Annotated in this window: 103 protein-coding genes, 2 tRNA genes, 1 pseudogene, 1 riboswitch and 1 other annotated feature (1 of these 108 running past the window's edge); of the genes and pseudogenes, 47 read left to right on the top strand and 59 right to left on the bottom strand. The window is 36.7% G+C overall.

Annotation, left to right across the window (positions count from 1 at the left end):
* Positions 1-157: 157 nt before the first annotated feature.
* On the bottom strand, positions 158-712 hold the full coding sequence (gene gmhB / locus BN1226_RS04780) for a D-glycero-beta-D-manno-heptose 1,7-bisphosphate 7-phosphatase (RefSeq protein ID WP_044470219.1): 555 nt from the start codon (positions 710-712) through the stop codon (positions 158-160).
* A 198-nt stretch (positions 713-910) separates the two neighbouring features.
* Between gmhB and metN the strand changes: the two genes are divergently transcribed.
* Genes metN through BN1226_RS04765 form a run of 3 tightly spaced genes read left to right on the top strand, consistent with a single transcriptional unit; the run spans position 911 to position 3497 of the window.
* The gene (gene metN / locus BN1226_RS04775) at positions 911-1948 is read left to right on the top strand and encodes a methionine ABC transporter ATP-binding protein MetN (protein WP_044470218.1); all 1038 of its coding nucleotides are present in this window, start codon (positions 911-913) and stop codon (positions 1946-1948) included.
* Positions 1938-2627, top strand: a complete 690-nt coding sequence (locus BN1226_RS04770) for a methionine ABC transporter permease (RefSeq protein ID WP_044470217.1) — start codon at positions 1938-1940, stop codon at positions 2625-2627. The genes metN and BN1226_RS04770 overlap by 11 nt, the downstream gene beginning before the upstream one ends.
* Before the next feature lie 33 nt (positions 2628-2660).
* Positions 2661-3497, top strand: a complete 837-nt coding sequence (locus tag BN1226_RS04765) for a MetQ/NlpA family lipoprotein (protein ID WP_044470216.1) — start codon at positions 2661-2663, stop codon at positions 3495-3497.
* A gap of 64 nt (positions 3498-3561) precedes the next feature.
* Here the strand turns inward: BN1226_RS04765 and BN1226_RS04760 are convergent, their stop codons facing one another.
* The 8 genes from BN1226_RS04760 to rpmH form a co-directional block, all read right to left on the bottom strand.
* A complete protein-coding gene (locus BN1226_RS04760) occupies positions 3562-4386 on the bottom strand; it encodes a PHP domain-containing protein (protein WP_044470215.1) in 825 nt (274 codons plus the stop codon).
* A gap of 17 nt (positions 4387-4403) precedes the next feature.
* Positions 4404-6263, bottom strand: coding sequence for a beta-glucoside-specific PTS transporter subunit IIABC (locus tag BN1226_RS04755; RefSeq protein ID WP_044470214.1), 1860 nt, complete (start codon positions 6261-6263; stop codon positions 4404-4406).
* A gap of 69 nt (positions 6264-6332) precedes the next feature.
* A complete protein-coding gene (gene licT / locus BN1226_RS04750) occupies positions 6333-7175 on the bottom strand; it encodes a BglG family transcription antiterminator LicT (RefSeq protein ID WP_044470213.1) in 843 nt (280 codons plus the stop codon).
* Positions 7176-7323: 148 nt separating this feature from the next.
* A complete protein-coding gene (mnmE, locus tag BN1226_RS04745) occupies positions 7324-8685 on the bottom strand; it encodes a tRNA uridine-5-carboxymethylaminomethyl(34) synthesis GTPase MnmE (protein WP_044470212.1) in 1362 nt (453 codons plus the stop codon).
* Between the two features lie 159 nt (positions 8686-8844).
* Positions 8845-10473 carry a membrane protein insertase YidC gene (gene yidC, locus BN1226_RS04740; RefSeq protein WP_044470211.1) on the bottom strand — a complete coding sequence of 543 codons (1629 nt, stop codon included), beginning with the start codon at positions 10471-10473 and terminating at the stop codon, positions 8845-8847.
* Positions 10473-10733 carry a membrane protein insertion efficiency factor YidD gene (yidD, locus tag BN1226_RS10570; RefSeq protein ID WP_005761704.1) on the bottom strand — a complete coding sequence of 87 codons (261 nt, stop codon included), beginning with the start codon at positions 10731-10733 and terminating at the stop codon, positions 10473-10475. The genes yidC and yidD overlap by 1 nt, the downstream gene beginning before the upstream one ends.
* On the bottom strand, positions 10688-11056 hold the full coding sequence (rnpA, locus tag BN1226_RS04735) for a ribonuclease P protein component (RefSeq protein WP_040596608.1): 369 nt from the start codon (positions 11054-11056) through the stop codon (positions 10688-10690). Before rnpA ends, yidD begins: the two co-directional genes overlap by 46 nt.
* Positions 11057-11071: 15 nt before the next feature.
* Complete coding sequence (gene rpmH, locus BN1226_RS04730; protein WP_005539760.1) at positions 11072-11206, bottom strand: 50S ribosomal protein L34; 135 nt, start codon at positions 11204-11206, stop codon at positions 11072-11074.
* A gap of 399 nt (positions 11207-11605) precedes the next feature.
* Between rpmH and dnaA the strand changes: the two genes are divergently transcribed.
* From dnaA to BN1226_RS04710, 4 genes are all read left to right on the top strand, one after another.
* Entirely contained in the window at positions 11606-12979 is a 1374-nt protein-coding gene (gene dnaA, locus BN1226_RS04725) for a chromosomal replication initiator protein DnaA (protein WP_044470210.1), read from the top strand.
* A gap of 14 nt (positions 12980-12993) precedes the next feature.
* Positions 12994-14091, top strand: a complete 1098-nt coding sequence (gene dnaN / locus BN1226_RS04720; protein ID WP_044470209.1) for a DNA polymerase III subunit beta — start codon at positions 12994-12996, stop codon at positions 14089-14091.
* 46 nt (positions 14092-14137) lie between these two features.
* Positions 14138-15226, top strand: coding sequence for a DNA replication/repair protein RecF (gene recF, locus BN1226_RS04715; RefSeq protein WP_044470208.1), 1089 nt, complete (start codon positions 14138-14140; stop codon positions 15224-15226).
* A 201-nt stretch (positions 15227-15427) separates the two neighbouring features.
* Positions 15428-17977 (top strand): TonB-dependent receptor plug domain-containing protein, encoded by a 2550-nt coding sequence (locus BN1226_RS04710; RefSeq protein WP_044470207.1) that lies wholly within the window; start codon positions 15428-15430, stop codon positions 17975-17977.
* Between the two features lie 44 nt (positions 17978-18021).
* On the opposite strand, the pseudogene BN1226_RS04705 reads toward BN1226_RS04710, so the two are convergent.
* Positions 18022-18786 (bottom strand): annotated as a pseudogene (locus BN1226_RS04705) (MmcQ/YjbR family DNA-binding protein).
* A gap of 162 nt (positions 18787-18948) precedes the next feature.
* Here BN1226_RS04705 and BN1226_RS04700 point away from each other — a divergent pair.
* Positions 18949-19824 carry a DMT family transporter gene (locus BN1226_RS04700; RefSeq protein WP_044470206.1) on the top strand — a complete coding sequence of 292 codons (876 nt, stop codon included), beginning with the start codon at positions 18949-18951 and terminating at the stop codon, positions 19822-19824.
* Positions 19825-19877: 53 nt separating this feature from the next.
* Here BN1226_RS04700 and BN1226_RS04695 read toward each other — a convergent pair whose 3' ends face one another.
* The 5 genes from BN1226_RS04695 to BN1226_RS04675 all read right to left on the bottom strand — a co-directional run bounded on the left by BN1226_RS04695 (position 19878) and on the right by BN1226_RS04675 (position 24901).
* Positions 19878-20519, bottom strand: coding sequence for a bifunctional 4-hydroxy-2-oxoglutarate aldolase/2-dehydro-3-deoxy-phosphogluconate aldolase (locus BN1226_RS04695; RefSeq protein ID WP_044470205.1), 642 nt, complete (start codon positions 20517-20519; stop codon positions 19878-19880).
* Between the two features lie 86 nt (positions 20520-20605).
* The gene (locus tag BN1226_RS04690; protein WP_077064988.1) at positions 20606-21547 is read right to left on the bottom strand and encodes a sugar kinase; all 942 of its coding nucleotides are present in this window, start codon (positions 21545-21547) and stop codon (positions 20606-20608) included.
* An 8-nt stretch (positions 21548-21555) separates the two neighbouring features.
* The gene (uxaC, locus tag BN1226_RS04685; RefSeq protein ID WP_044470204.1) at positions 21556-22959 is read right to left on the bottom strand and encodes a glucuronate isomerase; all 1404 of its coding nucleotides are present in this window, start codon (positions 22957-22959) and stop codon (positions 21556-21558) included.
* Positions 22960-22974: 15 nt separating this feature from the next.
* Positions 22975-23820 carry an SDR family oxidoreductase gene (locus BN1226_RS04680; RefSeq protein WP_044470203.1) on the bottom strand — a complete coding sequence of 282 codons (846 nt, stop codon included), beginning with the start codon at positions 23818-23820 and terminating at the stop codon, positions 22975-22977.
* Positions 23821-23905: 85 nt separating this feature from the next.
* Positions 23906-24901, bottom strand: a complete 996-nt coding sequence (locus tag BN1226_RS04675) for a TRAP transporter substrate-binding protein (RefSeq protein ID WP_044470202.1) — start codon at positions 24899-24901, stop codon at positions 23906-23908.
* 226 nt (positions 24902-25127) lie between these two features.
* On the opposite strand from BN1226_RS04675, the gene BN1226_RS04670 reads away from it, so the two are divergent.
* The 6 genes from BN1226_RS04670 to BN1226_RS04645 all read left to right on the top strand — a co-directional run bounded on the left by BN1226_RS04670 (position 25128) and on the right by BN1226_RS04645 (position 32348).
* Complete coding sequence (locus BN1226_RS04670; protein ID WP_005761874.1) at positions 25128-25619, top strand: TRAP transporter small permease; 492 nt, start codon at positions 25128-25130, stop codon at positions 25617-25619.
* A 19-nt stretch (positions 25620-25638) separates the two neighbouring features.
* Entirely contained in the window at positions 25639-26940 is a 1302-nt protein-coding gene (locus BN1226_RS04665; protein WP_044470201.1) for a TRAP transporter large permease, read from the top strand.
* Between the two features lie 15 nt (positions 26941-26955).
* On the top strand, positions 26956-29334 hold the full coding sequence (locus tag BN1226_RS04660; RefSeq protein WP_044470200.1) for a glycoside hydrolase family 31 protein: 2379 nt from the start codon (positions 26956-26958) through the stop codon (positions 29332-29334).
* 22 nt (positions 29335-29356) lie between these two features.
* Positions 29357-30106, top strand: coding sequence for an FCD domain-containing protein (locus tag BN1226_RS04655; protein ID WP_044470199.1), 750 nt, complete (start codon positions 29357-29359; stop codon positions 30104-30106).
* Between the two features lie 19 nt (positions 30107-30125).
* Positions 30126-31310, top strand: coding sequence for a mannonate dehydratase (gene uxuA, locus BN1226_RS04650; RefSeq protein ID WP_044470198.1), 1185 nt, complete (start codon positions 30126-30128; stop codon positions 31308-31310).
* Positions 31311-31403: 93 nt separating this feature from the next.
* The gene (locus BN1226_RS04645; protein WP_044470197.1) at positions 31404-32348 is read left to right on the top strand and encodes a hypothetical protein; all 945 of its coding nucleotides are present in this window, start codon (positions 31404-31406) and stop codon (positions 32346-32348) included.
* A gap of 68 nt (positions 32349-32416) precedes the next feature.
* On the opposite strand, the gene fis is transcribed toward BN1226_RS04645, so the two are convergent.
* The 10 genes from fis to menB form a co-directional block, all read right to left on the bottom strand.
* Complete coding sequence (fis, locus tag BN1226_RS04640; protein WP_005761862.1) at positions 32417-32716, bottom strand: DNA-binding transcriptional regulator Fis; 300 nt, start codon at positions 32714-32716, stop codon at positions 32417-32419.
* On the bottom strand, positions 32710-33693 hold the full coding sequence (gene dusB / locus BN1226_RS04635) for a tRNA dihydrouridine synthase DusB (protein WP_044470196.1): 984 nt from the start codon (positions 33691-33693) through the stop codon (positions 32710-32712). The genes fis and dusB overlap by 7 nt, the downstream gene beginning before the upstream one ends.
* 143 nt (positions 33694-33836) lie before the next feature.
* A complete protein-coding gene (prmA, locus tag BN1226_RS04630) occupies positions 33837-34718 on the bottom strand; it encodes a 50S ribosomal protein L11 methyltransferase (RefSeq protein ID WP_044470195.1) in 882 nt (293 codons plus the stop codon).
* 32 nt (positions 34719-34750) lie between these two features.
* A complete protein-coding gene (panF, locus tag BN1226_RS04625) occupies positions 34751-36214 on the bottom strand; it encodes a sodium/pantothenate symporter (RefSeq protein ID WP_044470194.1) in 1464 nt (487 codons plus the stop codon).
* Positions 36211-36489 carry a YhdT family protein gene (locus BN1226_RS04620; protein ID WP_044470193.1) on the bottom strand — a complete coding sequence of 93 codons (279 nt, stop codon included), beginning with the start codon at positions 36487-36489 and terminating at the stop codon, positions 36211-36213. The genes panF and BN1226_RS04620 overlap by 4 nt, the downstream gene beginning before the upstream one ends.
* 88 nt (positions 36490-36577) lie before the next feature.
* Positions 36578-37924, bottom strand: coding sequence for an acetyl-CoA carboxylase biotin carboxylase subunit (gene accC, locus BN1226_RS04615; RefSeq protein ID WP_044470192.1), 1347 nt, complete (start codon positions 37922-37924; stop codon positions 36578-36580).
* Between the two features lie 80 nt (positions 37925-38004).
* Positions 38005-38463, bottom strand: a complete 459-nt coding sequence (gene accB / locus BN1226_RS04610) for an acetyl-CoA carboxylase biotin carboxyl carrier protein (protein ID WP_040596624.1) — start codon at positions 38461-38463, stop codon at positions 38005-38007.
* A 159-nt stretch (positions 38464-38622) separates the two neighbouring features.
* Positions 38623-39069 (bottom strand): type II 3-dehydroquinate dehydratase, encoded by a 447-nt coding sequence (gene aroQ / locus BN1226_RS04605; RefSeq protein ID WP_044470191.1) that lies wholly within the window; start codon positions 39067-39069, stop codon positions 38623-38625.
* 136 nt (positions 39070-39205) lie between these two features.
* On the bottom strand, positions 39206-40201 hold the full coding sequence (gene menC / locus BN1226_RS04600; RefSeq protein ID WP_044470190.1) for an o-succinylbenzoate synthase: 996 nt from the start codon (positions 40199-40201) through the stop codon (positions 39206-39208).
* Positions 40202-40276: 75 nt separating this feature from the next.
* On the bottom strand, positions 40277-41134 hold the full coding sequence (menB, locus tag BN1226_RS04595) for a 1,4-dihydroxy-2-naphthoyl-CoA synthase (protein WP_005761680.1): 858 nt from the start codon (positions 41132-41134) through the stop codon (positions 40277-40279).
* A 204-nt stretch (positions 41135-41338) separates the two neighbouring features.
* Between menB and yedE the strand changes: the two genes are divergently transcribed.
* Entirely contained in the window at positions 41339-42403 is a 1065-nt protein-coding gene (yedE, locus tag BN1226_RS04590; protein ID WP_044470189.1) for a YedE family putative selenium transporter, read from the top strand.
* A gap of 35 nt (positions 42404-42438) precedes the next feature.
* Here the strand turns inward: yedE and menH are convergent, their stop codons facing one another.
* From menH to BN1226_RS04575, 3 genes are all read right to left on the bottom strand, one after another.
* The gene (gene menH, locus BN1226_RS04585; protein WP_044470233.1) at positions 42439-43167 is read right to left on the bottom strand and encodes a 2-succinyl-6-hydroxy-2,4-cyclohexadiene-1-carboxylate synthase; all 729 of its coding nucleotides are present in this window, start codon (positions 43165-43167) and stop codon (positions 42439-42441) included.
* A gap of 67 nt (positions 43168-43234) precedes the next feature.
* Positions 43235-44941: a 2-succinyl-5-enolpyruvyl-6-hydroxy-3-cyclohexene-1-carboxylic-acid synthase gene (gene menD, locus BN1226_RS04580; RefSeq protein ID WP_044470188.1), complete on the bottom strand. Its 1707-nt coding sequence runs from the start codon at positions 44939-44941 to the stop codon at positions 43235-43237.
* A 2-nt stretch (positions 44942-44943) separates the two neighbouring features.
* Entirely contained in the window at positions 44944-46248 is a 1305-nt protein-coding gene (locus BN1226_RS04575) for an isochorismate synthase (RefSeq protein ID WP_044470187.1), read from the bottom strand.
* A gap of 190 nt (positions 46249-46438) precedes the next feature.
* Here BN1226_RS04575 and BN1226_RS04570 point away from each other — a divergent pair, with 190 nt between their 5' ends.
* On the top strand, positions 46439-47653 hold the full coding sequence (locus tag BN1226_RS04570) for a pyridoxal phosphate-dependent aminotransferase (RefSeq protein WP_044470186.1): 1215 nt from the start codon (positions 46439-46441) through the stop codon (positions 47651-47653).
* A 47-nt stretch (positions 47654-47700) separates the two neighbouring features.
* Here the strand turns inward: BN1226_RS04570 and aphA are convergent, their stop codons facing one another.
* The 3 genes from aphA to proC are packed head-to-tail and all read right to left on the bottom strand — an operon-like array spanning position 47701 to position 50471.
* Positions 47701-48435, bottom strand: a complete 735-nt coding sequence (gene aphA, locus BN1226_RS04565) for an acid phosphatase AphA (protein WP_420835346.1) — start codon at positions 48433-48435, stop codon at positions 47701-47703.
* A 60-nt stretch (positions 48436-48495) separates the two neighbouring features.
* Complete coding sequence (locus tag BN1226_RS04560; protein ID WP_044470184.1) at positions 48496-49656, bottom strand: 3-phenylpropionate MFS transporter; 1161 nt, start codon at positions 49654-49656, stop codon at positions 48496-48498.
* Positions 49656-50471: a pyrroline-5-carboxylate reductase gene (proC, locus tag BN1226_RS04555; RefSeq protein WP_044470183.1), complete on the bottom strand. Its 816-nt coding sequence runs from the start codon at positions 50469-50471 to the stop codon at positions 49656-49658. Before proC ends, BN1226_RS04560 begins: the two co-directional genes overlap by 1 nt.
* 129 nt (positions 50472-50600) lie before the next feature.
* On the opposite strand from proC, the gene rdgC reads away from it, so the two are divergent.
* Complete coding sequence (gene rdgC, locus BN1226_RS04550) at positions 50601-51509, top strand: recombination-associated protein RdgC (protein ID WP_044470182.1); 909 nt, start codon at positions 50601-50603, stop codon at positions 51507-51509.
* 85 nt (positions 51510-51594) lie between these two features.
* On the opposite strand, the gene hda is transcribed toward rdgC, so the two are convergent.
* From hda to yczE, 18 genes are all read right to left on the bottom strand, one after another.
* On the bottom strand, positions 51595-52293 hold the full coding sequence (gene hda, locus BN1226_RS04545; protein ID WP_044470181.1) for a DnaA inactivator Hda: 699 nt from the start codon (positions 52291-52293) through the stop codon (positions 51595-51597).
* An 85-nt stretch (positions 52294-52378) separates the two neighbouring features.
* Positions 52379-53623, bottom strand: a complete 1245-nt coding sequence (locus BN1226_RS04540) for a nucleobase:cation symporter-2 family protein (RefSeq protein WP_044470180.1) — start codon at positions 53621-53623, stop codon at positions 52379-52381.
* A 42-nt stretch (positions 53624-53665) separates the two neighbouring features.
* Positions 53666-54292, bottom strand: a complete 627-nt coding sequence (gene upp / locus BN1226_RS04535; protein ID WP_005761838.1) for a uracil phosphoribosyltransferase — start codon at positions 54290-54292, stop codon at positions 53666-53668.
* A 152-nt stretch (positions 54293-54444) separates the two neighbouring features.
* Entirely contained in the window at positions 54445-55083 is a 639-nt protein-coding gene (gene hisIE / locus BN1226_RS04530) for a bifunctional phosphoribosyl-AMP cyclohydrolase/phosphoribosyl-ATP diphosphatase HisIE (protein WP_044470179.1), read from the bottom strand.
* 64 nt (positions 55084-55147) lie between these two features.
* A complete protein-coding gene (tnpA, locus tag BN1226_RS04525) occupies positions 55148-55603 on the bottom strand; it encodes an IS200/IS605 family transposase (protein ID WP_044470178.1) in 456 nt (151 codons plus the stop codon).
* 70 nt (positions 55604-55673) lie between these two features.
* Complete coding sequence (gene hisF, locus BN1226_RS04520) at positions 55674-56447, bottom strand: imidazole glycerol phosphate synthase subunit HisF (protein ID WP_044470177.1); 774 nt, start codon at positions 56445-56447, stop codon at positions 55674-55676.
* Complete coding sequence (gene hisA, locus BN1226_RS04515) at positions 56429-57178, bottom strand: 1-(5-phosphoribosyl)-5-[(5-phosphoribosylamino)methylideneamino]imidazole-4-carboxamide isomerase (protein ID WP_044470176.1); 750 nt, start codon at positions 57176-57178, stop codon at positions 56429-56431. Before hisA ends, hisF begins: the two co-directional genes overlap by 19 nt.
* 70 nt (positions 57179-57248) lie before the next feature.
* The gene (locus BN1226_RS04510) at positions 57249-57704 is read right to left on the bottom strand and encodes a transposase (protein ID WP_044470175.1); all 456 of its coding nucleotides are present in this window, start codon (positions 57702-57704) and stop codon (positions 57249-57251) included.
* A gap of 143 nt (positions 57705-57847) precedes the next feature.
* Positions 57848-58441, bottom strand: a complete 594-nt coding sequence (gene hisH / locus BN1226_RS04505; protein WP_044470174.1) for an imidazole glycerol phosphate synthase subunit HisH — start codon at positions 58439-58441, stop codon at positions 57848-57850.
* Between the two features lie 10 nt (positions 58442-58451).
* Positions 58452-59261, bottom strand: a complete 810-nt coding sequence (locus tag BN1226_RS04500) for a TIR domain-containing protein (protein ID WP_044470173.1) — start codon at positions 59259-59261, stop codon at positions 58452-58454.
* 108 nt (positions 59262-59369) lie between these two features.
* Positions 59370-60458 carry a bifunctional histidinol-phosphatase/imidazoleglycerol-phosphate dehydratase HisB gene (gene hisB / locus BN1226_RS04495; RefSeq protein WP_044470172.1) on the bottom strand — a complete coding sequence of 363 codons (1089 nt, stop codon included), beginning with the start codon at positions 60456-60458 and terminating at the stop codon, positions 59370-59372.
* Between the two features lie 126 nt (positions 60459-60584).
* Complete coding sequence (gene tnpA, locus BN1226_RS04490) at positions 60585-61028, bottom strand: IS200/IS605 family transposase (RefSeq protein WP_044470171.1); 444 nt, start codon at positions 61026-61028, stop codon at positions 60585-60587.
* A gap of 119 nt (positions 61029-61147) precedes the next feature.
* Positions 61148-62212 carry a histidinol-phosphate transaminase gene (hisC, locus tag BN1226_RS04485; protein ID WP_044470170.1) on the bottom strand — a complete coding sequence of 355 codons (1065 nt, stop codon included), beginning with the start codon at positions 62210-62212 and terminating at the stop codon, positions 61148-61150.
* Positions 62213-62258: 46 nt separating this feature from the next.
* The gene (gene hisD / locus BN1226_RS04480; protein WP_044470169.1) at positions 62259-63539 is read right to left on the bottom strand and encodes a histidinol dehydrogenase; all 1281 of its coding nucleotides are present in this window, start codon (positions 63537-63539) and stop codon (positions 62259-62261) included.
* Positions 63540-63589: 50 nt separating this feature from the next.
* Positions 63590-64489 (bottom strand): ATP phosphoribosyltransferase, encoded by a 900-nt coding sequence (hisG, locus tag BN1226_RS04475; protein ID WP_044470168.1) that lies wholly within the window; start codon positions 64487-64489, stop codon positions 63590-63592.
* 44 nt (positions 64490-64533) lie between these two features.
* Positions 64534-64665 (bottom strand) — a sequence feature (His leader region).
* Positions 64666-64754: 89 nt separating this feature from the next.
* Complete coding sequence (locus BN1226_RS04470; RefSeq protein WP_044470167.1) at positions 64755-65522, bottom strand: class I SAM-dependent methyltransferase; 768 nt, start codon at positions 65520-65522, stop codon at positions 64755-64757.
* A gap of 57 nt (positions 65523-65579) precedes the next feature.
* Positions 65580-66830: a tryptophan permease gene (gene mtr / locus BN1226_RS04465; protein WP_044470166.1), complete on the bottom strand. Its 1251-nt coding sequence runs from the start codon at positions 66828-66830 to the stop codon at positions 65580-65582.
* 121 nt (positions 66831-66951) lie between these two features.
* On the bottom strand, positions 66952-67623 hold the full coding sequence (gene yczE, locus BN1226_RS04460) for a membrane protein YczE (protein ID WP_044470165.1): 672 nt from the start codon (positions 67621-67623) through the stop codon (positions 66952-66954).
* A gap of 348 nt (positions 67624-67971) precedes the next feature.
* Between yczE and BN1226_RS04455 the strand changes: the two genes are divergently transcribed.
* The 6 genes from BN1226_RS04455 (at position 67972) to yjjG (ending at position 73476) form a co-directional block, all read left to right on the top strand.
* Entirely contained in the window at positions 67972-69237 is a 1266-nt protein-coding gene (locus tag BN1226_RS04455) for a NupC/NupG family nucleoside CNT transporter (RefSeq protein WP_044470164.1), read from the top strand.
* Positions 69238-69510: 273 nt separating this feature from the next.
* Positions 69511-70227 (top strand): purine-nucleoside phosphorylase, encoded by a 717-nt coding sequence (deoD, locus tag BN1226_RS04450; protein WP_044470163.1) that lies wholly within the window; start codon positions 69511-69513, stop codon positions 70225-70227.
* 162 nt (positions 70228-70389) lie between these two features.
* Positions 70390-71268: a co-chaperone DjlA gene (djlA, locus tag BN1226_RS04445; protein ID WP_005761801.1), complete on the top strand. Its 879-nt coding sequence runs from the start codon at positions 70390-70392 to the stop codon at positions 71266-71268.
* The gene (locus BN1226_RS04440; protein WP_005761755.1) at positions 71268-71879 is read left to right on the top strand and encodes a DUF2238 domain-containing protein; all 612 of its coding nucleotides are present in this window, start codon (positions 71268-71270) and stop codon (positions 71877-71879) included. The genes djlA and BN1226_RS04440 overlap by 1 nt, the downstream gene beginning before the upstream one ends.
* Entirely contained in the window at positions 71879-72814 is a 936-nt protein-coding gene (dusC, locus tag BN1226_RS04435) for a tRNA dihydrouridine(16) synthase DusC (protein WP_044470162.1), read from the top strand. Before BN1226_RS04440 ends, dusC begins: the two co-directional genes overlap by 1 nt.
* Positions 72811-73476, top strand: a complete 666-nt coding sequence (gene yjjG / locus BN1226_RS04430; protein ID WP_044470161.1) for a pyrimidine 5'-nucleotidase — start codon at positions 72811-72813, stop codon at positions 73474-73476. The genes dusC and yjjG overlap by 4 nt, the downstream gene beginning before the upstream one ends.
* A 55-nt stretch (positions 73477-73531) precedes the next feature.
* Here the strand turns inward: yjjG and BN1226_RS04425 are convergent, their stop codons facing one another.
* The 4 genes from BN1226_RS04425 to BN1226_RS04410 all read right to left on the bottom strand — a co-directional run bounded on the left by BN1226_RS04425 (position 73532) and on the right by BN1226_RS04410 (position 77276).
* Positions 73532-73876: a hypothetical protein gene (locus BN1226_RS04425; protein ID WP_147280366.1), complete on the bottom strand. Its 345-nt coding sequence runs from the start codon at positions 73874-73876 to the stop codon at positions 73532-73534.
* A 96-nt stretch (positions 73877-73972) separates the two neighbouring features.
* Positions 73973-74962 carry an amidohydrolase family protein gene (locus BN1226_RS04420; protein WP_044470160.1) on the bottom strand — a complete coding sequence of 330 codons (990 nt, stop codon included), beginning with the start codon at positions 74960-74962 and terminating at the stop codon, positions 73973-73975.
* Between the two features lie 288 nt (positions 74963-75250).
* Entirely contained in the window at positions 75251-77032 is a 1782-nt protein-coding gene (locus tag BN1226_RS04415) for a DUF3413 domain-containing protein (RefSeq protein WP_044470159.1), read from the bottom strand.
* A 19-nt stretch (positions 77033-77051) separates the two neighbouring features.
* Positions 77052-77276: a YejL family protein gene (locus BN1226_RS04410; protein ID WP_005761715.1), complete on the bottom strand. Its 225-nt coding sequence runs from the start codon at positions 77274-77276 to the stop codon at positions 77052-77054.
* A 137-nt stretch (positions 77277-77413) separates the two neighbouring features.
* Between BN1226_RS04410 and yejK the strand changes: the two genes are divergently transcribed.
* From yejK to BN1226_RS04360, 10 genes are all read left to right on the top strand, one after another.
* A complete protein-coding gene (yejK, locus tag BN1226_RS04405) occupies positions 77414-78469 on the top strand; it encodes a nucleoid-associated protein YejK (protein ID WP_044470158.1) in 1056 nt (351 codons plus the stop codon).
* A gap of 70 nt (positions 78470-78539) precedes the next feature.
* Complete coding sequence (bamE, locus tag BN1226_RS04400; RefSeq protein ID WP_044470157.1) at positions 78540-78953, top strand: outer membrane protein assembly factor BamE; 414 nt, start codon at positions 78540-78542, stop codon at positions 78951-78953.
* A gap of 21 nt (positions 78954-78974) precedes the next feature.
* Positions 78975-79694, top strand: coding sequence for an envelope stress response regulator transcription factor CpxR (cpxR, locus tag BN1226_RS04395; protein WP_044470156.1), 720 nt, complete (start codon positions 78975-78977; stop codon positions 79692-79694).
* Positions 79695-79739: 45 nt separating this feature from the next.
* On the top strand, positions 79740-81125 hold the full coding sequence (gene cpxA / locus BN1226_RS04390; RefSeq protein WP_044470155.1) for an envelope stress sensor histidine kinase CpxA: 1386 nt from the start codon (positions 79740-79742) through the stop codon (positions 81123-81125).
* A 246-nt stretch (positions 81126-81371) separates the two neighbouring features.
* A complete protein-coding gene (gene rlmN / locus BN1226_RS04385; RefSeq protein ID WP_156149890.1) occupies positions 81372-82487 on the top strand; it encodes a dual-specificity RNA methyltransferase RlmN in 1116 nt (371 codons plus the stop codon).
* Between the two features lie 54 nt (positions 82488-82541).
* Positions 82542-83096, top strand: a complete 555-nt coding sequence (gene pilW, locus BN1226_RS04380) for a type IV pilus biogenesis/stability protein PilW (RefSeq protein ID WP_044470153.1) — start codon at positions 82542-82544, stop codon at positions 83094-83096.
* A gap of 138 nt (positions 83097-83234) precedes the next feature.
* Positions 83235-84179, top strand: a complete 945-nt coding sequence (locus BN1226_RS04375; protein ID WP_204204319.1) for a RodZ domain-containing protein — start codon at positions 83235-83237, stop codon at positions 84177-84179.
* A 4-nt stretch (positions 84180-84183) separates the two neighbouring features.
* Positions 84184-85290, top strand: coding sequence for a flavodoxin-dependent (E)-4-hydroxy-3-methylbut-2-enyl-diphosphate synthase (ispG, locus tag BN1226_RS04370; protein WP_005761708.1), 1107 nt, complete (start codon positions 84184-84186; stop codon positions 85288-85290).
* A gap of 57 nt (positions 85291-85347) precedes the next feature.
* Positions 85348-86619 carry a histidine--tRNA ligase gene (hisS, locus tag BN1226_RS04365; RefSeq protein WP_044470151.1) on the top strand — a complete coding sequence of 424 codons (1272 nt, stop codon included), beginning with the start codon at positions 85348-85350 and terminating at the stop codon, positions 86617-86619.
* A 10-nt stretch (positions 86620-86629) separates the two neighbouring features.
* Positions 86630-87247 (top strand): YfgM family protein, encoded by a 618-nt coding sequence (locus BN1226_RS04360; RefSeq protein ID WP_044470150.1) that lies wholly within the window; start codon positions 86630-86632, stop codon positions 87245-87247.
* Between the two features lie 43 nt (positions 87248-87290).
* Here the strand turns inward: BN1226_RS04360 and BN1226_RS04355 are convergent, their stop codons facing one another.
* From BN1226_RS04355 to queC, 3 genes are read right to left on the bottom strand one after another with little or no spacing between them, the layout of a single operon-like run.
* The gene (locus BN1226_RS04355) at positions 87291-87920 is read right to left on the bottom strand and encodes a 7-carboxy-7-deazaguanine synthase QueE (RefSeq protein ID WP_044470232.1); all 630 of its coding nucleotides are present in this window, start codon (positions 87918-87920) and stop codon (positions 87291-87293) included.
* A gap of 4 nt (positions 87921-87924) precedes the next feature.
* The gene (gene queD / locus BN1226_RS04350; protein ID WP_044470149.1) at positions 87925-88350 is read right to left on the bottom strand and encodes a 6-carboxytetrahydropterin synthase QueD; all 426 of its coding nucleotides are present in this window, start codon (positions 88348-88350) and stop codon (positions 87925-87927) included.
* A gap of 14 nt (positions 88351-88364) precedes the next feature.
* The gene (gene queC, locus BN1226_RS04345) at positions 88365-89033 is read right to left on the bottom strand and encodes a 7-cyano-7-deazaguanine synthase QueC (RefSeq protein ID WP_005761706.1); all 669 of its coding nucleotides are present in this window, start codon (positions 89031-89033) and stop codon (positions 88365-88367) included.
* Between the two features lie 2 nt (positions 89034-89035).
* A riboswitch (PreQ1 riboswitch) is annotated at positions 89036-89080 on the bottom strand.
* Between the two features lie 157 nt (positions 89081-89237).
* On the opposite strand from queC, the gene ypfJ reads away from it, so the two are divergent.
* Positions 89238-90077: a KPN_02809 family neutral zinc metallopeptidase gene (ypfJ, locus tag BN1226_RS04340; protein WP_044470148.1), complete on the top strand. Its 840-nt coding sequence runs from the start codon at positions 89238-89240 to the stop codon at positions 90075-90077.
* A gap of 124 nt (positions 90078-90201) precedes the next feature.
* Here the strand turns inward: ypfJ and BN1226_RS04335 are convergent.
* Together BN1226_RS04335 and BN1226_RS04330 are read right to left on the bottom strand one after the other, a co-directional pair.
* Positions 90202-90278 (bottom strand) — tRNA-Arg (locus BN1226_RS04335).
* Between the two features lie 26 nt (positions 90279-90304).
* Positions 90305-90381, bottom strand: a tRNA-Pro gene (locus BN1226_RS04330).
* A gap of 169 nt (positions 90382-90550) precedes the next feature.
* On the opposite strand from BN1226_RS04330, the gene folD reads away from it, so the two are divergent.
* From folD to tsf, 9 genes are all read left to right on the top strand, one after another.
* Positions 90551-91411, top strand: a complete 861-nt coding sequence (gene folD / locus BN1226_RS04325) for a bifunctional methylenetetrahydrofolate dehydrogenase/methenyltetrahydrofolate cyclohydrolase FolD (protein WP_044470147.1) — start codon at positions 90551-90553, stop codon at positions 91409-91411.
* A gap of 124 nt (positions 91412-91535) precedes the next feature.
* On the top strand, positions 91536-91979 hold the full coding sequence (lysM, locus tag BN1226_RS04320; RefSeq protein WP_044470146.1) for a peptidoglycan-binding protein LysM: 444 nt from the start codon (positions 91536-91538) through the stop codon (positions 91977-91979).
* Positions 91980-92188: 209 nt separating this feature from the next.
* Entirely contained in the window at positions 92189-93484 is a 1296-nt protein-coding gene (gene tig, locus BN1226_RS04315; protein WP_044470145.1) for a trigger factor, read from the top strand.
* A gap of 242 nt (positions 93485-93726) precedes the next feature.
* Positions 93727-94308, top strand: coding sequence for an ATP-dependent Clp endopeptidase proteolytic subunit ClpP (gene clpP, locus BN1226_RS04310; RefSeq protein ID WP_005761686.1), 582 nt, complete (start codon positions 93727-93729; stop codon positions 94306-94308).
* 23 nt (positions 94309-94331) lie between these two features.
* The gene (gene clpX, locus BN1226_RS04305) at positions 94332-95567 is read left to right on the top strand and encodes an ATP-dependent protease ATP-binding subunit ClpX (protein WP_044470144.1); all 1236 of its coding nucleotides are present in this window, start codon (positions 94332-94334) and stop codon (positions 95565-95567) included.
* Between the two features lie 116 nt (positions 95568-95683).
* Complete coding sequence (gene lon, locus BN1226_RS04300; RefSeq protein WP_044470143.1) at positions 95684-98110, top strand: endopeptidase La; 2427 nt, start codon at positions 95684-95686, stop codon at positions 98108-98110.
* Between the two features lie 126 nt (positions 98111-98236).
* The gene (ppiD, locus tag BN1226_RS04295; protein ID WP_044470142.1) at positions 98237-100108 is read left to right on the top strand and encodes a peptidylprolyl isomerase; all 1872 of its coding nucleotides are present in this window, start codon (positions 98237-98239) and stop codon (positions 100106-100108) included.
* Between the two features lie 236 nt (positions 100109-100344).
* Positions 100345-101070, top strand: coding sequence for a 30S ribosomal protein S2 (gene rpsB / locus BN1226_RS04290; RefSeq protein ID WP_044470141.1), 726 nt, complete (start codon positions 100345-100347; stop codon positions 101068-101070).
* A gap of 167 nt (positions 101071-101237) precedes the next feature.
* Positions 101238-102083 carry a translation elongation factor Ts gene (gene tsf / locus BN1226_RS04285; RefSeq protein ID WP_005761792.1) on the top strand — a complete coding sequence of 282 codons (846 nt, stop codon included), beginning with the start codon at positions 101238-101240 and terminating at the stop codon, positions 102081-102083.
* Positions 102084-102168: 85 nt separating this feature from the next.
* Here the strand turns inward: tsf and BN1226_RS04280 are convergent, their stop codons facing one another.
* Positions 102169-103725, bottom strand: coding sequence for a phosphoethanolamine transferase (locus BN1226_RS04280; protein WP_044470231.1), 1557 nt, complete (start codon positions 103723-103725; stop codon positions 102169-102171).
* Positions 103726-103869: 144 nt separating this feature from the next.
* On the opposite strand from BN1226_RS04280, the gene pyrH reads away from it, so the two are divergent.
* The 4 genes from pyrH to uppS form a co-directional block, all read left to right on the top strand.
* Positions 103870-104586 carry a UMP kinase gene (gene pyrH, locus BN1226_RS04275; RefSeq protein WP_044470140.1) on the top strand — a complete coding sequence of 239 codons (717 nt, stop codon included), beginning with the start codon at positions 103870-103872 and terminating at the stop codon, positions 104584-104586.
* Positions 104587-104660: 74 nt separating this feature from the next.
* Entirely contained in the window at positions 104661-105218 is a 558-nt protein-coding gene (gene frr / locus BN1226_RS04270) for a ribosome recycling factor (protein ID WP_005761777.1), read from the top strand.
* 82 nt (positions 105219-105300) lie between these two features.
* Entirely contained in the window at positions 105301-106500 is a 1200-nt protein-coding gene (gene ispC / locus BN1226_RS04265) for a 1-deoxy-D-xylulose-5-phosphate reductoisomerase (protein WP_044470139.1), read from the top strand.
* 94 nt (positions 106501-106594) lie between these two features.
* On the top strand, positions 106595-106816 hold the 5' portion of the coding sequence (uppS, locus tag BN1226_RS04260) for a polyprenyl diphosphate synthase (RefSeq protein WP_044470138.1). The gene runs 498 nt beyond the window's last position; only the first 222 of its 720 coding nucleotides appear in the window; the start codon lies at positions 106595-106597; its stop codon lies beyond the right edge, outside the window.

Raw genomic sequence — 106816 nt, 5'->3', positions numbered from 1 at the left:
CGCACAGTGTTTTCTTATCGCTTCACAACAGTGCGTCGTTGTGTGCTGCGTATTATAGGGATTTCAGAAACCTTTGCAAGCGCTTTTTTCAAAAATTTAAAAAAATTTTATTAAAAGCTGTTTTTTTATACTTATTGTATATTTTCTATATTAAAAATTAATTATTTATACGTTTTATGATTCTTGGTAATTCGCTAATAGACTCTAAAATATAATCTGCCAGTTTCTCACCCTCTTCGGTTATCTGCTTTCCTGTTTTTACTAAAACTTTATATTTTATATGTGCAGAATTGCCAGCTTGAAGATCTTCTATTTTGTCTCCAACCATAAAGGACTGGGAAGGATCAATCTTTAAATCCTTAATTGCCTGAAGCAACATACCTGGCTGGGGTTTACGACAATCACAAACTTGTCTATATTCCCCTTTTCCTTCTGGATGATGTGGGCAGTAATATATACCATCAAAATCGACTTCTCGATCAGCCAATGACCAATCCATCCATTCTGTTAAAGTTAAAAATTGCTCTTCGCTATAATATCCTCGAGCAATACCCGATTGATTAGTTACTAAAACAAGTAAATATCCCATTTGTTTTAATTCTTTTAGCGCTTCAATACTTCCCTCAATAAATTCAAAATCATCAATCTGGTAAACATAGCCATGATCTATATTTATAGTTCCATCACGATCTAAAAAAATAGCCTTTTTCATATTGTTTTCCTTTTATTTTTTATTGTTTTTAATATTGAGATATTATCTAACTTATTATTTAACTTAGCAAATTAAACCTAATTAATAACATAACATTATAAAAAGCATGCTAATAATTATTGACAGAGCTGTCTAGACGTCTAAAATACTTTGAACCTATATAACTATATTACAAGTAAGAGATGAGAAAGGGCTTATATGATTAAGCTAGAAAATATTAATAAAGTTTTCAATGTTGCAGGGAAAAGATTAACTGCATTAGATGACGTCACTTTAAATATTCCAAAAGGTCAAATTTGTGGTGTGATTGGTGCTTCAGGCGCAGGGAAAAGCACTTTAATTCGTTGTGTCAACTTATTGGAAAGACCTACCTCAGGAGCAGTGATTATTGATGGTAAAGATCTTACGCAATTAACGGATAAGCAATTAATTGCTGAACGCCGTAATATTGGCATGATTTTCCAACATTTTAATTTGTTAACCTCCGCTACCGTCTATGACAATGTAGCACTTCCACTCACTTTGGAAAAAATGCCGAAAAATAAAATTCAAGAAAAAGTGACCGCACTTTTGGATTTAGTCGGTTTAACAGATAAAAAAGATGTTTATCCTGCCAATCTTTCTGGCGGACAAAAACAACGTGTAGCGATCGCTCGGGCACTTGCTAGTGATCCCAAAGTGTTATTGTGTGATGAAGCAACGAGTGCATTAGATCCCGCGACAACAACATCTATTCTTAAATTATTAAAAGAAATCAACCGCACTTTGAATATCACCATTCTTTTAATTACACATGAAATGGATGTTGTTAAAAATATTTGCGATCAAGTGGCTGTTATCGATAGAGGTAGACTTGTTGAACAAGGTTCAGTTAGTGAAATTTTTTCTAATCCTAAAACAGAATTAGCTCAAGAGTTTATTCATTCAGCATTCCAAGCAAGCTTGCCTGATGAATATTTATCTCAATTAACAGATACACCAAAGCATGCTCAATCTTGGCCAATTATTCGTTTTGAATTTACTGGACGTTCGGTTGATGCGCCATTATTATCACAAGCTTCACGAAAATTTGATGTGTCATTGAATATTTTAATGTCGCAAATTGATTATGCTGGTGGTACAAAATTTGGTTTTACTATTGCAGAAGTAGAAGGTAATGAAGATTCTATTACTCAAGCAAAAATTTATTTAATGGAAAATAATGTCCGCGTGGAGGTGTTAGGTTATGTGGGATAGTTTATTGATTGAATTTCAACGACAATTTACACCAGAAATGTGGGATAAAGTGTTAATTTCCACTTGGGAAACCATCTATATGACTGTAGCTTCTACACTTATTGCTGTAATTGTAGGATTGCCTATCGGCTGTTTTACCTTTTTAACCAGTAAAGGCAATATTTTAGAGAATAGTCGAGCTAATCAGTGTCTGAATGTGATTATTAATATTGGACGTTCGATTCCTTATATCATCTTATTATTATTGTTAATTCCTGTGACCAGTTTTTTAATTGGTTCCTCTTTAGGAACAAGTGCAGCTATTGTGTCCTTGAGTGTAGCAGCAATTCCATTTTTTGCACGTTTAACCAGTAATGCACTATTTGAAATTCCACCAGGTTTAACAGAAACAGCCAAGGCACTAGGTGCCACGAATTGGCAAATTGTCACTAAATTCTATTTGCCTGAATCACTTCCTACTTTAATTAATGGGATTACACTCACTTTTGTTACTCTCATTGGCTATACAGCAATGGCAGGAACGCAAGGAGGCGGTGGTTTAGGTAGTTTAGCAATCAACTACGGAGTTCACCGTGGTATGGGATTTGTCACTTGGATAGCAACAATTATCATTGTATTATTCGTCATCTTAAGCCAAAAATTAGGTGATGACTTTGCTAAAAAAGTTGATCATCGTTAATAATCAAACACAACAATCAAAGAGGAACACTTAATGAAATTAAATCAATTATTCGCAGTTGCAACAATCGCATCTGCATTAGTTCTAACTGCATGTAATGACGAAAAAAAATCAGATAGCACTGCAACATCCACTGCTAATACCCCTGCAAAAATTAAAGTCGGAGTGATGGCTGGTCCTGAGCATGAAGTTGCCGAAAAAGCCGCAAAAGTGGCAAAAGAAAAATACAACTTAGATGTTGAATTCGTACTATTCAATGATTATGCATTACCTAATACTGCGGTATCACAGGGTGATTTAGATCTCAATGCAATGCAACATAAGCCTTATTTTGATAAAGATACTCAATCTAAAAATATTACTAACTTAGAAATCGTTGGTAATACTTTTGTATACCCATTAGCGGGTTATTCTAAGAAGATTAAAAAAGTCGGTGAATTACAAGATGGTGCAACTGTAGCCGTTCCAAATGATCCTAGTAATCTTGCTCGCGCATTAATTCTATTAGAAAAACAAGGATTAATTAAATTAAAAGATAATTCTAATCTATTCTCAACATCTTTAGATATTGTTGAAAACCCTAAAAATATCAAAATTCAAGAAGTAGATACCTCTGTTGCGGCTCGTGCATTAGATGATGTAGATCTAGCTGTTGTCAATAATACCTATGCTGGGCAAGTAGGATTAAATACGACTGAACATGGTGTTTTTGTGGAAGATAAAGATTCTCCTTATGTGAATATCATTGTTTCTCGTAAAGACAACAAAGATAGTAAACCTGTTCAAGACTTCGTAAAATCATACCAAACTGAAGAAGTTTACCAAGAAGCAGTTAAACATTTTAAAGATGGTGTTGTTAAAGGTTGGTAACCTTTCCTGAGTGATAAAAAAAGTGCGGTAATTTTACCGCACTTTTTTCTTTTAAATTAGAGAGTTATCCTCTGGCATAAAATGCTAATTGCTCAAATTGTTCTTTCGTTAAACCAAAGTCTCCAAATTTTAATAAATTAGGATCATGAAAATCACTTCCACCACTTTTTAATAAATGGTATTTTTTAGCGAATTCTTGAGTTAGTTTAAAATCAATTTCCTTCATCTTAGAATGATTAATTTCTAATCCTTTAAGACCATAATCAACGTATTTACCAATTTCATCATAATTATTATAGACACAAGGATGAGCTAAAATCGGAATACCACCATCTTGTAAAATGGCTTCAATTCCGTCTCTTACAGGGATATATCCCATTTTAATGTCTGTTTCATGAGAGGTTTTTGATGCAAATAGTTGTTTATAACGCTCTTTAGTCATTTCTTGAGGGTATTTTTCTCGTAAGGCTTGAAAAATATTCATTTTAAAAACAATATTGTATTTTGAAAATTTCTTTGCATCTTGATAACAAATATCATAGCCCTTTTCTGATAACTCATTAATCAGTTCTTTATGATAAGCATCTCTACATGCTAAAGTATGCCCACATAATTTATCAATATTAGGAGTAAGATCATTCAACCATAATCCTACAACATGTACTTTTTTATATACATCAAAATCATAACAACTCATCTCCACACCTTTAATAATATTCAAGCCGAGATGTTTACCATAAGAAAATATTTCATCATAATGATTCGTTGTATCATGATCCGTGATAGATAATGCTTTTATGCCATGTTGCACCGCATTTTCTAATACATCTTTTATTTCACACACCCCATCACTATGGTTAGTATGCACATGTAAATCAGCAAAAATCACATTTTACTCCAATAACTTTAATTTATAACTGTTAATACAGGAATCTGATTATTTACCAGCTTATTTGGATTATAAAGCATGTCTAAATATTCCTCGGAATTTGTTACAACAATCATAGTCGTAGTATCAAATCCTTCTGATTTAATTTTCTCGAGGTCAAATTCAATCAGAATATCCCCTTTATGAATCACATCCCCCTGATGAACAACATTTTTAAAATATTTACCATTGAGATTGACAGTATCAATACCAATATGAATAAGTAATTCAATACCACTTCCCAATTTAAGATTTATTGCATGAGCGGAACTAAATGTAGTTGCTACGACGCCATCAGCAGGCGCTCGTAAAATCCCATTTGAAGGAATAACAGCAATGCCTTTGCCAATCACACCAGAAGCAAAAGTTTCATCAGCGACCTCATCTAGTGCAATAGATGTCCCCTCAATTGGGCTGTGAATTAATGTTTTATTTTCTCTACTATTATCAATCTTATCACTAGCCAAACCCGCATTTTCTACAATAGGATCCTCAAACCCAATAATAAAAGTCGCAATAAAGGTAACCAAGCTAGCTACAACTAAGGTAATTATGGCATTTACGAGCTGATTATCCCCTTCTGAAATCCACATCGGCAAACTTAATAGACCTGGTGTTGCATAAACGAAGGCTTTAAGTTTAACTAATCCAGCAAATAACCCCGCTACAGCACCACCAACCATACAAGCATACATTGGTTTTTTTAATTTTAAGTTAACCCCATACATTGCAGGTTCGGTAATTCCACCAAAAAATGCGGTTAAACTTGCAGAAAATGCTAATTGTTTAAGTTCTTTATTTTTAGACTTAATTGAGACCGCTAATGAAGCTGCTGCTTGCGACATATTTGAGCAAAGTGCTATTACTCTGACAATCGGGTCAAATCCTTTTTGTTCCACAAGCATAATGGTAATTGGGCTTAAGGCTTTATGTAATCCAATTGAGACTAACCAAGGATAAATAGCTGCTAAAATAGGAATGGCAATAAATCCAATAGATTCTTGTAAAAAGACCACAATATCTGCAACAACTTGTGCTAAATAACTAGCGGCAGGACCAATAGCAATAAAGGCAATAGGTGTAGCAATTAATATTACCAATAACGGGGCAAGAAAGACTTTGACCATATCTGGCGTATATTTATAAACTATTTTCTCAATATAAGACATCATCCAGACTGTAATCAATGCAGGAACTAACTGAGAGGAATATTTTACTAAAGCCACAGGCATATCTAGAAAATTCACTGGTGCGGCTGCTTTTACCAATGAATTCCAATTTGGATGCAACATGGCTAAACAAATAAATGCGGCTAAATATTGATTACAGTTAAACATTTTCGCAGCAGAGAAAGCAATAAATACAGGCATGAAATAAAAACCTGTATCAAAAATAAAATTAAGCATATAGTAAGTTTGGCTACTCTTATCTAAAACACCTAACATATTTAGTATAATTAATAAGACTTTCCCCATACCAGCTCCTGCTAATATAGGAATCACAGGTGCAATAGAGCCTGTGATAATAGATAAGACTTTATTTATAACTGATTGCTGGTTTTCTACTTGGCTTTCTGCCGATTTATTATTCTGCAACGTCACTAATTTATTTATCTCTTCATAAACCTTTGCAACATCATTACCTATCACTAATTGAAATTGCCCACCTTTAGAAACAAAAGACAAGATTTTATTATTTTCAGTAATGGCAGATTTATTCACTAGATTCTCATCATAAAGCACAAATCGTAATCGGGTTGAACAATGCACTAAAGATTTAATATTTTTTTCACCACCGACTAGCTGTATGATATCCTTTGCGAATGAATTATAATTCATAATATTACCTTCATTTTTATTTAAAAATTAGGTTTAGCCAACTCAATGTTACTATCCACCAAAATTCAATTATTTTTTATCATGAGTAATCTTTGCGATATGAATAGTTAAATATAAAATTTCATCACTATCTAATTCATAATGGTACTTTTCTTGAATATATTCTTTTATTTTTAGGCTACATAAATAAGAATTTTTATATTGTTCTTGCAACATATTTAACAGATCATTTTGCAAAGGTTGAACGCTATTCACTTTCTCTGAAAAAACTCTCATCGAAAAAAATTTCAAATGCATTAAAAATCTATTGTAATCAAATGAATCATAGTCATATTCAATATTAAAATAGTATTTCACAATATTTGTAATACTATGAATAAAAGCAGTTTCTTTGTATGCATTATTAATATCATTGTCTTTTGTAGCGCTCACTATATGTAATGCGATAAAACCAGCTTCGTCTTCTAACATTTTTATATTCAATTGTTTTTCTAGCAGGTTTAAAACATAAATGCCTACTTCATATTCTTTTTTATAAAAATGTTTAATTTCCCATAGAAGCTTATTTTTAAGTACTACACCAGATTTAAATCGTTCAACACTAGCATGAATATGATCAATAAGAGATAAATAAGTTGATTCATGTAATTTCAAATTTAAATGATTTTGCACATAGTTCATTATCATATCGGTGATATCGATATATATAGAAGGGATATTACCCAACATATGAATAATGTTTTGAGAATAATTAACCGTGTTTAAAATAAAACATTTTGTTATTAATGACTCATCAATACTGTCACCAACTTGTTTACCATAAGCAATGCCCTTACCCATCACAACGATTTCATTATTATTCTCATCACAACTAAGTGCTACACTATTATTTAATATTTTTTGGATTTTCATTTTATCCCCTTATAAAAAACAAAAAACCTATCTCAGACTACAAAATAGCCCAAAATAGGTTTTGTGTAGCAAGCTAAGTGCTATTACAATCCTTAATTAAAATTAAATTAGCACTTTCCCCTCATAACGTCAACCATCTTATCGAGTTTTATTTACCAATACAGAATGAACTAAAAATATTCCCTAATAAATCATCTGAAGTAAATTTTCCGGTAATTTCACTAAGATTATCCTGTACCATACGTAATTCTTCTGCCAATAACTCCCCTGCATGAAACTGCGTTAATTGCATATAACCAATTTGCAAATGTTCAGCCGCATGTGCTAATGCTTCTAAATGTCGACGGCGAGCTAAAAAACCACCTTCACTACTAGTTTGATAACCCATAGATTGTTTCAAATGCTCACGTAATAAATCCATTCCTTGTTGTGTGTGTGCAGATAAACTAATGACAGTAAAACCTTCTTGTTCAGTTAATTTTTCTACTTCACCACTCAAATCAGATTTATTGCGGACAATCGTCACTGGAATATTTTTTGGTAACTTAGATAAAAACTCAGATTTAGCTTGTTCTAGGTTTTGGCTATCATAATCTGTACTATCCAACATGAGAATTACACGATCCGCTTGCTCAATTTCATTCCAAGCACGAGTGATTCCGATACGTTCAACTTCATCAGTCGCATCTCGTAAACCAGCAGTATCAATAATATGTAATGGCATACCATCAATATGAATATGCTCACGCAACACATCTCGAGTAGTCCCTGCAATATCCGTTACAATTGCAGCTTCACGTCCAGCTAATGCATTAAGTAAACTAGATTTGCCAGCATTTGGGCGTCCTGCAATCACCACTTTCATACCTTCGCGCAAAATTGAACCTTGTTTTGCTTCCAAACGGACTCTATCTAATTGTTCAATAATATCCTTCAGATGCCCTTCAATCTTACCATCGGCTAAGAAATCAATTTCTTCATCAGGGAAATCAATAGCAGCTTCGACATAAGTGCGTAAATAAATTACGGCATCCACCAATTCATGGACTTTATGAGAAAACTCACCTTGTAATGATTTTAATGCTGAACGAGCAGCTTGCTCTGAAGTGGCATCAATTAAATCTGCAATTGCTTCCGCTTGTGCCAGATCTAATTTATCATTTAAAAAAGCTTGTTCGGAAAATTCACCTGGACGAGCTAAACGCACACCTTTCACTTGCAAAATACGTTTTAAAAGCAGATCTAGAACAATTTGTCCGCCATGCCCCTGAAACTCAACGACATCTTCACCTGTAAATGAATTAGGTCCTTTAAAAAATAAAGCAATACCTTGATCTAATATCGTTCCATCTTCATCCTTAAAAGGCAAATAATTTGCCATACGAGGCTTTAGCTCTTTTCCAACGACAGCTTGAGCAACTAGGGTGGATAATGGACCTGAAACACGTAAAATACCAACGCCACCACGACCAATAGGAGTTGCTTGAGCTACAATGGTTTCTTTTGTCATATAAAATTTTCCTAAAAATGACCGCACTTAATGCATTCAATATTATGTAATTATAGCAAAAAAGTATAAATTTAATGAGAATTTATGAAGGGCTTATAACTCATATTAAAGCAACTAATAAAAAAGGCATCCCGTGGATGCCTTTAAAAATTCGTTAAGTTATTTTTTACGAGAATGTAAACCTTTCTTCTCTAATCCACGATAAATCAACTGCTGTTGAACAATGGTAATAATATTTGATACTAACCAATATAATACTAAACCAGCAGGGAACCATAAGAAGAACACCATAAAAATAAGTGGCATAAAGTTCATTATTTTTTGTTGCATTGGATCAGCAACTGGTGTCGGTGACATTTTTTGTAATAAGAACATTGATGCTCCCATTAAAATTGGCAGAATATAATAAGGGTCTTGTGCTGACAAGTCTTGAATCCAACCAAAGAATGGGGCATGACGTAATTCCACGGCTTCCATAAAAGTCCAATATAATGCAATAAAAATTGGCATCTGGATAATTAATGGTAAACAACCACCTAATGGATTTACTTTTTCTTCTTTATAAAGCTTCATCATTTCTTGGCTCATACGTTGACGATCATCGCCAAAACGTTCACGCATTTCTTGCATTTTCGGTTGCAACATACGCATTTTCGCCATAGAAGTATATTGTGCTTTAGTTAATGGATAAAGAATACCTTTTACAACTAAAGTAACGCCAATAATTGCAAGCCCCCAGTTACTTACTACACTTTGAATCAAGTTCAATAAACCAAATAATGGTTTAGCAATGAACCATGCCCAACCATAGTCAACAGTTAAATCTAAATGGTTTGCAACTTGTCCCATTTCATTTTGAAGCTTAGGACCCGTCCATAATGCACTCTTAATAGTTTCTGTTGCTCCAGCAGGAACATTAATAACAGGACCTCGATAACCAATAAAACCTAAACCATTTCCAGTACTCGTATAAAGTTGGTTATCCATATCTTGATTTGGAATCCAGGCAGAGACAAAGTAATGTTGTAATACAGCTACCCAGCCTGCTTTAGTATCAATAGATAAGTTTTTATCTTTCATTGCATCAAAACTATATTTTTTATAGTTAGTATCTGCTGAAGAATATGCTCCACCAGTATAAGTTGGCATAGCCATATTACTGGAACTTTCTACTAAAGTATGTTTTAACTGACCATAAGGTTGTACCTCAATAGCACTACCACTTTGGTTTTGAATTTCATAGTTTACTTCAATATCGTAAGAACCGCGTTTAACAACGAAGATTTTACGATAAGTCACACCATTTTTTTCTAAAGTTAATGGCACTCTTAATTCATCTTGACCCTCTGCCAAAGCAAAATCACTACCTTCAACTTGGTAGGCTGCTCGACTTGCAGTAGTATCAATACCATCTTTACCAATTAAACCACTTTGTGCTACATATACAGCATCTGGCTTATTTTGTAATAAAACAAAACGCTCTTGTGAATGTAATTCAGCGGCATAATTAGATAAACTAGACTCAACAACATCTCCACCTAATGTATCAATTTTTAAGCTAACCACATCATTTTTCACCGAAATAATTTGACCATGAGTGCCATTATCTACTGTGCCTTGAACTGATGAAGTACTTGCTGGCATTTCAGCATTAGTTGTGACAGATTGATTTTGTACTTGTTCAGTCGCAACAGATTTTGGAGCATGGTAGTCCATTTGCCATTGTTCATAAACAAGAAAAGAAATAAAGAGTAGTGCGATGACTAATAAACTACGTCTAGAATCCATTATTTGTTCTCTTCGTTATTATTTAATTTGGGTGGAACGGGATCGTAACCACCTGGGTTCAAAGGATGACATTTTAATATACGTTTGAGTGTAAGCCAACTACCTTTTAACGCTCCATGCGTTTTTAATGCTTCAATACCATAACAAGAACAAGTCGGAACAAACCGACAACGAGGACCAATTAGCGGACTAATTGCCAATTGATAAAATCGAATTAATTTGACAAGGATTTTTTCGCCAAGCGAATGTGACGTTGCCATAATTTGCTCAAAGTTTCAGTTAAAGTTTTATTATCAAGTTTCCCTATACCATGTTTTGCCACAACAACAAAATCATAGTTAGGTAACTGATGCTGCAAAAGGCGAAAACTTTCACGACACAAACGTTTAATACGATTGCGATCATGAGCACGTTTTAGGTGTTTTTTAGCAACAGTGAGACCTATACGAGGATATTGAAGATCGTTTGGACGGGCAAGAATGGTAATTTCAGGCGTACTAGCTCTAAGCGGCTGCTCAAAGACGTATTTAAATTGAGTGGGAGTTAACAGACGCAACTCCCTCGAAAAGTTTAGCTTAATCACACAAGTGTGTCATCATTAAGCTGATAAACTTTTACGACCTTTAGCACGACGACGAGCTAAAACTTGACGGCCGTTTTTAGTCGCCATACGAGCACGGAAACCGTGAGTACGGCTACGTTTTAATACAGAAGGTTGAAATGTACGTTTCATAACTCTTAATCTACCTAATTAAAATTGTTTAACATTTAAATGTGTTATCAGGCTCAGCCATCAAACCAAATCACTTGAAAACAAGGTTATTCAAAAATAAGGAACGGAATTGTAATCATAAATTCAACGTTCGTCAAATACGATATCGGTAAAATCGGTAATAATTAAGAAAAAACAAATTTCACCTTATCAAAAAGCATAAAAGCGTCGTAAATTATACGTTTTTTCCGTAAAATCTCAAGTAAAAACCGAATATCTTTTTCAATTTTTTTGATCCTTTTTTAAAGATCTTTACGTAAGTTTATTGTAGAATTAAATAGTTTAAAGTTTAATTTTACAATTGTGCTCGATTTGCAATTTTATTTATTTCAACATTTATAGCCTATAAAAAGATTCAAAATGGAATGTAACCTTTCTCAACTGTGGCAAGATTGCCTATTGCAACTGCAAGATCAAATTTCTTCTGCGGACTTTGGTATGTGGCTACGTCCTCTGCAAGCAGACACAAGTACTCCAAATACTATTGTGCTTTATGCTTCTAATATGTTTGTCAAAAGTTGGGTTGAAAATAACTATCTCGCCCAAATCATTAAAATTGCTCAAGAACTTAGCAATAACAATGAGCTTTTAGTTCGTGTACAAGAAGGAACAAAGCCTGTAGCCAAAAAAACAATGTCTACACCACAAATTTCTGATACTACCGTTTCTTCACTGACTAAAATATCACAAGAAATTGAACCATCTAGTTTTCGTTCCAACTTAAATCCACATCATTTATTTGTGAACTTTGTAGAAGGTAAATCAAATCAGCTAGCTCGTGCTGTTGGTCAAAAAGTCGCAAATAAACCAGGCGATAAATCTGCTAATCCACTATTTTTGTATGGTGGAACAGGTTTAGGTAAAACGCACTTATTACATGCGGTGGGTAATGGGATTTTAGAAGATAATCCTAATGCAAGAGTTGTTTATATTCACGCAGAACGATTTGTTCAAGAATATGTAAAAGCGCTAAAAGCGGAACGTATTGATAATTTTAAAAAATTCTACCGCAGTTTAGATGCTTTACTTATTGATGATATTCAATTTTTTGCTGGCAAAGATGGAACACAAGAAGAATTTTTTAATACTTTTAATTCTTTATTTGAGGGTGATAAACAAATTATTTTAACCTCCGATCGCTATCCTCGAGAAATTGAAAAAATTGATGACCGTTTAAAATCTCGTTTTAGTTGGGGATTAAGTATTGCTATTGAACCTCCTGATTTAGAAACCCGTGTAGCAATTCTGATGAAAAAAGCAGAAGAAAAGCATATTCATTTACCTGAAGAAGTCGCTTTTTTTATTGGTCAGAAGCTCCGTACTAATGTACGTGAATTAGAGGGTGCCCTAAATCGTGTACATGCTAATGCAGATTTTACTGGAAAAGCTATCACTATTGATTTCGTGAGAGAAACGCTAAAAGATATGTTAGCTTTACAAGATAAATTAGTTACCGTGGATAATATTCAAAAAATGGTAGCAGAATATTACCGCATTAAAGTATCTGATTTAAAATCTAAAAATCGTTCTCGTTCTATTGCTCGCCCACGCCAATTAGCGATGGCGTTGGCAAAAGAACTGACTAATCGTAGCCTGCCTGAAATAGGTAAAGCTTTTGGTGATCGTGACCATACAACTGTGTTACACGCTTGTCGCACTATTGCTACTCTGCGTGACGAAGATAATAATATTCAGGAAGACTGGTCTAACTTAATCCGTACATTATCCGCATAAAAGGGGAGAAAACTATGCAGTTTATTGTTTCAAGAGAAAATCTTTTAAAACCATTACAGCAAGTATGCAGCGTATTAAGCAGTCGCCCTAATATTCCAGTATTAAATAATGTTCTTCTGCAAATTTCTAATGAGCGGTTAACCATTACGGGGACAGACTTAGAAGTTGAGCTTTCTACCCAAGCACAATTAGTTTCTGGCACTACGGGGAATTTCACAATTCCAGCGAAAAAATTCTTAGATATTTGCCGCAGTTTACCTGAAAATGCGGAAATCAATGTAGTATTTGAAGAAGATCGTGCTATTGTGCGTTCAGGTCGTACAAAATTTAACTTAGCAACCTTGCCCGCAGAAGAATATCCTAACCTAGCGGATTGGCAATCTGAAGTGGATTTTGAGCTTGATCAAGCTACTTTACGCCGTTTAATTGAAGCCACTCAGTTCTCCATGGCAAATCAAGATGCTCGTTATTTCTTAAACGGTATGAAGTTTGAAACTGAAGGTAACTTACTCCGCACAGTAGCCACTGATGGCCACCGCTTAGCTGTCTGTACTATTGCCTTAGAGCAAGATTTACAAAATCATTCGGTTATTGTACCACGTAAAGGTGTATTAGAGCTTGTGCGCTTATTAGATGCTACAGAACAGCCAGCACGCTTACAAATCGGCACCAATAATTTACGTGTTCAAGTGGAAAATGTGCTCTTTACCACAAAATTGATTGATGGTCGCTTCCCTGATTATCGTCGAGTATTACCTCGCAATGCTGACCATATTTTAGAAGCAGATTGGGATATATTAAAACAAGCCTTTGTGCGTGCTGCGATTCTTTCTACAGAACGTTTCCGTAGTGTGCGATTACAACTCAGCCAAAATCAAATGAAAATTACGGCAACTAACCCTGAACAAGAAGAAGCTGAAGAAATCATTGATGTATCTTATACTGGTGCTGAAATGGAAGTCGGATTTAACGTAAGTTATGTATTAGATGTATTAAATGCATTGAAATGTAACCGTGTTCGTATGCGTCTAACCGATGCTTCATCAAGCTGCTTGATTGAAAATTGTGATGATGCAAGTGCTGAATACGTGATTATGCCAATGCGTCTGTAAAATTTTTTAAAATCTGACCGCACTTTTGTTGTATTGAGCGCAAATAATGGCAATTTCTCGTCTTATTGTTGAAAACTTCCGCAATATTGCTGCCGTGGATCTTGAATTTGACCACGGCTTTAACTTTTTGGTAGGTAATAATGGTAGTGGGAAAACCAGCCTACTTGAGGCGCTTTTCTATCTTAGCCATGGTCGCTCATTCAAAAGCTCTGTAACCACTCGTATTATTAGCTATGAACAACCGCATTTTACTTTACACGGTCGTATTCAAGAGCAACAGCATGAATGGTCTGTAGGTTTGCAAAAACAGCGTAAAGATGGGAATACTATAGTCAAAATCAATGGTGAAGATGGCAATAAAATCTCTGATCTCGCCCATTTACTTCCTATGCAAATTATTACCCCTGAAGGACTTACACTACTTAATGGGGGACCAAGTTATCGCCGAGCATTTCTGGATTGGGGGCTGTTCCATCATCAAACCAACTTTCATTCTGCATGGTCAAACTTACATCGGTTACTCAGACAGCGTAATGCCGCTCTAAATCAAACCTATGATTACAATATGCTTAAACCTTGGGATATTGAGTTAGGCAAACTTGCACATCAAGTCAGTGAATGGCGTACTTACTATGCTGAAGCCTTACGACCTGAAATTGAACAAACTTGTAAATTATTCTTACCTGAGTTAGACATTTCTGTGAGTTTTCATCAAGGTTGGGAAAAAGAAACAGATTATGCACAGTTATTAATGGAAAACTTTGAACGAGATAAAGCCATTGGTTACACCGTTTCTGGCCCACAAAAAGCAGACTTTCGTTTCAAAGCCAATGGATTACCAGTAGAAGATGTGCTATCACGAGGACAACTAAAACTCTTAATGTGTGCATTACGTTTGACACAAGGTGAACATTTAATGCAACAAAAACAACGCCATTGTATTTTTCTGATTGATGATTTTGCTTCAGAATTAGATGATAGCAAACGTGCATTATTAGCAGAACGTTTACAGCAAAGCCATTCTCAAGTATTTATAACTGCAATTACCCAAGATCAATTGAAACAAATGCAACCCGCCAAACACCGCACTTTTTCTGTAGATAAAGGGAACATTCGACAAATTGAATTTCTGTGAAATCATTCGCTAAATAAAATTTTCTTTAATAGCTTTTCTTTTTTATTCTTATTCATTATTTATTTTATGATAATGATTCTTATTTTTAATTGTATTTCTATTCTATTTTGTTATACTCCAGCTCACGTCTTAAATCCATATTTAATTTATGTATTTAAGTTACCACATTTAACAACTTTTTATATTGTTTAGGAGAAAACAATGAATCTGCGAAAAAAACTATTTAAATTCAATATAATAGTTTGCTTTTGCCCAGTTTTATTTACTCAAGCACAAGAAAATGAAGTCTTAGAAAGTATTGAGGTTCAGGCCAAAGCCATTAAAGAAACAGACAAAGTGTTTATCAAAACGGGAGCAATTAGCTCACGAGATAAAATTATGGAATCTAACCAAACCTTAGATAATATTGTTCGTTCGGTACCTGGTGCTTTTACCCAATTAGATAAATCACAAGGCACGGTATCAGTCAATATTCGTGGTGCAACAGGCTTTGGACGAGCAAATACAATGATTGATGGCGTTAGTCAAACCTTTTATGCAAGTTCGACGGATGATGGTGGACGGGGAGGCAGTACTTCTCAATTTGGTGCTTATATTGATCCAACTTTTTTGGTTGGAATGGATGTAGAAAGAGGGACCTTTAGTGGATCTGCTGGTGGTAATTCATTATTAGGCTCTGCAAACTTTAGAACCATTGGCGTGAAAGATTTAGTTAGCGAAGGAAAATCTGTCGGTGGAATGACCAAAATGACATTCGGCAATAATGCTATCGGTCCCAATTATATGGGAATGTTAGGCGCAAAATATCAGCTAAGTGAGGATGCCTGGTTTGGAGGGTTATACGGTTATAGCTGGCGAAAAATCTCACAAGATTATAAGATCGGTGGTGGTAGACGAGTAACAGATAGCTCCATTGATTTATCAAAATTTACCGATCCTGATGAAATTGCAGGCACAACCACTTCCCCCTTCAATGCCGAACATTTAAAACAAAAACCCACAAGTCAATTAGCAAAATTGGAATTTGGTACAAAATCTCAAACTGTAAGCTTGTCTTACCGTGATTATCAAAGTGAATTGGCAGGAAGAAACTTAAAAAACCAAAACTACCAAATTAATTATAACCTTCATCCAGAAGATTCTCGTTGGTTAGATTTAAATGTGCTGTATGCTCTGAATCAAGGGAAACAACAATATAAAAAAGGGGCAAGAATCAATAATAAATATTTACTAGATAATCTAGATATTGAAAATAAAGCAGAAACTTTCAATATCGCCAATACCTTTAGAATCCCATTATTTAGCCATACTGAACTTGAAACGACTTTTGGTTTCAATCGATTAAAAAACCGCTATTTTAAAAATCGCCACCCAGCTGAACTTAATTTTAATTTAGAAAATGGTGAAACCAATGAAGATAATGATGCAATTGGAATTGGGGCGGTACGTAAAAGTCTTTATACCTCAACATTCCAACCAGATGGCGAACAGCGTTTTAATACATTTTATTGGGACAATAGCCTAACTCATGGAATATTTGTTTTGGATATCAATGCAAATATCAATTTAAGTCGTTATAAAGGTACCCGTTTTAAATATTTACCTTTTTATCGCCAAGAAATTGAAGAACAAATTTATCAGCTCAATCGTCAACATGCTTATAATGAAGCCAATGTTTTGCAAGAACAGTTAGAGAAATTAGAAGCACAATATTGCCGATATATTCCTGATCCAGATGATCCTGAAGATGAGGATCTAGCAGAATTTGAATGTGCCGATAAAAACATTTCTACAGAAAGTAAAGGTAAACATCGCTTAGTGAATTATTCGGCAACTTTGTCTGCTTATATTCACGATCTCTTTACCCCCTTTGTGAGCTATTCCAAAACTCACCGAGTACCGAATGTGAAAGAAATGTTTTTTTCAACACTTGGTGATTATGGCGTGAATACAGATCTCAAACCAGAACAAGCTAAAACAGTACAAATTGGCTTTAATGGCTTCAAGGAAAATATTTTTACCGATAACGATAAATTAGGCTTTAAAGCATTAATTTATCGAACTCGTGTGAAAGATCATATTTTTAATGTTAGCAGAGCTGCTCCCGCTTATGTTCGAGGTAGAACTATTTATCATAAAAACTACGATGAGAAAGTGAAGATGAATGGTTTTGAATTAGAACTCAATTACGATATGGGCTCATTCTATGCTAATTTAGCTTATGCTCGCCAAAATAACACTCAGCCAATTTCCTTTACTGATGCCAGTGCAAGGGTAGATACGGCTTCTAATAGTGGTTTTAATGAACAAGGTTTTGGGGCAAGTAAAATCTCAATATTACCAAGAGATTATGCTTCATTAGAGCTAGGGACACGTTGGTTCGAAGAGAAGCTTCAAATCGGTGGTGTAATGAAATATTACGGTAAAAGCAGACGTGCTAGCACGAAATTCACCAATATTCTTTATCCAAATAGCACCATTGAGAAAGAAACGCTAAGACGTGATGAAACAGTGCCCAAACAACCAATGATCTTTGATTTTTATGTGAGCTATGAGCCAATTAAAGATCTGATCATTAAACTAGAATTACAAAATGCATTTGATAAGAAATACACCGATCCTCTTGATGCAAACAATGACTCCGCAAGCCAAACCATTTTTAATTTAGATTTTGGTGATAAAGATATCTCTGTCTTTAATAACTATGCTCGTGGTAGAACCGCTGTATTAAGTGCAACTTATAGATTCTAAATTACCAATTAAAGTGTAGAAGATCAAAGTTAATCTTCTACACTTTATACCTGCTCTAATAATTCAATTTCAGTTTTCAGGCAATAAGGCATATGCCGAGGTCCTCTCACAGCAGACACTCCAAATGCTTTCATTTTATCTCTGGTAATCAATAATTTATCGTATTCTTTCAAACATTTTACTTTCATTACACGTTTAATTACTAAATCCTCACGTTCTGACTCATAAGGAATATTTACTTCTAGTACTTCACATTTATAACGAATAGCCCCTGTTGGCTCGGTAACATAAATATAAACTTGATCGCCTACGGCAATATTATTACTTTGTTTCCAGAGCGTTTCCATTCCTTCATGTAAATACTTTTCTACATCATAATATTTTGGATTAGCGGGTAAAATTCATTCATTATAACGAACTATACCGAGTTTTTTCTTACGCCGCTTACTTGCAGTTAAATCAAAGCTACTGTTGAGTAGAAAAATAATGGTTTCTTTATCCACAGAGCCATCTAATAAAATGCTAATCCAATGTGATTTATTCATATGATAGGCGGGTAAAAATCCTCTCTGCGTCACAAACGTACTTTGAATTTCAGGGCTACATTTCACATTCATCACATCTATTTTCTCTGTGCCAAGTAAACCTAAATGTTCTGCAGAAACACTCATCAAAATGGCATACCATTTGTTATTATCTTGATGACGCAATACAGCATAAGTAGGATAATTTTTCCACAAATATTCAGGTTCAGCACAATATTGTTGTAAAACGTAGTGCAAAATTTCTGTTTTTAATTTATTAGCCATTTTACTTATCCTATCGCAGTAACCTCTAGGTATATCATATTACTCTTTTAATCATATTGTTGATTAAAAATTTTCTATTTTTCCACCGCACTTTGAGCATAATTCATTTCTATTTCTATGATTTCCCCGTATCATATTCCAATTAATGAGTGAGGAACAACCATGCAAAAATATCTAGGTGAATTAATTTTATTTTGTGTCAGCCTATTAGCTGCATTAGGATGGTTTTTCTCTAAATATTCACTCGTAGGATTCCCTTCTGTAGGCTTTATTGCTGTGCGTTTCCTCGCTGCATTTGTCATTTTTTTACCCTTTGCCTATGCACAAATACGAACCTTAGAAAAACGCCAATTTATTATTTCATCTTTACTTGGCACATTATTCGCAACTTATTTTTTAGTGTGGATCTTAGCCATTACCCATAATACTAATTTTGGTGCAGGGGCATTTATTGTCAGCTTAGCCATGCTGATTGCCCCATTGATAGCTTGGATTATTTTCCGTAACAAACCTGCTCGTTCTTTTGCGATTGCTCTGCCATTTGCCTTCATTGGCTTATACTTTATTGCTAAAGGAAATTCTGAATTACAATTTTCATCAGATGACTGGCTTTATTTATTAACGGCAATTCTTGAAGCCATTTATTTTGTACTTAATAATCATTATGCTAAGCATATTCCAACACTCTCATTTACCACCATTCAATTTGGTGCAGGAGGCTTAGTTTGTGCTATTTATTCTTGTTTATTAGAAAGTTGGGCTGAACAAATTCCTCTTGAAAGTATCTATTGGTTGGCATTAAGCGTGCTAGTAGCAACAAACTTCCGATTTTTATTACAAACATTAGGACAAAAGCTCTGCAATATTAGCAATGCTGCTTTAATTATGTTACTTGAACCTGTCTGGACACTGATTTTAAGTGCGGTAATTTTTTCAGAAATTTTATCTTGGCAGAAGATTCTAGGTTGTTCCCTCATTCTACTTTCATTAATACTTTATCGCCTACCGAATGTGCTTAATAAAGCAAAAGTGCAGTGAAATTTTCTAAAATTCCACCGCACTTTTTAGTTATTACTTCATTTTATATGAGATTATTGCTTCACTAACTCAACCACTTCTTTGGTCAATCGAGCAATTTCATCCCAATTTTTCTCATTGATAAGTTTTTTGTCTACAAACCATGAACCACCACAAGCGACAACATTTGAAATGGCTAAATAGTCTTTAATATTGCTTACACTCACCCCACCTGTTGGCATAATTTTTAAGCTAGCATAAGGACCAAGCAAGGCTTTGATCATTTTCACGCCACCACTTGCCTCGGCAGGGAAAAATTTCACTGCCGTTATTCCTAATTCCAATGCTGCTTCAATCGCCATTGGGTTGTTTATCCCTGGGGTGACAGGAATGCCTAACTCTTGGCAATATTTAACGATATTTGGGTTAAAACCTGGGGTCACAATGCAATCAGCCCCTGCATTTTTTGCGGTCAGCACCTGTTCTTTGGTCAGTACCGTGCCAGCCGCAATCAGCACTTCTGGGCAATTTGCTTTGACTAATTTAATTGCTTCTTCAGCAGCTGCGGATCGAAACGTAATTTCTACCACAGGCAAGCCGTTTTCGGACAAAGTTTGGGCTAATGGCAAAATGTCCTCCGCATTATCTAAGGCAATCACGGGGACGACTTTCAGTTCTGTTAATTTTTCAACAATTTGTTCGGTGGTGTAACGCATTTTTACCTCTTTCTATGCCTAGCACGCAAAGTGCCTACTAGGTTAAGCATAATTTAGCCCCTCTGGGGCTGTGAATAATAATCTCATTAAGCATTAAACTGCTCTTGCAAATGAGCAGTGGCGACTTTATCAATAATCGCCCCTTTATGCTGAATCACAATACCGGCAAGCTGGTTTCCCTGTTGGCAGCAGACTTCAAGCGGTTTGTTTTGCAAGAAACCTGCTAAAAATCCAGCATTGAAGGAATCGCCAGCGGAAGTGGTATCCACCACATTTTCCACGGCAACCGTCGGCACAAATTGCTGCTCGCCATTTTGACAGAAAATCGCACCGCACTTGCCTTGTTTTACCACAATAATTGGAATGCCAAAATCGGACAAACGAGCAATAGTAGCTTGTTCATTGCTGTCAGCCCAAAGCATTTCTTCATCATCAAAGGTCACTAACGCCACATCGATCAACGGCAGCAACGCACGATAGCATTTTTGAGCTTGCTCAAGACTTTCCCAAAGTTTCGGACGGTAGTTGCTGTCAAAGGCAATTTTTACCCCCTGATTTTTCAACTCACAAAGCTGTTCAATCAGCAAAGTGCGGTCATTTTCAGGCAAAATTGCAAGGCTGATACCGCTTAGGTAAATCATATCCATATTTTGCAATGCTGCCAAAACCTGAGGATAGTCAGGATGTTGCAACAAATATCGAGCTGCCGATTGATTTCGCCAGTAAAGGAACGTGCGTTCGCCTTGGTTGTCGAGCTGGATCAGATAAAGCCCTGGTTGGCGGTGTTCGTCACGCAAGACAAAATCGGTGTTGATATTATCTGCTTGCCAAGCAGCCAACATTCCTTGACTGAGTTTATCCGTACCCATTGCGGAAATGTAGCGGACTTCAATCTGATTTGGCTGCGTAATACGAGCAAGATAAGTGGCGGTGTTTAAGGAGTCACCACCATAAGTTTGCCACATATTACCAAACGGCTCGCCATTGAGCTCAATCATACATTCGCCAATAATTGCGAGTTTTTTCATTGTTACTCCTATTTGAAATAACGCTTCGCATTACCGTAGCAAATATCTTTTACCATATTGCCGAGTAAATTTAGGTCGTTTGGTGCTTCACCTCGTTCTACCCAGCCGCCAATCATTTCGCATAGAATGCGGCGGAAATATTCGTGGCGTGTGTAAGATAAGAAACTGCGAGAATCGGTCAGCATTCCGACAAATTGGCTGAGTAAACCTAATTGTGAAAGCTGCTGTAATTGGCGTTCCATTCCGTCTTTTTGATCGTTGAACCACCAGCCTGAACCGAATTGAACTTTGCCTGCAATGCCGCCAGTTTGGAAGTTACCAATCATACTTGCGAGCATTTCGTTATCGCGAGGGTTGAGGCAGTACAAAATCGTTTTTGGCAATTGGTCGGTTTGCTCCATATTATCTAATAAACGGGCAAGCGGCTCTGCAAACGAGCGGTCGCCAATGGAATCAAAGCCTGAATCCGCACCTAATAATTTGAACATTCTCGTATTATTGTTACGAATTGCCCCAATGTGCATTTGCATTACCCAACCACGTTTGTGATATTCCGTGCCTAACCAAACAAGAAGTGCGGTACTAAATTGGGCAATTTCTTCTTCTGCAAGCGGTTGATTTTGCAATCTTTTTTGCAAAATGTAATCCAGCACGTTTTCATCAGGAATCGGGGCAAAACGGACAACTTCAATACCGTGGTCAGCAGATTTACACCCTTGTTGGTCGAAATGTTCAAGGCGTTTAAATAACGCTTGTTTAAGCGTATCAAAGCTGTTGATTTCAATATCGGTAACTTTACCTAGCTGTTCGATGTAGTCATTGAATAGTAGTAACTCAATTTTGAATGCTCGGTCAGGTCGCCAACTTGGTACGACTTCAATATCAAAAGTATTATCTGCTGCAATTGCTTTGTGGTATTCCAACGAATCAATCGGATCGTCGGTTGTACCAACCAACTTCACATTCATTTGCTGCATAATGCCACGGGCAGAAAATTCAGGTTGCTGTAACAGCTCATTGCCTTGATGCCAAATTTTTTCGGCGGTTTCAGGTGAGAAAAGCTTATTGGTAATACCAAATGGACGGCGTAATTCTAAATGCGTCCAATGGTAAATCGGGTTGCCGATACATTTTGGCACGATGTGAGCAAAAGCAAGATATTTGCTGTATTTATCCGCATCGCCTGTGATTAAACGCTCTTCTACGCCAGCAGAACGCATTGCTCGCCATTTGTAATGATCGCCCTCAAGCCAAATTTCTGTCAAATCATTAAATTGGCGGTTTTCGGCAATATCTTTTGGGCTTAAATGGCAGTGGTAGTCAAAAATCGGCTGATCTTTGGCGTAATCGTGATAGAGCTTTTGAGCTGTTGGGGTTGAAAGTAAAAAGTCTTCACATAAAAATTGTTTCATACAAACCTCTTTAGGTTATACACCGCTATATGCTGAGAAACCGCCATCGACAGGCACAATCACACCGTTTACAAAGCTGGAGTATTGGCTATCAACCAAGAACAGTAATGTTCCTAATAATTCTTCTGGTTCACCAAAGCGTCCCATTGGGGTATTGGTTAAGATTTTATTAGCGCGTGCGGTTGGGTTGCCATCATTATCAAACAGCAATGCACGGTTTTGGTTGCTGACTAAAAAGCCTGGTGCGATGGCATTGCAACGAATCCCCACTTTTGAGAAATACACCGCAAGCCATTGAGTAAAGTTACTGATTGCCGCTTTTGCACCTGAATAAGCTGGGATTTTGGTTAGTGGCGTAAAGGCGTTCATACTTGAGATATTAACGATATTCGCACCTTCTTTACCAATCATATCTTTAGCGAAAACTTGGGTTGGGAGAAGTGTGCCTAAGTAGTTTAAATTAAAGACAAATTCAATTCCGCTTTTATCAAGTTCAAAGAAAGATTTGGTGCTATCGCTCAAATCAAAGGTATGAAATTCATTGTCTGTGGTCGCTTTAGGACTATTACCGCCTGCACCGTTAATTAAAATATCACAAGTGCCAAAATCAGCGGCAATTTGGTCACGCACAGTTTTGATATTGTCTAATTCCAAAACGTTGGTTTGATAAGCTTTAGCAATGCCACCTGCAGTATTGATTTCATCCGCCACTTTTTGGGCTGATTCAAGGTTGAGATCGAGTAATGCTACTTTCGCTTTCGTTTTAGCAAGTTCTTTTGCTAAATAAGCACATAACACTCCCCCAGCACCAGTTATAACAATAACTTTATCCCGTAAATTATGATTTTCTGAAATATTCATAATATCTATCCTCTTTATATGAATTCTTCACATTAAAAAGATCTATTGCTACCAAATGGTAGCAATAGATATATGTAATTAATATTTATTGAGCTGGTGCCAATGTATCAATTTTCTCAATAAAACCACCAATAACAGGATTGTCTTTAGCTTCATCATGCATTGCTTTAGTTGCATCAATAAATGGTTGTTTCTCAACAGTTACAAATTCAACACCCATTTCAGCAATTGCTTTTTCTTTTTCTTCTTTAATCATTTTTATCCATAAATCTTTATGAAAAATCATTGAATTATCAGCTGCTGTTTTTAAAACTTGTTGCTGTTCTGGGGTTAATTTAGCCCAAGTCTTTTCACTAATTAATAATACATCTGGAATCATAGTATGTTCATCTAAGCTAAAGAATTTAGCAACCTCACCATGGCGGGCTAATGTCAACGCAGTTTCATTATTCTCTGCGGCATCCACTACTTTTTGTTGCAATGCAGTATAAAGTTCACCATAAGCTAAAGGTGTAGCATTTGCACCTAATAATTCCATCATTCTTACAGCACTTGGGCTTGGTTGTACACGTACTTTTAAACCTTTCAAATCAGCAGGTGTTTTTATTGGCTTACCAGCATAAAAGCTACGTGCACCGCCATCATAATATGTTAAACCGATGAAACCTTTCCCTTTAGATGCTTCTAATATTTTTTGCCCAACCTCAGGATCTTTTAATGTAGCATAGTAGTGTTCTGAATTACGAAATAAATAAGGAATATTGAATGCTCCATAAGTTGGCTCAAATGCTTCCATTTCACTTGCATTAGATTTTGCCATATCAAGTGAGCCTGATTGTAATAATTCTACTGATTCACGTTGAGTACCTAATTGACTATTAGGATAAACACGAATTACGACCTCACCATTTGTTAATTTTTTTACTTCATCAGCCATATGCTGCATAGAAATATGAACAGGATGAGTTTTATCATTATTATGATTCAATTTTAATGTTATTTTAGCTGCTACAGAAAAAACAACACCTAAAGATAAAACCGCACCTAATGAAATAGAAAGAATAGTTTTTTTAGCGAACATATTTAGGTTCTCCTAATGTGGTTAACATTCAAAATTACAATTCGAACAATTTGCAAAATAAATTGTGAATTTAATCTTACTTTTTTTATCCTACATATCAAACCATTTTTACCAAATTGGTGAACCAGATCACAAAAACAATCTTTTCCATTTGCATAAAAATACTTTTATCCACAAAATTGGTATTCCAATTATCCCGATTAATATTAATTAAAAAAGAGGCTATATGATAAAATTTATATCCATCATAGATAAAATACTATCAACCTTATGCACCTTGCTTAGCGTCATGCTTGTAATTAGCGTAATTTGGCAAGTATTCTCACGTTTTGTCTTAAATGAACCAAATACCTATACTGATGAACTTGCTCGCTTTGCTTTCATTTGGGTTGGGCTCATAGGTGCAGCTTATGCATTAGGACAAAAAAAACATTTAGCCATTGACTTATTAGCAACTAAATTAGAATCATCTCCCATAAAACATAAGCGTCTAAATCTTATTATCAATGTAATAACCCTATGTTTTGTTATTCTAATTATGTGCTATGGAGGTTTGAAATTAGTTAATGATACTCTGGCAGTGGGACAAATTTCTCCGGTGCTTGGTATCGAAATGGGTTTGATTTATGCCGCAATTCCATTGAGTGGCTTCTTTATGCTAATTTATACGATTCGTGATTTATTTAATTGCTTACAATCACCTTCATCAATTAATTGAAAACAGAGGATACTTTATTATGGAATGGTCCACAGTTATTGTTCTTTGTAGTACTTTTTTCACCCTTTTATTTATTGGTGTACCAATTTCATTTTCTATTGGTATAGCCTCTCTTATTACTGTAATGATGTCAGTATCTTTTGATGCCGCTATTACAGTAATTACCCAAAAAATGGCATCAGGTTTGGATAGTTTCTCGTTGCTCGCGATTCCATTTTTCATTCTTGCTGGAAATATTATGAATCGTGGCGGTATTGCTTTGCGTTTAATTGAATTTGCTAAAGTAATCGGAGGCCGTTTACCAGGTTCTCTTGCCCATGTGAATGTGTTAGCCAATATGATGTTTGGTTCAATTTCAGGTTCAGCGGTAGCATCTGGTGCTGCGATGGGCGGTATTATGTCTCCTTTACAAAGAAAAGAAGGTTATGACCCAGCATTTTCAGCAGCAGTGAATATTTCTTCTTGTCCAACAGGATTACTAATTCCACCAAGCAATACTTTTATTGTGTATTCATTAATTACAGGTGGTACATCAATTGGGGCATTATTCTTAGCAGGCTATATTCCAGGTATTTTAATGGGATTATCCATTATGCTCGTCATTGGATACCTTGCTAAAAAACGTAATTATCCTGTTTCACCAAAACCTACAAAATCTGAAGTGATTAAAAAAACCTTAGATGCTTTACCAAGCTTAGGTTTAATTATTGTCATTATGGGGGGTATTATTGGCGGTATTTTCACTGCGACAGAGGCCTCTGCTTTTGCAGTAGTTTATACCTTAATTTTGGCAGTACTGATTTATCGTGAAGTGTCTATTAAAGAATTACCACAAGTTATTTTAGAATCAGTAGTAACTACGTCTATCGTATTGTTACTAATTGGTACTTCAATGGGAATGTCTTGGGTAATGGCGAATGCTGATATTCCGTATACTATCAGTGATGGGTTGTTATCTGTATCTGATAACCCAATTGTGATTCTATTAATCATCAACATTATTCTATTAATTGTTGGCGTGTTTATGGATATGACGCCAGCGTTGCTTATATTTACGCCAATTTTCTTCCCTATTGTAACAGATTTAGGAATGGATCCAGTTCATTTTGGTATTTTAATGGCATTTAACTTATCTATCGGAATTTGTACACCACCAGTCGGCAGCGCCTTATTTATTGGCTGTTCTGTAGGTGGCGTGAAAATTAACCAAGTGATTAGACCATTATTACCATTCTATGCGGTATTGATTTTAACGTTATTCCTCGTGACTTACGTACCTTCACTGAGTCTTGCGTTGCCACAATGGTTACTCGGTTATTAATCAAGGAAGCATCAGATGAAAACATTAAAATATTGGCAGTTTAGCCGAAATGAAAATAACCGCATTGATATTCAATGTGAACGTGGGATTGAATTACATATTTTTGTGTTGGAGCAAGATATGTTCCGTGTGGCATTTACTCGTAACAATGAGTTTAAAGTGCCAGCGACTTGGGCGATTAGCCCAAATGCCGATGATGTTGCGTGGCAAGGGCGTAATAAATGGTCGGTTGAGGGATTCTCGTTACCTCATTATGAGGTTCAGCAATTTGCAAATTCTTTAGAAATTTCGACCGCTTGTATCAAGCTTATTGTGCATCAACCGCTTTATTTGGAATGGCAACATAAGGTAAATGGTGAATGGAAAACCTTTGTTTCAGACCGCAAAACAGGGGCTTACTTGTTTGGTGTGTCTAACACGAACGTAACCCATTATTTGAATCGTAGCGTAAGCGAGCAATACTACGGCTTGGGTGAAAAAACAGGGAATTTAAACCGCCACGGTCGCCGTTTTGAAATGCGGAATATCGATGCGATGGGCTATAACGCCGAGTATATGGATCCGCTCTATAAGCATATTCCATTCTATATTACCCACGCTGATGAAGTGAGTTATGGTATTTATTACGATAATTTAGCACCGTGCTGGTTTGTGCTAGGCAGCGAAATTGATAACTACCACGCATATTATCGTAACTACAAAGCTGAAGACGGTGATTTGGATTACTATATGATTCTCGGCCCGAAAATTGTGGATGTAACCAAGAAATATACCAAACTCACAGGCGGTACGATTTTTGGGCCTCGTTGGAGTTTAGGCTACAGCGGTTCAACAATGAGTTATACCGATGCACCAGATGCTCAAGAACAGCTTAAAAAATTCGTCGATTTATGTCGTGAACACAATATTCCGTGTGACTCATTCCAGCTCTCGTCAGGCTATACCTCAATTAACGGTAAACGTTACGTGTTTAACTGGAACTACGACAAAGTGCCCCAGCCGAAATTAATGAGCCAATATTTCCTTGATGTAGGAATGAATTTGGCGGCAAATATCAAACCTTGTTTGCTGCAAGATCACCCTCGCTACAATGAAGTGGCAGAAAAAGGCTTATTCATTCAAGATTCCGAATCAGATAATCCAGAACGTTCAATGTTTTGGGACGATGAAGGTTCACATTTAGACTTTACTAACCCTGCAACCGTGGATTGGTGGAAATCCAATGTGAAATCACAATTGATGGAAATGGGTATTGGTTCAACGTGGAATGATAACAATGAATTTGAAGTGTGGGATGACTACGCCAGATGCCATTTCTTTGGAAAAGGCTTGCCGATTAAATTACTTCGCCCACTGCAACCTTTATTGATGATGAAATCCTCTTTTGAGGCTCAAAAAGAATTTGCCCCAAATGTGCGTCCTTATTTGATTTCTCGTTCAGGCTCAGCAGGGATGAACCGCTATGTGCAAACGTGGTCGGGGGATAATCGTACTAGCTGGCATACGTTGAAATATAACATCAAAATGGGCTTAGGAATGAGCTTATCGGCGCTTTACAATGTGGGGCACGATGTAGGTGGCTTCTCTGGTAATAAGCCTGAACCTGAATTATTTGTGCGTTGGGTTCAAAATGGGGTAATGCATCCTCGTTTTACTATTCACTCTTGGAATGATGACAAAACCGTGAATGAGCCGTGGATGTACCCTGAAGTCACAAACATTATTCGTGATTCTATTCAGCTACGTTACCGCTTAATGCCGTATATCTACAATTTATTATGGCAGGCACACACGCAAGCAGAGCCAATGTTACGCCCGACTTTCTTAGATCACGAACACGATGCAAACACCTTTGATGAAAATGATAACTATCTGTTTGGTAAAGATTTATTAGTGGCTTCAGTGGTAGAAGAAGGGCAACGTAAACGAGAGGTTTATTTACCGTGTAACTATTCTGGTTGGTATGATTTTTATACGCACCAGTGGTATTATGGCGGCGAAAAAATCCTGGTGGATGCACCACTAGAACGTATTCCATTATTCCTAAGAGCAGGCTCGATTATGCCGCTTGCTTCAAAAGGACGTTCTAATACTTTAACTGATGATTACCGTGAATTACTCATTATGCCGTTTATCGATCAAGGCAAGGCGAATATGTCTATCTTTGATGACGATGGTGTAAGTTTTGATTATTTAAACGGTAAACATTTAACCCTAGACATTGAATTGAATTGCTCAAGCAAAGCGATTGAAATCAATATAACGAAAAAAGGTCATTATGAGCCACAATATAAAGAGTTAGTCTTTACTTTACCTCATACAGAACAACGCCAGTTAATCGTAAATGGTAAATCTGTTGAGCGTGGCTATAAATTACCTATTTCAGAGATTTAATTAGAGGCATTATCAAAAAATTATGACACCCGAAGATTTACGTTCTTATAAGAAAATCGGACAAGAATTAAAAGTAGAGTTATTAAGTGGGGCTTATAAAGTCGGTGATAAGTTGCCAGCAGAGCGTGATTTATCTAATTACTTTAATGTAAGCCGTACGGTCATTCGTGAGGCAATTATTATGCTTGAGCTTGAAAATCTGGTTGAGGTGCGCAAAGGCTCAGGGGTTTATGTTATTAATTTACCAAAATTAAATTCTGAAGGCATTGAACACTTACCCGATGTTGGTCCCTTTGAGCTGCTGCAAGCTAGACAATTATTAGAAAGTAGTATTGCCGAATTTGCAGCAATTCAAGCAACACGAGCAGATGTTTTACAGTTAAAAGAAATTTTAGAACGCGAACGAAATACCTTGGAACACGGTGACGAAGATTACATTGCGGATGAAGATTTTCATAAAACGATTGCGGAAATTACACAAAACGAAGTGATTATCCGCATGCAAAAAGATTTGTGGGAATATCGAACAAATAGCCCAATGTGGAAAGGGTTACACGCCCATATTCCAGATCAAAGTTACCGTCATCTATGGTTAAAAGATCACGAAAATATTATTGCAGCTATACAACGAAAAGATCCTGTATTAGCAAGAAAAATGATGTGGCAACATTTGGAAAACGTGAAACAAAAGCTGTTTGAATTATCGGATTTAGATGACCCGAATTTTGATGGCTATTTATTTAAAGTAAGTCCATTAGTTGTCAATTTATAAACTTAATTAGGAGTTGAGTATGGAACAAACATGGCGTTGGTATGGACCTAATGATCCAGTTACTTTATCTGATATTCGTCAAGCTGGTGCAACAGGTGTAGTAACTGCCTTACACCACATTCCGAATGGACAAATATGGTCAAGTGAAGAAATCAATAAACGCAAAGAAATTATTGAAGCTGCTGGTCTAACATGGTCTGTAGTAGAAAGTGTCCCTGTTCATGAGGACATTAAAACCCAAACAGGTCAATATAAGACTTGGATTGAAAACTATAAACAAACATTACGCAATTTAGCACAATGTGGTATTGATACTGTATGTTATAACTTTATGCCTGTTCTAGATTGGACACGTACTGATTTAGCTTATGAATTACCTAACGGTTCAAAAGCATTGCGTTTTGATCAAATTGCATTTGCTGCATTTGAATTACATATTCTAAAACGCCCTGGTGCAGAAAAGAACTATGCAGAGGAAGAAAAAACAGCTGCTAAAATCTATTTCGACAATATGACTAAGTCTGATATCCAAAAACTAACCAGTAATATTATTGCTGGTTTACCTGGTGCTGAAGAAGGTTATACCCTGGAAGAATTTCAAGATCAATTAGATCGCTATAAAAATATTTCTCCTGAAAAATTTCGTACCCATTTAGCTCACTTCCTAAATGAAGTTATTCCAATAGCTGAAGAAGTTGGCATTAAAATGGCTGTGCATCCAGATGATCCTCCTCGTCCGATTTTGGGTTTACCACGTATTGTCTCCACTATTGAAGATATGCAGTGGTATGTAGATACACAATCATCACCAGCAAATGGGTTCACTATGTGTACTGGTTCTTATGGTGTTCGTGCTGATAATGATCTTGTTGAAATGACTAAACGATTTGGAGACCGTATCTATTTTGCTCATTTACGCGCGACAGAACGTGAAGAAAATCCGTTAAGTTTCCATGAAGCAGATCACCTTGGCGGAGATGTAGATATGTTTAATGTAATTAAAGCACTATTAACCGAAGAATATCGTCGTCTTAATAATGGCGAGACTCGATTAATTCCAATGCGGCCTGACCATGGACATCAAATGTTAGATGACCTAAAGAAAAAAACCAACCCCGGTTATTCAGCCATTGGACGCTTAAAAGGTTTGGCTGAATTTCGAGGTTTAGAATTAGGACTAAAAAAAGTTTTTTTTGAAAAATAATCTCTCAGGTATTAGAGCAAATCTAATACCTTTTTATTATATAGTAGCTGTTTCGTTAAAATTATTTATATTACTTAAGTAAGGAGCATACCTATGAAAAAATTACTTTTTCGCCTTTCATTACTTTCCATTATATCCACATCATCATTTGCTATTGATAATTTGACTTATGACAAAATAGTAACTAAATCTTTATCAAAGGGGAACATTGAATACTTTATTCAAGGGAAAGGTGGTATTGGAGAAAAAAATAATACTATGTGTGAAGATGGATTATTTTTTAATGATTATTATCTTGCAGTATTTGATGGCGCTACCGACAAATCAGGCAAAAAATATGACGGTAAAAAAGGGGGAAGAGTCAGCCGAGATATTATTCAAGAAGTATTCCAATCTTTACCAGCTGGGACAGATAAAGAAAAAATTATTACATTAATCAATGAAAAATTTAAAAATTTTTATGCTAAGTACCCAGATATTGATTTCAAAAATACCCCTCATTTACGTCCAACTGCAACATTAATATGGTATGACTTTACAAAAAATGAATTAATCGCGATTGGGGATTCAAAAGCGCGTATTGATAACGTGAAATATAATAATGAAGTCAAATATGTTGACGAATTAAATAGTACTTTACGCGTAAAAATCTTAAAAGATCTTAAACTAACCAATGAGCAAATTGAAGAAAATGACATTGGTCGTTTTTACATTATGCCATTATTAACTCGCCAATCAGAATTCCAGAATAATCCTAATGCCCCTAAAGCTTTCCAATATTGGGCAATAGATGGATTTGATATTCCGATATCTGAATTAAAAATATGGAAATTTGATAAAACACCAAAAGTTATTGAATTATCATCTGACGGATATGAAACCTATCCGAAAGATATCACTATTGATGCATATGAAAACACATTAAAACAAGAGTTATCAGAAGATCCATTAAGAATAAAAAATCCTTCTACTAAAGGTATAACAAAGGGAAATTATACTTTTGATGATAGAGCAATATTAATATATCGTAGTAAATGATAACCAATAAAAAGCCTCTTAATGAGCTAATCATAAGAGGCTTTTTATTTAATTAACTAAGTTAAAAACTAACCCATACCGTATTTTTTTAATTTTTTACGTAATGTGCCACGGTTAATACCTAACATTGTTGCTGCACGAGTCTGATTACCGCGAGTATATTGCATTACCATATCTAACATTGGATGTTCAACTTCAGCTAATACTAGTTCGTAAAGATCATTTACGTCTTGACCATCTAATTGTGATAAATAATTTCTTAACGCTTGTTTTACTGAATCACGAAGAGGTTTATTAGTTACTTGAGATTGTGAATTTAAAACTGATACGGTTAATGCATCAGAAGGACTACGTTGTTGTTCTAACATTGTTGTTTATCCATTACGATTAAATTGAAAAACTCTTCTAAAGCCAATAACTGTTCTTTAGGGACGGTTATTGCATTAAAAGTCTGTTTAAAATCGGAATTAGGTTGAATTCCTTGCAAATACCAAGCTACATGTTTGCGTGCTATGCGATATCCTTTTTGTTCACCATAAAATTTATGAAGATCCTGAATATGCTGCAAAATAACACCGCACTTTTCATCTAAACTTGGCTCAAAAATTACCGAATCGTGTTCTACTAAGCTCTCTATTGATCTAAATAACCAAGGATTGCCTAATGCACCACGTCCGATCATGACGCCATCTGCACCTGTATAAGCCAGTACAGACTTAGCCTTCTCCGCTGATGTTATATCGCCATTTGCGATAACAGGAATTGAAACTTGCTGTTTAACCGCTTTTATATTGTCATACTCAGCATTCCCCTCAAATAAACATTCACGGGTTCGCCCATGAATGGTTAATGCTTGAATACCACTTTGTTCTGCAATTTTTGCGATTTCTACACAATTTTGATGTTCAAGATCCCAGCCTGTTCTAATTTTTAATGTTACAGGCACATCAACCGCATTTACTACTGACTCAAGAATTTGGCGGACTAAATCAGGATATTGTAATAATGCTGAACCTGCCATTTTTCGATTCACTTTTTTAGCAGGACAACCCATATTAATATCAATAATTTCAGCACCATAATCCATATTAACTTGAGCAGCTTTTGCCATTTCATCTGGATCAGAACCAGCTATTTGCACAGCGTTTATTCCTGCATCTTGATGATGAGCCAAACGCAAACGCGATTTTTCTGTATGCCAAACTTGCGGATTAGTTGACATCATTTCCGAAAACGTTAAGCCTGCACCATAAGTGGCACAAAGTTTTCGGAAAGGTTGATCGGTAATACCAGCCATAGGTGCAAGTAAAATGCGATTCCTGAGTTGATAAGGTCCAATTCGCACCTTTCTATTTCCTCTCCAAAAGTAGATAACACCCACTCACCAGTATGGTCCGACAAGGGGTGCTATGATACGCATTTTTGATGCATTTGAAAAGCATATTTTTTATACAAAATTATAAAAAATTTACTGAATAGGGATTGAAATTATTTAGTTTTTCCTGTAATACGACACCACTCTTCACGTTCTTGAATTGGATCTAATTCAAAACTGGCACTATACGCCTCTAAAACTGATTTTGCCTGTGTTGCTAAGATACCAGATAAACCTAATACACCATTCTTTTTAACTAATTGGCTTATGATTGGGTAAAGCTCTCTTAATGGACCAGCAAGAATATTAGCGACAACAACATCCGCTTTCATATCTGTAGGTTTATCATCTGATAAATACAATTTTAATCGTTCAGCTACACCATTTTGTTCTGCATTATTACGACTAGCTAAAATTGCTTGCGGATCAATATCGATGCCAATTGCTTCTTTAGCGCCTAATTTTAAAGCTGCAATCGCTAAAATCCCTGAGCCACAGCCAAAATCGATGACTGTCTTACCCGCTAAATCTAAACTATCTAACCATTCTAAACAAAGAGCTGTAGTTGGATGTGTTCCTGTACCAAAAGCTAAACCAGGATCTAACATTACATTAACTGCATTTTCATCTGGTACTTCACGCCAGCTAGGACAAATCCATAAACGTTTACCAAATTGCATCGGATGGAAATTATCCATCCATTCACGCTCCCAATCCTTATCTTCAATTTGCTCAATTTTATAAGCAGTATCATCGGTTAAATGCCCTGCTTGTTGTAATAATCGAACAATTTGCTGCATATCCGTTTCTGCATCAAATAAAGCAATCACATCTGTATTACCCCATAAACGGGTTTCACCAGGTAAAGGTTCAAAAATTGGTGTATCCTGACTATCCATAAATGTAACAGAGACAGAACCAACTTCTTCTAAATAATCACTAATTACTTCTGCTTTTTCATTTGTACTGTTTAAACGAATTTGTACCCAAGCCATATTCTTTCCTTACTTGTTATAAAATAATGGTATTAACAACTTCTCAACCATTTACTCAAATTTAAATGAGATTTAATTTTTTTTTCACCTATTTTATTCGCTATTAAAAAAGCGATTAACCCTAATATTAAGGCAGGTACAATTGCATGAAAATCAAATAATTTAATTTTACTAATAGTTAAATAAATATAACTGCCTAACCCGATAAGCATAGAAGCTATCGCACCATAGGCATTAGCTTTTTCCCAATAGATCCCTAATACAATCACCCACAAGAAAGTGGCCTCTAGCCCACCAAAAGCAAATAAATTTAACCAAATTATCATATCTGGGGGATTAAGTGCTAAAAATACTAAAACTATTGTAAGAACCAAGGTAATCGCTGAAGAAATATAAGTGATCAAGCGCTGATTCTGTGCCTTTTCTGGTTTAGCTGCAAGAAAAATGTCTTTTACAAAAATAGCTGATGATTGAATTAATTGAGCATCAATAGTTGACATAATTGCAGACATTGGGGCAGCTAAAAAGATCCCTGCCACAATGGGAGGTAAGACTTTTATCATCAGTGTTGGAATGACTTGATCTGGAATCGTTAAATCAGAAATAACCGCTCGTCCTAAAGCACCTGATAAATGCATGCCAAACATAATAATAGAAAGGATTACCGTACCGATAAGCATACCATTATGCAAAGCCTTACTATCTTTAAAAGCCATACAACGTACTGCTGTATGTGGCAAACCGACTACACCAAAACAGACTAATACCCAAAATGATGTCATAAATTGAAAATCTAACATATCATTTGGACCATAAGGAGAGACTAAGTGCGGGTCAATTTCCGTCAATTTTGCAATTGCTAACTCTGTTCCTCCCGCAGCATAAATAACTGCGACAAGTAAAATCATTGTGCCAAGGATCATGACTGTTCCTTGAATAGTATCTGTCAATACAACGGCACGAAAACCACCAATAAATGTATAAAGCCCAACGGTAATTGCGAAAATCAGTAGTGACTGTGTATAATCAATACCAATAGTAGTTTCTAATAAACGCCCACCACCTATAAATTGGGTAGTCATAGCAGCAAAGAATGCGATTAATAAGGAAATACTTGAAATCCATACTAAATATTTATTTTTATAACGATAGAGCAATAAATCATTAATCGTTAGTGCATTAGTTTCTCGAGATAACATGGCAAACTTTTTACCTAATGCACCTAATGCTAGCCAAACAGCAGGTACTTGAATCATGGATAACAATACCCAGCCTAAACCATATTTATAAGCCGCCCCTGGGCCTCCAACAAAAGAACTTGCACTAGCATAAGTTGAAGCGGTTGTCATCGCTAAAACAAAACCTGTCATTGAACGATTACCCACATAATATTCTGTAAGAAAATCCCCTCGCTGGCGCTTTACATAAGCATAAATTGCGGCACCGAAAACAAATGCGAGATAAATAACAAGAGGTAAAACAATTCCTAGATTCATCTTGGCATTTCCCCTGTCTTTTTATCTTCCAACGAGCTGTTAGTTTCTAAATCAATCTCTTGATAAACAATCTGAACTACCCAATAAGCAATTATCACAAACAGAATTGGTAAATAAATACAAGATAGTTCAAACCATAATGGAAAGCCAATAGGCCCTATTGTACCTTTAGGCAAATAGGCACATAGACACCAACCTATCACATATAAAATTGTGAGCGCTAACGCCCAGCGAGCTTCTTTCGCTGCTTGTCGATAACGTTGTTGAATATTCATTACGATCCTTACATAAAATCAATAAAATTAATAGAATAATGGAGAAAGGATAATTGTAAAAAAAGTGGATATAAAATCCACTTTTTATTTATTCAACCATACCTAATTTTTTCTCAAGATAATGAATATTCGTACCACCTTTTTGGAAATTTTCATCATCTAAAATTAAATGCTGTAGTGGAATATTGGTTTTAATACCATCAATGATAGTTTCAGATAAGGCATTTTGCATGCGGCGAATAGCACCTTCACGACTATCTGAATGAACAATAAGTTTAGCAATCATGGAATCATAATGTGGTGGCACACTATATCCAGCATACACATGAGAATCCCAACGTACCCCTAAACCACCTGGTGAATGTAAATGTACAATTTTGCCAGGTGAAGGTAAAAAAGTTTTAGGATCTTCCGCATTAATACGACACTCAATAGCATGTCCATGTACTTTAATATCATTTTGTGTCACAGAAAGTGGTAAACCTGCGGCAATACGTAATTGTTCTTTGACAATATCGACTCCTGTAATCATTTCTGTAACAGGATGCTCTACTTGTACACGAGTATTCATTTCAATGAAGTAGAATTTACCATCTTCATATAAAAATTCGAATGTACCCGCTCCACGATAACCAATTTCTATACAAGCTTTAGCACAGCGAGAACCAATATCACGACGAATTTCTTCAGTAATGCCTGGAGCAGGTGCTTCTTCTAATACTTTTTGGTGACGACGTTGCATTGAACAATCTCGTTCTGCAAGATAAACCGCATGTCCGTGAGTATCTGCAATCACTTGAATTTCTACATGGCGAGGATTTTCTAAATACTTTTCCATATAAACCATGTCATTATTAAATGCAGCTTTAGCTTCTGCTTTGGTCATAGCAATAGATTCTTCAAGAGCCTCATCACTACGCACAACACGCATGCCACGGCCGCCACCGCCACCAGAAGCTTTAATAATCACTGGATAACCGATACGGTTAGCAATTTGTTTATTTTTCACCATATCGCTACTTAATGGACCATCAGAACCTGGTACACAAGGTACACCAGCTTTCTTCATGGCATTAATCGCAGAAACTTTATCTCCCATTAAACGGATAACATCTGCAGTAGGACCAATAAAAATAAAACCTGAACGTTCAACCTGTTCTGCAAAATCAGCATTTTCAGACAAAAATCCATACCCAGGATGGACGGCATCTGCACCAGTCACTTCTGCTGCTGCAATAATGGCAGGCACATTTAGATAACTTTTTGTTGAAGGTGCTGGCCCAATACAAACTGTTTCATCTGCTAATAATACATGTTTAAGATCTCGGTCAGCCGTTGAGTGAACAGCAACAGTTTTAATGCCTAGTTCTTTACAAGCGCGCAGAATACGTAATGCGATTTCACCGCGATTGGCAATTACAACTTTTTCTAACATAAGAATTCCGTTTTTAATTGGTATGATGGAAACCCATCATAAAAATATAAATTGAGTGGGCTAATTAGCCCACCTTTAAACTATTCGATAATAATTAACGGTTCATCAAACTCAACAGCATCACCGTCATTAACAAGAATGGTTTTAACTATACCCGCTTTATCAGCCTCAATTCTATTCATCATTTTCATTGCTTCGACAATGCATAATGCATCGCCGACTTTCACCGCCTGACCAACTTCCACAAACACTTTTGCTTCAGGGCTTGGGCTACGATAGAACGTTCCTACCATTGGTGAACGAATCACATGACCTGATAACTCTTCTGCAACTGTTGGTGCAACAACAGCCATTACAGGAGCTTGAGCAACAGGGGCAACAACTGGAGCTGGTGTTGTCGCAGGTAAAGTATATTGCACTGAACTTGGTGCTGAACCACGGCTAATACGAACTGATTCTTCTCCCTCAGAGATTTCTAATTCCATAATGCCTGATTCTTCAACTAACTCAATAAGCTTTTTGATTTTACGAATATCCATTGCCATAATATTTGATCCGTGTGTTAATAAAATAAAATAACAGCCACACCTAGAATCATCTTCTCAAATGCAGTTGTGTAAAAATAATCACTCTATGAAAGAGTACCTGAAATCTAACCATTTTGCGATAAATTTCTGCGATTATACGTGGAATTATGCTTATTTTGCTAAATATTCTATTGCAAATTCAAAAGCACATTCATAACCTTTTTCACCTAACCCACAAATGACACCTTCTGCAACATCACTTAAATAAGAATGATGACGAAAGGGTTCACGTTTATGGATATTAGATAAGTGAACTTCTACAAAAGGAATAGATACAGCCAATAATGCATCTCTTAGTGCTACACTAGTATGCGTAAATGCCGCTGGGTTAATAATAATAAAATCGACTTGTTTAAAACTTTCATGGATTTTATTAATTAACTTTTCTTCACTATTCGTTTGAAAACATTCTAATGAAACTTGATGTTTTTCTGCTAAAACTCGGACTTTAGTTTCAATTGCGGCTAATGATAATGAACCATAATGTGTTGGCTCTCTCACCCCTAACATATTTAAGTTAGGGCCATTTAACAGCAAAATTCGAGAAGTTTGCGACATATTTATTCCTTTTTTAATTAAAGGCGATGCATTATAACGTTTTTTTGATAATTTGCAGTGCCTATGTGGTCAAACCTTTATTAATTTCTAAATAAATTAAAGAAAATAATCAATATATATTGCAGTTTGAGTTTAATTAAACTTTTATTTCCGTAATAAATTCAGAATTAAAATCAATTAACGGCAAAGCAGAATTTGGCCAAGCTCTTACTACTTGATATTCCATTAAATCTAGAGTATCCAAACCTGGCGTAGTATCTGGTGTATATTGTTGAGCAATACGTGCCAATTGCGATAAACCAAAACTACTTTCTATCGACGAACTAATTACCGCTTGCATACCCAAGTTATGTGCTTTTTCAATTAAGGAAACACAATATTCTAATGAACCTACTAATGTAGGCTTAATCACAATGGCACTCACATTAGGTTCCGCTACCACCTCAAAACCTGGCTCACGAACAGATTCATCCCAAGCAATTGCGATACCTGTTTCCGCAGCAAATTGACGACTTTCATCACGGGTTTTGCAAGGTTCTTCTAAAAATTGAATGCGGGCTCGATGTTCTGGTTTGACATATTTAGCAAACATTTGTGCTTTTGTAGGTGTCCAGCTACGATTAGCATCTAGACGCAGATAAAGATCGGGAATTGCTTCAAGTAACATATCGGCAATTAAACCATCTCGATTTGCTTCATACATTCCCACTTTTATCTTTGCAACTTTCTGACCTTTCATATTATCTAAAGGCTCATATAATTCATCAGGATCACCATAACATAAAGGTGCAGCCTGATAATTGCCTGCTTCATTTATACGACCTTTCATCTCTGCTAACGCACAGCTTAAACCAAATGCAACCGAAGGATATAAACCCTCAAAGGAAAGTTTTTCATCACGACTACGAGCAGCATTCCAATCTTTTAACCACTGAATAGTCTGTGCTTGTGCTTGTTCTAAGGTTTCTTCACTATATTCAGGTAAAGGGGCAATTTCTCCCCAACCTTCATTGTCTTTGCATTTAATTTGTACTAATAAGCCTTCACGTCGTTTTAAAAAACGATTACGTAAAATCAATTTGCTATCTACAGGAATTGAGTATTTATATAAATGATATTCTCGATTTGTCATCACGACTCCTAAAGATAAATAGGAAAAGTGCGGTCAAAATTTCTGAAAAATCTACCGCACTTAGATTAGAACTGGTTAAGGGTTACGTTTGAATTTACTAAAATCTGGCTCACGTTTTTGGTTAAACGCATTACGACCTTCTTGGCCTTCTTCTGTCATATAGAACAACATGGTTGCGTTACCTGCTAATTCTTGAAGACCTGCTTGACCATCACAATCCGCATTTAATGCAGCTTTTAAGCAACGCAATGCGATTGGACTGTTTTGTAACATTTCACGACACCAACGTACAGTTTCTTTTTCAAGATCTGCGTAAGGCACAACGGTATTGACTAAGCCCATATCTAATGCTTCTTGTGCATCATACATACGGCATAAGAACCAAATTTCACGGGCTTTTTTCTGACCGACAATACGTGCCATGTAACTTGCACCCCAGCCCCCATCAAATGAACCAACTTTAGGTCCTGTTTGACCAAATTTTGCGTTATCGGCTGCAATAGTTAAGTCACATATCATATGTAACACATGGCCACCGCCTACAGCATAACCAGCAACCATTGCCACAACAGGTTTTGGACAAGTACGGATATCACGCTGAAAGTCTAATACATTTAAATGATGGACACCACTTTCATCCTTATAACCACCGTAATCACCACGAATTTTTTGGTCACCACCCGCACAAAATGCATATTCGCCTTCGCCAGTTAATACGATAACACCAATTTTTTCATCAAAACGAGCATCTGAAAATGCGTGGATCATTTCTTTTACCGTTTGCGGACGGAAAGCATTACGTACTTCTGGACGGTTAATAGTAATTTTTGCAATACCATCTTTTGATTTATGATAACGAATATCGGTATAACCTTCGCTATGGTCAACCCATTCAACTGGTGCATAAAGAAATTCTTCACTTGGGTATAACATTATGAGTCCCTGTCTATAAGTTAATAAAAAGTGCGGTCATTATAGCGGAAATATTCAGGAAATTCATAAAAAATCCAATATTGATCACAAATTATAAATAATTTAAATGAACAAAAATTACTAAGTTTTATAATATGTATGATTATTTTCGAATAATCATCACAATTCAATTCTATAACTTACTGATATCACAAAGGTCTTATTATGAAATTAATTACTTGGCCTGTGGTTGCAGGTGCTGCACTTGGTATCATTGCTCCACTTCTAACCTATTATGGCAATCCTGGCAATATGGGATTCTGTGCGGCTTGTTTCATTCGAGATACTGCCGGCGGACTAGGTCTGCATCGAGCTGCTCCACTTCAATATATTCGTCCTGAATTAATTGGCTTAGTGCTTGGTGCTTTAGCAAGCGCTTTATTATCTAAAGAATATCGCCCACAAGGTGGATCCTCACCCATCACACGTATTGTGCTTGGTTTCTTTGCGATGATTGGCGCCTTAACCTTCTTAGGTTGTCCATGGCGTGCTTATTTACGTTTAGGCGGTGGTGATTTAACTGCAATCGCTGGAATTATTGGTTTATTTGTCGGGGTCTTAGGGGGTATTTTCTTTGCAAAAAGAGGATTCTCACTGGGTCGCTCAGAACAACAACATAAAGCAACGGGACTCATTCCAATTTTCTTTGTTTTATTATTGTTATTTTTAGTCTCAACTCAATTTAGCTTTGGAGAAAACCTAGGAATTTTTTTCTCATCTAAAGGTCCCGCCTCACAACATGCTAATCTCTGGCTCTCTTTAGGTGCAGGGGCAATTCTCGGAGGATTAATGCAAAAATCACATTTTTGTACTATCGGCGCATTCCGTAATTTTGTTTTATTTAGAGATACCCATTTATTAAATGGTGTCATTGCCTTAATTATTTTTACCTTTATTACTAATATTGCATTAGGTCAATTTCACTTAGGTATGGAAAACCAACCTATCACTCATACGCAGCATCTATGGAGTTTCTTTGGCATGTTGCTATGCGGTTTATGTTTTTCATTAGGTGGTGGCTGTCCTGGTAAGCAATTAGTACATTTAGGAGAAGGAGATAATGATTCTGCTTTGTTTGTATTAGGTATGTTATTAGGCGCTGCTGCTGCGCATAACTTTGGCTTTGCAGCTTCAGGCTCTGGTATTGGTGCCTTTACTATTCCTGCTCTGATTACAGGTTTTCTTTTCTGTTTATATGTAGGCTTCACTCATAAAAAATTAGAAGCTTAATAATAAAGGCGGAAATTCCGCCTTTATAACCAATATTAACTGATTAATTTTGCAATCACCTTTGCATATTCCTGTGGATTTTCGAGATGAGCATTATGACCTGCTTGATTAATCACAATCATATTTAATTTCTCTTGTCGAGCCAGTTCCCTAAACTTACGATCTTTTTCACCAACTAAATAATAAACAGGTAGCTCACATTCTCGCAGCTTATCACCTAAATAAGGTTGTTTTGCTAAAGATGTCGCTTGCAACATTTTACCAATATTTTCACCGCAGTTGGCAGCACGTTTTGCAATTAAAGCGGCACGTTGCATTTCAGTTAAATGTGCAAAAACAGGCTGTTGATACCAATCATTGAGCACATTTTCTATGGGCTCATCCATAAAACGTTGTGCCCAAAATTTATCATTTTCCCACCGCACTTTGCGTGCATTATCATCCGTTAAACCGAGATTTACCCCTTCTAAAATGAGCCCTTGCAAGTTTCCCTTAGCACATTGTGCTTGTAAAGCATAATAGAGGGCAATTCGTCCGCCTAATGAATAACCAACAATCATATAAGGTTGATGACCTACTGCAATTTTGATCTGTTTAGAAAGATAACTCGCAGTATTATCAAAGCTCTTCACTTCCGTCAATTTAGCACTTCCATGGAAAGGTAAATCTAAAGTAATACAATGAAAGTGCGGTAGCAATTCAGAAATTTTTGACCAATCTTCCTGTGTACCCAGTAAACCATGGAGAAAAACTATATTCATCATTGTTTCAAATTCCATCTATAAAAAAACCTTGATCAGCCATCAAGGTTTCTTTTTATTAATTGAATTATTATGCACCAATAACCGCATAACTAATTTGTTCAATAAGACGTTTATAAATATTACTACCGTCTGTTGGACCAACTTTAATTTCAATTACCGTTGCCTCTTTGCGAGCATATGCTTGTTTTAATACAGAACTTAAATCCGCCCAAGTATATGGACGCGCATATTTTAAATCAAACATAGAGGCTGCTTGAGAAAATTCCGTATGATGTGGCATACGATATAAATCACTTTTCACTGAAGCATCTACAGGCAACATATCAAAGATCGCCCCGCCATTATTATTAATTAAGAAAATAATGGTTGGTTGAGTGACATTCTTAAATAATGCAAAGGAATTCAAATCATATAATGCGGATACATCACCAATCATCGCAACAACTGGCTGATTTGAACCAATACCTACACCTGCGGCAGTTGCTAATAAACCATCAATGCCACTGGCACCACGGTTTGTTACCACAGGATAGCCCTCAGGTAATTTGGCTAATGCATCTGCTAAACGAACAAATAAACTATTTCCTAAAAATAATACGCCATTATTAGGCAAAATTCGTGCAATATGATGTGCTAATGAGGCTTCATTTAAATTGCCCCCGACTTGCTGTTCAATAAAACTTGCACAGAATTTTGATAATGCTAGAGGCTCTAGCAACCAAGGTTTTTGACGTAATGGAGGATGAGAACGCAACCAATGATGCACTTTTGCTGTAAAACGAGTATGAATATGATGGTAAGGATCAACCCGTTGTACACTTTCATCGACAATCCAATATTCTCCATCAAAATCAGCTAAAAATTGATTAATGCGTTTACTAATAAAACCATGTCCAAGTTGCAAGACAAGATCTGCTTGTAATAATTTCTCACGTACAGTTTTATTGGCTAACCAAATATCCGCATAAGGCAAGCTGGCTTCTACGCCAGATTGAATATCGGTTAGCACAACCCAACCCATAGTATTCGCCCAAGTGGTGATACCCATACCTTGTTCAGGAGTTAAACGCCCTACAACAATGACGCCTCGTTTGGTACGCCAATAATCCCAATGCTCATGCATTACTACTTCTTCTTGTAAACTTTGATGCTCTGCCCAAGGTTTATTATGAGTAAGCCAACGTTGTACTGGTGCTAACCATGGATGACTATCAATTTCATCTTCATTAGCATCATATAATGGTTCTGCGAATGGCACATTAATATGCACGACACCAGCTTGTTGTTTCTGTTGATGGCAAGCATGATCTAAAGTTGAAATTAACCAAGTGACAACATAATCCTGGCTAGGACGGGGTAAATTTACGCTGACTACGGGATAATTGGCAAACATATTCTCTTGAAGAATAGCTTGGTTTGCACCACATTCAATGAGTTCATCTGGACGATCTGCAGTCAGAACAATTAAATTAATTCCTGTCTGACGAGCCTCCACAATGGCCGGATAAAGATTAGCAGCGGCAGTTCCTGATGTCACAATTACAGCCACTGGCATTTTCGAGGATTTTGCTAATCCTAAAGCAAAAAAACCGAGCCCACGTTCATCCCAATGTGTGTGAATATTAATACGATGCTGATCTTGCAAACGATTTGCTTCTAATGTTAAAGGCGTTGAGCGAGAACCTGGAGCAATACAAATGTGTTTCACTCCATGACGTGTTAAAGTCTCAAGAATCACTTTTGACCAACAACGATTAAATGTACTGACTGACATATTTATTCTCCACTGCTCTGTAATAAAGATAATAACCCTGATGCTTTTCTTTCAATTTCTTGCCATTCTAATAACGGGATAGATCCGGCGACAATCCCTGCGCCTGCAAAAATACGAATTCGATTTTGTTCAACAAATGCAGAACGTAACGTCACACAAAATTCTGATTTCACCTGGCTCATAAAACCTAATGTGCCAGCATACCAACTACGATCAAAAATTTCTATTTGTTTTAAAAATGCCAATGCGGCTTGCTTTGGCAAACCAGCCACTGCCGCAGTAGGATGGATTGCTTTTAAACAAACTTCATCTCCATTAAGTGCGGTTAATTTTGCAAAAATTTTTCTACGTAGATGTTGTACCACACGAAGACGTTTTAATTCAATAGGTTGTACCTCAATTTGTGTTGTGAATGCCTGAATATTACCACAAATATCATCTACCACGAGGCTATTTTCATATTCATTTTTCTTATCGTTTAATAACCATTCACCAAATTTCTGATTCTGTTCAGCATTTTCAGTCATACTGGCAGTTCCCGCTAAAGCCTCAGTTTTTAAATCGCAACCATCACGTAAATATAAACGCTCTGGTGATGAACCAATAAATACTGAATTGGCTTGTTCAGCGAATAAGAAATGGTAACAGCCTGTATTTTTCGATTCGCTTTCTGCTAATAAATCAATAGCATCAATCACATCTTCACTTTCAAATAGGCTTTCATTGGCTAATACAGCTTTATTAAAGGTACCTTTCTGAATTTCAGCCAATGCCTGTTCAACCCATTCACACCATTGTTGTTGATTAGCTCGCTTACTAACCAATTTCACAGATTGGCGAAGGGGTAAAAGTGCGGTATTTTTAGCAAAAATTTCTAAGCATTTTACCGCGCTTTGTTTTTCATCATGCCAGTTTAGACGATTATCAATACATAAACTCGCAATCAATTGATGATCTTTTTGTTGTAATAAAATACGAGGTACATAGAAATCACTTTGCCCATTGAAAGTGATGCCACCAACAAGGATAAGAGCATGATTTTGAATAAATGCCTGAGCAGAATTTATATCAGAAAATGACCGCACTTTACCTACCGCGGCAAGACAATGTTGATTATCAGAAAATGAATCAACTCGAGAATTTAAGTAAAACTGTGGATAATCTGATTGCGCTTTTAGCCATGCTAAGAGATTTAATTCAGCCTTAACTTGGGCAGTAAAAACGATGACATCCTGCTTAAGATCTAAAGGTTGATGCGCATCAATTTGCTGCATTAACTGCTGTTGTAATGAGTGCAAACTATCCATGTGGTAAAAAATATTGGTTATAAATCAAGCTAAACTGAATAAGTTTTGTCTTTTTCTATAGAAGAAAAAGGTTAATCAAATTTTGCATTTTACCGCAATTTGAAAAAATTTTTTAGTAAATCTTTTATTCTTCATAAAATAAGCGTAAATTGATTCAATCTCAACCAATGCAATATATAAAGGTAGCTATATGGAAATCTTTCCTAAATCCAATAAATTAGAACACGTATGCTATGATATTCGTGGGCCAGTACACAAAGCCGCCATAAAACTTGAAGAAGAAGGCTACAAAATTCTTAAATTAAATATTGGCAATCCCGCCCCTTTCGGTTTTGATGCTCCTGATGAAATTCTGATTGATGTCATTCGCAATTTGCCCACCGCACAAGGTTATTGCGAATCAAAAGGGTTATATTCTGCTCGTAAGGCGATTGTGCAATATTATCAATCTAAAGGGGTAATCGATTCCACTGTAAATGATGTTTATATCGGTAACGGTGCATCAGAATTGATTACTATGTCAATGCAAGCGCTGTTAAATGATAACGACGAAGTTCTTGTTCCCGCACCAGATTACCCTCTTTGGACTGCCGCAGTGACCTTATCTGGGGGAAAAGCAGTACATTATATTTGCGATGAACAACAAGATTGGTTTCCTGATATAGACGATATAAAAAGTAAAGTGACATCTCGAACCAAAGCCATTGTGATTATCAATCCTAACAACCCAACAGGTGCGGTATATAGTAAAGAATTATTGTTAGAGATTGCTGAAATTGCACGTCAAAATAAGCTGTTAATTTTTGCCGATGAAATTTACGATAAGATTTTATATGATGGTGCGGTTCATCACCATATTGCAGCCCTTGCACCTGATTTATTAACGATTACTTTAAATGGCTTATCCAAAGCCTATCGAGTTTGTGGTTTCCGCCAAGGCTGGATGATTCTTAATGGACCAAAAGAAAAAGCAAAAGGTTATATTGAAGGTCTAGATATGATTGCCTCAATGCGTTTATGTGCGAATGTGCCAATGCAACATGCTATTCAAACGGCATTAGGCGGCTATCAAAGCATTAATGAATTAATTTTACCAGGTGGTCGTTTATTAGAACAACGCAATAAAGCCTTTGAATTAATTAATAATATTCCTGGTGTGAGTTGCGTGAAACCAATGGGAGCACTTTATATGTTCCCGAAACTTGATATTAAGAAATTTAATATTTATGACGATGAAAAACTGGTGCTTGATTTATTAGCACAAGAAAAAGTGTTATTAGTACATGGAAGAGCCTTTAACTGGCCAGAACCAGATCACTTCCGTATTGTGACATTACCTTATGTCAATCAATTAGAAGATGCATTAACTCGATTTGCTCGTTTCCTAGAAAACTATCATCAGTAATCATCAAAATGAAAAGGCGGATTTTTTATAATCCGCCTTTTTAATTTTTAGTAAGATGAATCAACTAAAACTTCTTCACCATATCCACCGTTAACAGGCAATGGACGGTTAGTACTCACCGCAGAGCGAATCACTCGAATACCTCGAACCCCAGCTTCACGGGCCGCCAACACATCATCATTGCTATCACCATAGTGAATGCTTACTTTATTCTCAACAATAAATCTGGTTTTATCGTATTTATATGGATCTTTCGGAGTATCAAAAGTATAGTTGATAGGTTTCATATTTTTTACTTTGAACGCTTTTTCAAGAATACGACCTAATTGATCAATTTGTGTTAAATCTTGATCAGCATGAGGAGTACGTCCTGTAATAAAGATAACTTGGTCACCTCGCTCTTGATGCATTTCAATTAGCTTCTTCGCTGATTCTTTTGGAATAGAATATTTATCGCAACCATCTGCTACAAAATTCCAATAGGCTTGATTCTTCAAATAATCATAGCTATCAGGTGAAAATGTGTTTTTACCGTAGTAGAAACATTGTGAAGATACTAAAACAGTATCATCAATATCAAAACTTACTGTAATCGGTTTTTGGCCTTTTAATTGTTCACGAATCTCATCTACAGAAATCCATTTGACATCCGCTTCGTGCTTATGATCAATCGCTGTAATACCAGGATGAGTATAATCTACTTTAGGTCCTTTTGCTGAAACTGAAAATGCCATTGTGGCAACAGATAAACCAATTAAACTGACTTTAAATAAAGACATAATTATTCCCTTAATGTGAGTAATGAAAAATTCCATAGGCTGATGAAACCAATTCAACAGAAGTTAATTATAGCAAGTCAAATGTGTTTTTACAGTGCGGGGGATCACAAATAACGCAAAAACTCCACATAACATCATTAATAAAAACACCCAATGGGTTGAAATCGGATAAATTAATCCTGAAAGTAAGGTAAATAATGCTACCACAGCATTAGTGGCTAACCCGCTATAAAGGGATTGTAGCCTTACCATGGTATGACGAGGTTGCATAGCAATATAACGCACCATAGCATAATGCATGGCTGCAAAGGTAATACTATGCAAACATTGCAGAATCGCCATACTCCAAATATCCTCAACATAGCTAAATAATCCCCAACGAATGACTACAGCTATCGCGGCTAAATAGAAAATACTGGAGATTGACCAATGTTTAAATAACTTACCTGAAAAGAAAAATAACAGAATTTCTGAAGCAACACTTAATCCCCATAATAAACTGGTGGTTTCAACAGGAATGCCTGCACTTGCCCAATAAATCATACTATATACATAATAGGCAGCATGAGAACCTTGAATAAGCATTGCACTGATCATTAATCTAAGATGCGTTTTATTATTTAATAATTCTAAAAAACCTACCGCACTTTTCGCCTCGACTTTCTTTTCATCTTGAGGTTTAGGTTCAGGAGACACTAGTTGAACAACACTATATAAAGTAAATAAGCCAACTAATATCCAAATAATATATTGCTCACCAATAGCACCAATTAGATGTCCAAAAACCGTCACTCCAATAACAAAAGCCAATGAACCAATTAATCTTGCCCGTCCATAATCTAATTTTACCTGGCTTTGCCAAGTGGTAGCCATAGAATCAGTTAAAGGCATTCCCGCTGAATTAATCATGCTAAATAAGCCAATTGCAATAAAAATCATCCAAAAACTTTCTGCTACAAAGGCGATGATTAACGTCATCAGCACAGTAGCCCAAGCAAGTAATCGCAAGCTTGGTAAAATCTGTGAAACTCGTTTAACTAAACTTGGAAAATAAATTCCTCCAATAAAACGAAATAAATAAGAAGAGGCAATCACCGTACCAATTAATTCTTCACCATAAGATTGAGATTTCAACCATACAGGTAAAAAAGGAACAGTAACGCCATAAGCCACATAATAGCCAAAGTAGCTCAACGCTAGCCAAGTAAAAGGACGAACAGTCATTAAAATAATTTTTCCATTTCTTTAGAACGAGCGACACAAGCCTGCATCGCTTGTTTAACTATCTGCTCAAGTTGTTGTTGATTAAATACAGCCAATGCAGCAGCTGTTGTACCACCTTTTGAGGTCACATTTTCACGTAAAGTCGAAAGATCTAGCTGTGGGTTATTCACCACCATTTTTGTGGCACCGAATGCAGACTGTTGAACTAAAGTGCGAGCATTTTCAGCAGAAATACCCATTTCTACTAAAGCTTTTTGCATCATTTCCATAAACAGGAAGAAATAAGCAGGACTTGAGCCTGAAGCCGCAGTAACCACGTGCATTTCCTCTTCATTTGCTGCCCAGTAGGTTTCACCGACCGCATTCAATAAAGCTTCTGCAAATTGACGATATTCCTCGCTCAATGTGGATTTTCCATATAATCCAGCCATGCCTTCAGACACTAAAGCGGGTGTATTTGGCATAACTCTAACAATACTTTGAGCCGTTGGTAAAAGTGAACTAATACGTGCAATAGAAATACCTGCCGCAATGGAAATCACTAATTTTTGGCTAAAATCTACCGCACTTAATGCCCGACAGGTTTCCGCCATCGCTTGCGGTTTTACAGCCAATACAATGACTTCTGCTTTCTCCACCGCAGCTAAATTAGATAAATCCACTCGCACATTTTTCTCTGCAAATAATTCACGTTTATGTGCATTACGATCACAGACAATTAATTTATTTGCAGGATAGCCTTTATTCAACAGACCGAAAACCATCGCCTGAGCCATATTTCCACCACCAATAAATGCTATCATTTTCTGTTGCATAAGCTTCACCTTCAGTAAAATTTTTGAAAATAAGACCGCACTTTTATGAAAAAAAGTAAGCGATTTATATAAATCCCTGTAAAATGTCGCTTATTCTACCCTACAAACAATATAAAGGTTAAGGACAAAATGTACTGGTTTAAAAATGCGATGATTTATCGTTTAACAAAAGATCTAGATTGGTCAGAAGATCAACTACAACAAAATTTAGCTCAATGTGAATATCATCCTTGTGGTCAATCAGATATGAGCAAATTTGGTTGGACTAATCCATTACGTGGCTCTGAATTATTGCATTTTTCAGTGAATAAACAGATTCTTTTAGTGGCTCATAAAGAAGAAAAAATCATTCCAAGCCATGTGATAAAACGTGAATTAGACAACCGAATTAATGATTTGGAAGAAAAAGAAAATCGCAAATTGAAAAAAACTGAAAAACAAGCATTAAAAGACGATGTGGTTTCTGTGCTATTACCCCGAGCATTCAGTAAAAATCAACAAACGGCAATTTGGATTAATACTGAAACTAACTTAGTTTATGTGGATACAGCTTCCAGTAAACGTGCGGAAGATGTGTTAGCATTGTTACGTAAATCTCTTGGTTCATTACCTGTAGTGCCCTTAGCTTTTGCAAATGAGCCTGCTGTAATAATGACAGATTGGATTGTGAAAGAAGAAGTTCCGCAATGGTTGATACCATTAGAAGAAGCAGAACTTAAAGCGAGTGACGATAAAGGTATTATTCGTTGCAAAAACCAAGCCCTAGATAGTGATGAAATTATCAGCCATTTACAAGCTGGAAAATTTGTGACAAAACTTGCCTTGGAATGGGAAGAACATCTTAGATTTGTGCTAAACGATGATGCAACTTTGAAGCGTTTAAAATTCGCTGATATGATCAGAGAGAAAAATGATGACATTCTAAAAGAAGATTTTGCACAACGTTTTGATGCGGATTTCCTTCTGATGACGGGAGAATTGGCAAAATTAACTGCAAATCTGATTGATGATTTTGGTGGTGAGAAACAACGTTTATAAACTGAGGGTAATTTTATAAGGTGGGCTTGTTAGTCCACCTTTTTGCTCAAAGTGCGGTCAAATTTTGGAAAATTTTCCCCTTCAATTACAAGCCCAAGGTTTCTTTCACAAAAGGAATTGTCAACTTACGTTGAGCTTGTAAAGACGCCTTATCTAATTTGGCTAAAGCATCAAATAAAGTATGCATATCACGATCAAGACGTTTTAAAAGAAAATTAGCTGTTTCTTCAGGTAATTCAATACCACGCTCACGAGCATTACGTTGAAGCATCTCTCTCTTTTCTTCATCGCTAAACATCTTTAATTGATAAATTTCACCCCAAGTTAAACGAGAAGCTAAATCAGGCAATTTAATCGCAAGTGATGTAGGAGACTGATTAGCGCTAATTAATAGCAAAGATTTACCCGTTTCTTTAATTCGATTAAAAAGATCAAAAATCGCTAATTCCCATTCTTCATTGCCTACAACAGCTTGTAAATCATCTAAACAAACGACATGTTGGTTCTCCAAATTTTCTAACACGGCAGGAGAAAAATATTGCGATTTACTCAAAGGCACATAAATAGCTGAGTCTTGTTGTAATAAGAAATGATTGGAAACCGCTTTCAGCAAATGGCTTTTTCCACTGCCTTCAACGCCCCAAATATAAAAGAATTGTTGCTTTACTGAATCAAAATTTTTAGATAACGAATCCATTAAAAGTTCATTATGACCTACAAAGAAGTTATCTAAAGTCTCATCATCAATTTGATGAATAGGTAAAGGTAATTGTCCAGTAAACATAGCTTGCTAAATAAAAATAAAACTTGCTTAGAATAAACGAAAAAGGGCTAAATACGCAATATTTACCCCTTTATTTTATTTCCTTTTAATCAATCTCTTGATTGATTGCCTTTGGTAATACCAAATTAAGAATAATTGCCACTAAAGCGCATAAGCTGATGCCTTTAATAGAAGCATCGCCTACATTAACAAACATATTACCAATCCCAAAGGTCATGACAACAGAAATAATACAAAGATTACGAGCTTCCGTCACATCCACTTTACCACGAATTAATGTACTCATGCCAACCACAGCAATAGAACCAAACACTAACATCATTATCCCGCCCATTACAATGGTCGGAATTGTGGATAAAAATGCCCCGACTTTACCGCAGAATGAAATTGCAATCGCCCATACTGCCGCCCATGTCATGATATTAGGATTGAAATTACGAGTAAGCATAACCGCACCTGTAACTTCCGCATAAGTGGTATTTGGTGGGCCTCCGACTAATGCAGCCGCTGAAGTTGCAATACCATCACCTAATAAAGTGCGATGTAATCCAGGTTTTTTCAGGAAGTCTTTACCCGTCACTGAACTAATGGCCATAATTCCACCCACATGCTCTACCGCAGGAGCAATCGCAATAGGCAGCATATAAAAAATGGCTTCTAAATGAAATTCAGGAGTAGTAAAGGTCGGTAAACTAAACCAAGGCGCGTCCAATACGGGTTGAAAGTTAATTAGCCCTTTGAATAAACAAATGATATAGCCGACCAAAATTCCAAACATAATTGGAATCAACTTCATCATTCCTCTACCAAATACCGCTACAATCAATGTTGTTAACAATGTCGCCATAGAAACCAAAACAGCATCTGTATATTGGTAACTACCATCTTGAGCTAATGCCATATTCACTGCAACAGGTGCTAATCCCATGCCGATAATAATAATCACAGGCCCCACAACAACAGGAGGGAAAAACCGTTGTAAAGCTTCTGCACCACGCAATTTCACTAATAAACTTAAGGCAAAATAAACAAACCCTGTACAAGCGAGACCGCCCATTGTGGTTGCTACACCCCAAGTTTGGATACCATATTGGATAGGAGCAATAAATGCGAAGGAAGATGCGAGAAAAATAGGGACTTGTTTTTTAGTACAAAGTTGAAAGAGTAATGTACCAACACCAGCTGTTAATAACGCTGTATTTGAATTTAAGCCTGTAATAAGAGGCACTAACACTAATGCTCCGAAAGCAACAAATAACATCTGTAAGCCAACGAAAGCCTGTTTTCCCTTACTTTGGATCTCTAAGGGAGTAATAGTTTGATTTTTCATATAAGTTTTAACTCTCAGATTAAATTAACTTTAAAAAATAAATTATTTAGTACCAAAAATCTTATCGCCAGCATCACCTAAACCAGGAATGATATAACCATCTTTATTTAAATGACTATCAATTGATGCGGTATAAACTTCAATATCTGGGTGTGCTGCTTCTAATGCTTTAAGACCTTCAGGCGCTGCCACTAAAACCAATACTTTAATATTTTTACAACCTTTTTGTTTTAATAAATCAATAGTCGCAATCATTGAACCACCAGTTGCTAACATCGGGTCAACCACGATGGCCAAACGTTCTTCAATATCACTGGCTAATTTTTGGAAGTAAGGAACAGGTTCTAAAGTTTCTTCATCACGATACATACCCACAACACTGATACGCGCACTCGGAATATGTTCTAACACACCATCCATCATACCAAGACCTGCACGTAAAATTGGTACCACCGTAACCTTTTTACCTTTAATTCGCTGAACTTCAACTGGCCCATTCCAACCCTCGATAATTACCGTTTCAGTTTCAAGATCAGAAGTTGCTTCATAAGTTAATAAACTACCCACTTCTGTCGCTAACTCACGGAAATGTTTTGTGCTGACTTCAGCTGCACGCATTAAACCGAGTTTATGTTTGACTAGAGGATGTTTAACTTCTACAAGTTTCATATTTATGCTCCCTTTTTTTGATTATTTTGGTCAAATTGACTGATTTTAAAATGAAAGAGAACGACATTCAATATCTTCTCGATAAAAAAGATTAAAGTGCGGTATAAATTTTTAAAATTTATACCGCACTTTAGAAAACGATAACACAATCTTTATTTATTTGAACCCTCAGGGTGCAGTCCAATCCCTTTGTGGCGTGCTTTCAACTTCGCATTCACGTCTGCCCACGAGAGATCGGCATTATGCAACAACACCGTGAGATGATACGCCAAATCCGCTACTTCGCCGATTAACTCTTCCTTGTCATTCGCCATTGCCGCAATCACGGATTCCACCGCTTCTTCCCCCACTTTTTGGGCAATTTTGTGCGTACCTTTGGCGTAAAGTTTGGCGGTGTAAGAACTTTCGGGATCGGCATTTTTGCGTTCGGCGATCATTCGTTCTAATTTACTGAAAAAGATCCAATCAGGCTGTTCTTGCTCAAACTGATGGAAACAGCTCTCCGCCCCCGTGTGGCAGGTTTCACCGATGGGGTCGGAAAGAATCAGCAGGGTGTCGTTATCACAGTCCAAGCTCATATCCACCATATTCAAAAAATGCCCTGAAGTTTCCCCTTTCGTCCAAAGGCGTTGTTTGGTGCGGGAGTAGAAAGTCACCCGTTTTTCATTCAGTGTTTTTTCCAATGCTTCCGCATTCATATAGCCAAGCATGAGCACTTCGCAAGTGTGGATATTTTGCACGATAACGGGGAGTAAACCGTCTATTTTTTGCCAGTTTATTTTGTTTTGCATATTTTTTCCTTTTCCCAGCACGGCAAGCCGTACTGGGTTACGCATAATTAGGTGGCTTTGCCACCTATAAATTTCGTTCAAAATACACTTCATTATATTCAATACCATAATCCATCAATAAAAATTTAATTTCATCAACGAAATTTTGGCTTTGATGATGTGCTTTTTGATTTTTTATGTAATTGATAATTTTGTCTTTTTCTCGTTGGCTATAAGTTAAAGCACAATAACCTTTTGACCACGCATAAAAATCGGGGAAATACTTACGATGTCGTTCTAAAAATAAATGAGTACTATTTTTCAAATGCTTCACAAAATCTGCGACATTGGTCGTGGCTTTCAATTCAACAAACAACTGCAAATGATCTGGCATTCCATTAATTCGGTAAAGCACCGCATTTTGTTCTTGCACATAACCCCAAATATAGCGATACAACATTGCTTCGTGTTCTTCTACGATTGTTGGCTCACCATATTTAGTCCGAAAAACAATATGATAGAGTAATCTTGTATAACTCATTTTCTTTCCTAACAGGGTGGCAAAGCCACCGAATTATGCATAACCGATTGCGACAAAGTCGCTGTCGGTATTAGCGACGAACTTCAACACCCTCTTTCACTAAATAATCCTTCAACTCCTGAATATCAATAATCCGCTTATGAAACACACTAGCCGCCAATGCCCCATCCACATTTGCTTCCATAAAAGCATCACGGAAATGCACCATTTCGCCCGCTCCGCCTGAGGCGATAAGCGGGACATTACACACTTCACGCACTTTTTTCAGCTGCACAAGATCGTAGCCGTTACGCACGCCGTCTTGGTTCATCATATTCAGCACGATTTCGCCTGCTCCACGCTTTTGCACTTCCTGCACCCAATCGAGCAACTGCCAGTGAGTTTGATGGGTGCGGCTTTCATCGCCGGTGTATTGATTAACCCAATATTTGCCCGTTTCTTTCTCAAACCAGCTGTCAATGCCCACCACAATCGCCTGCACACCGAAACGATCCGCCAAACGGCTGATTAAATCAGGATCCGCAAGGGCAGGCGAATTGATAGAAATTTTATCCGCCCCGAAAGCGAAAATCTGCTCCGCATCGGCGATGGTTTTAATGCCACCTGCTACGCAAAACGGAATATCAATGACCTGAGCCACACGCTCCACCCAGCTTTTATCCACGGTGCGACCGTCTGATGACGCGGTGATGTCGTAAAACACCAGCTCGTCCGCCCCTTCTTCCGCATAACGGGCGGCAAGTGGCACGATGTCGCCGATAATTTCGTGGTTGCGGAACTGCACGCCTTTCACCACCTGCCCGTCCCTAACATCTAAACAAGGAATTATCCGTTTTGCCAACATTCTATAGCCTCCGCCACATTAAATTTACCTTCCAACAAAGCACGCCCCACAATCACGCCTGCCACGCCTGTACCTTTTAACGCTTTGATGTCGTCAAGTGAGCCGATACCACCCGATGATTGGAAGTGGATTTCAGGGTATTTCGCACAAATTTCTTTATATAAATCCACATTGGAACCAGCCAGCGTGCCATCTCGGGAAATATCAGTGCATAAAACGTGCTGCAAACCGACCGCTTGATAATCGTCAATCAGAGCTTCCAACGATACACCGCTTGCTTCTTGCCAGCCGCTAATCGCAATGATTTTTTCACCGCTTGCGTTGATATTCACATCCAACGCCAGCACGAATTTCTCCGCACCGTATTTTTCAAACCAGCCTTTCACCATTTCAGGCTGTTTCACTGCGGTTGAACCAATCACCACACGGTTCGCCCCTACGGCAAGCAGATCCGTCACATCTTTTTCGCTACGGATACCGCCGCCCACTTGGATTTTGCACTTCGTCGCCGCAATAATGTTGCCGATAAGTGCGGTCTGTCTTTGGGCAGGATCCTTCGCCCCCGTGAGATCGACCAAATGCAACTGCTCCGCCCCTTGTGCCAAATAATCGGCAAACTGCGAAATCGGATCATCGCTGTAAGTGGTCTGCTTGGCGTAATCGCCCTGATGTAACCGCACCACTTGACCGTTAATCAGGTCAAGGGCGGGGATGATGATTGAGTGTTTCATAAGTTTCCTTCTCTGTGCCTAGGGTAGCGAGCTACCCTAGGTTAAGTATAATGTTGTCCCGTTGGGACAATTAAATGTGTTTGTCAAAATATTCGTTGTTGATTTCAATGCCTGTTTCAGCCAATAAAAATCGGATTTCGTCTTTAAATGTTTGCGTTTTGTGATGTGCTTTTTGTTTCTTGATGGAATTGAGAATTTTTAATTTATCCCGCTCGCAATAAGTCAAAGCACAATAACCCACCGCCCATTCGGTAAAATCAGGAAATAAATCTTTATGTTTATCCAAAAACAAATGGCTTGCTCTTTTTAACTTCCCGACAAACTCTGCTACCGAAAAACTCTGATTAATTTCTACCAATAAATGAAGATGATCAGGCATTCCGTTGATACGGTGCAAAATGGAATGATGCTCACGCACAAAACCCCAAATATAGCGATACAGAATTGCTTCGTGTTCTTCACAAATGGCATATGTGCCGTGCTTGGTGCGAAAAATAATGTGATAAATCAAGCGAGTGTAGCTCATTGTTTATAATGCCTAATGAATAGCCCCAAAGGGGCTGTATTATGCTTAACCTAGGGGAACTTGTTACCCTAGGCTTGAATTTTTCCCCTTTGGGGAAAATTAGGCAAGAAACCAATCTCAATTTCTCGATCAAGATCGCAAAATTAAACATTCTCCACAAAATTCCGCAATAATTTCGCCCCAGCCGCCCCAGAACGCTCTGGGTGGAACTGTACGCCGTAGAAGTTTTTGCTTGCAATCGCCGCTGAAAAATCCACGCCGTAATTGCAAGTCGCAATCGTATTTTCATTCGGCAGCACGCCATAACTATGCACAAAATAGAAATGGCTGTCTTGTTCAATGCCGTGGAAAAGTGGGTGATCTTTGGTGTAATTAACCTTATTCCAGCCCATATGCGGCAGCGGCAAGCCTGTGTTTGGTAGCAAATCAGTTTTGCCACTCATCAGGCTTAGCGTTTCCACATTGCCTTCGGTGGAAAATTCGGTCATCAGCTGCATTCCCAAGCAAATGCCAAGCATTGGTTGGGTAGCGTTTTGAATGGTTTCAATCAGCTGGCGATCCTGTAAATTTTTCATCGCTGCAATCGCTGTACCCACACCGGGCAACAGCAGTTTGTCAGCAGATTGGATTTTGCCGAGATCACGAGAGATCTCAGAACGAATACCAAGGCGGTCAAAGGCGAATTTGACCGAAGACAGGTTGGCACAGCCTGTGTCGATGATGATTAGGTTGGTCATTTACTTTCTCTTACATTTTTATTTGATAGCCTACAGCTTTTAATTCCTTGATAATAGAAAATGCTTTTTCTTCAAGATTATTATCAATTTTATGATATACAACCCCACTAACATCGCTAGGAACTTCTATATTTCCTTTCAAAAGGCAGCAAACTCGACCTCTGCCTAATTTTCCAACAAAATATCCAAATTCAAAAATCACATTTGGCCTGGCTCGAAATTCAACTTTTCTTTCACTATCTGATTTATCTTTTTGATCGACTGTGTAACTAATTTCATCTGGGGTCAATAAAATAAATGCAAAACCAACATCACTATTTTTTTCGAACTTTTCAATAATTGTCTGACCTTCATTTGTCTGTCTATGAAGAACAATAGGGATTAAACCTATTTCATGAACAAAACGTTCTACATCTAATTTTAATTTTTCATCATGCCCATGAACGATAAATACTTTGTTAGATAGTGTTGGGAAAGATGCTGTACTTTGTTCCTTCCTTAACTCACCATAAACATCATTCTGTAATGCACCAAGTAATTGTCTTAATGCTGTGATCAGATTTGTTTTTACTAACTCAAATGTATCTTGACCATTGCCATTGGTTCTAGTTTGTATTGCTATATTAACTAAATGAACAGCTGGCGATGTATCGGATAAATTTTCTTTTACAATATTATTTGTTCTTTGTACAAATGTTCTCCAATTAGGAGTGGCTTTTCCTCCATACATCATATTATCCCTAGGAATACAAAAATTTCTGAAATTAAATTTTTCTCCTTCAGAAATCAAGTTCTCAACTATCTGAATTTTACTATCCATGAAATATTCCTCACTTTGATATAAAATACAAGCGGTCAATTCCCCAAAAAACTTTACAAAAACTAACCGCACTTTTTTCGGGCGTGCGACGCACGCACCTACATTTAATTATAAAACCCCTTTCGAACTCGGCAACGCATCCCCTTCAATCCGAATCGCTTGTCTGAGCGTTCTGCCGAACACTTTAAACAGACTTTCGATTTTGTGGTGGTCGTTGTCGCCTTTGGCTTTTAGGTGCAGGGTGGCGAGCATTGTGAAAGCGATGGATTGGAAGAAATGCTCGGTCAGTTCGGTGCTGAAATCGCCCACTTTGTCGCGTTTGAATTCGGCTTTGAACTTGATGAACGGTCTGCCCGATAAATCCATTGCACATTCGGCTTTGCATTCGTCCATCGGTAGCACGAAGCCGAAGCGAGCGATGCCGCGTTTATCGCCAATCGCTTGTTTTAAGGCGGTGCCGAGGGCGAGGGCGGTGTCTTCCACGGTGTGATGCTCGTCAATCCACAGGTCGCCTTTGGTGGTAATGTTCATTCTAAAACCGCCGTGGGTGGCGATTTGGTCGAGCATATGGTCGAAAAAGCCCACGCCTGTGCTGATTTCGTTCACGCCCGTTTCGTCCAGCCACACTTGCACTTTGATGTCGGTTTCTTTGGTTTTGCGAACCACTTCGGCATAGCGTGGCGTGCGGTTGCCGTGGTTGGTGACGCTTTCGCCAAGCAATTTTTCCGCAATCAAATCCCAATTCAGTTTTTCGGGGTGATATTGCAAGGCACGAATGCCCAGATTTTCCGCCAGTTGTACATCGGTGGCACGGTCGCCAATTACGAAACTTTGGGCTGGGTCAAACAGCTCACGATCAATATATTTTTGCAGCAATTTGGTGTGCGGTTTACGGCAATCGCAGCCGTCCTCCGGCTTGTGCGGACAAATCAAAACCTCATCAAATTCAATGCCTTGCGAGTTGAATAACGCCATCATCGCATTGTGCGGTTTGTCAAAATCCGCCTGCGGAAAAGAACTCGTGCCTAAACCGTCTTGGTTAGACACCATCACAAAACGGTATTTGTGTTTGAGTTTCAGCAGAGCAGGAATCACATTCGGCTCAAATTTCAGCTTTTCAAGGCTGTCAATTTGGAAATCGGTTTTCGGCTCGTCAATCAGTGTGCCATCACGGTCGATAAAAAGGGTTGGTTGCATTTTTTACTCCTGTTATTATCCCAGCACGAGCCGTGCTAGGTTAAATAATCTGAGCTGCTTTGCAGCTCTATTATAACCATCCACAAAGCGGCTAGTTTTATTCAGCCTAGGACAGCTTGTCCTAGATCATATATTTCTTTCAAAATACTCATCATCAATATAAGGAAAAAGCATTCTCATTTCAGCATTAAAATCAATAGATTTATGATGTTCTTTCTGCCCCTTAATATAATTAATAATTTTCTCAATTTCATGTTCGCTGTAAGTTAAAGCACAATAGCCTTTTGACCGAGCATAAAAATCAGGAAAAAGATTGCTATGCCGTTCAAGCCATTTATGGCTGGCATTTTTCAGCTGTTTCACAAAATCAGACACCGCTATACTGGGATGGATTTCTACTAGCAAATGCAAATGATCAGGCATACCGTTAATACGGTGGAGCGTGCATTTTTGTTGCTGACAAAATCCCCAAATATATTGATACAGTTCTTTTTCGTTTTCCTCTTTAATCGCTGGAACACTTTGTAAAGTGCGGAAAACAATATGGTAGTATAATTTTGTGTAACTCATTTATGCCTCACACTAGAACGCCATACGAACCATGCAAGGTTCCTTAATCTAAAGCTCTATTACTATCAGTCGCAAAGCGACTGGGGTTATTCAGACTAGGACGGCTCGTCCTAGGTTTTTTACAGGCTTTTAATAGCCTCAATCACTTTCGCATTTTCTTCGTCTGTGCCGATGGTAATCCGCACGCAGTCGGCTAGATTCACTGCTTTGTGTTGGTCACGCAGGATAATGCCCTCGTCCCACAAGGCTTTGAAGACTTTTTGTCCGTCTTGGAATTTCACTAATACATAGTTGGCGTGGGTGTCGAAAATTTCTACCACATTTGGCAATTTGGCAAGCTCTTTAATCAGCCAATCCCGTCCGTTAAGAATGCCTTGCACGCGTTGTTTGACGATCTCGATATTCGCAGGGCGTAAGGCTTGCTTAGCAATATCGGCACTCGGCACAGGGATTGGGTAAGGGGCGATCACTTTATTGAGAATTTCAATCAGCTCTGGGGGCGCCAGCACAAAACCGCAACGCAGCCCTGCCAAAGCAAAGGCTTTGGAGAGCGTGCGGATAATCGCAAGGTGCGGATAATTTGCAATTTCTGGCACAAAAGTGACCGCTTGCGTAAATTCGATGTAAGCCTCATCGAGCACCAAAATTGCTCGGTTGCGAGTGATTTCCAGCAGTTCCAGCACATCGGCACGGTTGAGCAGCGTGCCAGTCGGGTTATTCGGGTTGCAGAGAAACACCACCTTGATATTCGGTTTCTCCGCCAAAGCCTGTTTGATTTTCGCTAAATCAAGCTGAAATTCGGCGGTTTGGTTAATGGTTACCCTTTCCACGCCGATGGTTTCGGCACTCACGGCATACATTCCGTAAGTGGGCGGACAGTATAAAATCGCATCCTGTTCAGGCTGGCAGAAAGCCTTAATCGCTAACTCAATACCCTCATCACCGCCACGGGTAACGATCACATTTTCAGGCTGCACGCCTGCATAACGAGCGTAGTTTTCAATCACCGCCTGCGGTTGCGGCTCGGGGTAGCGGTTTAAATCTTTACCGCTGAGCTGAAAATCAGGCGAAGTCGGATATTCGTTAGCATTGAGCCAAATGGTGCCGTTGCCGCCCAATTTGCGGGCGGATTGATAAGGAGTTAAGGCTTGTATATTTTTTCTTGAAAGTGTTGTGATTGACATATTGTTCATCCTATAAAATTTTTTCAAAAACGACCGCACTTTTATATTATTTAATCTTGGCTAAACGCAAAGTCACTGCATTTTTATGTGCATCCAGTAGCTCTGCATGAGCCATGAGTTCCACCGTCTGTGCTAATGTTTTAAAGCCTTGCGGAGTCAGTTCTTGCACTGTCATACGCTTGCTAAAATCCGCTAAACCTAAACTTGAATAGGTTTTGGTGTAACCATAAGTAGGTAATACGTGATTCGTACCACTTGCGTAATCTCCCATGGACTCAGGTGAATATGCGCCCAAGAAAATGGAGCCTGCATTATCTAAACTATCCAGTAATGATCGTGCATTTTCAGTTTGCACAATTAAATGTTCTGGTGCGTATTCATTGCTTATTTCAACAGCTTGTTGTAAATCTTCGGCAATAAAGGTGCGACTATGTGAGAGGGCTTTACGAGCAGTTTCACTACGTGGCAAAACGGCAACTTGTTTTTCAAGTTCTTGATTTACCAATTTCGCTAATTTTTCACTGGTGGTAACTAAAATAACTTGGGAATCCGGGCCATGCTCAGCTTGTGAAAGAAGATCACTAGCAATAAAGGCTGGATCGGCTTTTTCATCAGCAATCACTAACACTTCTGATGGACCTGCGGGCATATCAATAGCGGTGCCTTGTTGTGCTACTTGGCGTTTTGCTTCGGTGACAAAGGCATTTCCAGGTCCAAAAATCTTATCCACTTTTTCAATAGTTTCAGTGCCATAAGTAAGGGCAATAATCCCTTGCGCACCACCGACCGCATAAATAGTTTCCACACCGCAAAGCTTGGCAGTATAAAGAATTTCTTTTGCAATCGGAGGTGGAGAACAAAGTACAATACGTTTACAACCTGCAATTTTTGCTGGAATCGAAAGCATTAATACGGTTGAAAATAATGGTGCTGAACCACCAGGAATATATAATCCCACCGCATTAATCGGACGTGTTAGCACTTGGCAACGCACACCTGGTTGAGTTTCTATATCGACCATTGAGGGTTGTTGAGCTTTGTGGAAAGCCTCAATATTTGCTTTTGCATTTTGAATGGCTTTTTTTAATTCTTCTGGAATAGCCTCTTCTGCTTGTTGAATTTGTTCTTGTGAAATCAATAAGCTATCTAATTTCACTTTATCGAATTTTTCACTAAGCTCAAATAAGGCTTGATCGCCATTCGCCAACACATTTGCCTTAATTTCATCTACCGCAAGTTTGATTTTTTCTCCAATCACTTGTGCAGGTCGAGAAAGATATTGTTGTTTTTCTGCAACTGTTAAATTATTCCAAATTAGGGTTTGCATATCTTATCCTTAATTAATATTTAAAAATTTCTGAAAATCTGACCGCACTTTTATGCCAGCATTTTTTCAATAGGCAAGACTAAAATTGAACTTGCTCCCATTTCTTTTAATGCTTCCATAGTTTCCCAAAATAGATTTTCCTGACTGACCACATGCATTGCGACTTTGCTATCATCATGAGCTAATGGCAGAATGGTTGGATTTTCTACACCTGGTAAAAGTGCGGTGATTTTTTCTAATTTATCTTTTGGTGCATGTAGCATAATGTATTTAGATTCGCCTGCTTGTTGCACCCCTTGAATTCGTGTCAATAATTTATCCACTAAGGCTTGTTTTTCCTCTGAAAGCGGTTCTGCACGTTGAATTAAACAAGCCGTTGAGCGATAGATGACTTCCACTTCCTTCAAACCATTAGCTTCTAACGTAGCTCCTGAAGACACTAAATCACAAATCGCATTAGCAATGCCCGCACTTGGTGCAACTTCTACAGAACCATTTAATAAGATGCTTTTAAAAGGTACTCCCTGTTCTTTCATATAACGTTTCAATAAGTTTGGATAAGATGTGGCAATTAATGCATCATTTAAATCTGTTACTCCTTGATATTGACGATCACGATCAATGGCTAAAGATAAGCGACAACCACCAAAATCTAATTGACGAAGCTTTTTATACTCGACAGTTTCCCCCGCTACTAAACGACCTAATTCTTCTTCCTCCAAAACATTTTCACCAATAATGCCAAGATCCGCTACGCCTGCAAAAATTAAACCTGGAATGTCATCATCACGCACACGTAAAATTTCAATTGGTAGATTTTCTGAATAAGCAATTAAACGTTGATCATTCCAAATAATTTTTACCCCACATTGTTTAAGAAGCTCACTACAGTCTTGGCTTAAACGTCCTTTTTTTTGTATTGCAATACGTAAACGATTTTGTGTTTGCATAATCTGTCCTCTTCTCTTATTGATTCTTTAATTAAATTCTGTGTAAAAAAAAACTCTCGGAATTCGACTTCCGAGAGTTTTTTATTTTGTTATATCGTACTTGAGCTCGGAAGAAATTTGAATCTTCCGCATACACCAAATACCCGAAAGATTAATCAGGGTGATGGTGATGATGGTGAGTAGTACGATTAAAATTCATTTTGTTTTCTCCAAAAACTTGATGTGTTTAAAATTACTCCAATGCAAACGTTTTCGCAAGTGTTTTTTAGATTTTTTTTGCTTTAATGAACAATAACACTGGACGATGCTGTAAATCTTTAAATTCTGATTGCCAATGTGCTTGATCGGCTAACATGGGTTCTGCGATTTGCTCAATCTGAAAACCAGCTTGAATCAGATTATTTATAATCGTAGCCAGTGTTCGATGATAAGTGAAAAATGATTGTTTAAACCAACTTCGCTCACGAACGCCTTCATCACGATAAAAATTCAAACGGTACGCCACTTGTCGTTTATTTTCATCTTTCTCCCAACGTTCTCCGCCTTGATAAGCTGTGGTAATAGGATGTTCTTGAGAAAAGACTAAACAGCCTTGAGTTTTTAAACGTTGTGAGATTTTAGCCAATAGCGCTGGAAAATTTTCAATGTAATGAAACGCAAAAGAGCTCGTAATCACATCAAATTGCTCATTAGGCAGTTGATCAATATCTTCCATGGGTAACTGGTGTAGGCTAAAACATTCTGCGGAAAAGTGCGGTAGATTTTCAGAAAATTTTGTTAAATTAAGCTCTGCTTGCTGTAACATCTTAGCGGATAGATCAATTCCTACAACGCGCATTGCCCCTTTCTGCAAATAACATTGTAAATGTCCACCCGTTCCACAGCCCATATCTAATAATGTTTTACCCGCTAAATCAGGTAGAAGGGAAAGCATTGTTGGCTTTTCCACAATTTCATTTAAACTTATGGGATTGGAACGTAATTTCTGATAAAGCTCAAAAAAGCTTTCTGCATCATAAACTGATTTTTTCATAGCAACTAAGATAATAAAGGGCGTCCATTGACGCCCTTAAATGTAATTAATTTTAAATTAACCCTTAAAGGTTGGCAACCAAGCAAATTGCATTGCAACTTGAGCAAGTATATTCAATAAACCAAATAGAATGACAAAATATATCATAAAGTTACCACCATACACAGTATAACTACGTTGTGGAAACTTTAAACGACAGGCTTTTGCCAATAATGCGGGCACAATCGCCGCCCAAATTGTCGCTGCTAATCCAGCATAACCAATAGCAACCACAAAACCATAAGGAAATTGTAAACTTAATAATAAAGGCGGTAAAAAAGTAACTAAAGTGGTTTTTGTTCGCCCTGCTACACTATCATCAAAATGACATAAGTCTGCGATATAATCAAAAAGACCTAAAGTCACGCCTAAAAAGGAACTGGCAATTGCCATATAAGCAAAGAATCGTAATAATTCACCAATATAATTAATCTGAATATAAACATTTAATGCTTCTAAAAGTGCAGCAATATCGCCGCCTTTTTCAATTACAGGGGCAAATTCAGCGCGAGGCAAATTGCCTTGAATCGCTAACTGCCATAATACATAAATCACCAATGCAATAGTCGTACCGAAGAAAATAGATTTCATCACCCGATTAGCATCTCGATCATAATATTTTACTAAACTTGGCACGTTACCATGGAAACCAAATGAAACTAAACAAACTGGTAATGCAGTAATGGCATAAGGTAAATATAAATCTTCACCTGAATGAATACTATTAAATAAAACTTCAGTATTAACTGAACCTAATAAACCTGCTGTTGATAAAATAAAAGCAATCACCATACCACCAATTAAAATGGTGGTAAAACGATCAACAGCTTTAGTAGATAACCATACAAAAGCAGCCAACACGAGGCAGAAAAGTAATGATCCTGACGAACGACCAATTTCTACTGTATTATTAGGTGAACTTAATAACTGATTAATAAAAGATTCGGTTAAACCACCACCTGAAGTCACATAAGCATAAGTCAGAATATAAAGCACAAATGCGATAGAAATTCCATTAATAATATTCCAACCTTTTCCTAATAGATCTTTTACAATAGTGTCGAAACTTGCACCTGTTGGATAATGTAGATTAGCTTCTAAGATCATTAAACCTGAAGTAGTCATACAAAACCAAGTATAAATCAACAATACTAGAGAACCTAAAAACCATATCCCAGCTGTTGATGTAGGATTTGCTAACATACCAGCACCCACTGCTGTTCCAGCAATGATCATGGCTCCACCAAATAAAGAAGGTTGTTTTTTCATATTGATTCCATCATATAGAAGAGTAATTTTGAACTATTATAGTAGTACAAAACATAAAAACAAGAAGAGAAATGCTAAAAATGATGAAAAATTAAACAATTAATTTATAGAACAAAAAAAATTAAACCGTTGGTTCTTCAATTTTACTTAATAAACATGGAGAACGATTGATTAGAGAAACTGTAAATTGAACTATCCAACCGATCAAAAAGGCAAATAATAAGGTACCGATACCAACAGTTCCACCTAATATAAAACCGAGAATGCAAGCCGAGACTTCAAGAATCGTACGCACAATACCAATTCGTAAATGGAAATACTGACATAGACCAACCATCAATCCATCACGAGGCCCAGCCCCCTGGTGACAAGTTAAATAAAAAGAAGAGCCTACCCCAAAACATAAAATACCAACTATCGCAAAGGTAAAGCGTCCAATTAAAGCACTAGGAGCAGAAAGCAGAGACACAGTCATGCCAAGCACAAGGGCTATAATAAAAACATTAAGAAGGGTGCCAATCCCTACTTTTAATCTAAGTGGAATCCAAGCTAACATCACTAATATACTAATTATAAAAGAAGCCCAACCCACACTAAAATGCCCTTGCAATGCAATACCTTGTGCCAAAATAGTCCAAGGAGATGAGCCTAAATTAGATAACAGTAACAATCCTTCTCCAATGCCCATAATCGCTAAGGAAAAAACTAATACCCCCAATGATTTGGCTTCTAAGGACCAAAAAGATGTAGCAGTCCAACGTGTTTGAGGAAGAAGAGAAAACATTTTTGACATGATGAATATACAAACTTTAGCTAATGAGAGCTAATTCTAATTAAATTCATCAGAAAATTAAATGATATTAATGGCATAATATAGATCGAAAGTACATAAAAGATAAATCTTCATGAGTCAGTGAACACCTGTTCATTTTTTTCATAAATTTAAAAATAGTTAAATTATTAATGAATAATTTGTTACAAAAACATCTTTTTTTGCTAACAAAAACGATTCCCTTCTCATTTTTTAATATTTGTACAAGATTTTTATAAAAAAAATCAGTATAGTAGCCGCACTTTTTCAACTCTACTTTTTTTAAGCTTTTTAGTTTAACCCATATTAACCCATAGATTTGAGGACCATATGAGCATATTAATGAGTATTCTTGGTATAATTGTATTACTTGCCATTGCCTATTTATTATCCACCAATCGTCGTGCAATTAATTTCCGTACCGTTGGTGGTGCATTATTGATTCAATTTCTCATCGGAGCATTGATTCTTTATGTGCCAGCGGGTCGAGATATTTTACTTGGTGCAGCTAATGCGGTGAGTAAAGTTATCTCTTATGGTAATGAAGGGATAAAATTTGTATTTGGTGGGTTAGCAGGAGATAAAATTTTCGAAGCATTAGGCAATGAGGGTTTTATTTTCGCTGTTCGAGTACTACCAAGTATTGTTTTCTTTTCAGCCTTAATCTCACTGCTCTATTATATTGGCGTGATGCAATGGATTATCAAAATTATTGGTGGTTCATTACAAAAAGTGTTAGGTACATCTAAATCTGAATCAATGTCTGCGGCAGCTAATATTTTTGTAGGGCAAACCGAAGCACCCTTAATTGTAAAACCTTATATTAGTAAAATGACTGAATCTGAATTATTTGCTGTAATGTGTGGCGGTTTAGCCTCAATTGCAGGTTCAGTAATGGCGGGTTATGCTGGTATGGGAGTACCACTTACTTATTTAATCGCGGCATCATTTATGGCTGCACCCGCAGGTTTGCTGTTTGCTAAAATTTTAGTGCCTCAAACAGAACGATTTGATGATGCGATGGAACATGTTCAATTAGAAAAACCAGCCAATATCTTAGATGCGGCAGCAAGTGGTGCATCTTCAGGTATGCAATTGGCATTAAATGTTGGCGCAATGTTAATTGCATTCGTAGCATTAATTGCTTTAATTAATGGCATCTTAGGTGGTGTTGGTGGTTGGTTCAGTATGCCTGAACTATCATTAGGGCAAATCTTCGGTTGGGTCTTCCGTCCATTAGCATGGTTGATCGGTGTGCCTTGGCAAGAAGCTGAAGTTGCAGGTCAAATGATTGGTACCAAATTAGCAATTAACGAATTCGTAGGTTATCTAGAATTTACTAAATACTTATCACCTGAAGCCCCTATGGTATTAGGTGATAAAACCAAAGCGATCATTACCTTCGCTTTATGTGGTTTTGCTAACTTCAGCTCTATTGCCATCTTAATTGGTGGTTTGGGAGCAATGGCACCAAACCGTCGTGGTGATATTGCACGCTTAGGGATTAAAGCAGTGATTGCGGGGTCATTAGCAAACTTAATGAGTGCTACTTTAGCCGGTTTATTTATTGAATTAAGTGGCGTTGCATTAGGTTAATCAACAAGCAAATTACGCTTAAATTTAGCCATAAAGTGCGGTATAATTTCTGAAAATTTGCAGTTTATATATAAATTAAAAACACCACGATGTATCGTGGTGTTATCATTTTAATAACAGGAAAACGGTTGCCTCATAGGCTATATTCACGTTGTTGTTATACATAGGCATATCGATATAAACTCAGATATGCTCATTTACATTTAATCTATTGATATATTCATATGGATTATGATGATATACATTCACTCTTTAGAATAGAAGGATAAATCTATGACTCCACATATTAACGCACCTGAAGGTGCATTTGCTGATGTCGTTTTAATGCCAGGCGATCCACTCCGAGCAAAATACATTGCAGAAACCTTCTTAGAAAACCCACAACAAGTCACCAATGTTCGTAATATGTTTGGTTACACAGGCAATTATAAAGGTCGCCGAATTTCTGTGATGGGACATGGCATGGGGATTCCATCTTGTTCAATTTACGCAAAAGAATTAATCACTGAATATGGTGTGAAAAAAATTATCCGTGTAGGTTCTTGTGGTGCTGTACGTAATGATGTCAAAGTGCGTGATGTGATTATTGGTTTAGGTGCTTGTACCGATTCAAAAGTTAATCGCATTCGTTTTAAAGATAATGACTTTGCCGCAATTGCTGACTTTGAGATGACTCAGGCTGCCGTACAAATTGCCAAACAAAAAGCGGTTAACTACCACGTTGGCAATCTTTTCTCTGCGGATCTTTTCTATACTCCAGATGTAGAAATGTTTGATGTTATGGAAAAATATGGCATTTTAGGGGTTGAAATGGAAGCGGCTGGAATCTACGCAGTGGCGGCAGAATATGGCGCAAAAGCCTTAAGTATCTGTACTGTATCAGATCATATTCGCACAGGTGAACAAACTTCTTCTGAAGAACGTCAATTAACCTTTAATGATATGATTGAAATTGCTTTAGAAAGTGTATTATTAGGCGATAAAGCTTAATTTCATCTCATAAATCCAGTAAAAAGTGCGGTTAAAATGCTAGAAATTTTACCGCACTTTTTTCTTTACCCAGTTTTACGCTTATTTGTCTTGATATTCCATTCACTCAACCCAATTAATCAGGTAAACTAACCTTGTTATTTTTTACTCACGGAGTACACAATGAATTTTATTGGGAAAATCCTAGGTTTTATTATTGGTTATCGCTATGGTGGATTTGCTGGAGCCATTGCTGGTGTGATTTTAGGTCATATTGCTGATAAAAAGCTGTATGAACTTGGAAGTGTTAATTCTTCTTTCTTTAAAAATAAAATTACTCGCCAATCTTTATTTATGCAAACTACGTTTGCTGTGCTTGGTCATTTAAGTAAAGCGAAAGGACGTATTACCGAAGACGATATTCAATTGGCTTCTAATTTAATGGCTCAAATGCAATTAGATAGTGCCCAACGTCAACTTGCTCAAGAAGCCTTTAATCGAGGCAAAAGCATTGATTTTCCTGTTCGCCAAGTAATTCGTGAGTTTCGTATTGGTTGTGGTCAGCGTGCAGATTTGCTTCGAATGTTCCTCAGTGTTCAAGTACAAGCCGCATTTGCAGATGATCATCTACACGATAATGAGAAAGAAATTTTATTTGTCATTGCTGAAGAGTTAGGCATTTCAAGACTCCAATTTGAACAAATGTTAGCGATGGAAATGGCTGCACGTCAGTTCACTCGAAATGGTGGTTTCTACCGTCAACAACAATATCAATATGAACAAGCTGGTGGCCAACAATATCAACAGCAAGGAAATTATCATAATTCTTACCGCACTTCTTCAGGCCCCACAATTGAAGATGCTTATAAAGTATTAGGGGTCAATTCTACAGACGATCAACAAACCGTAAAACGAGCTTATCGCCGTCTAATGAATGAGCATCATCCTGATAAATTAGTCTCTAAAGGTTTACCAAAAGAAATGCTGGAAATGGCAAAAGAAAAAGCCCAACAAATTCAAGCTGCTTATGATTTAATTTGTAAACAAAAAGGTTGGAAATAATGAAAAACATTCGTTGGTTCCCTATAGCATTAATGATTTTTATTACGGTACTCTCTATTTGGTCTGCTATTGAGCCTCTATCACGTGCCGTTTGGTATGCTGAAGTATTACCAATTTTTACCGTATTTGGCTTATTAATCATTACTTACCCATGGTTCAAATTCAGTAATTGGGCTTATTTCTGCATGTCATTATGGCTCATTTTTCATTTAATCGGAGCCCATTATACTTTTGAGCATGTGCCATTTCAGTGGGCAAGTGATTTGCTTTCAGGTTGGTTAGGAGAAGGGCGAAATCACTTTGATCGTGTTGCGCATTACAGTATCGGTTTTTATAGTTTCCCAATGGCAGAATTCTTATTACGCCGTAAACTCACCGGCCCTATTGTTGCAGGATTCTTTGCTCTATTTTTTATTATGTCAGTAGCGGCTAGCTATGAACTTATTGAATGGCAATATGCGGTCATTGCGGGTGGCGAAGAAGGCATTGCATTTCTAGGTTCTCAAGGTGATATTTGGGATGCACAAAAAGATATCTTAGCTGATACACTTGGTGCAATTTCTGGGTTGATTCTGTTCTACTTTACTCGCCCCGATAAACAATATTCCTAATGCGTGTTATTTTAGCTCCTATGCAAGGCGTACTCGATCCTTTAGTACGCCAATTACTAACTGAAGTAAATGATTATGATCTCTGTATTAGCGAATTCGTTCGTGTCGTGGATCAATTACTTCCTGAGAAAGTCTATTATCGCCTCTGTCCTGAACTACAAAATTCAGGTAAAACCGGTTCTGGTACACCAGTCAGAGTGCAATTATTAGGTCAATATCCAGAATGGTTAGCTGAAAATGCTAATCGTGCGATTGAATTAGGATCTCATGGGATAGATTTAAACTGTGGTTGTCCTTCAAAAACCGTTAATGGGAGTAATGGTGGTGCATCATTGTTAAAGCAACCAGAGCTCATTTATCAGGCAACGAAAGCCATTCGTATGGCGGTTCCACAAGACTTAGCTGTGAGTGTAAAAGTCCGCTTAGGTTGGGATTCTTATGATTTTGCCTTTGATATTGCCGATGCTGTGCAACAAGGGGGAGCCACTGAAATTACCATTCATGGACGCACTAAAACTGATGGTTACAAAGCAGAACGAATCAATTGGGCTAAAATAGGTGAATTACGTCAGAAATTAACTATTCCAGTGATTGCTAATGGTGAGATTTGGCATTGGCAAGATGGGCAAAATTGTCTACAAGTGACAGGTTGTGACGATTTAATGATTGGGCGTGGAGCATTAAATATCCCGAATCTTAGTTTGGTTCTCAAACATAATGTCGATAAGCTTGCTTGGGAGCAAGTGATGCTTATCCTACAAAAATATGCACATCTAGAAAATATCTATGACTCAGGTTTCTATCATGTGGCACGAATTAAACAATGGTTACAATATTTGAAAAAAGAATATCCTGAGGCAAATACGCTTTTCACACAAATTAAAACTGCTCAAAACGCAGATGACTTAAGAATGAGAATGGACCAATTATTATGAAGTATGAATGGATCTTTTTTGATGCAGATGAAACGCTCTTTTCATTTAATGCATTTGAAGGATTACAAAAAATGTTTGCAGACCATAATTTAACTTTTTCGAAAGAAGATTTCTTAGCGTACGAAAAAGTCAATAAACCTTTATGGGTGAAATATCAAAATGCAGAAATTACAGCAGAACAAATTCAAACGATTCGTTTTGAACCTTGGGAAAAGCGTTTAGGTAAACCTGCTTCTGAAATTAATCAAGATTATATGAATTCTCTCTCAGACCTTTGTCATCCTTTAGAAGGCGTGGTCGAGACCATTAATCAGCTTGAGCAAAAAGCAAAACTAGCAATTATTACTAACGGTTTTACTGCGTTACAACAATTACGCTTAAATAAAACTGGGCTTGCAGAGCATTTCCAATTTATTACTATTTCTCAAGAAGTCGGCATTGCCAAACCAGATGCGCGTATTTTTGAATATAGTTTGAAGCGTGCTCATATTCAAAATAAAAGCAATGTTATTATGGTGGGAGATAATTTACATTCTGATATTTTAGGTGGACACAATGCAGGAATTGATACCTGTTGGATAAGCTATAACAAAACTAATGATACTGAAATCAAACCCACTTACAGTATTAATAAATTTACGGAATTACTTAAAATTCTTTAAAAACTGACCGCACTTTAAAATTTCAAAGGATAGTTTACTGTTCTTGATTGAAATATTATTTCGTTATTGGTGCGGTACATTGCGTTACAGCACCAATTTTTACGCAATATGAAGCATCACTCGCATAAATATGCTTTCCTGTATCATAATATACTTTACCTGTATTGCTATAGGTAGCTTCGCCCATCTGATGATAAATAACGCCATCTTGTCCATGGGTCGCTCCCACTTGCTGACTAAAAGTGATATTTGATTGTGCCTGAGTAGGCAAATTCTCCCCTGCCGAAGGCATAGCACCCAACTGTCCAACATGGTTTCCCATTTTATTTAATGCAGATGACACTGCCAACACCAGCATCGGTGCTGAAATAAACAAGATAAATAGACCTATTTTACTCACATCAACGTCCCCAAAAAGATGAAAAAAGATACATTAGTGGCTAATGTATCTTTTGACAATAGAATAAAGAAAAAATCAGATCCGACGTGTGAATAGTTAAATATCTAATCCCAACACTTTACGTCCATTAATACTAGCAATATCCACCATCGCATCTAAATGTGGGAAACGACAACCCGCAGCTAATAAACTTAATTCTTGCCATAAATCTCCTTCACAAAGAGGCACCATATAATCACAAATATTATCGGTACCTAATGCAACAGTAATTCCCTCAGGAATCATTTCATCTGCGGGAGTTAAAGCATTATGGAAAGGTTGTAAATCATCTTTACGATGGCTATCAATCCATGCCATTGGGCAAGCGATCATCATCATTTGTGCTTGTCGCATTTTTTCATAGAGTTTGTAACGATATTCTTTTGAATGGGCACCAATTGAAATCCCATGAATACCCACCACTCTACCTTGCATACCATGCTCAATAGTTTTATCGCAAAGTTGTTCAGTTTCAATTTCAGTAGGAGTATTAAATTGATCAACATGCACATGACACATTATACCTAATGAGTTCGCTTTATCTAACAGGATATCCATGGCTTCTAGACCCCGTCCATAATCCACTTCATCACGATAAGGTAAACCACCAATCATATCCACCATCTCAGCACCAATATCAAACCATTTACGTGCAGTAGGTTCAATAACACCTTTTAGGGTTTGGTTCGCAAATTTCAGAATAATATCATTTTTATAAACATCTCGTGCTTTATGTGCCGCAATAATTGCTCTGTCTTCACAAATCGGATCAACATCCACAAAGGTGCCAAATGCTGTTACACCTTGAGAAATCATTAATTCGATAGATTGGCAGAAACGAGCATAATAATCCTCAACACTTGAATTTCTTTTTACTTCATCCACCAAATCCCATTTTTGTTGAAGATTACTATTGTGATATATCCCAATTTTTTCAGGGGTCATGGTAAATGCACGATCTGCATGTGCATGTGAATTTACCCATCCTCCTTTTTTGATAATCTCATCACGAATATAGGTTTTAAAACTGCGAACATGATTTTTCATGATTACTCCATAACAGTATTTGAATGAATAAAAAAACTGATAGGATTGAACAGAACAAATGCGTTATTAATTAAAAAAAGATAGGCTGTTAATACAACTAAAAGTTGATTAGCTTTGAGGGGAAGAATGTTATGAAAAATTCTCTGATTTTTGATTAATAACATTGTTATCTAGTCCTTATCTAGTACTAGACTCGTAGTATAAATGTTTGACCATAAAAAATACAGTCGATTTTAAAAAATGCCTATAGAATAAACAAAAGACCTATTAAAAAATAGGTCTATGCTATTATTCTGCAACAAATGAACGGCTTTGAGTAAAGACTTCAAGGAATAGCCCTAAAGGTGGACGAGTTGAAGATACCTTCTCATAATCAACATTATATTTCTGATAACGACCTTTCCGATCAATATGATACTGATTGCCATTAGAAACAATAATCACATTCCAACGATAATTACCCACTAATACCCAATCCGCTTTACGTGCTTCCTGTGCAAGGTTTTCACCCTGTGCATAATCAGAAATTGGGTTGTTAACTTTAAAAAGCTCTGGCATTAACGTGGAAACAATATCCGTATGGCTGGTTAACTTACTTTGTTGTCCAGTGGGTAAAGCTTGCCAATGGATAATCAGCGGAACTTGGATTTCATCTAAACCAAAATAATCTTTACGAGATTCTTTAGACAAGTGGAAAGCATGACCATGGCTTGAAGTAATCAACACAAGTGTATTATCTAATAAATTCCGATTGGTTAATTGCTCAATCACTGCATTCAGTTGTGTATCTGCATCTTTTAATTGATTGTCATATAATTCCATTTCAGCTTGTTCAGAAAGCTCAGTCTGAGATTCAATCGGCGTTAACAGATCCAAATCTAAATAGCTAAACCAAGGTTGCTCTTGATGTGCTACATCTAACCAATTTATCCAATTTTTAACCGCACTTTGATTGCCTGGTTGAATCTTAGGTAAATTCATTTTTTGGAAAATAGCTTGTTTAAATAAACTATCTTTAAAATTAGTTGCTGAAAAGATGCCTAATTGATAATGTTCAGCTTGAATTTTTTTAATCAGTTCAGGTTCAGCTTTATTTTGCAGTATCGAATCGGCATAACGTGAATTAAGCCCATAGAATAATCCGACCAAGCCTAAATTGTTATTATTACCACTACTATAGTGATTCATGAATTGTGTAGATTGTTTTGCAAATTGGGTAAGTGCTGGCATCTTACTCTCAATGAGCGAATCATAACGTAAACCTGAAATATTAATAATTAAAATATTCGGTTTTTCTGTCATCACTTGATAGTTTAATTTGTGTTTTGGATAATCAATATTAGCCGCTTCTGGTCGACCTTGTTGCTCAACGGTCTCTTCATATTCAGATTTATCTAATAAGCCATTTTTCTCTAAGAAAGTACGGGCAGTCATTGGATGAGAGAGCGGGAAATTGGATTTTTGCATGGTAATAGGACGATAAATCATGGCATCTGCCCAAGCATAAATCAAATGCGTTGCAATAAACATAGCCACTAACGTAAAACCCACTTTACGAATCCATTTTTGACGTTCTAAGCTACGTAACTTATTCCAAGACCAACGAGAATAAATCATTTGTGCCAATAACAAAATTGGCATTGGTGCAAAGAAAATTTGCCAATCACGAGACAGCTCACCATCTTCAGGATTCACCAATAAATTCCAAACGAGTGAAGATAAATGTAATGAAAAACGAGAAAAGACCTCAGTATCAATGACCAATAAGGTCAAACTAATACTTGCCAAAATAACCGAAACACCTCGAAAAGTGCGGTTATTTTTAATGAGAAAACTCAAAGGAAAAATAATCAATAAATAGCCAGTAAACACGACAAAACTAAAGTGTCCCAGAATACTGATAAAGAAATAAATCTTCCCTAAAAGGGTGGCAGGCCAATCAATAATAAATGCATAACGAGAACCAATTAAAATTGCCCAAATAATATTAAAAAGCGTGAACCAATGCCCCCACGAAATTTTCTGTGAGATTGCTTCACGATATTGTTTGCCGTTTTTAATGAGCTTCACTATTGACTAAGCCTATGTGTTAATGATTTTTTGTTTTTACTGAATTTAAAAGCGCATCAGAAAATGCCTGTGCTAATGCAGTACGCTGGTTTGTTCCCACACTACTGGTCAGTAAATTTGTGACCATATGACCTAATACAATAAGAGATAAATCTACAGGTGCTTTATGTTTTTCTAACACTTGAATCATGTCATTTAAAATTGCATCTACTTGTTTATCTTGATATTTTGAATGAGTTGCCATGTTTTAACCAATTAAAATTTAAGTAAATAAACATTTTACCTGATAATTTTTCAGATCCTAACATATTTTCTACTTTATCGTAAAAAAAGTGCGGTTATAATAAAGTAAATTTTTTTCATCATCTACTTGGAACAACAATGAGCATTACGGTTAATCAAATTGTTTTACATCAAATTATTAAACCAACATCCACCACAGCTAATACAACTGAATCGGCGTCAACTGAAAGAGAAGCACATTCTCTATTGCATACTGTCCTACGTGAACAATTATTACCGATTAACACAGAAATAGAGCAATTCATGTTGGAATTACATCAAGCCTATCAAAATAAAACCAAGGCTTATGGGATTTTCCAAGAACAATCAAACTTTGCTCAAGCACTTAATCGCTTATTAGAACAAGAAGTTGAGTTTCTCCCATTTAGTCATCATGCAGCACAACAATTAGCCAATGAACTAGCTCAATATGCCTTTGCTGAAAGTGGCACCTTTGTGCTTTGTCAATACAATTTTTTAGCAACAGATTACCTGTTTATTGCCCTACTTGATAGCCGCACAAGTGTATTAGTAGATGATAATCTTGAAATCCAACGTACTCAATATCTTAATATTAATCAATTTGATATTGCAGCACGGATTAATTTAACTGATCTACAAGTAAATGCACATTCTAATCGCTATCTTACTTTTATTAAAGGACGAGTTGGCCGTAAAATTGGAGACTTTTTTATGGATTTTCTGGGGGCAGAAGAAGGTTTGAATCCGCAATTACAAAACCAATGTTTATTACAAGCTGTAAATGATTATTGTGAACAAGGCGAGCTTACAACTGCTCAATCTCAAGCGGTAAAAAAACAAGTTTTTGACTATTGTAAAGAACAAATCAATGCGGGAGATGATATTGAGTTAAGGGAACTTTCAGAAAGCATGCCGACTCTAAACGAACAACCTTTTGCCGATTTTGCAACCACACAGGAATATGGTTTAGAACAAAGCATCCCTCCTGTTCGATCTGCATTAAAATCACTCACCAAATTCTCTGGTTCAGGCAAAGGGGTAACAATTAGCTTTGATGCTGAACTCCTAAATAATCGGATTATTTGGAATGAAGCCCAAGATACATTAACCATCAATGGCCTGCCTGCAAATTTAAAAGATCAGTTACAACGGCTTATAAAGGAACAGAATTAATTTGGCAATTTAGCTAAGTTTAGGTATGATGAAAATGTTTTGCACAATAAATACAAAAAAGGTAAATACCATGCAAATTACCCCTATTATTACCGCACTTGTTTTAGCATTAGGTGTAACCTCTTGCTCAACCATTAGTAAAGTGGTTTATCGAGTTGATGTTCCACAAGGAAACTATTTAGAAGCCTCGACAGTTTCTCAATTGCAAGCAGGAATGACACGTCAACAAGTTCAATATTTACTAGGTACACCTGTATTAATTGATCCATTTACGACAAATACTTGGTATTACGTATACTTACAACAAAAAAGTTATGAAGATCCTATTCAACATACTTTACAAGTCAATTTTAATCAACAAGGTACGGTCACAAATTTTGATCTTGACAAACCTTTGCCTGATGAAGCAAAACAAAAGATCAATAACGTAAATATCACTGCACCTGCACCAGAAAAATCGAGTTGGTGGCAATTTTGGAAATAATCCCATAACAAGGAATTAATTATGCCTAAACTTTTATTAGTGGATGATGATGTAGAACTGACAGAATTACTTTCTGAATTATTATCGTTAGAAGGTTTTGAAATCAATGTTGCTCATAATGGCGAAGAAGCATTAAAAAAACTTGATAATAGTTATGATTTAGTGCTTTTGGATATCATGATGCCAGTACTAAATGGGATAGAAACATTAAAACGTTTAAGAAAATCCTATATGACTCCCGTATTAATGCTTACGGCAAGAGGGGATGATATTGATCGAGTACTCGGTTTAGAGCTTGGTGCTGATGATTACGTTCCAAAACCGTTTAACGATCGTGAACTTGTTGCTCGAGTAAAAGCAATTCTAAGACGTAGTAGCCAAACAGCATCAATGCAATCCTCAATAACAGAAGAAAATACCAACATTCAAGATGAACGAAAAACTATTGAATTTTATGGTTTAACATTATATCCAGGACGCCAACAAGCGGTTTATCAAGATCAAAGCCTTGATTTAACTGGTACTGAATTTGCTTTATTGCAAATTCTGATCAAAAACCCTGGTGAAGTCTTATCCCGTGAATTGTTGAGTTTAGAAGCATTAGGTAAACGTCTTACACCATTTGATCGAGCAATTGATATGCATATGTCAAACCTACGCAAAAAACTCCCAGCTCGAAAAGATAATCTACCTTGGTTTAAAACCTTACGTGGTCGAGGTTACATCCTGTTAACGGAGTAACTTAGTTCATTCCTTTTAGTGATATACCAGCTAGTTGAAAAATCTATGTTAATTAGAAAAATGCAAAATAATTTACAATCTATTACTGCACAAATTTTTGCATTTTTCTGGTTTACTCTCACCATCTTATTGCTTTTAGCATTTTTTATTCCAAGTCTTGATAATCGTATATATAAAGAACTCAAAAATGACGAATTAGCTGCCTATCAAAAACAAATCGTCACCTCAATTCGAAATAACCAAATTTCGCATTTATTGATTGCTCCGTCTAAATTGTCAGTGGATTCGGCAGACACCATTCACCCGATCTTAGTTGACAAAAATAATAGTATTATTGGTGCAAAAAATAATGAATTAAATGCAGTAAGACAATTTGTTGTGCAATCAAATAACACAGCTAGACCCTTAGTTAAAAACTTTGATAATATTCAGCTCGCAGGGCCTTTTATTGTGCATACCAATAGTCGGACAGATGAACCTTTTTTACTTTATTTCGTAAAAAAAGTGAATCCACAACAAGAAGCCTTAAGCTTTATGTTTGATCATCCTGCTATTATGATCTTACTTATCATGTTGTTATCATCTCCATTTTTATGGTGGTTAGCTTGGAACATTACTCGTCCTGTACGTAAATTACAACAGTTTGCTAGTGCCGTGACATTAGGAGACTTTACTAAACATAAAGAATTAGAGCAGCAAGGTCCTGAAGAATTGCGTCAACTGGGTAGAAGCTTTAATAAAATGACAGAAGCACTTGATGATTTGCTTTCAACACGTCAGTCTTTACTGTATTCCATTTCTCATGAACTAAGAACACCGCTAACACGCTTACAATTAGCGGCTGCACTTATACGTCGCCGTCAAGGCGAATCTAATGAAATAAAAAGAATTGAAACAGAAACTGAACGTTTAGATAATATGATTAATGATTTACTGGCGTTATCTCGTAACCAATTAAAAGCACAACTGGAACGTGATACCTTCCCAATTACTGAGTTCTGGGAAGAAGTCATTGAAGATACAAAATTTGAAGCAGAACAACGAAATATTAGCTTTAATGTAATTTATAAAATTCCATCTCCTGAAAAATATACCATCACAGGTAACCAACAATCTTTAGCAAGCGCTTTAGAAAATATCCTACGCAATGCTTTAAAATATACCAATAATACTGTCAATATCACATTTTCATTAGAACTCTATACCCTTTGCATCTGTATTGATGATAATGGACCAGGCATTCCAGATGAAGAATATAGTAAAATATTTATTCCATTCTATCGAATTGATACTGCTCGTACACGTAGTACTGGCGGAACTGGACTAGGCTTGGCTATCGTAAAAAATATTATTCAACAACATCATGGTGAAATTATGGCCTCTCGCAGTAAACTTGGTGGCTTAAAAGTGACTATGAAATTACCACTATAACTTATCACTAAACTAAATATCTCTTATTGATATTTGTTCACACGTAAATTTATACTTGAGCAGATAATCATCACTAAGTATTTATATTCCGAACTATTTCTTTCAAAATTGGAATCTAAATCACAAAAAAGTGCGGTTAAAATTCTATAAATTTAAGGAAATTGATAGATTAAAGCTAAATAAATGAGTAGAATGTCCGCCTTTAAATACGTCGCAACGTGTAATAACGAGACCATTCGAGGCAACATGTCAGAAAAAATCAATTTAATGAACTTAACTCGCCAGCAAATGCGAGAATTTTTCAAAGAGTTAGGTGAAAAACCATTTCGTGCAGATCAATTAGTTAAATGGATCTATCATTTTGGCGAAGATAACTTCGACAATATGACGAATATTAATAAGAAACTTAGAGATAAATTAAAGACTGTTGCAGAAATCAAAGCACCTGAAATTGCAGTAGAACAACGTTCTTCTGATGGCACCATAAAATGGGCAATGCAAGTAGGTGATCAACAAATTGAAACCGTATACATTCCTGAAGCTGATCGTGCCACTTTATGTGTTTCATCACAAGTAGGTTGTGCATTAGCTTGCACATTCTGTTCTACAGCACAACAAGGCTTTAATCGTAATTTAACGGTATCAGAAATTATTGGCCAAGTATGGCGTGCCTCCAAAGTGATTGGAGAATTTGGCGTCACCGGCATTCGTCCAATTACTAATGTAGTTATGATGGGAATGGGTGAGCCTCTATTAAATGTGGCAAATGTTGTACCCGCAATGGAAATTATGCTTGATGATTTTGCATATGGGCTATCAAAACGCCGTGTAACCCTTTCTACTTCAGGCGTAGTGCCTGCATTAGATAATTTAAGCGGAATGATTGATGTAGCTCTCGCTATTTCATTACATGCACCAAATGATGAATTACGTGATGAAATTGTGCCAATTAACCGTAAATACAATATAAAAATGTTAATTGATAGCGTAAATCGTTATTTAACAGTATCTAATGCGAACCATGGAAAAGTCACCATTGAATATGTGATGCTAGACCATGTTAATGACAGCATTGAACACGCTCATCAATTAGCAGAAGTATTAAAAAATACACCATGTAAAATTAACTTAATTCCATGGAATCCATTCCCTGAAGCCCCTTATGGAAAAAGTTCTAACACGAGGGTGGATAAATTCCAAAAAGCATTAATGGAATATGGTTTTACTGTAATCGTACGCAAAACCCGCGGTGATGACATTGATGCGGCTTGTGGGCAATTAGCAGGTGAGGTTATCGACCGAACCAAGCGTACTGCGGCGAAACGTCAATTTGGTCAAAACATTAACGTACAAGTACAATAATATATATAAAAGGCTTCTCATTTAGAGGCCTTTTCTTTAAATGGATAAGGAGAAATGATGTTCTATAAAATTTTTCAAATTACTACCGCACTTTTCGCCTTATTTCTTGCTGCTTGTAGCTCTACACCTAAACTAAGCTCTGAACAACTTGCTAAACAACAAGCTGCCAAAGCTCGTATTGAATTAGGGCTGGCTTACCTAAACCAACAAAATCCCAGCCTAGCTAAACAAAATTTTGATAAAGCCTTAGAACATGCACCTCAATATTATTTAGTTCATTCAGCTTTAGCTTATTTTTATCAACAGCAAGGTAATATTCAACAAACCCAACAACATTATCAAAAAGCGTTAGATATAGATAATCAACAAGGTGACGTACATAACAATTATGGTGCATTTCTATGCACACAAGGTGAATATTCTGCAGCCTATCAACAATTTGAGCAAGCGCTAGCTTCTCCTAATTACTATCACCAAGCAGATAGTTATGAAAACATTGCACTTTGTTCAATTTCTGAAAAAAATACCGCACTTTTCGAACATGCGATTTCTCAACTGGAAAAATTAGATTCAGCACGCTCTACTCAACTAAAACACCGATTAAAATAATCAAGTTTTTAAGAAATGAAGAATTACTGAAGCTTATTATGGAATAATGTATAATAAATGTTGCAAAAGATGTATTACGACTTTAAACTTTACTAATTTCTGTATTGCTCCTATGAATAAAACATTTATCTTATGAATATCCAAAAAACTACTGAATCCACTTCTTCTCTTGGCGATAAATTTCGCCAAGCTCGTGAAAATTTAAACCTCTCAGTTGAGGATGTTGCACAAAAACTTAACTTACGTGCCTTTGTGATTGAAGCCATTGAAAATAATGAACTTGAGCAAAAATCTATTCCTGCTATATTCATGAAAGGATATGTGCGTAATTATGCAAAATTACTCAAATTACCAGAGCAGGCTTGGTCAACTGATATTGCAAAGATTGATGACACACCACATCATGATTTCACCAAAAATACTCAGGCTAAACATGCTGTCAGCCATCATGCTTCACATAATCGTTGGATTGGTTATCTTACTACATTAGTGACATTATGCGTATTAGGCATGACAGCACTTTGGTGGTGGGAAAACTATCAACAATCCAATTATGAACGTGATAACTTAGTCCAAAGTTATGTTGCAAATGAAGATAAATCTAACAAAGAAAGCAACTCATCTACAGATGCTGTTGTAATAGATACACCTGTTCAGCCTGCAACAATCAGCCAAGACACGCAATCACCACTGGTGATAACACCTGCTCCAGCGCCTGTTACAGCAACAGAAAGTTCACAAATAGAACACACAAACACGGCACAAGAAATGTTGCAACAACATACAACAGCAGAGCCTAGTACAGCAGAACAAGCCACTAATACAGAAACCATGCCCTCTGTTGCTGTCGCTGGTGATTTACAAATTGAAGTCACTGGAGCTAATTGTTGGATCAGTGTAAAAGATGCAAAACGTAAAGTTTTAGCACAAAAAGAATATAAACAAGGCGAAATATTAACCTTCAATGAAGGTTCACCCTATGCGGTTATTATCGGTGCACCAAGTAATGTAAAAATCACTTACAAAGGTGAAGTTTATCCATTAAAAGTTGACGGTCGTGTCGCTAAATTTAAACTACAATAAAATTATGTCTGCATTTAAACCAACGATTAAACGTCGTGAATCTAAAAAAATCTATGTGGGTAATGTGCCAATAGGTGGAGATGCGCCTATTGCTGTTCAATCAATGACAAATACTCGTACAACAGATGTGCAAGCCACTGTTGCACAAATTAAATCGTTAGAACGTGTTGGTGCGGATATTGTGCGAGTTTCTGTGCCAACGATGGATGCCGCTGAAGCATTCAAACTAATCAAACAACAAGTGAATGTGCCTCTTGTCGCAGATATTCATTTTGACTATCGTATTGCCTTAAAAGTCGCTGAATATGGCGTAGATTGCTTACGCATTAATCCTGGTAATATCGGGCGTGAAGATCGCATTCGAGCAGTGGTTGATTGTGCAAAAGATAAAAATATTCCTATTCGTATTGGTATCAATGCAGGTTCCTTAGAAAAAGATATTCAAGAAAAATATGGTGAGCCAACTCCTGAAGCTTTATTAGAATCTGCATTGCGACATGTAGAAATTTTAGATCGCCTGAACTTTGATCAATTTAAAGTGAGTGTTAAAGCTTCAGATGTATTCTTAGCTGTGGAATCATATCGTTTACTTGCCAAAGCTATTACACAACCTTTACACTTAGGCATCACTGAAGCTGGTGGTGCTCGTGCGGGTGCGGTAAAAAGTGCGGTGGGTTTAGGAATGCTTTTAGCAGAAGGTATTGGTGATACTTTACGAATTTCCTTGGCCGCTGATCCCGTAGAAGAAATCAAAGTTGGTTTTGATATTTTAAAATCCCTGCGAATTCGTTCTCGTGGAATCAATTTTATTGCTTGCCCAACCTGCTCAAGACAAGAATTTGACGTAATTGGCACGGTAAATGCGTTGGAACAACGTCTTGAGGACATTATCATGCCAATGGATGTATCCATTATCGGTTGTGTGGTAAACGGCCCAGGTGAAGCTTTGGTTTCCGATCTCGGCGTAACGGGAGGAAATAAAAAAAGTGGTTATTACCTTGATGGTGAACGCCAAAAAGAGCGTTTTGATAATGAAGCTATAGTAGATCAACTAGAAGCAAAAATCCGAGCGAAAGTTGCGGCTCAAGATCCAAAAAATCGTATTATTTAATTATTTTATTGCACGCACCTTTGTGCGTGCTTGTATTTTAACAATAGGGAAATTATCGTGGCGAAAACAATTCAAGCAATCCGAGGTATGAATGATTGTGCACCAACTGAAACACCATTATGGCAATGGGTTGAAAGTAAAGTTCGTAGTGTATTAGCAAATTATGGCTACTCTGAAGTACGTATGCCTATCGTGGAAAGCACGCCTTTATTTGCTCGTGCTATTGGTGAAGTCACGGATGTTGTATCAAAAGAAATGTATACCTTCTGGGATAATGATGAGCAATTAACACTCCGTCCAGAAGGTACCGCAGGCTGTGTACGAGCAGCCATTGAACGAGGTTGGATTTATAACAACGAACAACGATTATGGTATATGGGGCCAATGTTCCGCCATGAGCGTCCACAAAAAGGACGTTATCGTCAATTTCACCAAGCTGGTGTAGAAATCTTTGGTATTCCAAATGCTGAAGTAGATGCAGAATTAATTATTCTAACAGCACGTTTATGGAAAGCACTTGGCATTGATCAACATGTATCTTTACAACTGAATTCAATTGGCTCATTAGAAGCACGCGCTAACTATCGTTCAGCATTAGTAGAATTCTTACAACAATATACTGATTTAATGAATGATGAAGAAAAAGAACGCTTAGTAAAAAATCCATTGCGTATCTTAGATACTAAAAATGAAGCTTTACAAGATGCATTAAACGGTGCGCCTAAGTTATTAGATTATTTAGATGATGATAGCCGTGAACATTTTGCTCAACTTTGCTCATTATTAGATGCAATGAACATTCGTTATGAAATCAATCCTAAATTAGTGCGTGGCTTAGACTATTACAATAAAACAGTATTTGAATGGGTCACTTCAGCATTAGGTGCTCAAGGTACCGTATGTGGTGGTGGTCGTTATGATGGTTTAGTAGAACAACTTGGTGGACATGCCTCTCCAGGAGTTGGATTTGCTATGGGCTTAGAACGTTTAGTATTATTAGTTCAAGAAGTAAATCACAATATCCCTGTCGAAAATGCAGTAGATATTTATATGGTTTACCAAGGGGAAGGTACCACAGTTGCCGCCTTTAAATTAGCAGAACAAATTCGTTCTGAGCAACCTCAATTACGTGTCATGCTACACTGCTCTGGCGGCAACTTTAAGAAACAATTTAAACGCGCTGATAAAGTAGGTGCTAAAATTGCCTTAGTTATTGGTGAATCAGAATTGCAAAACAATCAAGTGGTAGTAAAACATTTACTCAGCGGCGCTGACCAACAAACTATCGCTCTTGATAACGTTATTGAACATTTAAAAACTGAATTTTGAGGAATAAAATATGGCTTATACCAGTTTAGAAGAACAAGAAATTAATGAAATTAAGAATTTCTGGAAAGAAAACGGCAAAACCATCATTGTTTCAGCAATTATTGCCATCGCTGGGGTATTTGGCTGGCGTTATTGGCAAGACTATCAAATTGCTAAAAACCACGAACTTTCAGCACAATATGATCGTGTTATTTATGAATTCCAACAAGATCCATCTAAAGCACCTGCATTAGCTGAATTTGTAAAAACAAATGGTAAAACTAGCTATGCTACCTTAGCACTATTTGAACAAGCTAAAGCAGCAGTAGATAAACAGGATTTTGTGCAAGCTGAAACTATTTTAAAACAAGCAATTACTGAATCACCTGATGAAATTTTCTCATCTATAGCAGCATTACGCTTAGCTAATGTGCAATTCCAATTAAAAGAATTTGATGCTGCACAACAAAGCTTAGATTTAGTGAAAGATGCTACTTGGAATGTACGTAAAAAATTACTAACAGGCGATATATTATTTGCTAAAGACGACAAAGCAGCAGCCAAAGCACAATATGAAGAAGCAAAAAAATCAGGAATGGCTTCTGCCTTAGAACAACAATTATTACAAGTACGTTTAAATAATTTGTAATCTAATCTATAAAAAATAGGCTTGAGATCACTCAAGCCTTTTATTATTCAATACCAATCAATTTATGAGTTTGAATACTCAACTGCCATTTGGGCTTATCTTTACGTTGATTTAATGCCCCAAGTAACTGAAGAGTTTCTAATAAATTCATTTTACCATCGATCTCACAAGGTGAGAGGTAATAATGTTCAGCTTGAATCTGTTGTTCTATCTGCTGACAGAACTGCTTTGCATCAGCATCCACAACAATACGCACTTCATTGGCAATGGAAATACAACGGTGGCTATATTTCTGTGCATACATTGCCTTTGGACTAGTCGCAATATAATCAATTTGTGCTGGGATTTCTTTCAATCCATTCGTTTCAATAGCAAGAAAATACCCTTCTGCTTTTAATTGCTCAAGGAGTAATGAAAGTTTTGGCTGAATACTCGGTTCACCACCAGTGATAATAATATTTTTCGCTGAAAATGACCGCACTTTTTCCAAAATCTGTTGTAAGCTCATCATTTCAAACTGCTCATAATTAGTATCACACCAAGGACAAGCTAAATTGCATTTACCAAAGCGTACAAAGATACTAGACATGCCTGTATTAAAGCCTTCTCCTTGTAAACTTTGAAAAATTTCAACAATCGGATAGCTCGGATTAGAAATTAGCTGATTTCGCACCGCACTATTCTCGATATTCACAAAATGAAGTTGGAGTTTCCCACAAACGGATAGCAGACACAGGCAAACCTGCTTCATGTTTTAAGCGATTAAATATAAAACGTGACATTTCTTCCGCGGTAGTACGCATTGGAATACCAAAGGTTTTAGATTTCAGTTCCACCAGCAGATTGGCAATCTTAGTTTCTCGTTCACTGTTAATATCATAAATAAATGCATGATCCATTGGATCGAGAATAAATGCTTTTACAATTTCCTTTACATCAGAAAAATCAATAACCATGCCTTTTTTGGCACCTTCTGAATGTAAATTACCACTGACTTCTACTTGTAACTTATAGGTATGTCCATGTAAGTTTTGGCATTTACCATCATGTCCATCTAAGATATGCGCCATATCAAAACTAAATTCTTTTGAAACTTTAAACATAATGCTCACTCGTATTATTGTTTTGAAGATAAATATTCATTTAAACCGTTTTCACGTAATAGACAACTTGGACAGCTACCGCAGCCACCCTCAACACCGAGATAACAAGTATGTGTATGCTCACGTATATAATCCAATGCACCTAATTCATCAGCTAATTGCCAAGTTTGAGCTTTAGTTAAATACATTAATGGTGTAATGATATTGAACTGATAATCCATTGCAAGATTTAAAGTTACATTCATGGATTTCACAAACACATCTCGACAATCAGGATAGCCACTAAAATCGGTTTCACAAACACCAGTGATAATATCAGTAATGCCTTGTCCCTTAGCATAAATGGCTGCGTAAAGTAAAAAGATTGCATTACGACCATCAACAAAAGTATTTGGCATATTATTTTTATCTTTTGTGATTTCAATATTTTCCATCATCGCATTAGTCGTGATAGCTTTAATGACTGAAGTATCAATAAGGGTTTGTTTAACACCAAGATCTTCAGCAATCCATTGTGCTTTTTCTAACTCAATAGCATGACGTTGACCATATTGGAAGGTGATCACTTCAACATTAGCAACCCCATAATCCGCAATGGCTTTAATTAAACAGGTAGTGGAATCTTGCCCACCAGAAAAGATAACAACCGCTTTACGATTATCATTTGGATTCAAAATATTCATTATTTTCCTTAGTTTTTTTGCGTGGGAGGTTCTCGAACCACGATTAATTGAAGCGACATTGTATCTATTTAGCCACCAACTTGCAAAAAAAGATGCCCGACCATAAAGTTTTGCAAAATTTTGTAATTTTGTACCGCACTTTTTAAATTGTTATTGTAGAATATTGACTTAATCGATTATTTCATTTTAACAGAAGGTAATATTATGCGTTGGCAAGGTCGTCGTGAAAGTACAAATGTTGAAGACAGACGCACAGATGGCAGCTCTGGTGGCTCAATATTTAGTGGCAAAAAAACAGGCGTATTAGGCTTTATCATTTTATTAGTGGGCGCTTATTACGGTGTGGATTTATCGGGTTTTGTGGGCTCAGATAGCAGTATTGGCGGTAATTCATCTTCATTAAATAGCAGTGAAGAAGCTGCCTTAAATAGTTTATCTCGTGTTGTTTTAGCAGATACAGAAAACACATGGCAAACTTATTTCTCTCGTAATGGACAAACCTACCAAGCACCAACCATGGTACTTTATACGGGAGCCACTCGAACTTCATGTGGAACAGGTCAAGCAGCGATGGGCCCTTTCTATTGTCCAAATGATCATATGGTTTATCTTGATCTTTCATTCTATAACGATATGAAACATCAATTAGGTGCATCAGGTGATGCCGCATTTGCTTATGTTATTGCTCATGAAGTAGGTCATCACGTACAAAATTTACTAGGTATTTTGCCGAAAATTAGTCGATTACAGCAAACTAATCGTTCACAAGCTAATCAACTTTCTGTTCAACTCGAATTACAAGCAGACTGTTTTGCAGGAATCTGGGCTTATCAAGCAGTTAAAAATAATGTACTCGACACAACTGACATCGAAAAAGCATTTAATGCAGCAGAATCCGTAGGCGATGATCGTTTACAAAAACAAAGCCAAGGTTATGTCGTGCCTGATAGTTTCACTCACGGAACATCACAACAACGTTTAGCCTGGTTTAAACGCGGTTTACAAACAGGTGACCCAACGCAATGTAATACCTTTGGTAATTAGTTGTAAATAAAATGAGGGCGTAAAAAATCTTTCGCCCTTTTTCATATGGAGACAATACAAAAGTGCGGTATTAAATTAAAAAATTTCATACCAACGTTCAAATATATGGAATAAGTAGAATAAATGGCACGCCCTATTGGATTCGAACCAATGACCTACGGCTTAGAAGGCCGTTGCTCTATCCAGCTGAGCTAAGGGCGCATTACATTGGATATCGATGTATGAAGTGGTCGGCGAGATAGGATTTGAACCTACGACCCACTGGTCCCAAACCAGTTGCGCTACCAAGCTGCGCTACTCGCCGACAGAATGTGTGCCATTATAGAGAGCTTTTTATTTCAGTCAATAATTTTTTCTATTTTTTTATTTAATCGATTAAATTTATTTCATATTAGGCTTACAATCTCCGCCAAAGTTTGCGAAAATAACAGCTGTTTTATAACATAAATTTAACAAAACAAAAGGATGTATGCATGACTGCACAAATCATTTCAGGAACAGCCACCGCCAAACAGATAAAATCCGAACTAACTCAACAAGTTAAAGAATATGTAATGCAAGGTAAACGAGCGCCTGGGTTAGCCGTGATTCTCGTTGGTGAAAATCCTGCATCTCAAGTCTATGTTGCTAGTAAACGCAAAAGCTGTGCTGAAATAGGCATTTTTTCACAATCCTATGATCTTCCAGAAAGCATATCAGAAGAAGAATTACTTGAATTAATCAACCAGCTCAATCATAACGATAAAATTGATGGTATTTTAGTGCAGTTGCCCTTACCTAAACATATTAATGGCACTAAAGTACTTGAAGCTATATCACCGAATAAAGACGTTGATGGTTTCCATCCATATAATGTTGGGAGATTATGCCAACGTATTCCTAAGCTCCGTTCTTGTACACCATTTGGTGTTATTAAATTATTAGAAAGCACGGGAGAAAACCTTAAAGGCCTACATGCCGTAGTTGTTGGAGCATCAAATATTGTGGGACGTCCAATGGCTATGGAACTATTATTAAAAGGTTGTACGGTGACCGTAACGCATAGTAAAACGAAAGATCTAGAATCTTTTGTTCGTCAAGCAGATATTTTAGTTGCTGCTCTTGGAAAAACTGAATTTATTCCAGGAAATTGGGTCAAAGAGGGTGCTATAGTAATTGATGTAGGTATTAATCGTGGTGAAGATGGCAAACTCCGTGGTGACGTTGAATTTACAACCGCCGCTGAACATGCAAGTTTCATTACGCCTGTACCAGGTGGTGTGGGGCCAATGACTGTAGCTATGCTGATGTATAACACATTAGAGGCATATAAAAATAATACCCAACAAGTATAAATAATGAAAAGTGCGGTAGCTTTTAGGAAAATTTTCAATTAATGTAAATTTTATAGACGTCGCTATTTTATTTCGTTATGTTTACTCTGTCGTTATCAATCAACTTTAATAAAAGGAAAGAAAAATGGGTTTATTCGACTTCGTAAGTAATATTGGTAAAAAAATCTTCAACAAAGAAGAAGAAGCTTCACAAGCGGTCACTAATCACATTGCTGAAGATAATCCAGGTGTTGAAAATCTTAATGTCACTGTTGAAAATGGTGTTGCCAATATTCAAGGTACAGCAAAATCAGCAAGCGCATTAGAAAAAGCAATTTTAATGGCAGGTAACATTGCTGGCATTTCTTCCGTTAAAGCAGAAGGTGTTAACATCTTAAATGGTGATGTCCTTGGTGGTGATGATGAATTTTACGTTATCCAAAAAGGCGACACTTTATGGGCAATCGCTGAAAAACATTACGGCAACGGTGCAAAATATAAAGCCATTGTTGAAGCAAACAAAGAAGTGATTAAAGACGAAAACAAAATCTTCCCAGGTCAAAAAATCCGCGTTCCAAAAGCGCTTTAATTGATTATCGAACCCTATTTTACAAAAGTGGAATAGGGTTTTTCTTTTATTTTAGCTCATTTTTTAAGCAAGTCTTTTTTTTTCTATCTCATTTCCTCGACTGTATCCTTGACTAGCGATATAATTCTCCAGTTTATATCAATTTAAACCCGTATTCGGTGTAAGCGTTCGCCGATTGCACATTCAATTCAATTCGAGGTAAAAGAAGAATGACAACTATTGAAACAACTCAAGGTCTTGAGCGTCGTGTCACTATCACCGTTCCGGCAGAAACTGTTGAAACAGCTGTACGTGAAGAATTAAAACGTGTTTCTAAAACTGCACGTATTGATGGTTTCCGTAAAGGTAAAGTTCCTGCACAAATTATTGAAAAACGTTTTGGTGCTTCAGTGCGTCAAGATGTATTAAATGATTTATTACCACGCCATTTCTTTGATTTAGCGTTCCAAGAAAAAGTCAACCTAGCAGGTCGCCCAACATTCGCTGTTGAAAGTTATGAAGTTGGTAAAGATTTACAATTTACAGCAACATTTGAAGTGTACCCAGAAGTAACATTACAAGGCTTAGAAAATATCAAGGTTGAAAAAACAACTGTTGAAATCTCAGATGCTGACGTGGACAACATGGTTGAAGTACTACGTAAACAACAAGCAACTTGGGCTGAAACAGATAATGCTGCAAATAAAGAAGATCGTGTCACTATCGACTTTGTTGGTTCAGTAGACGGTGAAGAATTTGAAGGCGGCAAAGCTAATGATTTCGTTTTAGCAATGGGTCAAGGCCGAATGATCCCAGGTTTTGAAGAAGGTATTTTAGGTCATAAAGCTGGCGATAAATTTGACATTGATGTGACATTCCCTGAAGAATATCACGCAGAAAACTTAAAAGGTAAAGCAGCTAAATTTGCTATTACCATGAAAAAAGTCGAAGTTATGGTATTACCTGAATTAACAAACGAATTCATTGCTAAATTTGGTCCAAATACAAAATCAGTTGATGATTTACGTACTGAAATTCGTAAAAATATGCAACGTGAATTAAAAAATGCTTTAACTGCAAAAGTAAAAAATCAAGTTATTGATGGCTTAATTGAACAAAATCCAATTGATGTGCCTGCAGCAGCGGTTGATCAAGAAATTGAAACTTTACGTGCTCAAGCAGCTCAACGTTTTGGTGGCAATACTCAACAAGCTGCTCAATTACCACGTGAGTTATTTGAAGAACAAGCAAAACGTCGTGTCCAAATTGGCTTATTATTATCTCAAGTGATCTCTTCAAATGAATTAAAAGCTGATGAAGATAAAGTTAAAGCAATGATTGAAGATATTGCATCTGCTTATGAACAACCTGCTGAAGTGGTTGAATACTATAGCAAAAATAACGAATTAATGAATAACATTCGTAATGTTGTATTAGAAGAACAAGCTATTGATGCCGTTCTTGCAAAAGCACAAGTAACAGAAAAAGCATCCACTTTTGATGAAGTAATGAATCCACAAGCATAATCTGCTGTAGATTCCTACTTTTCTTAGTATTAAAGTGCGGTAGAATTTTTTAAATTTTCACCGCACTTTTTTCTTCTATCTAAACCCTATTATCTGCTTATAATGCAATAAGCTATGGATTCAAACTTTTCACTAGATAATTAAAGTTAGAAAAATTCTATTTTTCAGGTAGAATAACCGAACGCTTTGTATATATGCTAGTCAAAAATTATTAGCTATTTAAATTTGATTTAGAGGTACCTATGGCTCTTATTCCTATGGTGGTAGAACAAACATCTCGTGGTGAGCGTTCTTACGACATTTATTCTCGCTTATTAAAAGAACGCATTATTTTCTTAAGCGGTGAAGTTGAAGACAACATGGCAAATTTAATTGTTGCTCAACTGCTTTTTTTAGAATCGGAAAGTCCTGAAAAAGATATCAATTTATATATTAACTCTCCTGGCGGTTCTGTTACAGCGGGTATGGCAATTTACGATACCATGCAATTTATTAAGCCTGATGTCCGTACATTATGCGTTGGTCAAGCTTGCTCAATGGGGGCATTCCTATTAGCAGGTGGTGCCGCAGGTAAACGAGCAGCGTTACCCAATGCACGAGTGATGATCCACCAACCATTAGGTGGTTTTCGTGGACAAGCTTCTGATATTCAAATTCATGCACAAGAAATTTTGAAAATTAAAAATACATTAAATCAACGCTTAGCTTTCCATACTGGACAAGCTATGGATATTATTGAACGAGATACTGATCGTGATAATTTCATGTCAGCAGAAGAAGCAAAAAATTACGGTCTTATTGATAGCGTATTAGAAAAACGTTAATCCATCAGTATTGGAAAGATAAAATGGCAAAAGAAAAAGATACAACTTGCTCATTTTGTGGAAAATCACAAGATGAAGTGGGTAAATTAATTGCTGGTGTAAATGGCTATATTTGCGGCGATTGCATTGATTTATGCCACGATCTATTACACGATAATCAAGCAGAGCAAACTGCAGAAGAATATTTAGAAGTAGAAGAAAAACTGCCTACTCCACATGAAATTAGAGCCCATTTAGATGATTATGTAATTGGTCAGGAATATGCCAAGAAGGTTTTATCCGTTGCAGTTTATAATCATTATAAACGTTTACGCTCAAGTAATGGTATTGGAGATGTTGAACTTGGTAAAAGTAACATTTTGTTAATTGGTCCTACAGGAAGCGGTAAAACTTTACTTGCAGAAACCATGGCTCGTATGCTGAATGTTCCCTTCGCAATGGCTGATGCAACCACCTTAACCGAAGCGGGTTATGTTGGTGAAGATGTTGAAAATGTCATTCAAAAATTACTACAGAATTGTGAATATAATACTGAAAAAGCTCAACAAGGTATTATTTATATTGATGAGATCGATAAAATCACACGTAAATCAGATAATCCATCCATTACTCGTGATGTCTCTGGCGAAGGTGTTCAACAAGCTTTATTAAAATTAATTGAAGGGACAGTGGCTTCTATTCCACCTCAAGGGGGTCGTAAACATCCACAACAAGAAATGTTACGTGTTGATACCTCTAAAATTTTATTTATCTGTGGTGGTGCATTTGCAGGTTTAGATCGTGTGGTACAAAAACGCATTCATAAAGGTAGTGGTATCGGTTTTGATGCTGAAGTGAAAGGTGAAGCAGATGAAGCAAGCCTCACTGACTTATTCAAACAAATTGAAACTGAAGATTTAATCAAATATGGTTTAATTCCTGAATTTATTGGTCGTCTTCCTGTAGTTGCTCCACTTAGTGAGCTGGATGAGAATGCATTAATTCAAATTTTAACCGAACCTAAAAATGCACTGACTAAACAATACCAAGCACTATTTAGCTTAGAAGATGTTGAACTAGAATTTACTCATCAAGCACTTAAAGCAATGGCAGAAAAAGCTCTTGCTCGTAAAACAGGTGCACGAGGCCTACGTTCAATCGTAGAAAGTGCATTGTTAGATACGATGTATGATTTACCATCATTAAAAGATCTAACAAAAGTGATTGTTGATGAGGATGTCATCAATAAAAATCAAGCACCAAAATTAGAATACAAGTAATCATTCTATAAAAAGTGCGGAATTTCTACCGCACTTTTATTTAATGATACTTGAAGTTCTCTCTACTACCCCCATATAAGCTAAACAAATCTGAAATTTCAAATAAAGAGTAACTTATGAGCACTAGAAAAATTCAACAGAAAGAATTACCCGTTCTCCCATTGAGAGATGTTGTGGTATTTCCTTTTATGGTAATGCCATTATTTGTTGGTCGTGCGAAATCAATTCGTAGCCTAGATGAAGCCATGGAATCAGGCAAACAATTATTATTGGTCTCTCAAAAACAAGCAGAACTTGAAGAGCCAACAATTAATGATGTTTATGGAATAGGGACAATTGTTAATATCATTCAACTATTAAAACTACCTGATGGTACAGTTAAAGTATTAGTTGAAGGTCAACAACGTGCTAATATCCTTAAGTTGACAGATGAAGAATATTTTTCTGCCACAGTCACACCTATTGAAACCACTCTAGGTGACAAAAAAGAATTAGATGTTTTACGTGATACTGTTCTCACTGAATTTGAAAATTATGCAAAACAAAATAAAAAAATTCAGCCTGAATTATCAAAAGCGTTATCAGATATTACTGAATTTGATCGTTTTGCTGATACCTTAGCTGCACATTTACCTATTTCTGTCAGTCACAAACAAGAAGTGCTTGAACGTGAAAATGTTGTTGATCGTTTAGAGTACTTACTTGGCACGATGGAAAGCGAAGCCGACTTATTACAAGTGGAGAAACGCATTCGTAACCGTGTGAAAAAACAAATGGAAAAAAGCCAACGTGATTACTACTTGAATGAGCAAATGAAAGCCATTCAAAAAGAACTTGGTGATGGTGAAGGTGCACCTGCGAACGACGAAATTGAACAATTACGTCAAAAAATTGAAGAGGCTAAAATGCCTCAAGAAGCATATGAAAAAGTTAATGCTGAACTGCAAAAACTGAAAATGATGTCACCAATGTCTGCAGAGGCAACCGTTGTTCGTAGCTATATTGATTGGATGATTCAAGTGCCTTGGCATAAACGCACAAAAGTAAAAAAAGATATTGCCAAAGCAGAAGAAATCTTAAATACCGATCACTATGGATTAGAACGCGTAAAAGAACGTATTTTAGAATACTTAGCGGTACAAACTCGTTTAAATCAATTAAAAGGTCCGATTCTCTGCTTAGTCGGTCCTCCTGGTGTAGGGAAAACATCTTTAGGTCAATCTATTGCTAATGCAACGGGGCGTAAATACGTGCGTATGGCATTAGGTGGTGTACGTGATGAAGCCGAAATTCGTGGTCACCGTAAAACTTATATTGGTTCATTACCAGGGAAATTAATCCAAAAAATGGCAAAAGTTGGGGTAAAAAACCCACTCTTCTTGTTAGATGAAATTGATAAAATGGCATCGGATATGAGAGGAGATCCAGCTTCAGCACTCTTAGAAGTATTAGATCCTGAACAAAACTCACACTTTAATGACCATTATTTAGAAGTAGATTACGATTTATCTGATGTGATGTTTGTTGCAACATCTAATTCGATGAATATCCCGACACCATTATTAGATCGTATGGAAGTCATTCGCCTTTCTGGCTATACAGAGGATGAAAAACTAAATATTGCAACACGTCACCTAGTTAACAAGCAAATGGAACGCAATGGCTTAAAAGCAGGTGAATTAACTATTGATGATAGTGCGATTATTGATATTATTCGCTACTATACTCGTGAAGCTGGAGTCCGTGGGCTTGAACGAGAAATCTCAAAAATTTGCCGTAAAGCAGTAAAAAACTTACTATTAACTAAGGGACTAAAATCCATCACTATTGATGCAAAACATTTACAAGATTACCTTGGCGTAAAACGTTTTGACTTTGGTTTAGCCGATACTCAAAACCGTATTGGTGAAGTCACTGGCTTAGCTTGGACAGAAGTTGGAGGAGATTTACTAACAATTGAAACAGCCTCTGTTATTGGTAAAGGCAAATTAACCTTCACTGGCTCATTAGGCGATGTTATGAAAGAATCTATTCAAGCCGCAATGACCGTTGTACGTACCCGTGCCGAAAAACTAGGAATTGCAACGGATTTTCATGAAAAAAGAGATATTCATATTCATGTTCCTGACGGCGCAACACCAAAAGATGGTCCAAGTGCAGGTATTGCCATGTGTACAGCATTAGTTTCTTGCTTAACAGGAAATCCTGTAAAAGCTGAAGTTGCGATGACCGGAGAAATTAGTTTACGAGGTAAAGTATTACCTATCGGAGGGCTAAAAGAAAAATTACTAGCCGCCCATCGAGGAGGAATTAAAACTGTTCTTATTCCAAAAGAAAATGTTAAGGATCTAGAAGAAATTCCTGATAATGCAAAATCAGCCTTAACAATTATTCCAGTGGAAACTATTGATGAAGTACTAACTATTGCTTTAGAAAATCCACCGACAGGCGTTGAATTTGTAAAAATCCAACCAACAACTAAAGTAAAAACCACAAAACCCAGAAAAGTACTGTCAAAACGAACTACCTCAACCGTAAATTAAGGTAATAAAATAAAGGAAACTGGCACGATAAAAACTCGTGCCTTTTTTATTTTTAACGTGCCAATTCAGGTCATTTCGATTATAATTCGAAAACCTTTTTAATTAAAATTTATAGGATGAATGCTAATGTCAATGGAAAAAATGCGTAATGCATCGAACAGCCTATTTTCAAAACTTCTTTTTGGTCTTATTGCTGTCGCATTCGTTATAAGTGGTATGGCGGGTTATATGGTTGCAACCACAGATACTTCCGCAGTCAAAGTGAATGGTGAAGAAATTTCACAACAGTTATTCCAACAAAGATATAATGATGAATATCAACGTTTAAGCCAACAATTAGGTGCACAATTTTCTGCGGTAGCAGATACGCCAGAATTCTTAACAGGATTAAGAAAGTCAGTATTAAATAACCTAGTCGATCAGGAATTAGTTCGCCAATATGCTTCAGGTTTAAAATTAGCAGTTAGCGATGCCCGAATTAAGCAAGAAATTGTTAATACCCCAGCATTCCAAAAAGAAGGTAAATTTAACAACGAATTATATCAACAAACATTACGTTCTAATGGTATGACTACCGATTCTTATGCTGCCTATCTACGAGAAGCATTACGTTTAGATCAATTACAAGTTGGTTTAAGTGGAACTGAATTTCTTTTACCCGCCCAACAAGAGCAATTCACAAAGCAAATTTTTCAGAAGCGTACTGTTCGTTTAGCAAATCTTCCATTAACGGCAGAAATTGCCAAACAAAATGTGACAGAACAAGAAATTGTAGATTACTATAATACGAATAAAACAGCATTTATGGTACCAGAATTAGTAAAAGTACAATATCTTGATTTAACTAAAGAAAGTGCATCAAAATTAGTCAATGTCACTGATGTTGAGATTCAACAATATTACCAAGATAATAAAGCTCAATTTATCTCAAAAAACCAAGAACATTTATCCCATATTCAATTTGCAAATGAAAATGATGCTTTAGATGCCTATCAAGCTTTACAAGCTGGCGCTGATTTCGCCACGTTAGCAAAAGAAAAATCCTTAGATAAACCCTCTGCCGCTCATGGTGGTGATTTAGGTTGGGTTAATGCAAATGATTTACCAAAAGCTTTTACCGATGCAACAGCCTCATTATCTGTAAATCAATATAGCACCCCAGTTAAAGTGGATAATAACTATCATATTATCAAATTAATAGAAAGAAAAACCGCAAACGCTTTATCTTTAGAGGAAGTCAAAGATCAAATTGCTAATCAGATTCGCCAAGAATTATTGAATAACCAATTCTATTCAATAGAAAAACAAGTGGCAGAAAAAGCATTTGAAGACCAATCTTCACTGGAAGCAGCAGCTAAAGTTGCAGGTTTAAAAGTCAAAGAAACTGACTATTTCTCACGTAAAGATATTCCTGAGGCACTAAATTTCCCTTCTGTGGCAAATGCTATTTTTGATGGCGAAGTTTCTCAAGGAGGCCAAAACTCAGAACCAATGAATGTTGCCGATCAGCATTCTATTGTTGTCCGAGTAGTAGAACATAAACCTGAAGGGATAAAATCACTGGAAGACTCTAAAGCTGAAATTAAAGCCTTCCTTGCACGCCAAAAAGCAGAAAATGCTGTATTGACTCAGGCCAATAACATCGTTGAAGCACTCGAAAAAGGTCAACAACCAACAAGTTTAAATTTTGGTGCATCAGAAACATGGGTATATGCAGAAAATAAAGATCCCGTATTGAATGATGTGATCTTCTCTATGGCAAAACCAGATGCAGGTAAAACCAGCTATAAAGCAGCAAAAGCAAATAATGGTGATGTTATGATTATTGCATTAAGTGCGGTAGAAAATGGTCAAGTTTCAGAGCAACAACGCCAACAATTTACAGCACAAGTCATGCGTGCTCAACAAGCTGAATTACAAACTAACTTGTTAAAATCATTACGTTCAAAAGCCAAAATTGAAGTAAATGAAGAATTCATGAAACAAAGCCAAGAATAAGTTGTTTGATTAATCCATAAAGCCTACTGTAAAAAGTAGGCTTTTTTCATTTATGGACAAAATTTTCTAGTTTTTAACCGCACTTTATGGTATAAAGAGCGCCGTTATTTTGTCTTTTTAAAATAACAAAACAATTTTATTTAAATCACACACATATCGCACGGGTAAATCGGGGTGCCAAACGGTCGATTTGCTTGGTATGTGGAGGCAAAACCCCAATTAAAAGGAAAAATATTATGGCACAAGTTTCAATGCGTGACATGCTACAAGCTGGCGTTCACTTCGGTCACCAAACTCGTTACTGGAACCCTAAAATGAAAGCATTCATCTATGGTCCACGTAACGGTGTTCACATCATTAACTTAGAAAAAACAGTTCCTATGTTTAATGATGCATTAGCTGAATTAACACGTATTGCTAGTAACAATGGTAAAATCTTATTCGTTGGTACAAAACGTGCAGCTCAAGAAGCTGTTCAAACAGCAGCATTAGACTGTCAACAATATTTCGTAAATCACCGTTGGTTAGGCGGTATGTTGACTAACTGGAAAACTGTTCGTCAATCAATCAAACGTTTAAAAGATTTAGAAACTCAATCTCAAGACGGTACATTCGAAAAACTAACTAAAAAAGAAGCTTTAGTTCGTACTCGTGAGATGGAAAAACTTGAGTTAAGCCTTGGCGGTATCAAAGATATGGCTGGTCTTCCAGATGCATTATTCGTAATCGGTGCTGACTACGAACACATCGCAATCAAAGAAGCTAACAACTTAGGTATTCCAGTATTTGCCGTAGTTGATACTAACTCTAGCCCAGATGGCGTTGACTTCGTTATTCCTGGTAACGATGATGCGACTCGCGCAATTCAGTTATACGTAACAGCAGCAGCTGCAGCTGTTAAAGAAGGTCGTAGCGAACAAACTACAACTGAAGAAAAATTTGCTGAGGAAGCGGCAGAGTAATTCTGAGCCACTTTTGGTGATAGCGGCGAAAGCCCTTATTAATCACAACGATTAATTAATTAGCAGGGGCTTTAGTAGTTCCCTGCTTTTTATTTAGCTTATCAATAAAGTGCGGTCTATTTTAAAATAGTTCGCATGCCAATCCAAAGAATATAGAGGACAACAAAATGGCTGAAATTACAGCATCATTAGTAAAAGAACTTCGTGATCGTACTGGTGCAGGTATGATGGAATGTAAAAAAGCGTTAGTTGAAGCAAACGGCGATATCGAATTAGCAATCGACAATATGCGTAAATCTGGTCAAGCTAAAGCCGCTAAAAAAGCAGGTCGTGTTGCTGCGGAAGGTGTTATTCTTGCTCGCATTAACAACGGTTTCGGTGTATTAGTAGAAATGAACTGTGAAACTGACTTCGTAGCAAAAGATGCAGGTTTCTTAGGTTTAGCAAATGAAGTGGTAGATTTTGCTGCAGCAAATAAAGGTACAACTATCGAAGTATTAGCTGCACAATTTGAAGAAAAACGTGCTGCATTAGTGGCTAAAATCGGTGAAAACATGACAATCCGTCGTGTTCAATACTTAGATGGTGCGGTTGCTTCATACTTACACGGTGCGAAAATCGGCGTATTAGTCGCTGGTCAACCTGCTGATGAAGATTTATTCAAGAAAGTGGCAATGCACGTTGCAGCAAGCCGTCCTGACTATGTAAATCCATCTGATGTTCCTGCTGACGTTGTTGAACATGAACGTAATATTCAAGTTGATATTGCAATGCAATCTGGCAAACCTCGTGAAATCGCAGAAAAAATGGTTGAAGGTCGTATGAAAAAATTCACTGGTGAAGTTTCATTAACTGGTCAACCATTTGTTATGGACCCATCAAAATCTGTTGGCGAATTCCTAAAAGAAGCTGGTGCTACTGTAACAAACTTTGTTCGTTTCGAAGTAGGTGAAGGTATCGAAAAAGCTGAAACTGATTTTGCAGCAGAAGTTGCAGCAATGCAAAAAATCTAATTAGAATTAGAGTCTATTGCAGATCCATATAGCAAAAAGCCCGCATTATGCGGGCTTCTTTTTATGATAAATTAGACCTTATTTTTTATTTCTTAGGTCGAATATCAATGGCAGGATCAGCATCTTTACGATATTTCTGCTTAATACGTTCAGCTAAGCCATAATCATCAGGATCAGGTTGATTAGAAAACAAATCTGTATCGCCTTGGAGTTTAGGGTTTTTAATTCCCATCCAATGGGCAACTCCATCAATAAAATTCAATCCAGACTTAAAGACTTTATAACGTATTTGCTCTTTATCATCAGAAGAAAATTTCATTAATGGCACTTGATGATGAAATTGGCTAAAACAGTTTTGGTTAAATAAGATACCTGCTCTATTATCATCTTGATGACATAAACCATGATCTGAGAAATAAATCATAGAAAAACTGCGGTGCGTTTTTTCATAATTTTTCTCTAACTGATTATAAACACGGCTTAAAAATTCATCGGTCTTTTTAATAGAAGAAATATAGCAATTAAGATAATCATATTTTTTATCAATCTCACCATCTTTAAAGATCTTTTTATAATCCTCAATACGATCACAAGCAAGAGGATGCGAACCATACAGATGTAATAAGATAAAACGTTTACCCTGCTCTTTATCTTCTAATACTTGAGCAAATTTAGGTAATAATTCAAAATCACTATAATTAGTTGAATTAAAACTTCCGCCTTTTTTCAAAAAAACCATCTGATCAGATTTAGAAGCTAATGATGCCACTGGCGTATCATATTCGCCTAAATAACCTTGATTAGAAATCCAATAAGTTTTTATCCCAGCAGATTTGATCAAATCGACTAAACTCAGATCATAATTAGGTGTACCTTCTCGTTTATTAGACTCTGTAAACATTAAACGCAATGAAGCAACAGTATTGGTACCAGCCACTGAAAAACCATCAATCATAACGCCCTTGGCATTTGACATAAATGGAGTATTCTCAATTGGATAACCATAAGCATGATGATAATCCTTACGTGCACTTTCACCTAATACGATCACATAATCTTGATAGGGTGAATTCTCTAAGGTTGAAGTTCCCCAACTGCTTGCTTGTGACATATTCTTTAACTTATCAAGCTCATCTACAACTTGTACGGTAGAATTAACTGCTTCTTTTAAGGGGTTGGCAATGGGTAAATGGAAAGCCACCAACAAAGCAGATAACGTTAAAAAAGTTTTATTACGATAAAATTGAACATTAAATTTTCTTGCTATTTTATATTGTAAGAAAATGCACACTAAAATAGCTAATGCTGCTACATAACTTAACAGAGGAATCTGAAAAAGGAATTCTTTAGTTTCCAAAATATCTGTAGAAAAAATAGAGGCAATATATTGGTAACTAGGTGGACCAAAATTTAAGCCAGCTGGTGTATAAATAGCATGTAGTAATGCAATAGGCACCAAGATAAAATAAAAGCTTTTCTTGCTACTGCTCAAGAATAAAATAATCACTGTAAATAAAAGTATTAAAGCGATACTTGGAGCAGTAAAAACACCTGAACCTTTTAACATCAAGAAGCCAGCAAGTGCCGCACAAATCACACAAAAAAGTGCGGCATAAATTTGAGAAATTTTAAATAAACGCATAATATTGATATATGTTGCCATCAAATAAATCAAGGTTGAGTATTTTATCCTAGATTATCCACTAATTTCTAGCATTAACTTCTTCACAGCCTGTCTGGAATCTTATAAAATAAACCAATTTTGTAGCACAAAAAGGAAAAAATAATGAGCCAACCAATTTATAAAAGAATTTTACTTAAATTAAGCGGTGAAGCATTACAAGGTGAGGAAGGCTTTGGTATCGATCCTTCTATCCTCGACCGAATGGCACTTGAAATCAAAGAATTAGTTGAAATGGGTGTTGAAGTTGGGGTGGTACTTGGTGGTGGTAACTTATTCCGTGGTGCAAAACTAGCCAAAGCAGGCATGAATCGTGTTGTAGGTGACCATATGGGTATGCTTGCAACCGTAATGAATGGTTTAGCAATGCGTGATGCCTTGCATCGTGCTGACGTCAATGCAAAATTGATGTCAGCTTTCCAATTAAATGGTATTTGTGATACTTATAACTGGTCTGAAGCAATCAAAATGTTACGTGAAAAACGTGTCGTTATTTTTTCAGCGGGTACGGGAAGTCCATTCTTTACTACAGATTCAGCGGCTTGTTTACGAGGTATCGAAATTGAAGCCAATGTGGTATTAAAAGCCACTAAAGTTGATGGTGTATATGATTGTGATCCAGCCAAAAACCCTAATGCTAAATTATTCAATCAATTAACCTATGCTGAAGTTATCGATCAAGAACTTAAAGTAATGGACTTAGCGGCATTTACCTTAGCTCGTGACCATAATATGCCAATTCGTGTATTTAATATGGTTAAACCAGGTGCATTACGTAAAGTGATTTTAGGAACTGACGAAGGCACAACAATTAGCGGTTAAATTTTCTAGGAAAAACATAAGAATTTAGCTAAAATTCCCCTGTTTTGATATTTATTTAAAAGGAAACAATTTTAATGATTAATGAAATCAAAAAAGATGCTCAAGATCGTATGGAAAAAAGCTTAGAAGCACTTCGTGGTCATATTGCAAAAATCCGTACAGGTCGTGCTCAACCAAGTTTATTAGATGCGATTCAAGTTGAATACTATGGTTCTGCAACGCCACTTCGTCAACTAGCCAACGTGGTTGCTGAAGATGCTCGTACTTTAGCCGTGACAGTATTTGATCGTTCTTTAATCCAAGCGGTTGAAAAAGCAATTTTAACCTCTGATTTAGGTTTAAACCCTTCATCAGCTGGGACAACTATCCGTGTTCCACTTCCGCCATTAACGGAAGAACGTCGTCGTGATTTAATCAAATTAGTTAAAGGTGAAGGTGAACAAGGTAAAGTCGCTATTCGTAACGTACGTCGTGACGCAAATGATCAAATCAAAGCCTTATTAAAAGATAAAGAAATCAGCGAAAATGATCAACGTAAAGCAGAAGAAGATATCCAAAAAATTACTGATACTTATATCAAAAAAGTAGATGAAGTATTAGCGGATAAAGAAAAAGAATTAATGGATTTCTAATTTCTATTTAATGATATAAAAAGACGCAGTTCCTACTGCGTCTTTTGCTGTTTATTATTATCATCAAAGTGCGGTCAAAATTATGAAAAAAACAAAAAACATTGTGATTCTAGGTTCAACAGGTTCTATAGGTGCAAGCACGCTTTCCGTTATTGAACATAACCCTGAACAATATCGAGCTTTTGCCTTGGTGGGCGGATGTAATGTCAACTTGATGGTTGAACAATGTTTAAAATTTCAACCGCAGTTTGCTGCTTTAGACAATAAATTAGCAGCTAAACAACTTTCAGAAAAATTACAAACGGTAGGCAGTAAAACAGTCGTTTTGGCAGGACAAAAAGCCATATGTGAATTAGCTGCACACCCAGATGCTGATCAAGTAATGGCAGCTATTGTGGGGGCAGCGGGATTACTCCCGACACTTTCTGCTGTGCAAGCAAGCAAAACGGTATTACTTGCAAATAAAGAAACATTAGTTACTTGTGGTCAATTATTTATTGATGAAGTAAAACGCACAAAAGCACGATTATTACCTGTGGATAGCGAACATAATGCGATTTTCCAATCCTTACCGCCTGAAGCACAGCAACAAATAGGCTTTTGCCCACTCAAAGAACTTGGTATTTCAAAAATTGTTTTAACAGGATCTGGTGGTCCATTCCGTTATACAGATTTAAATGAATTCAATAAGATTACGCCAGAGCAAGCAATAGCTCATCCTAATTGGTCTATGGGTAAGAAAATTTCTGTAGACTCAGCAACCATGATGAACAAAGGCCTAGAATATATTGAGGCACGTTGGTTATTCAATGCAAGTGCGGATGAAATGGAAGTAATTATTCATCCTCAATCTATCATTCATTCCATGGTACGATATATTGATGGTTCAGTGATTGCACAAATGGGCAATCCAGATATGCGAACACCAATTGCAGAAACCATGGCCTATCCAAACCGAATTATTTCAGGCGTATCGCCATTAGATTTCTACCAACTCAATGGATTAACCTTTTTAGCCCCTGATTATCATCGTTATCCTAATTTGAAATTAGCTATAGATGCCTTTGCAGCTGGTCAATATGCAACTACTGCAATGAATGCAAGTAATGAAATTGCTGTAGATGCATTTTTAAACAAAATGATTAAATTTACAGATATTGCTACAGTAAATAAAAAAGTCGTGGAACTTATTCAGCCTCAAGTTATCAATAGTATAGATGATGTATTAGAGGTAGATAAACAAGCCCGTTTAATGGCCGAAAAAGTAATTTACTCAATCTAATGAATAAGAATATGGGGAGAATCTACCCTATACTCATAACTTATGATATATTCACCGCCAAATAAAAGTGCGGTAAAAATCTAAAAAATTTTAAATGAAAGAACTTGATCCAAATAAGATTCCTCAACATATTGCCATTATTATGGATGGTAATGGACGTTGGGCAAAACAAAAAGGCAAAATGCGTATTTTTGGTCATAAAAATGGTGTGATGGCTGTACGTAAATCTGTCTCATATGCCCGAAAAATTGGAGTTAATGCGTTAACCTTATACGCTTTTAGCAGTGAAAATTGGAATCGCCCAGAACAAGAAGTC

Source organism: Mannheimia massilioguelmaensis, assembly GCF_000940515.1.
Lineage (GTDB): Bacteria > Pseudomonadota > Gammaproteobacteria > Enterobacterales > Pasteurellaceae > Basfia > Basfia bettyae.
This window is presented reverse-complemented; position numbering and strand designations above follow the sequence as displayed.

Excerpts from the sequence above, each read along its gene's own strand:
- hisH (WP_044470174.1), bottom strand. The coding sequence starts at position 58,441 with ATGACCAACCTAATCATCATCGACACAGGCTGTGCCAACCTGTCTTCG.
- menD (WP_044470188.1), bottom strand. The coding sequence starts at position 44,941 with ATGTCAGTCAGTACATTTAATCGTTGTTGGTCAAAAGTGATTCTTGAG.
- BN1226_RS04280 (WP_044470231.1), bottom strand. The coding sequence starts at position 103,725 with ATGCGTTTATTTAAAATTTCTCAAATTTATGCCGCACTTTTTTGTGTG.
- dnaA (WP_044470210.1), top strand. The coding sequence starts at position 11,606 with ATGGAATGTAACCTTTCTCAACTGTGGCAAGATTGCCTATTGCAACTG.
- clpP (WP_005761686.1), top strand. The coding sequence starts at position 93,727 with ATGGCTCTTATTCCTATGGTGGTAGAACAAACATCTCGTGGTGAGCGT.
- BN1226_RS04680 (WP_044470203.1), bottom strand. The coding sequence starts at position 23,820 with ATGAATATTTCAGAAAATCATAATTTACGGGATAAAGTTATTGTTATA.
- pilW (WP_044470153.1), top strand. The coding sequence starts at position 82,542 with ATGATGTTCTATAAAATTTTTCAAATTACTACCGCACTTTTCGCCTTA.
- tsf (WP_005761792.1), top strand. The coding sequence starts at position 101,238 with ATGGCTGAAATTACAGCATCATTAGTAAAAGAACTTCGTGATCGTACT.
- BN1226_RS04700 (WP_044470206.1), top strand. The coding sequence starts at position 18,949 with ATGCAAAAATATCTAGGTGAATTAATTTTATTTTGTGTCAGCCTATTA.
- uxuA (WP_044470198.1), top strand. The coding sequence starts at position 30,126 with ATGGAACAAACATGGCGTTGGTATGGACCTAATGATCCAGTTACTTTA.
- BN1226_RS04620 (WP_044470193.1), bottom strand. The coding sequence starts at position 36,489 with ATGAATATTCAACAACGTTATCGACAAGCAGCGAAAGAAGCTCGCTGG.
- metN (WP_044470218.1), top strand. The coding sequence starts at position 911 with ATGATTAAGCTAGAAAATATTAATAAAGTTTTCAATGTTGCAGGGAAA.
- BN1226_RS04510 (WP_044470175.1), bottom strand. The coding sequence starts at position 57,704 with ATGAGCTACACTCGCTTGATTTATCACATTATTTTTCGCACCAAGCAC.
- hisC (WP_044470170.1), bottom strand. The coding sequence starts at position 62,212 with ATGTCAATCACAACACTTTCAAGAAAAAATATACAAGCCTTAACTCCT.
- BN1226_RS04710 (WP_044470207.1), top strand. The coding sequence starts at position 15,428 with ATGAATCTGCGAAAAAAACTATTTAAATTCAATATAATAGTTTGCTTT.
- yjjG (WP_044470161.1), top strand. The coding sequence starts at position 72,811 with ATGAAGTATGAATGGATCTTTTTTGATGCAGATGAAACGCTCTTTTCA.
- BN1226_RS04500 (WP_044470173.1), bottom strand. The coding sequence starts at position 59,261 with ATGGATAGTAAAATTCAGATAGTTGAGAACTTGATTTCTGAAGGAGAA.
- menB (WP_005761680.1), bottom strand. The coding sequence starts at position 41,134 with ATGTTATACCCAAGTGAAGAATTTCTTTATGCACCAGTTGAATGGGTT.
- BN1226_RS04765 (WP_044470216.1), top strand. The coding sequence starts at position 2,661 with ATGAAATTAAATCAATTATTCGCAGTTGCAACAATCGCATCTGCATTA.
- queD (WP_044470149.1), bottom strand. The coding sequence starts at position 88,350 with ATGTTTAAAGTTTCAAAAGAATTTAGTTTTGATATGGCGCATATCTTA.
- hisF (WP_044470177.1), bottom strand. The coding sequence starts at position 56,447 with ATGTTGGCAAAACGGATAATTCCTTGTTTAGATGTTAGGGACGGGCAG.
- recF (WP_044470208.1), top strand. The coding sequence starts at position 14,138 with ATGGCAATTTCTCGTCTTATTGTTGAAAACTTCCGCAATATTGCTGCC.
- BN1226_RS04755 (WP_044470214.1), bottom strand. The coding sequence starts at position 6,263 with ATGAATTATAATTCATTCGCAAAGGATATCATACAGCTAGTCGGTGGT.
- lon (WP_044470143.1), top strand. The coding sequence starts at position 95,684 with ATGAGCACTAGAAAAATTCAACAGAAAGAATTACCCGTTCTCCCATTG.
- fis (WP_005761862.1), bottom strand. The coding sequence starts at position 32,716 with ATGTTAGAACAACAACGTAGTCCTTCTGATGCATTAACCGTATCAGTT.
- clpX (WP_044470144.1), top strand. The coding sequence starts at position 94,332 with ATGGCAAAAGAAAAAGATACAACTTGCTCATTTTGTGGAAAATCACAA.
- tnpA (WP_044470171.1), bottom strand. The coding sequence starts at position 61,028 with ATGAGTTACACAAAATTATACTACCATATTGTTTTCCGCACTTTACAA.
- yidC (WP_044470211.1), bottom strand. The coding sequence starts at position 10,473 with ATGGATTCTAGACGTAGTTTATTAGTCATCGCACTACTCTTTATTTCT.
- mnmE (WP_044470212.1), bottom strand. The coding sequence starts at position 8,685 with ATGACAAAAGAAACCATTGTAGCTCAAGCAACTCCTATTGGTCGTGGT.
- panF (WP_044470194.1), bottom strand. The coding sequence starts at position 36,214 with ATGAATCTAGGAATTGTTTTACCTCTTGTTATTTATCTCGCATTTGTT.
- rdgC (WP_044470182.1), top strand. The coding sequence starts at position 50,601 with ATGTACTGGTTTAAAAATGCGATGATTTATCGTTTAACAAAAGATCTA.
- BN1226_RS04570 (WP_044470186.1), top strand. The coding sequence starts at position 46,439 with ATGGAAATCTTTCCTAAATCCAATAAATTAGAACACGTATGCTATGAT.
- hisIE (WP_044470179.1), bottom strand. The coding sequence starts at position 55,083 with ATGCAAAACAAAATAAACTGGCAAAAAATAGACGGTTTACTCCCCGTT.
- uxaC (WP_044470204.1), bottom strand. The coding sequence starts at position 22,959 with ATGAAACAATTTTTATGTGAAGACTTTTTACTTTCAACCCCAACAGCT.
- BN1226_RS04410 (WP_005761715.1), bottom strand. The coding sequence starts at position 77,276 with ATGGCAACTCATTCAAAATATCAAGATAAACAAGTAGATGCAATTTTA.
- deoD (WP_044470163.1), top strand. The coding sequence starts at position 69,511 with ATGACTCCACATATTAACGCACCTGAAGGTGCATTTGCTGATGTCGTT.
- BN1226_RS04540 (WP_044470180.1), bottom strand. The coding sequence starts at position 53,623 with ATGAAAAATCAAACTATTACTCCCTTAGAGATCCAAAGTAAGGGAAAA.
- yejK (WP_044470158.1), top strand. The coding sequence starts at position 77,414 with ATGAGCATTACGGTTAATCAAATTGTTTTACATCAAATTATTAAACCA.
- yczE (WP_044470165.1), bottom strand. The coding sequence starts at position 67,623 with ATGTCAAAAATGTTTTCTCTTCTTCCTCAAACACGTTGGACTGCTACA.
- BN1226_RS04455 (WP_044470164.1), top strand. The coding sequence starts at position 67,972 with ATGAGCATATTAATGAGTATTCTTGGTATAATTGTATTACTTGCCATT.
- mtr (WP_044470166.1), bottom strand. The coding sequence starts at position 66,830 with ATGAAAAAACAACCTTCTTTATTTGGTGGAGCCATGATCATTGCTGGA.
- yedE (WP_044470189.1), top strand. The coding sequence starts at position 41,339 with ATGAAATTAATTACTTGGCCTGTGGTTGCAGGTGCTGCACTTGGTATC.
- ispC (WP_044470139.1), top strand. The coding sequence starts at position 105,301 with ATGAAAAAAACAAAAAACATTGTGATTCTAGGTTCAACAGGTTCTATA.
- queC (WP_005761706.1), bottom strand. The coding sequence starts at position 89,033 with ATGAATATTTTGAATCCAAATGATAATCGTAAAGCGGTTGTTATCTTT.
- djlA (WP_005761801.1), top strand. The coding sequence starts at position 70,390 with ATGAATTTTATTGGGAAAATCCTAGGTTTTATTATTGGTTATCGCTAT.
- BN1226_RS04670 (WP_005761874.1), top strand. The coding sequence starts at position 25,128 with ATGATAAAATTTATATCCATCATAGATAAAATACTATCAACCTTATGC.
- BN1226_RS04360 (WP_044470150.1), top strand. The coding sequence starts at position 86,630 with ATGGCTTATACCAGTTTAGAAGAACAAGAAATTAATGAAATTAAGAAT.
- BN1226_RS04575 (WP_044470187.1), bottom strand. The coding sequence starts at position 46,248 with ATGGATAGTTTGCACTCATTACAACAGCAGTTAATGCAGCAAATTGAT.
- BN1226_RS04655 (WP_044470199.1), top strand. The coding sequence starts at position 29,357 with ATGACACCCGAAGATTTACGTTCTTATAAGAAAATCGGACAAGAATTA.
- tnpA (WP_044470178.1), bottom strand. The coding sequence starts at position 55,603 with ATGAGTTATACAAGATTACTCTATCATATTGTTTTTCGGACTAAATAT.
- accC (WP_044470192.1), bottom strand. The coding sequence starts at position 37,924 with ATGTTAGAAAAAGTTGTAATTGCCAATCGCGGTGAAATCGCATTACGT.
- rpmH (WP_005539760.1), bottom strand. The coding sequence starts at position 11,206 with ATGAAACGTACATTTCAACCTTCTGTATTAAAACGTAGCCGTACTCAC.
- hda (WP_044470181.1), bottom strand. The coding sequence starts at position 52,293 with ATGTTTACTGGACAATTACCTTTACCTATTCATCAAATTGATGATGAG.
- hisD (WP_044470169.1), bottom strand. The coding sequence starts at position 63,539 with ATGCAAACCCTAATTTGGAATAATTTAACAGTTGCAGAAAAACAACAA.
- BN1226_RS04770 (WP_044470217.1), top strand. The coding sequence starts at position 1,938 with ATGTGGGATAGTTTATTGATTGAATTTCAACGACAATTTACACCAGAA.
- prmA (WP_044470195.1), bottom strand. The coding sequence starts at position 34,718 with ATGGCTTGGGTACAAATTCGTTTAAACAGTACAAATGAAAAAGCAGAA.
- cpxR (WP_044470156.1), top strand. The coding sequence starts at position 78,975 with ATGCCTAAACTTTTATTAGTGGATGATGATGTAGAACTGACAGAATTA.
- BN1226_RS04440 (WP_005761755.1), top strand. The coding sequence starts at position 71,268 with ATGAAAAACATTCGTTGGTTCCCTATAGCATTAATGATTTTTATTACG.
- proC (WP_044470183.1), bottom strand. The coding sequence starts at position 50,471 with ATGCAACAGAAAATGATAGCATTTATTGGTGGTGGAAATATGGCTCAG.
- BN1226_RS04665 (WP_044470201.1), top strand. The coding sequence starts at position 25,639 with ATGGAATGGTCCACAGTTATTGTTCTTTGTAGTACTTTTTTCACCCTT.
- lysM (WP_044470146.1), top strand. The coding sequence starts at position 91,536 with ATGGGTTTATTCGACTTCGTAAGTAATATTGGTAAAAAAATCTTCAAC.
- rlmN (WP_156149890.1), top strand. The coding sequence starts at position 81,372 with ATGTCAGAAAAAATCAATTTAATGAACTTAACTCGCCAGCAAATGCGA.
- ypfJ (WP_044470148.1), top strand. The coding sequence starts at position 89,238 with ATGCGTTGGCAAGGTCGTCGTGAAAGTACAAATGTTGAAGACAGACGC.
- bamE (WP_044470157.1), top strand. The coding sequence starts at position 78,540 with ATGCAAATTACCCCTATTATTACCGCACTTGTTTTAGCATTAGGTGTA.
- ispG (WP_005761708.1), top strand. The coding sequence starts at position 84,184 with ATGTCTGCATTTAAACCAACGATTAAACGTCGTGAATCTAAAAAAATC.
- hisA (WP_044470176.1), bottom strand. The coding sequence starts at position 57,178 with ATGAAACACTCAATCATCATCCCCGCCCTTGACCTGATTAACGGTCAA.
- gmhB (WP_044470219.1), bottom strand. The coding sequence starts at position 712 with ATGAAAAAGGCTATTTTTTTAGATCGTGATGGAACTATAAATATAGAT.
- menC (WP_044470190.1), bottom strand. The coding sequence starts at position 40,201 with ATGACAAATCGAGAATATCATTTATATAAATACTCAATTCCTGTAGAT.
- hisG (WP_044470168.1), bottom strand. The coding sequence starts at position 64,489 with ATGCAAACACAAAATCGTTTACGTATTGCAATACAAAAAAAAGGACGT.
- BN1226_RS04420 (WP_044470160.1), bottom strand. The coding sequence starts at position 74,962 with ATGAAAAATCATGTTCGCAGTTTTAAAACCTATATTCGTGATGAGATT.
- BN1226_RS04695 (WP_044470205.1), bottom strand. The coding sequence starts at position 20,519 with ATGCGTTACACCACCGAACAAATTGTTGAAAAATTAACAGAACTGAAA.
- BN1226_RS04560 (WP_044470184.1), bottom strand. The coding sequence starts at position 49,656 with ATGACTGTTCGTCCTTTTACTTGGCTAGCGTTGAGCTACTTTGGCTAT.
- dusC (WP_044470162.1), top strand. The coding sequence starts at position 71,879 with ATGCGTGTTATTTTAGCTCCTATGCAAGGCGTACTCGATCCTTTAGTA.
- hisB (WP_044470172.1), bottom strand. The coding sequence starts at position 60,458 with ATGCAACCAACCCTTTTTATCGACCGTGATGGCACACTGATTGACGAG.
- BN1226_RS04470 (WP_044470167.1), bottom strand. The coding sequence starts at position 65,522 with ATGAAAAAATCAGTTTATGATGCAGAAAGCTTTTTTGAGCTTTATCAG.
- folD (WP_044470147.1), top strand. The coding sequence starts at position 90,551 with ATGACTGCACAAATCATTTCAGGAACAGCCACCGCCAAACAGATAAAA.
- BN1226_RS04660 (WP_044470200.1), top strand. The coding sequence starts at position 26,956 with ATGAAAACATTAAAATATTGGCAGTTTAGCCGAAATGAAAATAACCGC.
- licT (WP_044470213.1), bottom strand. The coding sequence starts at position 7,175 with ATGAAAATCCAAAAAATATTAAATAATAGTGTAGCACTTAGTTGTGAT.
- rpsB (WP_044470141.1), top strand. The coding sequence starts at position 100,345 with ATGGCACAAGTTTCAATGCGTGACATGCTACAAGCTGGCGTTCACTTC.
- frr (WP_005761777.1), top strand. The coding sequence starts at position 104,661 with ATGATTAATGAAATCAAAAAAGATGCTCAAGATCGTATGGAAAAAAGC.
- ppiD (WP_044470142.1), top strand. The coding sequence starts at position 98,237 with ATGTCAATGGAAAAAATGCGTAATGCATCGAACAGCCTATTTTCAAAA.
- yidD (WP_005761704.1), bottom strand. The coding sequence starts at position 10,733 with ATGGCAACGTCACATTCGCTTGGCGAAAAAATCCTTGTCAAATTAATT.
- tig (WP_044470145.1), top strand. The coding sequence starts at position 92,189 with ATGACAACTATTGAAACAACTCAAGGTCTTGAGCGTCGTGTCACTATC.
- dnaN (WP_044470209.1), top strand. The coding sequence starts at position 12,994 with ATGCAGTTTATTGTTTCAAGAGAAAATCTTTTAAAACCATTACAGCAA.
- BN1226_RS04690 (WP_077064988.1), bottom strand. The coding sequence starts at position 21,547 with ATGAAAAAACTCGCAATTATTGGCGAATGTATGATTGAGCTCAATGGC.
- BN1226_RS04675 (WP_044470202.1), bottom strand. The coding sequence starts at position 24,901 with ATGTTCGCTAAAAAAACTATTCTTTCTATTTCATTAGGTGCGGTTTTA.
- aroQ (WP_044470191.1), bottom strand. The coding sequence starts at position 39,069 with ATGTCGCAAACTTCTCGAATTTTGCTGTTAAATGGCCCTAACTTAAAT.
- BN1226_RS04645 (WP_044470197.1), top strand. The coding sequence starts at position 31,404 with ATGAAAAAATTACTTTTTCGCCTTTCATTACTTTCCATTATATCCACA.
- pyrH (WP_044470140.1), top strand. The coding sequence starts at position 103,870 with ATGAGCCAACCAATTTATAAAAGAATTTTACTTAAATTAAGCGGTGAA.
- menH (WP_044470233.1), bottom strand. The coding sequence starts at position 43,167 with ATGATGAATATAGTTTTTCTCCATGGTTTACTGGGTACACAGGAAGAT.
- cpxA (WP_044470155.1), top strand. The coding sequence starts at position 79,740 with ATGTTAATTAGAAAAATGCAAAATAATTTACAATCTATTACTGCACAA.
- upp (WP_005761838.1), bottom strand. The coding sequence starts at position 54,292 with ATGAAACTTGTAGAAGTTAAACATCCTCTAGTCAAACATAAACTCGGT.
- accB (WP_040596624.1), bottom strand. The coding sequence starts at position 38,463 with ATGGATATTCGTAAAATCAAAAAGCTTATTGAGTTAGTTGAAGAATCA.